106 protein-coding genes (2 of these 106 cut by a window edge) are annotated in these 115,343 nt (G+C 64.4%); 45 read left to right on the forward strand and 61 right to left on the reverse strand.

Annotated elements, in window-relative coordinates:
- From BG57_RS00280 to cysS, 3 genes are all read right to left on the reverse strand, one after another.
- On the reverse strand, positions 1-416 hold the beginning of the coding sequence (locus tag BG57_RS00280; protein ID WP_035959409.1) for an acetyl-CoA carboxylase carboxyltransferase subunit alpha. 556 nt of this gene lie to the left of the window's left edge; the window shows 416 of its 972 coding nt (coding positions 1-416); it begins with the start codon at positions 414-416; its stop codon lies off the left edge, out of view.
- 127 nt (positions 417-543) lie between these two features.
- Positions 544-1,584, reverse strand: coding sequence for a DNA-3-methyladenine glycosylase family protein (locus tag BG57_RS00285; protein ID WP_035959410.1), 1,041 nt, complete (start codon positions 1,582-1,584; stop codon positions 544-546).
- Positions 1,585-1,631: 47 nt separating this feature from the next.
- Entirely contained in the window at positions 1,632-3,029 is a 1,398-nt protein-coding gene (cysS, locus tag BG57_RS00290; protein ID WP_035959411.1) for a cysteine--tRNA ligase, read from the reverse strand.
- Between the two features lie 421 nt (positions 3,030-3,450).
- Between cysS and BG57_RS00295 the strand changes: the two genes are divergently transcribed.
- From BG57_RS00295 to BG57_RS00310, 4 genes are all read left to right on the forward strand, one after another.
- The gene (locus tag BG57_RS00295) at positions 3,451-4,239 is read left to right on the forward strand and encodes a tetratricopeptide repeat protein (protein ID WP_052005537.1); all 789 of its coding nucleotides are present in this window, start codon (positions 3,451-3,453) and stop codon (positions 4,237-4,239) included.
- A gap of 116 nt (positions 4,240-4,355) precedes the next feature.
- A complete protein-coding gene (locus BG57_RS00300; RefSeq protein ID WP_035959414.1) occupies positions 4,356-4,943 on the forward strand; it encodes a peptidylprolyl isomerase in 588 nt (195 codons plus the stop codon).
- 67 nt (positions 4,944-5,010) lie between these two features.
- Entirely contained in the window at positions 5,011-5,502 is a 492-nt protein-coding gene (locus BG57_RS00305) for a peptidylprolyl isomerase (protein WP_035959415.1), read from the forward strand.
- Positions 5,503-5,513: 11 nt separating this feature from the next.
- A complete protein-coding gene (locus BG57_RS00310; protein WP_035959416.1) occupies positions 5,514-6,323 on the forward strand; it encodes a UDP-2,3-diacylglucosamine diphosphatase in 810 nt (269 codons plus the stop codon).
- Here BG57_RS00310 and cysE read toward each other — a convergent pair.
- The gene (gene cysE / locus BG57_RS00315) at positions 6,318-7,112 is read right to left on the reverse strand and encodes a serine O-acetyltransferase (RefSeq protein WP_035959417.1); all 795 of its coding nucleotides are present in this window, start codon (positions 7,110-7,112) and stop codon (positions 6,318-6,320) included. The two genes, BG57_RS00310 and cysE, sit on opposite strands and share 6 nt — an antisense overlap.
- 148 nt (positions 7,113-7,260) lie before the next feature.
- Positions 7,261-8,031, reverse strand: coding sequence for an RNA methyltransferase (locus BG57_RS00320; protein WP_052005538.1), 771 nt, complete (start codon positions 8,029-8,031; stop codon positions 7,261-7,263).
- A gap of 252 nt (positions 8,032-8,283) precedes the next feature.
- Between BG57_RS00320 and BG57_RS00325 the strand changes: the two genes are divergently transcribed.
- The 5 genes from BG57_RS00325 (at position 8,284) to BG57_RS00345 (ending at position 15,353) form a co-directional block, all read left to right on the forward strand.
- Positions 8,284-9,087 (forward strand): inositol monophosphatase family protein, encoded by an 804-nt coding sequence (locus tag BG57_RS00325; protein ID WP_035959419.1) that lies wholly within the window; start codon positions 8,284-8,286, stop codon positions 9,085-9,087.
- 169 nt (positions 9,088-9,256) lie between these two features.
- Complete coding sequence (lplT, locus tag BG57_RS00330) at positions 9,257-10,555, forward strand: lysophospholipid transporter LplT (RefSeq protein ID WP_035959420.1); 1,299 nt, start codon at positions 9,257-9,259, stop codon at positions 10,553-10,555.
- Positions 10,556-10,743: 188 nt separating this feature from the next.
- Positions 10,744-11,112 carry an ElaB/YgaM/YqjD family protein gene (locus BG57_RS00335; RefSeq protein ID WP_035959422.1) on the forward strand — a complete coding sequence of 123 codons (369 nt, stop codon included), beginning with the start codon at positions 10,744-10,746 and terminating at the stop codon, positions 11,110-11,112.
- 187 nt (positions 11,113-11,299) lie between these two features.
- On the forward strand, positions 11,300-14,005 hold the full coding sequence (gene mutS, locus BG57_RS00340) for a DNA mismatch repair protein MutS (RefSeq protein ID WP_035959423.1): 2,706 nt from the start codon (positions 11,300-11,302) through the stop codon (positions 14,003-14,005).
- Complete coding sequence (locus tag BG57_RS00345) at positions 13,968-15,353, forward strand: hypothetical protein (protein WP_081850800.1); 1,386 nt, start codon at positions 13,968-13,970, stop codon at positions 15,351-15,353. Before mutS ends, BG57_RS00345 begins: the two co-directional genes overlap by 38 nt.
- A gap of 72 nt (positions 15,354-15,425) precedes the next feature.
- Here BG57_RS00345 and BG57_RS00350 read toward each other — a convergent pair whose 3' ends face one another.
- The gene (locus tag BG57_RS00350) at positions 15,426-15,980 is read right to left on the reverse strand and encodes an FKBP-type peptidyl-prolyl cis-trans isomerase (RefSeq protein WP_035959424.1); all 555 of its coding nucleotides are present in this window, start codon (positions 15,978-15,980) and stop codon (positions 15,426-15,428) included.
- 33 nt (positions 15,981-16,013) lie between these two features.
- Between BG57_RS00350 and BG57_RS00355 the strand changes: the two genes are divergently transcribed.
- Together BG57_RS00355 and BG57_RS33610 are read left to right on the forward strand one after the other, a co-directional pair.
- The gene (locus BG57_RS00355; RefSeq protein WP_052005539.1) at positions 16,014-17,249 is read left to right on the forward strand and encodes a cupin domain-containing protein; all 1,236 of its coding nucleotides are present in this window, start codon (positions 16,014-16,016) and stop codon (positions 17,247-17,249) included.
- A gap of 266 nt (positions 17,250-17,515) precedes the next feature.
- A complete protein-coding gene (locus tag BG57_RS33610) occupies positions 17,516-17,776 on the forward strand; it encodes a hypothetical protein (protein WP_075583072.1) in 261 nt (86 codons plus the stop codon).
- 131 nt (positions 17,777-17,907) lie between these two features.
- Here the strand turns inward: BG57_RS33610 and BG57_RS00360 are convergent, their stop codons facing one another.
- From BG57_RS00360 to BG57_RS00405, 10 genes are all read right to left on the reverse strand, one after another.
- Complete coding sequence (locus tag BG57_RS00360) at positions 17,908-18,681, reverse strand: MBL fold metallo-hydrolase (protein WP_035959426.1); 774 nt, start codon at positions 18,679-18,681, stop codon at positions 17,908-17,910.
- A 19-nt stretch (positions 18,682-18,700) separates the two neighbouring features.
- Positions 18,701-19,843 (reverse strand): outer membrane protein assembly factor BamC, encoded by a 1,143-nt coding sequence (bamC, locus tag BG57_RS00365; RefSeq protein ID WP_035959823.1) that lies wholly within the window; start codon positions 19,841-19,843, stop codon positions 18,701-18,703.
- Positions 19,844-20,029: 186 nt separating this feature from the next.
- Positions 20,030-20,947, reverse strand: a complete 918-nt coding sequence (dapA, locus tag BG57_RS00370; protein ID WP_035959427.1) for a 4-hydroxy-tetrahydrodipicolinate synthase — start codon at positions 20,945-20,947, stop codon at positions 20,030-20,032.
- A gap of 63 nt (positions 20,948-21,010) precedes the next feature.
- On the reverse strand, positions 21,011-21,598 hold the full coding sequence (locus tag BG57_RS00375) for a class I SAM-dependent methyltransferase (RefSeq protein ID WP_035959429.1): 588 nt from the start codon (positions 21,596-21,598) through the stop codon (positions 21,011-21,013).
- The gene (locus BG57_RS00380) at positions 21,598-22,800 is read right to left on the reverse strand and encodes a tryptophan--tRNA ligase (RefSeq protein ID WP_035959430.1); all 1,203 of its coding nucleotides are present in this window, start codon (positions 22,798-22,800) and stop codon (positions 21,598-21,600) included. Before BG57_RS00380 ends, BG57_RS00375 begins: the two co-directional genes overlap by 1 nt.
- A 4-nt stretch (positions 22,801-22,804) precedes the next feature.
- Positions 22,805-23,470, reverse strand: coding sequence for a site-2 protease family protein (locus BG57_RS00385; RefSeq protein WP_035959432.1), 666 nt, complete (start codon positions 23,468-23,470; stop codon positions 22,805-22,807).
- Positions 23,471-23,555: 85 nt separating this feature from the next.
- Positions 23,556-24,185, reverse strand: a complete 630-nt coding sequence (locus BG57_RS00390; RefSeq protein ID WP_035959433.1) for an L-threonylcarbamoyladenylate synthase — start codon at positions 24,183-24,185, stop codon at positions 23,556-23,558.
- A gap of 133 nt (positions 24,186-24,318) precedes the next feature.
- Complete coding sequence (locus BG57_RS00395) at positions 24,319-25,164, reverse strand: 3',5'-nucleoside bisphosphate phosphatase (RefSeq protein ID WP_174447173.1); 846 nt, start codon at positions 25,162-25,164, stop codon at positions 24,319-24,321.
- A 64-nt stretch (positions 25,165-25,228) separates the two neighbouring features.
- Positions 25,229-26,113, reverse strand: a complete 885-nt coding sequence (locus BG57_RS00400) for an alpha/beta fold hydrolase (RefSeq protein ID WP_035959434.1) — start codon at positions 26,111-26,113, stop codon at positions 25,229-25,231.
- Positions 26,114-26,183: 70 nt separating this feature from the next.
- Positions 26,184-27,014, reverse strand: coding sequence for a ferritin-like domain-containing protein (locus BG57_RS00405; RefSeq protein WP_035959435.1), 831 nt, complete (start codon positions 27,012-27,014; stop codon positions 26,184-26,186).
- Between the two features lie 187 nt (positions 27,015-27,201).
- Here BG57_RS00405 and BG57_RS00410 point away from each other — a divergent pair, with 187 nt between their 5' ends.
- From BG57_RS00410 to BG57_RS00420, 3 genes are all read left to right on the forward strand, one after another.
- Positions 27,202-27,726, forward strand: a complete 525-nt coding sequence (locus BG57_RS00410) for a gamma carbonic anhydrase family protein (RefSeq protein ID WP_035959436.1) — start codon at positions 27,202-27,204, stop codon at positions 27,724-27,726.
- A gap of 60 nt (positions 27,727-27,786) precedes the next feature.
- Complete coding sequence (gene hslO / locus BG57_RS00415) at positions 27,787-28,737, forward strand: Hsp33 family molecular chaperone HslO (RefSeq protein WP_035959437.1); 951 nt, start codon at positions 27,787-27,789, stop codon at positions 28,735-28,737.
- 150 nt (positions 28,738-28,887) lie between these two features.
- Positions 28,888-29,235: a hypothetical protein gene (locus BG57_RS00420; RefSeq protein ID WP_035959439.1), complete on the forward strand. Its 348-nt coding sequence runs from the start codon at positions 28,888-28,890 to the stop codon at positions 29,233-29,235.
- A 75-nt stretch (positions 29,236-29,310) separates the two neighbouring features.
- On the opposite strand, the gene ftsB is transcribed toward BG57_RS00420, so the two are convergent.
- The 9 genes from ftsB to BG57_RS00465 all read right to left on the reverse strand — a co-directional run bounded on the left by ftsB (position 29,311) and on the right by BG57_RS00465 (position 40,232).
- Positions 29,311-29,769 (reverse strand): cell division protein FtsB, encoded by a 459-nt coding sequence (gene ftsB / locus BG57_RS00425; RefSeq protein ID WP_035959440.1) that lies wholly within the window; start codon positions 29,767-29,769, stop codon positions 29,311-29,313.
- Between the two features lie 106 nt (positions 29,770-29,875).
- Positions 29,876-31,159, reverse strand: coding sequence for a phosphopyruvate hydratase (gene eno / locus BG57_RS00430; RefSeq protein WP_035959441.1), 1,284 nt, complete (start codon positions 31,157-31,159; stop codon positions 29,876-29,878).
- A 183-nt stretch (positions 31,160-31,342) separates the two neighbouring features.
- On the reverse strand, positions 31,343-32,197 hold the full coding sequence (gene kdsA, locus BG57_RS00435) for a 3-deoxy-8-phosphooctulonate synthase (protein WP_035959442.1): 855 nt from the start codon (positions 32,195-32,197) through the stop codon (positions 31,343-31,345).
- Positions 32,194-33,891: a CTP synthase gene (locus BG57_RS00440; RefSeq protein WP_035959443.1), complete on the reverse strand. Its 1,698-nt coding sequence runs from the start codon at positions 33,889-33,891 to the stop codon at positions 32,194-32,196. Before BG57_RS00440 ends, kdsA begins: the two co-directional genes overlap by 4 nt.
- Before the next feature lie 134 nt (positions 33,892-34,025).
- Positions 34,026-34,838, reverse strand: a complete 813-nt coding sequence (locus BG57_RS00445) for an alpha/beta fold hydrolase (RefSeq protein ID WP_035959445.1) — start codon at positions 34,836-34,838, stop codon at positions 34,026-34,028.
- Positions 34,839-34,849: 11 nt separating this feature from the next.
- On the reverse strand, positions 34,850-37,378 hold the full coding sequence (locus BG57_RS00450) for a ComEC/Rec2 family competence protein (RefSeq protein ID WP_035959446.1): 2,529 nt from the start codon (positions 37,376-37,378) through the stop codon (positions 34,850-34,852).
- 81 nt (positions 37,379-37,459) lie between these two features.
- On the reverse strand, positions 37,460-38,248 hold the full coding sequence (locus BG57_RS00455) for a TatD family hydrolase (protein ID WP_035959447.1): 789 nt from the start codon (positions 38,246-38,248) through the stop codon (positions 37,460-37,462).
- Between the two features lie 24 nt (positions 38,249-38,272).
- A complete protein-coding gene (lolD, locus tag BG57_RS00460) occupies positions 38,273-38,986 on the reverse strand; it encodes a lipoprotein-releasing ABC transporter ATP-binding protein LolD (protein WP_035959448.1) in 714 nt (237 codons plus the stop codon).
- Complete coding sequence (locus BG57_RS00465) at positions 38,979-40,232, reverse strand: lipoprotein-releasing ABC transporter permease subunit (protein ID WP_035959825.1); 1,254 nt, start codon at positions 40,230-40,232, stop codon at positions 38,979-38,981. The genes lolD and BG57_RS00465 overlap by 8 nt, the downstream gene beginning before the upstream one ends.
- 247 nt (positions 40,233-40,479) lie before the next feature.
- Between BG57_RS00465 and BG57_RS00470 the strand changes: the two genes are divergently transcribed.
- The 6 genes from BG57_RS00470 (at position 40,480) to BG57_RS00500 (ending at position 48,484) form a co-directional block, all read left to right on the forward strand.
- Complete coding sequence (locus BG57_RS00470; protein ID WP_035959449.1) at positions 40,480-41,586, forward strand: hypothetical protein; 1,107 nt, start codon at positions 40,480-40,482, stop codon at positions 41,584-41,586.
- A gap of 13 nt (positions 41,587-41,599) precedes the next feature.
- The gene (gene recJ / locus BG57_RS00475) at positions 41,600-43,300 is read left to right on the forward strand and encodes a single-stranded-DNA-specific exonuclease RecJ (protein ID WP_035959450.1); all 1,701 of its coding nucleotides are present in this window, start codon (positions 41,600-41,602) and stop codon (positions 43,298-43,300) included.
- A gap of 156 nt (positions 43,301-43,456) precedes the next feature.
- The gene (locus BG57_RS31080) at positions 43,457-44,335 is read left to right on the forward strand and encodes a DUF5672 family protein (protein WP_152562470.1); all 879 of its coding nucleotides are present in this window, start codon (positions 43,457-43,459) and stop codon (positions 44,333-44,335) included.
- A gap of 194 nt (positions 44,336-44,529) precedes the next feature.
- Positions 44,530-45,634, forward strand: a protein-coding gene (prfB, locus tag BG57_RS00490) for a peptide chain release factor 2 (RefSeq protein ID WP_174447175.1) whose coding sequence is annotated in 2 segments (ribosomal slippage) — positions 44,530-44,601 and positions 44,603-45,634 — 1,104 coding nt in all. Because the reading frame shifts where the segments join, the coding sequence is not laid out codon by codon here.
- An 87-nt stretch (positions 45,635-45,721) separates the two neighbouring features.
- The gene (gene lysS, locus BG57_RS00495) at positions 45,722-47,248 is read left to right on the forward strand and encodes a lysine--tRNA ligase (RefSeq protein ID WP_035959453.1); all 1,527 of its coding nucleotides are present in this window, start codon (positions 45,722-45,724) and stop codon (positions 47,246-47,248) included.
- Positions 47,249-47,785: 537 nt separating this feature from the next.
- The gene (locus BG57_RS00500) at positions 47,786-48,484 is read left to right on the forward strand and encodes a glycine zipper 2TM domain-containing protein (protein ID WP_035959454.1); all 699 of its coding nucleotides are present in this window, start codon (positions 47,786-47,788) and stop codon (positions 48,482-48,484) included.
- Between the two features lie 73 nt (positions 48,485-48,557).
- Here the strand turns inward: BG57_RS00500 and pssA are convergent, their stop codons facing one another.
- From pssA to BG57_RS00525, 5 genes are all read right to left on the reverse strand, one after another.
- Positions 48,558-49,424 (reverse strand): CDP-diacylglycerol--serine O-phosphatidyltransferase, encoded by an 867-nt coding sequence (gene pssA, locus BG57_RS00505; RefSeq protein ID WP_035959456.1) that lies wholly within the window; start codon positions 49,422-49,424, stop codon positions 48,558-48,560.
- Between the two features lie 13 nt (positions 49,425-49,437).
- Positions 49,438-50,082, reverse strand: coding sequence for a phosphatidylserine decarboxylase (locus BG57_RS00510; RefSeq protein WP_035959457.1), 645 nt, complete (start codon positions 50,080-50,082; stop codon positions 49,438-49,440).
- Between the two features lie 116 nt (positions 50,083-50,198).
- Positions 50,199-51,215 (reverse strand): ketol-acid reductoisomerase, encoded by a 1,017-nt coding sequence (ilvC, locus tag BG57_RS00515; RefSeq protein ID WP_035959458.1) that lies wholly within the window; start codon positions 51,213-51,215, stop codon positions 50,199-50,201.
- Between the two features lie 69 nt (positions 51,216-51,284).
- Positions 51,285-51,776 carry an acetolactate synthase small subunit gene (gene ilvN, locus BG57_RS00520; RefSeq protein WP_008341906.1) on the reverse strand — a complete coding sequence of 164 codons (492 nt, stop codon included), beginning with the start codon at positions 51,774-51,776 and terminating at the stop codon, positions 51,285-51,287.
- Positions 51,777-51,884: 108 nt separating this feature from the next.
- Positions 51,885-53,648 carry an acetolactate synthase 3 catalytic subunit gene (locus BG57_RS00525; protein ID WP_035959460.1) on the reverse strand — a complete coding sequence of 588 codons (1,764 nt, stop codon included), beginning with the start codon at positions 53,646-53,648 and terminating at the stop codon, positions 51,885-51,887.
- Positions 53,649-54,014: 366 nt separating this feature from the next.
- On the opposite strand from BG57_RS00525, the gene BG57_RS00530 reads away from it, so the two are divergent.
- From BG57_RS00530 to BG57_RS00575, 10 genes are all read left to right on the forward strand, one after another.
- Complete coding sequence (locus tag BG57_RS00530) at positions 54,015-54,578, forward strand: RNA polymerase sigma factor (protein ID WP_035959461.1); 564 nt, start codon at positions 54,015-54,017, stop codon at positions 54,576-54,578.
- Positions 54,575-55,030, forward strand: a complete 456-nt coding sequence (locus tag BG57_RS00535; protein ID WP_035959462.1) for a DUF3619 family protein — start codon at positions 54,575-54,577, stop codon at positions 55,028-55,030. The genes BG57_RS00530 and BG57_RS00535 overlap by 4 nt, the downstream gene beginning before the upstream one ends.
- Before the next feature lie 42 nt (positions 55,031-55,072).
- Positions 55,073-55,822, forward strand: a complete 750-nt coding sequence (locus BG57_RS00540; RefSeq protein ID WP_035959463.1) for a DUF3106 domain-containing protein — start codon at positions 55,073-55,075, stop codon at positions 55,820-55,822.
- 7 nt (positions 55,823-55,829) lie between these two features.
- The gene (locus BG57_RS00545; protein WP_035959464.1) at positions 55,830-56,345 is read left to right on the forward strand and encodes an RDD family protein; all 516 of its coding nucleotides are present in this window, start codon (positions 55,830-55,832) and stop codon (positions 56,343-56,345) included.
- A gap of 90 nt (positions 56,346-56,435) precedes the next feature.
- Positions 56,436-57,347, forward strand: coding sequence for a UDP-2,3-diacylglucosamine diphosphatase (locus BG57_RS00550; protein WP_035959828.1), 912 nt, complete (start codon positions 56,436-56,438; stop codon positions 57,345-57,347).
- A 29-nt stretch (positions 57,348-57,376) separates the two neighbouring features.
- Positions 57,377-58,408 carry a glycosyltransferase family 4 protein gene (locus BG57_RS00555; protein ID WP_035959466.1) on the forward strand — a complete coding sequence of 344 codons (1,032 nt, stop codon included), beginning with the start codon at positions 57,377-57,379 and terminating at the stop codon, positions 58,406-58,408.
- Complete coding sequence (locus BG57_RS00560; RefSeq protein ID WP_052005542.1) at positions 58,405-58,893, forward strand: diacylglycerol kinase; 489 nt, start codon at positions 58,405-58,407, stop codon at positions 58,891-58,893. The genes BG57_RS00555 and BG57_RS00560 overlap by 4 nt, the downstream gene beginning before the upstream one ends.
- Before the next feature lie 170 nt (positions 58,894-59,063).
- A complete protein-coding gene (locus tag BG57_RS00565) occupies positions 59,064-59,801 on the forward strand; it encodes a TetR/AcrR family transcriptional regulator (protein ID WP_035959467.1) in 738 nt (245 codons plus the stop codon).
- Positions 59,801-60,385: an LOG family protein gene (locus BG57_RS00570; RefSeq protein ID WP_035959468.1), complete on the forward strand. Its 585-nt coding sequence runs from the start codon at positions 59,801-59,803 to the stop codon at positions 60,383-60,385. Before BG57_RS00565 ends, BG57_RS00570 begins: the two co-directional genes overlap by 1 nt.
- Before the next feature lie 11 nt (positions 60,386-60,396).
- Entirely contained in the window at positions 60,397-61,143 is a 747-nt protein-coding gene (locus tag BG57_RS00575) for an SDR family oxidoreductase (RefSeq protein ID WP_035959469.1), read from the forward strand.
- Positions 61,144-61,158: 15 nt separating this feature from the next.
- On the opposite strand, the gene BG57_RS00580 is transcribed toward BG57_RS00575, so the two are convergent.
- The 7 genes from BG57_RS00580 to sugE all read right to left on the reverse strand — a co-directional run bounded on the left by BG57_RS00580 (position 61,159) and on the right by sugE (position 68,109).
- On the reverse strand, positions 61,159-62,040 hold the full coding sequence (locus tag BG57_RS00580) for a DUF5672 family protein (RefSeq protein WP_035959471.1): 882 nt from the start codon (positions 62,038-62,040) through the stop codon (positions 61,159-61,161).
- A gap of 125 nt (positions 62,041-62,165) precedes the next feature.
- A complete protein-coding gene (locus BG57_RS00585; protein ID WP_035959832.1) occupies positions 62,166-62,744 on the reverse strand; it encodes a DUF924 family protein in 579 nt (192 codons plus the stop codon).
- Between the two features lie 2 nt (positions 62,745-62,746).
- Positions 62,747-63,682 (reverse strand): alanyl-tRNA editing protein, encoded by a 936-nt coding sequence (locus BG57_RS00590; protein WP_268237969.1) that lies wholly within the window; start codon positions 63,680-63,682, stop codon positions 62,747-62,749.
- Positions 63,565-63,999 (reverse strand): group II truncated hemoglobin, encoded by a 435-nt coding sequence (locus BG57_RS00595; protein ID WP_035959474.1) that lies wholly within the window; start codon positions 63,997-63,999, stop codon positions 63,565-63,567. Before BG57_RS00595 ends, BG57_RS00590 begins: the two co-directional genes overlap by 118 nt.
- Positions 64,000-64,020: 21 nt before the next feature.
- Positions 64,021-66,510: an ABC transporter permease gene (locus tag BG57_RS00600; protein WP_174447180.1), complete on the reverse strand. Its 2,490-nt coding sequence runs from the start codon at positions 66,508-66,510 to the stop codon at positions 64,021-64,023.
- A 110-nt stretch (positions 66,511-66,620) separates the two neighbouring features.
- Positions 66,621-67,250: a DUF4126 domain-containing protein gene (locus BG57_RS00605; protein ID WP_035959477.1), complete on the reverse strand. Its 630-nt coding sequence runs from the start codon at positions 67,248-67,250 to the stop codon at positions 66,621-66,623.
- 538 nt (positions 67,251-67,788) lie between these two features.
- The gene (gene sugE, locus BG57_RS00610) at positions 67,789-68,109 is read right to left on the reverse strand and encodes a quaternary ammonium compound efflux SMR transporter SugE (RefSeq protein WP_035959833.1); all 321 of its coding nucleotides are present in this window, start codon (positions 68,107-68,109) and stop codon (positions 67,789-67,791) included.
- A 211-nt stretch (positions 68,110-68,320) separates the two neighbouring features.
- Between sugE and BG57_RS00615 the strand changes: the two genes are divergently transcribed.
- Entirely contained in the window at positions 68,321-69,784 is a 1,464-nt protein-coding gene (locus BG57_RS00615) for a cytochrome ubiquinol oxidase subunit I (protein ID WP_035959478.1), read from the forward strand.
- A 41-nt stretch (positions 69,785-69,825) separates the two neighbouring features.
- On the forward strand, positions 69,826-70,833 hold the full coding sequence (gene cydB / locus BG57_RS00620; RefSeq protein ID WP_035959480.1) for a cytochrome d ubiquinol oxidase subunit II: 1,008 nt from the start codon (positions 69,826-69,828) through the stop codon (positions 70,831-70,833).
- Between the two features lie 13 nt (positions 70,834-70,846).
- Here the strand turns inward: cydB and BG57_RS00625 are convergent, their stop codons facing one another.
- From BG57_RS00625 to BG57_RS00635, 3 genes are read right to left on the reverse strand one after another with little or no spacing between them, the layout of a single operon-like run.
- Positions 70,847-71,326, reverse strand: a complete 480-nt coding sequence (locus tag BG57_RS00625; protein WP_035959481.1) for a hypothetical protein — start codon at positions 71,324-71,326, stop codon at positions 70,847-70,849.
- A gap of 37 nt (positions 71,327-71,363) precedes the next feature.
- The gene (locus BG57_RS00630; protein WP_035959835.1) at positions 71,364-71,921 is read right to left on the reverse strand and encodes a peroxiredoxin; all 558 of its coding nucleotides are present in this window, start codon (positions 71,919-71,921) and stop codon (positions 71,364-71,366) included.
- 35 nt (positions 71,922-71,956) lie between these two features.
- Positions 71,957-73,219 carry an EAL and HDOD domain-containing protein gene (locus tag BG57_RS00635; RefSeq protein WP_035959482.1) on the reverse strand — a complete coding sequence of 421 codons (1,263 nt, stop codon included), beginning with the start codon at positions 73,217-73,219 and terminating at the stop codon, positions 71,957-71,959.
- Between the two features lie 457 nt (positions 73,220-73,676).
- Here BG57_RS00635 and BG57_RS00640 point away from each other — a divergent pair, with 457 nt between their 5' ends.
- Both BG57_RS00640 and BG57_RS00645 read left to right on the forward strand, forming a co-directional pair.
- A complete protein-coding gene (locus tag BG57_RS00640) occupies positions 73,677-75,548 on the forward strand; it encodes a putative bifunctional diguanylate cyclase/phosphodiesterase (RefSeq protein ID WP_035959483.1) in 1,872 nt (623 codons plus the stop codon).
- Positions 75,549-75,691: 143 nt separating this feature from the next.
- Positions 75,692-77,164 (forward strand): HDOD domain-containing protein, encoded by a 1,473-nt coding sequence (locus BG57_RS00645; RefSeq protein ID WP_035959484.1) that lies wholly within the window; start codon positions 75,692-75,694, stop codon positions 77,162-77,164.
- Positions 77,165-77,195: 31 nt separating this feature from the next.
- Here the strand turns inward: BG57_RS00645 and BG57_RS00650 are convergent, their stop codons facing one another.
- Both BG57_RS00650 and BG57_RS00655 read right to left on the reverse strand, forming a co-directional pair.
- Positions 77,196-77,642, reverse strand: a complete 447-nt coding sequence (locus tag BG57_RS00650) for a hypothetical protein (RefSeq protein WP_035959486.1) — start codon at positions 77,640-77,642, stop codon at positions 77,196-77,198.
- A gap of 1,215 nt (positions 77,643-78,857) precedes the next feature.
- Positions 78,858-80,480, reverse strand: coding sequence for a methyl-accepting chemotaxis protein (locus BG57_RS00655; RefSeq protein ID WP_035959487.1), 1,623 nt, complete (start codon positions 80,478-80,480; stop codon positions 78,858-78,860).
- Positions 80,481-80,818: 338 nt separating this feature from the next.
- Between BG57_RS00655 and BG57_RS00660 the strand changes: the two genes are divergently transcribed.
- Positions 80,819-82,051, forward strand: coding sequence for an MFS transporter (locus tag BG57_RS00660; RefSeq protein ID WP_035959836.1), 1,233 nt, complete (start codon positions 80,819-80,821; stop codon positions 82,049-82,051).
- A 207-nt stretch (positions 82,052-82,258) separates the two neighbouring features.
- On the opposite strand, the gene BG57_RS00665 is transcribed toward BG57_RS00660, so the two are convergent.
- The 5 genes from BG57_RS00665 to BG57_RS00685 form a co-directional block, all read right to left on the reverse strand.
- A complete protein-coding gene (locus BG57_RS00665; RefSeq protein WP_035959488.1) occupies positions 82,259-84,154 on the reverse strand; it encodes a propionate--CoA ligase in 1,896 nt (631 codons plus the stop codon).
- 93 nt (positions 84,155-84,247) lie between these two features.
- Entirely contained in the window at positions 84,248-84,709 is a 462-nt protein-coding gene (locus tag BG57_RS00670) for a hypothetical protein (protein ID WP_035959489.1), read from the reverse strand.
- A complete protein-coding gene (locus BG57_RS00675; protein WP_035959491.1) occupies positions 84,706-84,948 on the reverse strand; it encodes a hypothetical protein in 243 nt (80 codons plus the stop codon). The genes BG57_RS00670 and BG57_RS00675 overlap by 4 nt, the downstream gene beginning before the upstream one ends.
- Before the next feature lie 110 nt (positions 84,949-85,058).
- Complete coding sequence (locus tag BG57_RS00680; RefSeq protein WP_035959492.1) at positions 85,059-85,811, reverse strand: 5'-methylthioadenosine/adenosylhomocysteine nucleosidase; 753 nt, start codon at positions 85,809-85,811, stop codon at positions 85,059-85,061.
- On the reverse strand, positions 85,808-88,162 hold the full coding sequence (locus BG57_RS00685) for a UvrD-helicase domain-containing protein (RefSeq protein WP_035959493.1): 2,355 nt from the start codon (positions 88,160-88,162) through the stop codon (positions 85,808-85,810). The genes BG57_RS00680 and BG57_RS00685 overlap by 4 nt, the downstream gene beginning before the upstream one ends.
- 174 nt (positions 88,163-88,336) lie before the next feature.
- Between BG57_RS00685 and BG57_RS00690 the strand changes: the two genes are divergently transcribed.
- Positions 88,337-91,204 (forward strand): valine--tRNA ligase, encoded by a 2,868-nt coding sequence (locus tag BG57_RS00690; RefSeq protein WP_035959494.1) that lies wholly within the window; start codon positions 88,337-88,339, stop codon positions 91,202-91,204.
- Positions 91,205-91,280: 76 nt separating this feature from the next.
- Positions 91,281-92,162 (forward strand): UTP--glucose-1-phosphate uridylyltransferase GalU, encoded by an 882-nt coding sequence (gene galU, locus BG57_RS00695; RefSeq protein ID WP_035959495.1) that lies wholly within the window; start codon positions 91,281-91,283, stop codon positions 92,160-92,162.
- 75 nt (positions 92,163-92,237) lie between these two features.
- On the opposite strand, the gene BG57_RS00700 is transcribed toward galU, so the two are convergent.
- Genes BG57_RS00700 through BG57_RS00715 form a run of 4 tightly spaced genes read right to left on the reverse strand, consistent with a single transcriptional unit; the run spans position 92,238 to position 95,417 of the window.
- Positions 92,238-92,465 carry a sulfurtransferase TusA family protein gene (locus BG57_RS00700; protein ID WP_035959497.1) on the reverse strand — a complete coding sequence of 76 codons (228 nt, stop codon included), beginning with the start codon at positions 92,463-92,465 and terminating at the stop codon, positions 92,238-92,240.
- Positions 92,466-92,519: 54 nt separating this feature from the next.
- On the reverse strand, positions 92,520-93,548 hold the full coding sequence (locus BG57_RS00705) for a Gfo/Idh/MocA family oxidoreductase (protein ID WP_035959498.1): 1,029 nt from the start codon (positions 93,546-93,548) through the stop codon (positions 92,520-92,522).
- Positions 93,545-94,549, reverse strand: a complete 1,005-nt coding sequence (gene iolG / locus BG57_RS00710) for an inositol 2-dehydrogenase (RefSeq protein ID WP_035959499.1) — start codon at positions 94,547-94,549, stop codon at positions 93,545-93,547. The genes BG57_RS00705 and iolG overlap by 4 nt, the downstream gene beginning before the upstream one ends.
- A complete protein-coding gene (locus BG57_RS00715) occupies positions 94,539-95,417 on the reverse strand; it encodes a MurR/RpiR family transcriptional regulator (RefSeq protein ID WP_035959500.1) in 879 nt (292 codons plus the stop codon). The genes iolG and BG57_RS00715 overlap by 11 nt, the downstream gene beginning before the upstream one ends.
- A 240-nt stretch (positions 95,418-95,657) precedes the next feature.
- On the opposite strand from BG57_RS00715, the gene BG57_RS00720 reads away from it, so the two are divergent.
- The 7 genes from BG57_RS00720 to iolB all read left to right on the forward strand — a co-directional run bounded on the left by BG57_RS00720 (position 95,658) and on the right by iolB (position 104,406).
- Positions 95,658-96,710, forward strand: a complete 1,053-nt coding sequence (locus tag BG57_RS00720; protein ID WP_035959501.1) for a sugar ABC transporter substrate-binding protein — start codon at positions 95,658-95,660, stop codon at positions 96,708-96,710.
- Positions 96,711-96,847: 137 nt separating this feature from the next.
- Positions 96,848-98,017 carry an ABC transporter permease gene (locus BG57_RS00725; protein ID WP_035959503.1) on the forward strand — a complete coding sequence of 390 codons (1,170 nt, stop codon included), beginning with the start codon at positions 96,848-96,850 and terminating at the stop codon, positions 98,015-98,017.
- An 11-nt stretch (positions 98,018-98,028) separates the two neighbouring features.
- Complete coding sequence (locus BG57_RS00730; protein WP_152562473.1) at positions 98,029-98,817, forward strand: ATP-binding cassette domain-containing protein; 789 nt, start codon at positions 98,029-98,031, stop codon at positions 98,815-98,817.
- A gap of 11 nt (positions 98,818-98,828) precedes the next feature.
- On the forward strand, positions 98,829-100,820 hold the full coding sequence (locus BG57_RS00735; protein WP_052005544.1) for a bifunctional 5-dehydro-2-deoxygluconokinase/5-dehydro-2-deoxyphosphogluconate aldolase: 1,992 nt from the start codon (positions 98,829-98,831) through the stop codon (positions 100,818-100,820).
- The gene (iolD, locus tag BG57_RS00740; RefSeq protein WP_174447176.1) at positions 100,817-102,673 is read left to right on the forward strand and encodes a 3D-(3,5/4)-trihydroxycyclohexane-1,2-dione acylhydrolase (decyclizing); all 1,857 of its coding nucleotides are present in this window, start codon (positions 100,817-100,819) and stop codon (positions 102,671-102,673) included. Before BG57_RS00735 ends, iolD begins: the two co-directional genes overlap by 4 nt.
- A gap of 15 nt (positions 102,674-102,688) precedes the next feature.
- On the forward strand, positions 102,689-103,603 hold the full coding sequence (gene iolE, locus BG57_RS00745) for a myo-inosose-2 dehydratase (RefSeq protein ID WP_035959508.1): 915 nt from the start codon (positions 102,689-102,691) through the stop codon (positions 103,601-103,603).
- Positions 103,600-104,406 carry a 5-deoxy-glucuronate isomerase gene (gene iolB, locus BG57_RS00750; protein ID WP_035959509.1) on the forward strand — a complete coding sequence of 269 codons (807 nt, stop codon included), beginning with the start codon at positions 103,600-103,602 and terminating at the stop codon, positions 104,404-104,406. Before iolE ends, iolB begins: the two co-directional genes overlap by 4 nt.
- 3 nt (positions 104,407-104,409) lie before the next feature.
- Here the strand turns inward: iolB and BG57_RS00755 are convergent, their stop codons facing one another.
- The 9 genes from BG57_RS00755 to alaS form a co-directional block, all read right to left on the reverse strand.
- Positions 104,410-105,108, reverse strand: a complete 699-nt coding sequence (locus BG57_RS00755; RefSeq protein ID WP_035959511.1) for an ABC transporter ATP-binding protein — start codon at positions 105,106-105,108, stop codon at positions 104,410-104,412.
- Positions 105,105-105,842: an ABC transporter ATP-binding protein gene (locus BG57_RS00760; RefSeq protein WP_035959512.1), complete on the reverse strand. Its 738-nt coding sequence runs from the start codon at positions 105,840-105,842 to the stop codon at positions 105,105-105,107. Before BG57_RS00760 ends, BG57_RS00755 begins: the two co-directional genes overlap by 4 nt.
- On the reverse strand, positions 105,839-106,918 hold the full coding sequence (locus BG57_RS00765; RefSeq protein ID WP_052005567.1) for a branched-chain amino acid ABC transporter permease: 1,080 nt from the start codon (positions 106,916-106,918) through the stop codon (positions 105,839-105,841). Before BG57_RS00765 ends, BG57_RS00760 begins: the two co-directional genes overlap by 4 nt.
- A complete protein-coding gene (locus BG57_RS00770; RefSeq protein ID WP_052005568.1) occupies positions 106,911-107,792 on the reverse strand; it encodes a branched-chain amino acid ABC transporter permease in 882 nt (293 codons plus the stop codon). The genes BG57_RS00765 and BG57_RS00770 overlap by 8 nt, the downstream gene beginning before the upstream one ends.
- Positions 107,793-107,862: 70 nt before the next feature.
- Positions 107,863-108,300, reverse strand: a complete 438-nt coding sequence (locus BG57_RS00775; protein ID WP_035959516.1) for an acyl-CoA thioesterase — start codon at positions 108,298-108,300, stop codon at positions 107,863-107,865.
- A 3-nt stretch (positions 108,301-108,303) separates the two neighbouring features.
- On the reverse strand, positions 108,304-109,452 hold the full coding sequence (locus BG57_RS00780; RefSeq protein WP_035959517.1) for an iron-containing alcohol dehydrogenase: 1,149 nt from the start codon (positions 109,450-109,452) through the stop codon (positions 108,304-108,306).
- Positions 109,453-109,544: 92 nt separating this feature from the next.
- Entirely contained in the window at positions 109,545-110,597 is a 1,053-nt protein-coding gene (locus BG57_RS00785; RefSeq protein ID WP_035959519.1) for a threonine aldolase family protein, read from the reverse strand.
- A 120-nt stretch (positions 110,598-110,717) separates the two neighbouring features.
- On the reverse strand, positions 110,718-110,954 hold the full coding sequence (locus tag BG57_RS00790; protein ID WP_035959839.1) for a hypothetical protein: 237 nt from the start codon (positions 110,952-110,954) through the stop codon (positions 110,718-110,720).
- A gap of 132 nt (positions 110,955-111,086) precedes the next feature.
- Complete coding sequence (gene alaS / locus BG57_RS00795; protein WP_035959520.1) at positions 111,087-113,711, reverse strand: alanine--tRNA ligase; 2,625 nt, start codon at positions 113,709-113,711, stop codon at positions 111,087-111,089.
- A gap of 215 nt (positions 113,712-113,926) precedes the next feature.
- Between alaS and BG57_RS00800 the strand changes: the two genes are divergently transcribed.
- Positions 113,927-115,147 carry a CaiB/BaiF CoA transferase family protein gene (locus BG57_RS00800; RefSeq protein ID WP_035959521.1) on the forward strand — a complete coding sequence of 407 codons (1,221 nt, stop codon included), beginning with the start codon at positions 113,927-113,929 and terminating at the stop codon, positions 115,145-115,147.
- A 70-nt stretch (positions 115,148-115,217) separates the two neighbouring features.
- Here the strand turns inward: BG57_RS00800 and BG57_RS00805 are convergent, their stop codons facing one another.
- On the reverse strand, positions 115,218-115,343 hold the 3' portion of the coding sequence (locus BG57_RS00805) for a hypothetical protein (protein ID WP_035959522.1). 87 nt of this gene lie beyond the right edge of the window; the window shows 126 of its 213 coding nt (coding positions 88-213); the start codon falls outside the window, past its right edge; the stop codon is at positions 115,218-115,220.

Raw genomic sequence — 115,343 nt, forward strand, 5'->3', positions numbered from 1 at the left:
TTGCGATAGCCTTCCGGACGCGGCATGCCGAAGTTGCGCAGCGCCCGCTCTTTCGTGTCGCGGCCCTTCTGATGGCCGATCACCATGCACGGCTGGCCGTTGAAACGCGCGAAGCCGCCGACGATCGCGAGGTCATCGGCGAATGAACGATCCCCATGCAGTTCATGGAAGTCGGTGAACAGCTCGTTCACGTAGTCGAGCGTGTACGGACGCTGCGGGTGACGCGCGATCTGCGAAACCTGCCACGGAGACAGGTTGGCGTAGAGATCCTTCGTGAGCTGCTGGCTCTTCTTGGAGAGCCGCTCGATTTCTTCCGAGATGTCGACAGCGGAATCGTCCTGAACGAAGCGGAGTTCTTCGATCTTCGCTTCGAGTTCAGCGATCGGCTGCTCGAAATCCAGAAACGTGGTCTTCATGTGTTCGAGTCCTAGGAACAACGGGCAGGGCGCAGGGGCGTCTATTCTAACCGCGTCCGTCCCTGATAAATACGCGCGGAAGCTATCGATTATAAAGCAACGATAGCGCGCTAATTGCTGTGGGAAATCAGTGGTCTGCGGGAATCGGGTTGAGGCTGCGCCACATGTACCACGTCGCGACCGTACGCCACGGCTCCCAGTTCGCCGCGACTTCACGCGCTTCGCTGCGCGTGACGGGTTCGCCGCTGAAGTAATTGACGCTGATCGCCTGAATCAGGCCCAGGTCGTCGAGCGGCAGGACGTCCGGGCGCGACAGATTGAAGATGAGGAACATCTCCGCCGTCCATCGGCCGATGCCGCGAATCTGCGTCAGCTCGGCGATGACGGCTTCGTCGTCCATCGACGCCCACGTGTCGACATGCAGCACGCCCGACACGAAATGCTGCGCGAGATCCAGGATGTATTCGGTCTTGCGCTTCGACAGTCCACACGCCTGAAGCTTCTCCGGCCCGAGCTTGATGAACTGCGCGGGCACGACTTCCGGACACGCGGTCTTCACGCGCTCCCAGATGGCTTGCGCGGCCTTCACCGAAATCTGCTGCCCGGCAACCGACCGTGCGAGCGTCGAGAAGGGATCGCCGAGATTGACGAGATGGATCTCGCCGAACTTCGGAATCAGTTTCTTGAGGATACGGTCGCGCTTCATCAGATCGGCGCATGCCTTGTCCCAATAGTCAGGACGCGTGGCTTCGCGCGTCAGGCCGCCGACCTGCACGGATACCTCGGCATCCGCCGTGACGACGCGCGACTTGCGCACGACTTCGCCGTGCTCCTTGTCGGCGACGAGCGCCTGTGCGTTGGCGGCATCGGCCGCGACAGCGCGGCCATTGCCCTTCGCCGGCTGCGCTTCCGCTTCCACGGTGCGCGGCTTCGACGCACGCGCGGATACATCCTCGCCGTTGCCGCGCCGCGCGCTGCTTACGCTGTCGCTCGCCGCACGCAGCGAGATCGCGCGTTTGGCCGCGGTCTTGCGGGCCGTCGCCGTCGTTGCACCATTGCTCTTCTGCGTCGTCGATTCCGGTTGCGCACCGCGCGCGCGCTTCGTTGCGGGCGACGCGGCGCTTCCTGACGCGGGTCGCTTGACCGGCGTCTTCCTGGCCGTTGCCATCTTGCCTCCTGCCTGGCGAGTCGATCAGAGGGTTCGAAGGTTCGCGATCACACGCGGCGCCATTCGGTCGACCCACCCGGTTTGTCTTCAAGCGCAATACCAGCTTCGAGCAATGCGGCGCGAATCCGGTCTGCTTCGGCATAATCTTTCGCCTGCTTGGCGGCGATGCGCTCGGCGATCTTCGCTTCGATCTCCTGCGGCGACAGTCCGTCCGCTGCCTCCGTGCCCGCCGCCTGTTGCAGGAACGCACGCGGCTCACGCCCGAGAAGCCCGAGCACCTGGCCCAGACCCTTCAGCTGGCGAGCGAGCGCCGGCTCGCGCGTGCGGTTCACTTCGCTTGCGAGATCGAACAGCACGGACACGGCCACTGGCGTGTTGAAGTCGTCGTTCATCGCAGACTGGAAACGCTGCGCGTTCGCCTCATTCCAGTCAAGTTGCTGATTGTCCGGCTCGACATCTTTCAGCGCGGTATATAGGCGAGTCAAGGCGTTCCTTGCATCGTCGATATGCACGTCGCTGTAGTTGAGCGGCGAACGATAGTGCGCACGCGCGATGAAAAAGCGCACGACCTCGGCATCGAACTTGGCCAGCACTTCACGGATCGTGAAGAAGTTGCCGAGCGACTTCGACATCTTCTCGCTGTCGATCTGCACGAAGCCGTTATGCATCCAGTAGTTCACGAACGTCTTGCCGGTCGCGCCTTCGCTCTGCGCAATCTCGTTCTCGTGATGCGGAAACTGCAGGTCCTGACCGCCGCCGTGAATGTCGAACTGTTCGCCGAGCAAGGTGCAGGCCATCGCCGAACATTCGATATGCCATCCCGGACGGCCGCGTCCCCACTTCGAGTCCCAGCCTGAATCGGCAGGCTCGCCCTCCTTCGAATGCTTCCACAACACGAAGTCGAGCGGGTCTTCCTTGGCATCGTTCGCAGCAACGCGCTCGCCCGCGCGCAGGTCTTCGAGCGACTTGCCCGAGAGCTTGCCGTAGCCCGCGAACTTGCGCACCGCGTAATTCACGTCGCCGTCCTTCGCGTGATACGCGTAGCCGTTCGCCTGCAACGCATCGATCATGCCGAGCATCTGCGGGATGTAGTCGGTGGCGCGCGGCTCGAGGTCCGGGCGCGCGACGCCGAGTGCATCGGCGTCTTCGTGCATCGCCTGGATGAAGCGCTGCGTGAGCGACTTGATCGGCTCGTTGTTCTCGACGGCGCGGCGAATGATCTTGTCGTCGACGTCCGTGATGTTCTGCACGAACGTGACCTTGTAGCCGATCGTGCGCAGCCATCGCTGCACGACATCGAACACGACCATCACGCGCGCATGACCGATGTGACAGTAGTCATAGACGGTCATTCCGCAGACGTACATGCGTACCTCGCCGGGGCGAAGCGGCGTAAAGGGTTGCTTGTCACGCGCGAGCGTGTTGTAGATGCGCAGCGAATTCATAGAGGGCAGTGCGTGTACCGGAACACCGTGCGTTGTCGACGAGGTGACGTGCTCGATGCTGGCGGTAACGGATGACACGCACACGCGAGCGCGAACACGACGGTCAGTCGACCAGGACGGAGACGGCCACGAGTGGCAAAGAGAGTCCGGCGTTGGCAACGCGCGACCACGTGTGAAACATGGCGTGCAAGGCGTGCGCGGAACGGGCGGACCTTTTGTTAGAATGGGTCGGAGTATAACACTCGGACTTGAGCCTATGAAATCTCCAAGCGGCCGCACGACGGGCGTTGCCAGTCATGCCGCGAGTCAGGCTGAAGCCCTCGCAGTGCATCGTGTTTCGAGTGGCGTTTCGCGCTTCATTCCCCTTCTCTTCCCGCTCCATTCCTTGACCCGATTCCAAGTGACTCACGCTCAAGCGCGCATGTCTTCGCAAGTTTCCCGCCTGCCGGCTTCAGTTCGTTCCCGCGATGCCTTCCGCGCGACGCTTTCGCGCGCCGCGGCCGTTGCCGTCATCGGCGTAGCCGCGTGCTTCGGAGCGTCGACGGCGGCGCTCGCGCAGGTTTCGTCGGCGACGGCGGACGGCACGCCGGAAATCGATGCGTCCATCGCCGGCAAGGACTGGAACGCCGCGCTCAGGCAACTCGACGCGCGCATCGCGACGAATCCGCGCGACGTGCAGGCGAAGTTCAAGCGCGCAACGGTGCTCGCCCGCCTGAATCGCGACGACGAAGCCATCACCGCGTTCACCGAGCTGACGCAGGCCTACCCGGAACTGCCCGAGCCGTACAACAATCTGGCCGCGCTTTACGCGAAGAAGGGCCGCTATGAAGATGCGCGCGTCGCGCTGGAAACGGCGGTGAAGGCGAACCCCGGCTACGCGCTTGCCTATGACAATCTAGGCGATCTGTACCTTCGGCTCGCGAGCGAATCGTACAAGCGCGCGCAGTCGCTCGGCTCGACGAGTCCGCTCACGCGCCAGCGGTTTGCGGGCATCCAGAACATCATCACGCCGCCGCCGAAGAAGCGTGCAGCGAGCGCGGCTTCCGGCGCTCAGGCCGCATCGGCGCCGCGCGTGCCGTCGGACGAATGGACGCCGACGCAAGGCGAGAATTCGTCGACGATGCCATCGCCCGACAGTTTCTCGCCCTTCGGCGGATCGACCGGCTCGTTGCCGACGTCGCCGTATGTCGCGCCGAATCCGCAGCCGTGACACGGACCAGCCGGCCCCGCCCGCGCAGGAGTTAAGCTGTAGTCTTCGCGCGGCGGCATTTCACGCACGCCGTCGCGGCTGACGCTTTGCATTCATCACCCGAGGATCGAACCTTCATGAAATTGCTGATGTTGGCGCTTTCCGGCGCCGCCCTGATCGCGACCGCCCCCGCCTTTGCTCAACCCGGGCAACCCGCGCAGGCCGCGCATCCGAACGTGCTCTTCAAAACTTCGCAAGGCGACATCCGCGTCGAGCTTTATCCCGAGAAGGCGCCGAAGACCGTCGAGAACTTTCTCGCCTACGTGAAGTCCGGACAGTACAGCGGCACGATTTTTCATCGCGTCATTCCGGGCTTCATGATTCAGGGCGGCGGCTATAACACGAGCTTCGCGGAGAAGCCGACCCGCGCACCGATTCCGCTCGAAAGCCGCAGCGGCCTGAAGAACGCCACCGGCACGATCGCGATGGCGCGCACCAGCAACCCGGACTCGGCCACGGCCCAATTCTTCATCAATACGGTCGATAATGCGGGCCTCGACTATCCGAACCCGGACGGCAACGGTTATGCCGTGTTCGGCAAGGTCGTCGCGGGCATGGATGTCGTGAAGAAGATCGAAGGCAGCCCGACCACCACGCGCGGCCCGATGGCCGACGTGCCGCAGAAGCCGACCGTGATCGAGTCGGCGACCGTGGTCTCGCAGTAACGCGAATATCCTGGCGGCGTGCCCTCGCGCGCCGCCCAACTACAACCGAACACACCGGAGAAATCACATGGTCGAACTGCATACGAACCACGGCGTCATCAAGCTCGAACTCGACGCCGAGAAAGCGCCGAAGACGGTCGAGAACTTCCTCAACTACGTGAAGAAGGGCCACTACGACAACACGGTGTTCCATCGCGTCATCGACGGCTTCATGATTCAGGGCGGCGGCTTCGAGCCGGGCATGAACCAGAAGCCGACGGACGCGCCGATCAACAACGAAGCGAACAACGGCCTCACGAACGACAACGGCACGATCGCGATGGCGCGCACCAACGATCCGCACTCGGCGACCGCGCAGTTCTTCATCAACGTGAAGGACAACGACTTCCTGAACCACTCGTCGCCGACGCCGCAGGGCTGGGGCTACACCGTCTTCGGCAAGGTCGTCGAAGGCATGGATGTCGTCGAGAAGATCAAGAAGGTCCGGACCGGCTCGAAGGGCTTCCATCAGGACGTGCCGGTCGATGACGTCGTGATCGAAAAGGCCGTCGTGGTCTGACTTCCCATCGCATGATCGAGTCGAAGTCTTTCGGTCGCGAAACGGAACAGGAAGCAGCGGGCGCAGCGCATGACGCGCGCCCGCTGTTTTTCATTTCGGACCTGCACCTGAGCGAGGCGATACCGAACACGGTCGCCGCGTTCGAGCATTTCATCGAGGTGACGGCGAACGAGGCCGACTCGGTTTTCATCCTCGGGGATCTTTTCGAATTCTGGATCGGCGACGACGTGCTCGATCCCGCCGTCACCGACGAGCGCGGCCGCTTTGCGCGCCGCATGACGAGGCTGCTGCACACGCTGTCCGAGCGTGGCATCGCGCTTTACGTGATGCACGGCAATCGCGACTTTCTGCTGGGCAGGCGCTTCATGAAGGAAGCCGGCGCAATGCCGCTGCCCGATCCCTTCACGATGACCGCGTTCGGCACGCGCATCGTGCTCGCGCATGGCGACGCCCTCTGCACCGACGACACCGGTTATCAGCGCTTTCGCCGTTTCGCGCGCAACGGCATCGCGCAGCGCCTCTTTCTCGCGCTGCCGCTGAACACGCGGCTTGCAATCGGCCAGCGCATGAGAATGACGAGCGAAGGCGCGCGAACGCACGAGGCATCGGCGAAATACGACGTGACGCGTCCCGCCGTCGCGTCGCTGTTCGGGCAGAGCCGCACGCATACGATGATTCACGGCCATACGCATCGCCCGGCGATGCATCGCGAAGCCGATGGCGTGCGCTGGGTGCTGCCCGACTGGGAACTCGATATCGATGAGCCGCGCGGCGGTTACCTGCGCGTCGACGCAAATGGCGTGCGCGCGCTGCCCCTATAACTGACGCTCGACGCCGCGCGTTTCGCCGTCCATCGCTGAGCACATGCGCTTCAGGTCGACGAGCGTCGCGCCATCCACCCCGTCCACGCCATGCAGCGCCTCCACGCGCGCGCCGAGCCGCTCCAGCGCGGCGACGATTTCATCGGTGCGCAGCGACTGCTTCGAAGCGTGATCGATCAGGCCGTGAATCGCGAGAGACACCGGATCGTCCGCGTTCGGCGTGATGCCGTAGGCGCAGAAGCCGTCGCGGGCATCGGTCTTGGGCTTCGGCACTGCGGGCATCACGATGCGCGCCGGATTGCCGACCGCCGTGCCGCCCGCCGGCACCGGCTTCACGACGACCGCGTTCGAACCGATCTTCGCATTCGCGCCGACGGTAAAGCTGCCGAGCACCTTCGCGCCCGCGCCGACGATCACGCCGCGCTCGAGCGTCGGATGCCGCTTTGCCCCGCGCGTGAGCGACGTCCCGCCGAGCGTGACGCCCTGATAGATCGTGCAGTCGTCGCCGATTTCCGCCGTTTCGCCGATCACCACGCCCATGCCGTGATCGATGAACACGCGCCGTCCGAGCGTCGCGCCCGGATGAATTTCGATGCCGGTCAGAAAGCGCCCCATCTGCGATACGACGCGCCCCGACCAGCGCCAGCCGCGCCGCCAGCACGCGTTCGCGAAGCGATGCAGCACGATCGCATGCAGTCCCGGATAACACGTGACCACTTCGAGCACACTGCGTGCGGCGGGATCGCGCTCGCGGATGGCGGCAATGTCTTCGCGGATTCGGTCGAACATGTCGGACTCTCGGTCGGGGGAAGGGGCGCTGCTGCGCCGGTGGCTTAAGCAGATTTAGCGCAATGCTTATATCGGCATGCCGTTTTCGCCGATTGTAGGACGAGCGCGCGAACCGCGCCCGATGCCCCCGCTGACAGCGCGGTTTGCCTCAGTCCTTGTTCGTCCGCAAGAGAATGTGTTTCGCGATGCCGCGCAGGATGTTCACTTCCTCGTGTTCCAGCCCCGAGCGCGCGAACAGCCGCCGCACGCGCGACATCAGCTTCTTGGGATTGGCGGGATCGAGAAAGTCCAGCGCAACGAGCGCCTCTTCGAGGTGCGCGTACATGCCCTCGATTTCATCGCTCGATGCGCTCTGCTGCGCCGTCGCCGCGACCGACGGCGCAGGCGCGGCATCCTGAAACGCGATGCGCAGTTCGTAGGCGAGCACCTGCACCGCTTGCGCGAGATTCAGCGAGCTATATGCCGGATTGGCCGGGATGTGCGCCAGCGCGCTGCATCGCTCGACATCGGCGTTCGAGAGGCCCGTGCGCTCGTTGCCGAACACGAGGGCGATGTCGCCGTGCCGCACGAATTCATGCGCGCGCTGCGCGACGGCTCGCGGCGGCATGTGCGGCGGCCCGTATTCGCGCGTGCGCGCCGTCAGCGCCACGGACCAGCGCACGCCGACGAGCGCTTCCGCGAGCGTATCGACGACCTGCGCGCCAGCGAGGACATCGTCGGCGCCGCTCGCCATCGCGATGGCTTCCGGCTCGTTCTTGACGTCCGCGACGCGCGGCGCGACGAGCACGAGGCGCGAGAAGCCCATCGTCTTGAGCGCGCGCGCCGCTGCGCCGACATTGCCCGGATGACTCGGCTCGACGAGGATGAACCGCGTGGACGTGAAGCCGCCGGCGGGAGAAGAAAGTTGATTGGAGTCCAAGGCGCGGATTCTGCTGAAGGGTTGCGAGAAAACTGAAGCGGGGAATCGGCTATCTTATCCCGAAGCCCGGCCGCCGCTCGCGGCAATCGGAAACATCCGGCTTCGGGTAAAATGCTCCGTTCGCGCCGTGACCGCGTAGTGGTCCGCGAGCGCCCCGCTCTTATTCAATTCGTCTTTCGTCGACATAGTCGTTGTCGCCAACTTCATCGCCCGCGCCATTGCAACGCACGCGGCGGTCAAAGGATTTCGCTCATGCAACCGATGCTCAATATCGCTGTCAAGGCCGCGCGCCGCGCCGGACAGATCATCAACCGCGCGTCGCTCGACCTGGATCGACTCCAGGTCAGCAAGAAGCAGCACAACGACTTCGTGACGGAAGTCGACAAGGCGTCCGAAGCCGCGATCATCGAAACGCTGCGCACCGCCTTTCCCGATCATTCGATCCTCGCCGAAGAATCCGGCGCGGACGAACGCGAGTCCGAGTACCAGTGGATCATCGATCCGCTCGACGGCACCACCAATTTCATCCACGGCTTTCCGTATTACTGCGTGTCGATCGCGCTCGTGCACCGGGGCATCCCGACGCAGGCCGTCGTCTACGATCCGACGCGCAACGATCTCTTCACCGCATCGCGCGGGCGCGGCGCGTATCTGAACGAGCGGCGCATTCGCGTCGGCAAGCTCGATCGTCTGTCGGACGCGCTCATCGGCACCGGCTTTCCGTTCCGCGATGGCCAGGGCCTCAACGCCTACATGCGCCTCTTCAGCGAAATGACGCTGTCGTGCGCCGGTCTGCGCCGCCCCGGCGCCGCCGCGCTGGATCTCGCAAACGTCGCGGCTGGACGCCTCGACGGCTTCTTCGAGCAAGGCATCCATCCGTGGGACGTCGCGGCGGGCAGCCTGATCGTGACCGAAGCGGGCGGGCTGGTCGGCAACTACACGGGCGAATCGGACTTCCTGTTCAAGAACGAGATCGTCGCGGCGAACCCAAAGGTCTACGCGCAGATGGTCAAGATTCTCGACATGTACTCGCGCACGCGTCTGACGGGCGAATAACACCGCTTCACGGGGCGCCGGGCGCGCCCCATGCTCCAATCGGCGCGCTGCTTCACGCCTGACGCAGCGCCGTCCGCTGTCCGCTTCCCGTACTTGCCCGCTCGATGCAAGACCGTCGCACGTTCTGCCGTTCCGCTCTTGCTCGCCGCGCCCCAGCCTCCCGCCCGACATGAAAAAAGGCTTCTACACGATCATCGCCGCGCAATTCGTTTCGTCGCTCGCCGATAACGCGCTTCTCATCGCGGCCATCGCGATGCTCGCCGTCGTGCAATCGGCGCCGTGGGTCACGCCGCTGCTGCAAATCTTCTTCACGATCTCGTACGTAGTGCTCGCGCCCTTCGTCGGTGCATTCGCCGACGCCCTGCAGAAGCGCCACGTGATGTTCATCTCCAACGCGCTCAAGGCGGGCGGCTGCGCGCTGATGATCGCGGGCGTGCATCCGATGATCGCGTATGGCGTGGTCGGCCTCGGCGCGGCAGCATATTCGCCCGCCAAGTACGGCATCCTCACCGAGCTGCTGCCGCCCGAGAAGCTGATTCCGGCGAACGCGTGGCTCGAATCGGCGACAGTCGGCTCGACCATTCTCGGCACCGTGATCGGCGGCGCGCTCGTGAGTCAGGTCGTCGGCCGCTGGGTCGAGCATGCGCACGTGCCGTTCGTGAGCACCGCCGCGCACGCCGCGATGTTTGCCGTGATGGTGATCTACGCGTCGGCGGCGGTCATCAATGCATTCATCCCCGATACGGGCGCGCGCTATCCGAACCTGCTCATGCAGCCGACGCGACTCGTCCACGATTTCTCCCACTGCTTCAAGGTGCTGTGGCGCGACAAGCTCGCGCAGATCGCGCTTTGGGTGACGACGCTGCTCTGGGGCGCAGCCGTCACGCTGCAACTGCTCGTGCTCAAGTGGGCCGACGCGAATCTCGGGCTGTCGCTGTCGAAGGCGGCGGTGCTGCAGGGCGTGACGGGCGTGGGCATTGCGCTGGGCGCAGCGGCGGCGTCGGCGTGGATCGTGCTGCGGCAGTCGCTCAAGGTGTTGCCGGTCGGCGTGCTGATCGGCGCAGTCGCGGTGGCGATGGCCTTCTACAACAAAGACCTGTTTCCGTCGGGTGCAGGCGTGCATGCCGGGCCGGTGTTCATGCCCGCGTACATTCTGATGGCCTATCCGCTGATGATCGCGCTCGGCGGCCTGTCGGGCTTCTTCATCGTGCCGATGAACGCGATCCTTCAACATCGCGGCGCGACGCTGCTTTCCGCGGGCCATTCGATCGCGGTGCAGAACTTCAATCAGAACCTCGCCGTGCTCGCGATGCTCGGCTCCTACGCGCTGCTGCTGACGGAAAAGGTGCCGGTGCAGTGGATCATCGTTATTTTCGGCGTGTTCGTCTGCGGCATGATGGCGCTGGCGATGCGCCGCCACACGCAGAACGAACGCGAAGTCAACCTGGGCGCGCTCGCCGAGGAATGAAGCTTGCTTCGACCTGATATCGGTTCATCGCCTCGGGCCGCCCGATTCGCGACAGAGGGAGGGAACGATGGCGGACGAGTCGAAGTCGTAACAGCAGTGAACGAGAGGATGAATCAGCGCATGATGCGCAGGCAGCGCGCGATTGAATGCGCTGCCATTCTTCGGCACGTCAATAAAGGAGCATGAAAATGGGATTGTTCACACGTTCGACGCTCGATAGCAAAATCAATGGCGCAGCCGACGTCGGCCAGCGCGCGGTGCGCGGGGCGAGCGATGTCGTCGATTCGGCCAGCGACCAGTTGCGCAGCTTTCTCGATGAGCTGGAGGATTCGCTCCACAGCGCGAAGGACATCGACTCCGACAAGCTGCGCAAGCAATTGCAATCGAAGCTGAAGTACGCGCGCTCGCAAATGGACGGCGCGGGTTCGGCGATTACCGACCGCTTCGGCAATGCAGCCGGCTACGCCGATGAGTTCGTGCACGACAGGCCGTGGCACACGCTCGGCGCCGTCGCGGGGCTTGCGCTCCTGATCGGTTTTCTGGCGGGCCGCGCCTGATCGCAGCGGCGCTCGACTGTCACATGCCGGGGTCATCGTTCGATGGCCCCGCTTCGCTTCGCGATTCGGCCTATCCCTCCTGGCCGCCTCCTTCCCCCAACCCCGACAGGTTAAACTCTTGCACTATTCGCTGACCCGCGGCTGAACGCACGCCGCGTTCGGTCCATTCGCTTTTACCGCACGCAAGATGGGCAATCACACGGCAACTCCCGACTCTCTTCCGGCATCGGCCGCACCCGCGCTTGCTGCGGATTTCTCGCAGCACACGCCGATGATGCAGCAATACCTTCGCATCAAGGCGGATCATCCCGGCACGCTCGTTTTCTATCGCATGGGCGATTTTTACGAGCTGTTCTTCGATGACGCCGAGAAAGCCTCGCGCCTGCTCGATCTCACGCTGACGCAGCGCGGCGCATCGGGCGGCAATCCGATCCGCATGGCGGGCGTGCCGCATCATTCGTGCGAGCAGTATCTGGCCAAGCTGGTGAAGCTCGGCGAATCCGTCGCGATTTGCGAGCAGATTGGCGATCCGGCCACGTCGAAGGGACCGGTCGAGCGCAAGGTCGTGCGGGTGGTGACGCCCGGCACGCTGACCGACGCGGCGCTTCTCTCCGACAAAAACGATGTCTACCTGCTCGCGCTCTGCCCCACGCATAACCGTCGCGGCGTGGCGACGAACGTCGGCCTCGCGTGGCTCAATCTGGCGAGCGGTGCGCTGAGACTCGCGGAAGTCGCGCCCGAGCAAGTGGCAGCGGCGCTGGAGCGCATCCGCCCGTCGGAGACGCTCATCGCGGATACTGTCGTCGACGTTCAGGCGAATTTCGGCGTCCCGACGCTCGCTGCCACCACGCGTGTGCCCGCCTGGCACTTCGATGTCGGCTCGGGCGCGGCGCGGCTTCGCGAACAGCTGGACGTCGCGAGCCTCGACGGTTTCGGCGGCGATTCGCTCACGTGCGCGTGCGGCGCGGCGGGCGCGCTGCTGCTCTACGCGGCGGCGACGCAAGGTCAGCAGTTGCGCCATGTGCGCAGCCTGAAGGTCGAATATGAATCGGAGTACATCGGGCTCGATCCCGCAACGCGGCGCAATCTCGAACTGACCGAGACGCTGCGCGGCACGGAATCGCCCACGCTTTTTTCGCTGCTCGACACCTGCGCGACGACGATGGGCAGCCGCCTTTTGCGGCACTGGCTGCATCATCCGCCGCGCGATGCGTCGGTCGCGCAAGCACGCCAGCACGCGATCGGCGCGCTGCTCGATGCGCCGTCATCGACGGGTCTCGACGCTTTGCGCACCGCGTTGCGCAAGATTTCCGACATCGAGCGCATTACCGGACGGCTCGCGCTACTGTCGGCGCGTCCACGCGATCTGTCGTGCCTGCGCGATACGTTCGCCGCCCTGCCCGATCTTCAGGCGATCGTCGCCGCGCTGCCCGCGCAACCGGCTGCGCTCACGCGCATCGGCGCGGCGCTCGAACCGCCTGGCGAATGCCTGCATCTGCTCACGAGCGCCATCGCGCCGGAGCCGGCGGCACTGATTCGCGACGGCGGCGTGATTGCGCGCGGCTACGATGCCGATCTCGACGAGCTGCGCGACATCTCCGAGAACTGCGATCAGTTCCTGATCGATCTCGAAGCGCGCGAGCGCACGCGCACGGGCATCAGCAACTTGCGCGTCGAATACAACAAGGTGCACGGCTTCTATATCGAGGTCACGCGCGGGCAGACCGACAAGGTGCCGGACGATTATCGCCGCCGTCAGACGCTCAAGAACGCCGAACGCTACATCACGCCGGAACTGAAGGCGTTCGAAGATAAGGCGCTCTCCGCGCAGGAGCGCGCGCTTGCCCGCGAACGCGCGCTGTACGATGCGCTGCTTCAGAACCTGCTGCCGTTCCTCGCGGATTGCCAGCGCGTCGCGAGCGCGCTCGCCGAACTGGATCTGCTCGGCGCGCTTGCGGAACGCGCCCGCGCACTCGACTGGGTCGCGCCGGAGTTCGCCGCCGATGCGGGCATCGATATCGAACAGGGACGGCATCCGGTTGTCGAGGCGCAGGTGGAGCAGTTCATCGCCAACGACTGCTGCCTGAGCGACGAGCGCAAGCTGTTGCTCATTACCGGCCCGAACATGGGCGGCAAGTCCACGTTCATGCGGCAGACTGCGCTGATCGCGCTGCTGGCGTATGTCGGCAGCTACGTGCCGGCGAAGCGCGCGCGCTTCGGCAAGCTCGACCGCATCTTCACGCGCATCGGCGCAGCGGACGATCTCGCGGGCGGCCGCTCCACCTTCATGGTCGAGATGACCGAAGCTGCCGCCATCCTGAACGATGCGAGCTCATCGAGCCTCGTGCTCATGGATGAAATCGGCCGCGGCACGTCCACGTTCGACGGCCTCGCGCTCGCGTGGGCCATCGCGCGGCATCTGCTGTCGCACAATCACTGCTACACGCTGTTCGCCACGCATTATTTCGAGCTGACGCAACTGCCGGCAGAGTTCGCCCAGGCGGCGAACGTGCATCTTTCGGCGGTGGAGCACGATCACGGCATCGTGTTCCTGCATGCCGTCAGCGAAGGCCCGGCGAATCAGAGCTACGGCTTGCAGGTCGCGCAGTTGGCGGGCGTGCCGGCAGCGGTGATCCGCGCGGCGCGCAAGCATCTCGTGCATCTGGAACAGCAGTCGATCGGCCAGCCGACCGCGCAGTTCGATCTCTTCGCGAGCCCGCCGTACGCATTCGAAGATGCGGCCGACGAGCCCGCCCAAGCCGATGCGCCGGAGCATCCCGCGCTGGAAAAGCTGCGTGCGCTCGATCCGAACGATCTGCGTCCGCGCGACGCACTCGATCTGCTCTACGAACTGCATGAACTGGCGAAGTCCGTGCCGGATGCATCGCGATGAGCGCAACGCTCCGCGCGCGGTGACGCGCAGCCGGTCGCGCATCGCGAGCGCGACGGTGCGCGCCATGCTGACGACGCTGCTGTTCGCCATATGCCCGATCACCCATGCGCAGGACGGCGACCCGCTCACGTTCGCCGTCATCGCCGATGCGCTCGCCCGCCCCGCCGACGAAGCGCCCGTTCGCCAGATGCTCGACGCCATCGGGCGCGATCGCGATATCGCGTTCATCGTCTACGACGGCAACGTGAAGGGCAGCGCAGAGGCGTGCCGCGACAGCATCTATCAGTCGCGCCGCGATGTGCTCGACGGCTCGCGCACGCCGCTCGTGCTGCTGCTAGGGCAACACGACTGGGCCGACTGCGGCCTCGCACATACCGCCGCCTACGATCCGGTCGAGCGGCTCGATTTCGTGCGCCAGCTTTTCTTCGCGGACGCCAATTCGCTCGGGCAACAGCCGCTCGCGCTATCGCGTGAAAGCGACGTCGCGCGCTTTCGGTCGTTTCGTGAAATCGTGCGGTGGCAGGCGCAAGGCGTGGCGTTCATCGGCCTCAATGCGCCGAGTCCGAACAATCACTATCTGACCGCGGGCGGGCGCAACGGCGAGTTCGAGGACCGCGCCGTCGCGACTTCGTTCTGGCTCGAACATGCGGCGGAATCCGCGCGGCGCTCGGGACTGCGCGCACTCGTCATCATCCTTCAGGGCGACCCCGACTTCGCGCGTTACGAGCGGCGCGACCGCTTCGCGTGGCTGCGCTTCTCGCGCACGACCCCGCCGCGTGATGGCTTTCTGGAACTCAAGCGCAGTCTCGTGAAAGCGGCCGAGACGTTTCGCGGGCCGGTCATCGTGATTCATCGCACGGAGGCACCGGAGCCGAATGGCTTTCATATCGATCAGCCGCTGCGCAACGACAAGGGCCTGACGGTGACGAACCTGACGCGCGTCGCGCTCGCGTTGAAGAAGCCGCAATCGCAATGGCTCGAAGTCTCCACCGATGCCGGATGGCGGCCGCCGTTTCGCTTGCGTGTGCGCGACGGACGGACCGTGCGCGATACACGCAGTGCGAACGAAGCCCGCAAGCGCGAGCCGGCCGATCCGCAAGCTGATCCGTACGCAATACCGTATGGGTCGCCGTACTCCGCGCCGTACTCTGCGCCCGCATCGGGGCCGGCGGCGCCGTTGCATCACGATCTGCCCGACGCGTTGCCGCCTGCGCCATCGCTGATCCAGCCGGCGTCCGGTCTTCCGCCGATCCTCACGCCGCCGCAGGCGCTGCCGCCGATTTTGCCGACGCCGGCATCGAGCGTGCCTCCTACCGTCCCTGGCAATACGAACGGTCGCGCACAATAAAAAAGCGCAGCCTCGCGCTGCGCTTTTTCTAACGACCGCCTGCTGCGTCCGATAGACGCTCAGTAAAGCCGCTCAATGAAGCGTCGGACCCGAGTCCTTGCGCGGACCGGCTTCTTCGTCGTCATCTTCGTCTTCATCCGCGATGTGCAGGCCATCCGCGCCATGCGCATGCTGATGCTCGATCTCGTCTTCGGTCGCCGTGCGCACTTCCTGCACCGACAACGCAAAACGCAATGCCATGCCCGCGAGCGGATGATTGCCGTCGAGCACCACCTTGTCTTCGGCGACGTCCGTGACGGTGTAGATGAGCGAGTCGAGTTCGTCGTCGCTATCTTCGGGCGTGCCTTCGAACTGCATGCCCACTTCGAGCGGCTCGGGGAAGCGGCCGCGTTCTTCGACCTTCACGAGTTCGGGATCGTATTCGCCGAACGCGTCCTGCGGTTCGAGCTGAATCAACGTTTCGTAGCCAGGTTCGCGGCCGTCCAGCGCTTCCTCGATCTTGGGGAACGTGCCATCATAGCCGCCGTGCAGATAGACCATCGGCTCGTCGCTTTCTTCGATCAGATTGCCTTGTGCATCCGATAGCTTGTACGCGACCGAAACGACAGTGTCTTTCGCAATTTTCATTGAATCCTCCAAGATACAAGCCTCGATTATACGATGCGCCAGCGGCCCTCAGACGTTACTCCTTTGCCTCCAGACAACCATAACGAACGCGCCCGAGCGCCGCTTCCAGACGAAGTGTCGCCCCTTTTGGGCAACCGTACGCCGCGACAGTTCATGCGGCGTTACTGGCAGAAAAAACCGCTGCTGATTCGCCAGGCCATCCCCGGCATTTCTGCCCCGCTTGCTCGCGAGGAACTCTTCGAACTCGCCGATTCCGACGACGTCGAAGCGCGCCTCATCACGCATTTTCGGAACACGTGGAATCTGGAGCACGGACCGTTCGCAGCCGACGAACTGCCATCGGTCAAGAAGCGCGAATGGACACTGCTCGTGCAAGGCGTGAACCTGCATGACGACCGTGCGCACGCGCTGATTAACCGCTTCCGCTTCATCCCCGACGCGCGGCTCGACGATCTGATGATCTCCTACGCAACGGATGGCGGCGGCGTAGGTCCGCACTTCGACTCTTACGACGTCTTTTTGCTGCAAGTGCATGGCAAGCGCCGCTGGCGTATCGGCGCGCAGCGCGACCTTTCGCTAAAACCCGGTTTGCCGTTGAAAGTTTTACAGCACTTCGAAGCGGAAGAAGAGTGGGTGCTGGAACCGGGCGACATGTTGTACCTGCCGCCGCATATCGCGCATGACGGGGTCGCCGAGGGCGAGTGCATGACGTGCTCCATCGGCTTTCGCGCACCGTCGGCGCAGGAACTGACGTCGCAGTTCCTGTATCACCTTGCCGAGCGAACCGGTGACGGCGCACGGGCCAAAGCAGACGCGCGTTATCGCGATCCCGCGCAACCGCCTGTCGATACGCCCGCCGCGTTGCCGCCGCTTCTCGTCGAACGAGTAGGCGCGATCCTTGCAAACGTCAGTTGGACTGATAAGGATATTGCGGAGTTTTTGGGCAGTTATCTAAGCGAGCCGAAAGCGAATGTGGTATTCGATCCGCCGGTTCGCGCGCTGAATGAGCAAAAATTTGTAGAGCGCGCGAAAAAGACGGGTATCAGGCTAGATAGAAAGACGATTTTGCTCTACAACACGCACTCGTATTTCGTTAATGGCGAAGCCGCTGCGTTATCCGCAAAGGCTAAAAAGTGGCTGCCCGAACTCGCTGATACTCGGCGTCTGGAGGCGAAACGCTTTGTAACACTTACAGACGATCTGACAATGACATCGTTGCTGCACGAGTGGTATTGTGCGGGCTGGATTCAGACGGAGTCATCGGCCTGAAACGCTTGACGTGCAAGCGGTCGGGAGTTTCTGGAATGCCGGGGTTTTGCTGTTCCGCAATACGAAAATTTGTATGAGAAAGACAACGTATCGGCCCCTCATTTATCGACGGTCGTTGCGAAAGTGCCTATAATTTCCGGCCAAGCCGTAGTTGGTCTCACACCAAAAAGAATTGTGAGGCTCCACAGCGGCCCTGGTCGGTGTTGGAGCACACATTACCGGTACTTTGCGCTGTTGCTTACCTTTAACCATAAAAGGACGTGATCATGAAGAAATCCCTCCTCGTAGCATCCCTGTTGGCTGCTGTTGCTCTGGCTGCATGCAACAAGTCTAGCGATACGGCTGCTCCGAGCGCTGCCAGCGATACGTCGGCTGCTTCGGCTCCGGCTGCTGCCGCTTCGGACGCTAACGTTGCTGCATCGAGCGCTTCGGCCGCTGCAAGCGACGCAGCTTCGGCTGCTGGCGCGGCTTCGGACGCTGCTGCTTCGGCTTCGGCTGCTGCTCCGGCATCGGGCGCAAGCCAGTAAGGCCGTCAGGCGCTTACGCCAGCGCGTTAAGCCTGGCACAGGCCGCTCACCGCGGCCTGAAACAAGAAAACCGGCTCTTGGGCCGGTTTTTTTGTATCTTCGCAATGAATGCGTCGAACGCTTCGCTCACCTCATAGCGACAGCCAGTCGAACCCTTCCGCTTGTGTAGCCACGACGACATCCGGCGCCGATGCACCGAGCACCGCTGCCAGCGCAGCCTGTGCAAGATGAGGCAGATTGTTTTGCTGGCTGAGATGCGCGGCCACCAGATGACGCAGCTTCGAACGATCCAGCGACGCAAGGATCGCAGCCGCCGCATCGTTGTTCAGGTGCCCGTGCGTGCCGCCAATGCGCGCCTTCAGCGACGCCGGATAACGGCTCGCGGAAAGCATCGCAAGGTCGTGATTGGATTCGAGCACGAGCGCGTCGCAGCCGCTCAGTACGCTCGTGATATGCGGCGTCGCCACGCCCACGTCCGTCAGCACGCCTAAGCGGCTTGCACCGTCGGAGAAGACGTATTGCAACGGCTCGCGGGCATCGTGCGGGACGGTATAGGGCAGCACGCTGACATCGCCGATGGCGACGCTTTCATCGCCCCACAGCACGCGCAGATCGATCTTGCCTTCGTCCGCGCCGACCGCGCGCGCGGTGCCCCAGCTCATGTAAAGCGGGATGGACCACTTGCGCGCCAGGGTCAGCGCGCTGCCGATGTGGTCCGTATGTTCATGCGTGATGAGGATGGCGTCGAGATGTTCGGCGCTGGTTCCGAGCCGAAGCAGCCGACGCTCCACTTCCTTCGCGGAAAAACCGCAATCGAGCAGCACGCGCGTGGTGGTCGCGCCGCTCGTCGATTCGACGAGCAACGCATTGCCTTCGCTACCGCTGCCGAGACTGGCGAATCTCACAATCGCTCGCGCCGCCCGCCTAGTTCAACTGCGCGTGCAGCAGGGACACGATGCGCTGCGCGTCGGACGAGTTGTCCGGCTGGCCATTGGCATCGACGACGGCGACCTGCGTCACCGCATCCGCCTTCGGACGCACGTTCACGAGGAACTGGCGCGTGGGCTTCGGCGTGTTGCTGGAGAGGAGCTTGCCGAAAAGGCCTTCCTTCTTCAGTTCCGCCATCGAGTCCGAGTAATGCACGTAGTAGATGCCCTTCTCGCGGTCGCGATTGTCGACCGTGAAATTGGTGCGATCGAGCGCGAGGCCCACGCGCAGCCAGGCGCGATCGAACGGCTCCGCGAGATCGAGCGTCGATGCGCCCGCCGTCTGCTCCACGGCCACCTTCGCGCCCGCCGGACGCGCCTGCGCAATCAGTTGCTTCGACTGGTCTTCGGTCAGGCCGAACTTCTGCATCATCTTTGCGAGGAACGCGGCTTCGAGCGCCGGATTGCGCGGCCGTGTCTCCCAGCGCGACGACGTCTTGTCCTGACCCGTCAGCACTTCTTCCATGGCGCTATGCGTGACGGAGATATCGGTCGAGCCGTCCGCCGCGCGATCGACCTGCGTGCGGAACATGTCGCGCGTGCCCGACGAGTAGGCGAAATCGAGCAGCTTGCCGACGCTCTTTCTGAACCAGTCGTCCGGAATGTTCGCGCGGTTCTCGGCCCAGTCCGTCGCCATGATGCCGGTCTGTGCGGAATCGGTTTTCAGCGTGAAACCGTTCTCCGTCCAGAACTCCTGCAGCTGCGGCCAGATCTGATCCGGCGTGCGGCCATCGACGACAAGCCAGCGGCGGTCGCCATCGCTTTCGACGTGCATGCCATACGGGTCCTGCGCGTTCGGCACGCCGAGCGTCAAATTGCCGGCCGGCGTGACGTTGCGCTGCGTCGCGCCGCCGAGCGTGTTGATCGGCGGCGGCGCGGCGTAGCGCTGGCTGATGTCGGCCGTGCTGAGATCGGACGGCACGTTGAGCGCCGGAGCGGTCTCGGCCGCCTTGTAGTTGACGCGGTCGGGCGCGAGCCAGTCGTTCAGCGTTTCGCAGCCCGCAAGCGAGAAAATGACGCCGGCGCCCAGCGACAGCACGCTCAGGCGTTTGGCTTGAGTAAGAAGAGCGGAAGATTTCATGAGGTCCTTCTTTGCTGCAGATAACGGCTGAATACGCATTGCCCCGCGTTGGTTCCGGCGCGCGGACGCGCGGTTCATCGAGGTCAACGAATGGCAGTGGATGAGTGGCTCGGCTTCATTCGATCAGTGCAGCAGCGCGGTCACGTTCGATTCATCGCCTGACGTGGCGCGCGCCGCCGCGCATGATCAGCCGAGAAGCCCGGCGTCGCGCAATGCGCCGCGCACGACGTCGTGGTAGCGCGCATCGAGCGGCGTGAGCGGCAAGCGGATGCCGCCTTCCATGCGGCCGAGCGCCTGCAGCGCCCACTTCGCCGGAATGGGGTTCGATTCGCAGAACAACTGCTTGTGCAGCTCCAGCAGGCTCAGGTGGATGCGGCGCGCGGTGATTGCGTCGCCTGCCAGCGCGGCGCGGCACAGATCGCTCATCTGCTTCGGCGCGACGTTCGCCGTCACCGAGATGTTGCCGTGGCCGCCGAGGAGCATCAGCGCAATGGCCGTGGGATCGTCGCCGCTCAGAATCGCGAAGTTCGCCGGCGCGTGCTTGATGAGATACGCGGCGCGATCGATGTTGCCGGTCGCCTCTTTCACGCCGATGATGCCCCGCACCTCGGCGAGACGCAGGATCGTCTCGTTGCTCATGTCGGCAACGGTGCGGCCCGGCACGTTATAGAGGATCACGGGCAAATCGACGGCTTCCGCAATCGCGCGGAAATGGCGATACATGCCTTCTTGCGTCGGCTTGTTGTAATACGGCACGACTTGCAGCGTGGCGTCGGCGCCGACCTTCCTGGCCTGCTTCGACAGCTCGATGGCTTCCGCTGTCGAATTCCCGCCCGCGCCCGCGATGACCGGAATGCGCTTTGCGGCGTGCTCGACCGCGGTTTGCACCATCAGGACGTGCTCTTCGACCGACAGCGTCGCCGATTCGCCGCTCGTTCCCACGACGACCAGCCCGTTCGACCCCTGTTCGACGTGCCAGTCGATCAGCTTTCGAAACGCCGGCAGATCGAGGCTGCCGTCCTCGTGCATCGGGGTGACGATGGCAGGAATGCTGCCACGGATCTGGATGCCGCCGTTGGTGCCGCTGCTAGTTCCGTTTGTCATGAAACTCTATGAATTTAATCGTGAATTTAATCGCGAAAAGCGATATTACGCGATTGTAGCGGATTAGCCCGCCAAATCGTAACGCGGCGGACCCGGGGGTGTGTTACCAATCGTGAGCCGGTTACCGGTTGCGTCGACTTCACTTACCGCGCAGATTCGCTGCACGTAGGCAGCACGCGGCGTCTCGACAAAACCGTCTTCAAAGGCGATCACGCGAAGCCGGCCGCGCACCGCTTCCAGCAGTTCGCCGGCTTCCAGCAGGAACGCGGGATTGGACGGCTTGCCGATACATTCGTTGCCTGCGGCAAACGTCTCGTAGATCAGGACGCCGCCGGGCGCGAGGCTGTCGATCAGGCGCGCAAACAGCGGCCGATGCAGATAGTTCGTCACGATCACCGCGGCAAATCGGCGGTCGGCGGGCAACGGCCACGGCCCGCCTTCGATGTCCGCAACCAGTGTCTCGACGCCCTCGCATCCGGACAAAGACGCGAGCGCGTCAGCATCGCGATCGACGGCGAGCACCGCATGGCCGCGCGCCGCCAACCAGCGCGCATGACGCCCGCCGCCCGATGCGACATCGAGCACTGGCGCGCCGGCCGCGACCAGACGCGCCCAGCGCGTGACCCATGTGCTCGGAATGCCCGCTTCCATCAGTTGTACGAGAGGCCCATTGCCTCGCGCACGTCGCGCATGGTTTCGACGGCGAACTTGCGCGCCTTGTCGCAGCCATCGGCGACGATCGCGCGCAGCAGCGACGGATCGTCCATGTACTTCTGCGCGCGCTCGAGCATCGGCTGCTGTTCCCGCAGGATGCCTTCGATCACCGGCTGCTTGCAGTCGAGGCAACCGATGCCCGCTGTGCGGCAACCCTTTTGCACCCACTCGTGCGTGGCTTCGTCCGTGTAGACCTGATGCAGTTGCCACACCGGGCACTTGTCGGGATCGCCCGGATCGGTGCGGCGCACGCGCGCCGGGTCGGTCGGCATCGTGCGGACCTTCTTCGTGATGGTCTCGGCATCCTCGCGCAAGCCGATGGTGTTGCCATACGACTTCGACATCTTCTGGCCATCGAGACCCGGCATGCGCGACGCTTCGGTCAGCAGCACCTGCGGTTCAACCAGGATGATCTTGCGCGCGCCTTCGAGATAGCCGAACAGACGCTCGCGGTCGCTCATCGACAGGCTCTGCGATTCCTGCAGCATCGCGCGGGCTTGTTCGAGCGCTTCGGCATCGCCTTCCTGCTGATACGCGACGCGCAGCTCGTGATAGAGCTTCGCGCGCTTGCCGCCGAGCTTCTTCGCGGCATCGAGCGCCTTTTCCTCGAAATCCGCTTCCTTGCCGTAGAGGTAGTTGAAGCGGCGCGCGATCTCGCGCGTCATTTCGACGTGCGGCACCTGATCCTCACCGACCGGCACCAGCGACGCGCGATACAGCAGAATGTCCGCCGCCATCAGCACCGGATAGCCGAGGAAGCCGTACGTCGACAGATCCTTTTCCTTCAGCTTCTCGATCTGCTCCTTGTAGGTCGGCACACGTTCGAGCCAGCCAAGCGGCGTGCCCATGCCGAGCAGCAGCGACAGTTCCGCATGCTCGGGCACGCGGCTCTGGATGAAGAGCGTCGCCTGCGCCGGGTCGATGCCGGATGCCAGCCAGTCGATCAGCACTTCCCAGACGTTTTTCTCGATGACCTCGGGCGTCTCGTAGTGCGTCGTGAGCGCGTGCCAGTCGACGACCGCGAAGAAGCACGGGTATTCGGACTGCAGCCGCACCCAGTTTTTCAGCACGCCGTGATAGTGGCCGAGGTGCAGCGACCCGGTGGGCCGCATGCCGGAAAAGATACGGTCAGGGAACATGATCTTATGGGAATAGTGAAGCGAAGGGATTCAGAATGGCCGTTACCGCCGCATAACCGACGCTCACGAGCGGGCTCAGCCAGAAGCGCGTGAGCACGCCCGTCACGACGAGCGCCATCACGATGAAGAAACCGTAAGGTTCGAGCTTCGAAAACGCAATCGATGCCCGCGCCGGCAGCAGCGCCATCAGCACGCGCCCGCCATCGAGCGGAGGCAGCGGGAACAGGTTCAGCACGCCGAGCACGAGATTCACGCCGACGCCCGCGGCGGCCATGCGCGTGAGAAACGCTTCGTCGACATTGAAAGCCGCGAGCAGCACCGCCGTCACGCCCCAGACGAGCGCCTGCACGAAGTTGCTGCCGGGGCCGGCCGCGGCGACCCACAGGCTGCCCCAGCGCGGATTGCGCAGGTTGCCGAACGCGACCGGCACGGGCTTCGCATAGCCGAACATGAAACTGCCGTTCGTGACGAAGTACAGGACGATGGGAATGACGATGGTCCCGATGGGGTCGATATGGCGCATCGGGTTCATGGAAACGCGGCCGAGCACGTAGGCCGTGTTGTCGCCGAGCAGACGCGCGGCATAGCCATGCGCGGCCTCGTGCAGCGTGATCGCGAAGATCACCGGGAGCGCGTAGACCGCGATGGTTTGTATCAGAGAAGGATCCATGGGGCGTTATTGTATCAAGCGGGAGGCCGTCTACAGGCGCGCGCGACGCCCCTTGGCACGACGAATCGCGCGTTGGCCGAGCGGCCTATGCCGCCAGTCCGAACGGCTCGAGGCTTCCCCGTCCGGCGCGCACGAGCACCGGCTGGCCGCTGGAAAGATCGATCACCGTCGACGGCTCGGCGGGACACGCGCCCGAATCGACCACGAGTTCGATTTGCTTTTCGAGTCGCTCGCGAATTGCCTCGGCGTCGTTGAGCGGCTCGGTGTCGGGCGGCAGGATCAGCGTCGACGCGAGCAGCGGTTCGCCGAGCGCTTCGAGCAGCGCCAGCGTGATCGCGTGATCCGGCACGCGCAGCCCGATCGTCTTGCGCGACGGATGCGACAGCCTGCGCGGCACTTCCTTCGTCGCCTGAAGCACGAAGACGTAAGGCCCCGGCGTCACCGACTTGATGAGCCGGTACTGCCGGTTGTCGACCATTGCGAAGTTCGATAGCTCGGACAGATCGCGCACGAGCAGCGAGAGCAACTGCTTGTCGTCGATGCCGCGGATGCGCCGCAGCCGCTCGACGGCGTCCTTGTCGTCGAGATGGCAGGCGAGCGCATAGCTCGAATCGGTCGGCAGCGCGACGATGCCGCCGTCGCGAATGATCTGCACCGCCTGATTGATGAGCCGCGGCTGCGGATTGTCCGGATGAATACGAAAGAATTGGGACATGGCGACGCCTCTTGTTCCGATCGTGTTCGCGGTTCGACGCGCTCGCGCGCGAGAATTCTGCGACGCGGACGCGGGCTAGTCAGGCATGATGCGACGCAAGGCGCATGCGCGCCAGTGATTTGCAACCGGAGCTTCAGACCCAGCGGTGCCAGACAGGCGTGAGGTCTTGCGGCAGCGGCGGAAGCTGCCCCAGATCGATGCGCCCTTCTCCCGGCGCATGAAAGTCCGAGCCGCGCGACGCTTCGAAGCCATAACGGCGCGCGACGTCCGCGTACTCGCGATACTGGTCCGGCGTATGGCTTCCGGTCACGACTTCGATCGCGTTGCCGCCGAGCCCGATGAACTCGTCGAACAGCGCGGCGAACTCAACCGGCGTGTAATCGTAGCGGCCGGGATGCGCGATGATCGGCTCGCCGCCCGCTTGGCGGATCCACGTCATTGCGTCCGCGAGCTTCGCCCAGCGATGCCCGACGAAGCCGGGCTTGCCGTCGCCGAGATAGCGCGCGAACACATCGGACGTGCTCTGCGCGTAGCCTTCGTCCACCAGAAAACGCGCGAAGTGCGTGCGCGAGATCATGTCGGGGTCGTCCGTGTAGCGCAGCGCACCCTCGTAGGCATTCGGAATGCCCACCGCCGCGAGCGCCTCGCCGATCGCCACGCCGCGCGCCGCACGGCCATTGCGCGTCGCTGCGAGACCGTTCGCCAGCTCCTCGTTTTCCGGATCGACGTTCATGCCGACGACATGCACCGTGCGCCCCGCCCACGTCACCGAAATCTCCACGCCCGCGAGATAGCGCATGCCGAGCGCCTCCGCCGCCGCGCGGGCTTCGCGCTGGCCGCCCAGCTGGTCGTGATCGGTCAGCGACCAGATGGCGACGCCGCCCGCATGCGCGCGTGCGGCCACGTCGGCGGGCGCGAGCCGGCCGTCGGAAACGGTGGAATGGCAGTGCAGATCGGCGTTGATGGCGGTGGGATTCATGGACGTGATTTTACGTTAAGGGCGCGGATCGCCGCTCGCGGCGCCCGCAGCCGCTCACGACGGTTCACGCGCAGAACGACTCGATTAATTCCGCGACGCGCCCGGGCTGGTCGTGATGAATCATGTGCCCCGCGCCGCTCACGACTTCCTCGCGCCAGTCGCGGAAGGCGGCGAAGCGCGTCTTGAATTCGGCGATGGGCATGTCCCCGGCGAAGCGCGCGAGCGTCGGCGACGCCTCGGCCTCGACGTGCAGCACTTTCGCCTGCACGCGCGACCAGACGGCCATCACTTCGTCGAGCCGGTACAGCGTAGGGCTGCGCAGCTTATGTGCCGGGTCCGCGAGCAGGTGGTAAGCGCCGTCGGCTTCGCGGCGCGACCAGTGATCGGCGAGAAAGCGCGCCCGCGAACGCGCAAGACGCGGATTCGTCTTGATCAGGCGATCCGCGACGTCATCGAGCGTTGCGTAGCTGCGCAGTTCGGACGGTACGCGCAACTCGTCGAGCCATCGCGCGATGGCCCCCGGCGCCTGCGAGGGACGCGCCGCCGCGAGTCCGAAGCCCTCCAGATCGACGACGCGCCGCACCCGCTCCGGCCTGATCCCGGCATAGTGGAGCGACACGTTCGCGCCCATGCTGTGACCGACGAGATTGACCTCGGCGGCGGGCGCGTAGTGGTCGAGCAGCACGTCAAGATCGGCGAAATAGTCCGGAAAGTAGTAATGCCCGCCGCCCCGTTGAGCCACTGGCCAGTCCGACAGGCCGAAGCCCCGTGCGTCGGGGGCGAGCACCTGCCAGTCGCCAGCCAGCGCGTCGACGACGAACTGAAACGATGCGGCCACGTCCATCCAGCCGTGCAGCATGAAGAGCATGGGCGCGCCGGGCGAACCCCAGCGGCGCACGTGCAGCCGCACGCCGCGCGCGTCGACGAACTCGGAGCGCGATTCTTTCATGGTCCCGCCTTCGATCAGAAAAGGATGATCGTTCGAGTATAACGGCGACCGCGCAGCTTCCGCCGTGGTGTCAGGCGGAATCGTCGAGACCCGCCAGCGCGCGAAGCTCGGCCTCGTCGAAGCCGGCGTCGCGGCGCGCTTCGAAGTTGAACGGGCCGCGCAGCTTCGGCGCGTGATACTGCTCGGCCAGGCGCTCGTACGTCGTGTGCGGGTCCAGCGAAGCCTCGTCGCACAGATGCCGGAACCAGCGATTGCCGATCAGCACGTGGCCGATCTCGTCGCGCAGAATCACGTCCAGGATCGCAGCGGATGCGTGATCGCCCGCCTGCGCGAGCCGCTTGCGAATCGGCGGCGAGGCGTCCAGTCCGCGCGCTTCGAGCGTGCGCGGCACGAGCGCCATGCGCGCGAGCACGTCGGCGCGCGTGCGCTGCGCCATGTCCCACAGGCCGTCGTGCGCGGGGAAGTCGCCGTATGCGTGACCGAATTCCGACAGCCGCGCGCTCAGCAGCGAAAAGTGATGCGCCTCTTCCGCCGCGACTTTCAACCAGTCGAGATAAAAATCGCCCGGCATCGACGGGAAGCGCCAGACGGCGTCGAGCGCGAGGTTGATCGCGTTGAACTCGATGTGCGCGAGCGCATGCAGCAACACCGCGCGCCCCGCTTCCGACTGCATGCCCCGCCGCTTGAGCGACGACGGCTCCACGAGCTCGGGCCGCGCCGGGCGGCCGGGCAAGTCGCCGGGGTCGGACAGCGCGAGCGCCGGATCGATCCGCAACGCGCCCACGCGGGCCGCTTCGTATAGCGCCCGCGCCTGCTCGGCCTTCGTGGCGGGATCGCGTTCGCACAGAATCGCCAAGGCGCTGCGGCGGGCGCATTCGGGAGAGGACGGAGAATTCGGCATGGCACGTCTGAACAAAAGCGGAAAGGCACGCTCGGCGGCGGAATGCCGCAAACGGCTAAAATGTTAACCCCGGCGCAGGCACAAGGCGCACGAGGTGTACAGCGATTCGCGCTACGCGAGGCGCGCATTTTAGCGCCGCGCGGCTGCGATCCCCATCGACGACCAGACGAAGACCTGAGGAGACACCGTGGCAATTTACAAACTCGGCGACGACGCCCCCACCATCCATGAAAGCGTGTTTCTCGCCGATACCGCGACCATCATCGGCCAGGTGACGCTCGAAGAGAACGCAAGCGTCTGGCCAGGCGCGGCGCTGCGCGGCGACAACGAGCCGATCGTGGTCGGACGCGGCAGCAATGTGCAGGAAGGCGCGGTGCTGCACGCGGACCCGGGCTTTCCGCTGACCATCGCGAACGACGTGACCGTCGGCCACCAGGCGATGCTCCATGGCTGCACCATCGGCGAAGGTACGCTGGTCGGAATTCAGGCCGTGGTCTTGAATGGCGCGGTAATCGGCCGCAATTGTCTGGTTGGCGCGGGCGCGATCGTTACCGAAGGCAAGGTGTTTCCCGACAACACGCTGATACTCGGCGCGCCCGCCAAGGCGGTGCGCGAGATCGGCGAAGCGGACATCGCCCGCATGCGCGCCGCGACGGCAAGTTATGCCGACCGGCGTGAATACTATAAAGCGCAGCTCGTGCGCATCGGCTGAACGGCGGCGCTGCGCGATACGCAGCGCCGCACGTTCCGCCTCAACACCCAAGGAAGAGTTGTGAACGACCAGTTGCAGAAATTCATGTTCAACGCGGCGCCCGTGCGCGGCGAAATCGTCTCGCTGCGCAACACGTGGCAGGAAGTGCTCGCGCGCCGCGCGTATCCGCCGGCCGTGCGCAACGTGCTGGGCGAAATGATGGCCGCGTGCGCCCTCTTGTCCGCGAACCTCAAGTTCGACGGCACGCTCGTCATGCAAATCTATGGCGACGGCCCCGTGAAGATGCTGGTCGTGCAGTGCAACTCGAACTTGTCGCTGCGCGCGACGGCCAAGCTCGCCGAGGGCGCGGAAAGCGAACTGCAGAACGACATGTCGCTCGCCGACCTGCTCAACCGCCACGGACATGGCCGCTGCGTCATCACACTCGATCCCTCCGACAAGAAGCCTGGCCAGCAACCGTACCAAGGCATCGTGCCACTGTCGGGCGAGCATGGGCCGCTCGCGTCGATGGCCGAGGTGCTGGAACACTACATGCATCACTCGGAGCAGCTCGATACACGCATGTGGCTCGCCGCCGATACCGACCGCGCCGTCGGCGTGCTGCTGCAAAAGCTGCCGGGCGATGGCGGCATCGTTCCGCATCCGGGCGAGCATGACGCCGATACGTGGCAGCGCGTCTGCCATCTCGGCAGCACGCTCTCGACCGAGGAATTGCTGAAGGAAGAACCGGAGACGGTGTTCCGTCGTCTCTTCTGGCAAGAGAACGTGCAGCACTTCGAGCCCGCGTCCGCGCGCTTCCAGTGCACGTGCTCGCGCGAGAAGGTCGGCGGCATGCTGAAGATGCTCGGTCGCGAGGAAGTGGACAGCGTGATCGACGAACGCGGGGCCGTCGAAGTGCATTGCGAGTTCTGCAATCAGCGTTACGAGTTCGACCCGGTCGACGTTGCGCAACTTTTTGTCGCAAAAGAGCTCTCACAGGGCGTGAGCCCCGCGGCCGACCAGCGCCATTGAGCGCCGTCGGAGCCTTGTCCGGCGTGCCATCGAGTGTGCCGGGCGGGCGTCGGATCGCCTGAGCGGGGGAAACGGTGCGCGTGGCTCATGCGAGCCGCCGCACGCTATGATGGACCTTTGTTTAGTTGTCCGACCGGCTGGAGGTCGAAAATGAGAAACGTCCCGTTCCTGTTGAAACTATCGTCCGGCGTGGCCGCGGTATCGCTCGTCGCCGGCTGCGCGATGGACCCGCCCGGCCCCTCGCCGATCTATAGCCGCCTGCCCAGCACGTCGGCTCCGGTGCAGCAGATTGTCACGCCCGAGCAGGAGATGGAGCGCTATAACGCCATCGACAAGCAGGCGCTGGCCGAATCGCAGCAATCGGCGACATTCGGCAACAGTGCGAAGATGATGTCCGGCTACGCGACGACGCCGATCAACGTGTACGGCGGATATTCGAGTGGCGGCTGGGGCGGTCCTTATTGGGGGACCGGCGTCGGCTTCGGGACCCGGTGGTAATCAACCCGCTTTCTGCCGAACAAAAAGAAATGGCGCAGTCGATGACTGCGCCATTTGTCTTTTCCGTCCGCGATATTACTCTGCCGCGCCCTGCTTTTTCTTCGCGTCTTTTTCCTTGCGCGCCTTGCGATCGAGGTCGCGCAATTCCTGTTTCGAACGCGATACCGGGTTCGGCACCACCCGCAGCGGCGCCGCCGATACCTGCCCGCGCGTCGAGCCATTCACCGCCGGCGCATTCGCCGAGTTGACCGGCGCCGTCGAATTGGGCGACACGAACTGCACGAACACCTCGCTGTCCTTCACCATGCCCATTTCATAGCGGGCGCGTTCTTCGACGGCGGCGGTGCCGCTTTGCAGGTCCTGCACTTCGCCCTGCACGCGCTCGTTGCGCAGTTTCAGGTTCGTGTTCTTGTCGGTCTGCTGCGCGAGTTGCTGCTGCAATTCATGCACGCGCAGCCAGCCGCCGTGCCCCCACCAGAGCGGGTATTGGATCAGCACCAGCAACAAGACCAGAACGACAGTTACAAGCCGCATTCGAGTAGCCGAAATAAGCGCCGCCGGACGGCTTCAGTGACACCGAAGCCGGCGCGGCGGACAGAGAATAAAGCTAACGTCCTTATCGACTAAAGCGGCGAAAGCTTTAGCGCAAGTTGTAGAACGCCGACTTGCCGGGGTAGCTTGCGATATCGCCGAGATCTTCCTCGATACGCAGCAACTGGTTGTACTTCGAGATGCGGTCGCTGCGCGACAGCGAGCCCGTCTTGATCTGACCGGCGTTCAGGCCGACGGCGATATCGGCAATCGTCGAATCTTCCGTCTCGCCCGAGCGGTGCGAAATGACCGCCGTATAGCCCGCGCGCTTCGCCATTTCGATCGCCGCGAACGTCTCCGTCAGCGTGCCGATCTGGTTGATCTTGATCAGGATCGAATTCGCGATGCCCTTCTCGATGCCTTCCTTCAGGATGCGCGTGTTCGTGACGAAGAGATCGTCGCCGACGAGCTGCACCTTCTTGCCGAGGCGATCGGTCAGCGTCTTCCAGCCGTTCCAGTCGCTTTCGTGCATGCCGTCTTCGATGGAAACGATCGGGAACTTGTCGGCGAGCGTCGCGAGATAGTCGCTGAATTCGCCCGACGAAAGCTGCAGGCCTTCGCCCGCGAGCTGGTACTTGCCGTCGTGATAGAACTCGCTCGCCGCGCAGTCGAGCGCGAGCAGCACGTCTTCACCCGCGCGATAGCCCGCTTTCTCGATCGCCTGAAGGATGGTGGACAGGCACTCGTCGTTGCTGCCGAAGTTCGGTGCGAAGCCGCCTTCGTCACCGACCGCCGTGCTCATGCCGCGATCCGACAGAATCTTCTTGAGCGCATGGAACACTTCCGCGCCGCAACGCAGCGCTTCGCGGAAGGTCGGCTGGCTCACCGGCACGATCATGAATTCCTGGATGTCCAGGCTGTTGTTCGCGTGCGCGCCGCCGTTGACGATGTTCATCATCGGCACCGGCAGTTGCATCGCGCCCGAGCCGCCGAAGTAGCGATACAGCGGCAGGCCCGCTTCTTCCGCAGCGGCCTTCGCGACCGCCATCGACACGGCCAGCAGCGCGTTCGCGCCGAGGCGCGATTTGTTCTCGGTGCCGTCCAGCTCGAGCAGGGTCTTGTCGAGGAAAGCCTGCTCCGAGGCGTCGAGGCCCATGATGGCTTCGGAGATCTCGGTATTGATGTGTTCAACCGCCTTCAGCACGCCTTTGCCGCCATAGCGGCCGGCTTCGTCGTCGCGCAGTTCGATGGCTTCGCGCGATCCCGTGGACGCCCCCGACGGCACCGCGGCGCGGCCCATCGTGCCCGATTCGAGCAGTACGTCGCATTCGACGGTGGGGTTGCCTCGCGAATCGAGAATCTCGCGGCCGATGATATCTACGATAGCACTCATGGTTTCCTCAAATTGACGATGAATTCTGTCGGTCACGATGAAGCGATGACTCGTTGCTGCACTGGCTTCGCTCAGACCTTCTGACGGCTGCGTGGTTCGCGCCTGCTTTCACGCGACCATTTCTTGTGCTTGTGAAGCGGACGCCGACCGCGAGGCGCCCGCTCGACTGTGCTCAACCGCGTATCAGTTGAAGTCGTTTTCCAGAAACGGGGCGCTCTTGACTGCGCGATCGAGCGCGACGAGCGTCTCGAGCAACGCTTCCATGCGATGCAGCGGCACCGCGTTAGGACCGTCCGACTTCGCGCACGCGGGGTCCGGATGCGTCTCCATGAAGAGCCCCGCGACGCCCGTGGCCACCGCCGCACGCGCCAGCACCGGCACGAACTCGCGCTGGCCGCCGGAACTCGTGCCCTGCCCGCCCGGCAACTGCACGGAATGCGTCGCGTCGAACACGACGGGCGCATTGGTTTCGCGCATGATCGCGAGCGAGCGCATGTCGGACACGAGGTTGTTATAACCGAACGACACGCCGCGCTCGCACGCCATGAAGCGATCGTCGGAGAGACCTGCTTCGCGTGCCGCGTCGCGCGCCTTGTCGATCACGTTTTTCATGTCGTGCGGCGCGAGAAACTGGCCCTTCTTGATGTTGACCGGCTTGCCCGAACGCGCGCACGCGTGAATGAAGTCGGTCTGGCGGCACAGGAACGCGGGCGTTTGCAGCACGTCCACCACCGATGCCACCGCTTCGATCTCGTCTTCGGTGTGGACGTCCGTGAGAACGGGCACGCCGAGCTGCTTCTTCACTTCGCCGAGGATACGCAAGCCTTCATCCATGCCGGGACCGCGATACGACTTGCCCGAACTGCGGTTCGCCTTGTCGAAGGACGACTTGTAGATGAACGGAATGCCGAGCTTGCCGGTGATTTCCTTCAGCCGGCCCGCGACGTCGATCGTCATTTGCTCCGATTCGACGACGCACGTGCCTGCGATCAGAAAGAACGGCTGGTCGAGCCCCGCTTCGAAATGACACAGCTTCATGCCTGCGCTCCTGCCGTTGCGGCGACGCGCGCGCCACCCTCTGCGCCGCCCGCTGCGAGCGCGTGCGTGCGCGCCGCTTCGACGAACGCCTTGAAGAGCGGATGTCCATCCCGAGGCGTCGAGGTGAACTCCGGGTGAAACTGAACGCCGACGAACCACGGATGCAGCGAGTGCGGCAACTCCATCATTTCTGGCAGATCTTCGCTCGGCGTGCGCGCGCTGATGATAAGCCCGCCCGCTTCGAGTTGCGGCACGAAACGGTTATTCACTTCATAACGGTGACGATGACGCTCGTTCACGTCCGTGCCGTAGATGCGCTCGGCCATCGTGCCGGGCTTGATCGGGCACTTCTGGGAACCGAGGCGCATGGTGCCGCCCAGGTCCGATTCTTCGCTGCGCTTTTCGACGCGGCCCGCACGGTCGTACCACTCGGTGATGAGCGCGACGACCGGGTTCGTGGTGTTGGAATCAAACTCGGTGCTGTTCGCATCGGCGAGGCCGGCGACGTCGCGGGCGAACTCGATGACCGCGAGCTGCATGCCGAGGCAGATGCCGAGATACGGCGTCTTCGATTCGCGCGCATAGCGGATGGCCTTGATCTTGCCTTCCGTGCCGCGACGGCCGAACCCGCCCGGCACCAGCACGGCGTCGAGGTGTTCCAGCGCGCCCGTGCCTTCGGCTTCGATCTGCTCGGAATCCAGATATTCGATGTTGACCTTCGTCGACGTATGTATGGCCGCGTGGCGCAGCGCCTCGATCAGCGACTTGTACGACTCGGTCAGTTCGACATACTTGCCGACCATGCCGATGGTCACTTCGTTCTTCGGGTTCTCGAGCTTCTCGACGAGGTCCGACCACATCTTCAGATCGGCCGGCGGCGGCGAGAGCTTCAGTTCTTCGCAGACGATGTCGTCGAGATGCTGGTCGTTGAGCATCTTCGGAATCTTGTAGATGCTGTCCGCGTCCCACACGGAAATGACCGCGTCTTCCTGCACGTTCGAGAACAGCGAAATCTTCTGGCGCTCGTCGTCCGGAATCGGGCGATCCGCGCGGCACAGCAGCACGTTCGGATAGATACCGATTTCACGCAGCTTTTGCACGCTGTGCTGCGTCGGCTTGGTCTTGAGCTCCCCCGCCGTGGCGATGAACGGCACGAGCGTCAGGTGCACGAAGCACGCGCTGTTGCGGCCCATGCGCAGGCTCATCTGACGCGCGGCTTCGAGGAACGGCAGCGATTCGATATCGCCCACCGTGCCGCCGATTTCGACGATCGCGACATCCGGCTGACCGCACGTGGCCGCAGCCGCGCCGCGCTCGACGAACGCCTGAATCTCATTGGTGATGTGCGGGATGACCTGCACCGTCTTGCCGAGATACTCGCCGCGGCGTTCCTTACGGATCACCGATTCGTAGATCTGGCCCGTGGTGAAGTTATTGGCCTTGCGCATCTTCGTGCTGATGAAGCGCTCGTAATGGCCGAGGTCGAGGTCGGTCTCCGCGCCGTCTTCCGTGACGAATACCTCACCGTGTTGAAACGGGGACATCGTGCCGGGGTCGACGTTGATGTAGGGATCGAGCTTGAGGAGAGTGACTTTCAGACCGCGCGATTCGAGGATCGCGGCGAGGGAGGCGGCGGCAATACCCTTGCCGAGGGAAGAAACTACGCCGCCGGTGACGAATACATATTTGGTCATCGCTAGATGCTCGCGGGAAAAACGGATTATACCGTAAAGGCCGCGCGCGACCCAACGCGCGCGCCGCCGAAATCCGCCTTGCGCGCCCTGCTTTTGACGCCATTTATCGCGGTCGTTTCGTTCTTGCGACGCCTCTATCGCACCATTGCGGTGAGGAGCCGCCGTACCGCGCGCGCCGTCTCGATGGGTCGTTCCATCGGAAAGAGATGGCTGCCTTCCATCCACTCGAAGTGCGCGCCCGCGATGCGCCGCGTCATCGCGAGTCCGACCTGCCGCACTTCCGTCGATTGCGTGCCCGCGATGAACCCGACCGGCACCGGCGCGCCGTGTGCGAGCCGCGCGCCGAGCGTATGCGGCAACGTGCGATAGATCAGATATTCGATGTGCCGGTCGAAGGCAAGCGTGCGGGTGCCGTCGGCGTACGCCGGGATGCCGAACTCGATGTAATCCGACAGCATCCGCTCGTCCCAGCGCGCGAACGCGGGTTTCGCGCGGAAATGGCGCCAGGCCTCGTCGCGGCTCGCCCAGCGCGTGCGGCGTTTGCGCGTCGCGGCGGCGGGAGACAGGCGTTCATCGAGCCCCGTGCGTTGCATGACGCGCAAGAGACCGCTGCGCCAGCCCGCGATGACCGGCGAATCCAGCATGACCACGCCCTTCACCCACTGCGGCCGCCTCAATGCCGCCATCAGCGACAGATAGCCGCCGAGCGAATGCCCGACCAGCCACACTTTCGGATGCGCGCCGCCCGCGTCATCCCGATGGCGGCTCATGTCGTCGATGAGTTCATCGACGAGATTCGGCCAGTCACGCGTGACCGGAAAGCGCGGATCGTGGCCGTATCGTTCGATGCTGCGAATCTCGTAATCGTCGGCGAGTTCGGCGAATACCGTGCGATACGTCGACGCCGGAAAGCCGTTCGCGTGCGAGAAATGGATGATGTCCTTCAAGCGCTTCCTTGTCAGTGGTCCATCCAGTAGCGCGCATGCGTTTGCCGGAAGCGTTCGAGCACGATGTCCGGCCCGGCGTCGATGCGCGCCGCGCCGTCTTCGTCGCTGCGCGACAGCGCGATGCCGCGCATCCGGTAGCGCGCATACACCGTCGGGTTCGGATGATGAAAACGGTTGCGATAGCCTACCTGAAATACCGCGGCGAGCGGCTCGACGGAATCGAGGAAAGGCTCGGTCGACGACGTGCGGCTGCCGTGATGCGGGACGATCAGGACATCGGCGCGCAACGCGGACCGGTCGCGGGCGATGAGCGTGCGCTCAACGTCGGCCTCGATGTCGGCGGTGAGGAGCGCGCTGCGCCCCGCTGCGTTCGTGACCTTCAGCACGCACGCTTGATGGTTCGGCTTGCCCGTCAGCGGGCCGGGGCCCGGCCATAGGATGCGGAAATCGACGCCGTCCCATGTCCAGTGCTGTCCCGCCGCGCATCGCAGCGTGTCGCTGCCGCGCTTGCGGGCGTTCGACCACAACGCGTCGCCGGCCGGAAGCGATGCCAGCAGTTGACGCACGCCGACCGTTTGCAGCACGGCGGGCGCGCCGCCGGCGTGATCGGAATCCGAATGGCTGATGACGAGCGCATCGAGCGCACGCGTGCCGGTGGCGAGCAGATACGGCGCGACGATACGCTCGCCCGCATGCGTCGATTCGGGGCCGGGACCGGCGTCGAACAGCAGCGCGTGTTTCGCCGTCTCGACGACGAGCGCCGAACCTTGTCTGATATCCAGCGCCGTGATGCGAAACGCGTCATGCGGGATCGGGTGCGGCGCAGGAGCGACAAGCGGCAGCCAGGTCAGCGGCGCGGCGAAGCGCAACGGCCACCCGCGTGGGGCGAGCGCCCACGCGGCGCCCGCCAGCGCGGCCGCGAGAGCGAACGGTTGCGGCTGCGGCAGGCGCCAGAGGGAGCATGCCGCGCCCGCATCGGCGAGACGCGTCAGGGCGTCGCAGAGAACGGAAAGCGCGGCATGCGCGATGTGGAATGCGGGGGCATCGACGGGCGCGGGCAGCACGAGACCGGCGAGCGTCGCGGGCGTGACGACGAAGCTGATCCACGGAATCGCGAAGGCGTTGGCGAGCGGCCCGGTGAGCGGGATCTGTGAGAACCAGTATGCGGTCAGCGGCGCAAGTGCGAGCGTCACCGCATATTGAACGCGGGCGCTCGATTCGATGTGCGCGCGCAGCTTCCAAGCGGCACGGCGCGATGCCGCTGTCATTCGGCGCGCGAGACTCGTCGAACTCGATGCAGCCGCCTTCGTGTCTTCATTGCTCGCGGCGGCAAGTTCGTCCGGCAGAACCGGATCGCGCGCTTCCATCCCGGCTAACCAGTCGTCGTTATCGGCTGGCGCTTTCTTGGCGCGGCGTCCAGCCGACGCAATCGCGTGCAGGATTGCAGCCACCGCGCAAAACGACAGCCAGAATCCCGGCGATGTGACCGCCCACGGATCGGCAAGCAGCACGATCGCGAGCGCCCACGCGAGCACGAGCGACGATGCCGGCCTTCGTCCAAACACGAAGGCGACGGCGAATACCGTCAGCATCCACAACGTGCGCTGCGCCGGCACGTTGAACCCGGCGAGCGCGGCATATATCGCCGCGAAAGACGCCGCGCCGAGCGCCGCGACTTTCGGCGTCGCAATCATGAGCGGCCCGCCCACGCCACGCACCGTGATGCGCCTCCAGACGAAGCCGCAAGCCAGTGCCGCCAGTCCCGCGACGAAGCCGATATGCAGCCCCGAGATCGCCACGAGGTGACTCGTGCCGGTTGCACGCATGATGGCCCAGTCGTCATCGCTGACGGATTCCTGCGCGCCCACCGCAAGCGCGACGATGATGCCGCGATGCGGCGCATCGCCGAGCACCATCTCGATGCGATGGCGGATCTGGTCGCGCCATCGGTCGATGGCGAGTCGTGGGCCGATCGCATCGCGTTCGAGGCGACGAGGCGCGCGCGCCAGCGATACCGTTCCCGTCGCCCGAATGCCGCGCTCGAGCAAGCCGACCTCGCCATCGCGCAGCGAGAAGTTCGCGTTCGCATGCGGGCGTTTGAGCCGCGCACTCAGCGTCCATCGCTGACCGGCATGCAGCGCAGGAGCGGCAAGCGGCGCCACCGGAACCCAAAGCAGCCTCACGATCCTCGGGAAGTCGCGCAGCTTCGCACCGTTCGCTTCGACTTCGAACAGAAACCGCGTGCCTTGCGCCTGCGGCTCCGGCAAGCCGCGCACGAAGCCGGTCAGTTCGATATCGCGCTGTTCGTACTCGACCGGCAGATGCGGCCGCAAACGAATCTCGGCGCGCACAGCCGCATACGCGAAGCCCGCGACGGCCGCCGCGAGCACGAACACGCCGATCCCGAACCGTCGCCGCGCGATCCAACCCACGCCCAGCGCGATGCAGAAAGCAACGGAACAGATCATCAAGCCCGGCAATTGCGCCTGCTGCTGCAGCCACCAGACGCCCAACGCAAAACCCAGCAACATCGCACGCACACGCTTCCTCTTCCGTCGTCGACGCGAACGCATTCCATCCGGACAACATCAGTCATCCGAATCAAATGAACCTGCGAACGATTATGAAGAAGCGAGCGCCAGCCGGGGCAGCGCCGCGTGCGCGTTAGCCGTTGTGCCTAGGGAAAGCGCGTGTTCGTCGATGCCGCGCAACTCCGCCAGCACCTTCGCGATGCCCGCGACCTGATCCGGCGTATTGCGGCCCTTGTAGCGCCATGCCGGCGCGATATCGGGCGCATCGGTTTCCAGCACGATCGCGTCGAGCGGAAGTTCGGCGGCGAGCCGGCGAATCTGGCGCGCACGCTCGAACGTCAGATTGCCGCCGAAGCCAAGCCGCATGCCTTGCGCGATGAACGCATCGGCCTGCTGAAAGCTGCCGTTGAATGCGTGTGCAATGCCGCAGTGAATTTGATTGACGCGCAAGCCCTTCAGCACCTTGTCCTGAGACTTGCGCACGTGGCAGATCACCGGCAATCCGAACTCGCGCGCCAGTTTCAGTTGCGCGTCGTAGAAGAACTGCTGGCGGGCATCGTCGAGCGTCGGGACGAAATAATCCAGCCCGATCTCGCCAATGCCGACGAACAGCGGATCGTCCAGGCTCGCCTCAATCTGCTCGCGCAGCACGCGCAGATCGTCGTCGGTGGCGCGCGGCGTGAACAGCGGATGAATGCCGAGCGCATACGCCCCGCCCGCGATGCGATGCGCGAGCTTGCGCACCGTGTCGAAGTTAGCGCGTTCGACGCCCGGAATCACGATCCGCTTCACGCTGGCATCGAGCGCCGCGCGCGCGACGTCGTCGCGGTCCGCGTCGAACTCCGAGGCATCGAGATGGCAGTGCGTATCGATCCACATGGCGCTCTCCGCGATTTCCGCCGTTCAGACCGGCACGGACGGCTCTTCGTGCAACACGCCGTCGCGCAGCCGCATGATGCGGTCGCAACGCGCGGCAAGGTCGGCATCGTGCGTGACGATCACGAAGCTCGTCTCCAGCGTCTGCGACAGCTCGAGCATCAGGTTGAAGACGGTATCGGCCGTGCCGCCATCGAGATTGCCGGTCGGTTCGTCGGCGAGCACGCACGCCGGACGCGTGACGAGCGCACGCGCAATGGCCACCCGCTGCCGCTCGCCGCCCGACAGCTCGCCCGGCCGATGCTTCGCGCGATGCCCGATGCCCACGCGCTCGAGCATCCCCATCGCTTCCTGGCGCGCGGCCTCCTCGGGCATGCGGCGGATGCGCAGCGGCATCGCGACGTTATCCAGCGCGGTGAATTCCGGCAGCAAATGATGGAACTGATAGACGAAGCCGAGCGCGCGATTGCGCAGGTCGTTGCGTTCCTTTTCCTTGAGTTCGGTGAACGGCTTGCCGAGCAGGGACACCTTGCCCGCGCTCGGTTCGTCGAGCCCGCCGAGCACATGCAGCAGCGTGCTTTTGCCCGAGCCGGACGCGCCGACGATCGCGAGTTTCTCGCCGCGCCGCACATCGAGTTGCGCGTTGTCGAGCACCTGCACGTTGAAGCCGCCCTGCACGAAGGTCTTCGAAATCGCCGACGCGCGCAGCACGATATTGTTGTCTGGAATCATGTCACTCATAACGCAGCGCCTCCGCCGGACGCACCTTCGCACCGCGCCAGCTCGGATAGAGCGTGGCCAGCGACGACAACAGGAACGCGATCACGCCGATCTTCGCGACATCGGCCGGCACGAGTTCGGACGGCAGTTCGCTGATGAAATAGACCGAAGGCGGCAGGAACTGCACGCCGATCAAATGCTCGATCATCGGCACGAGCCACGGAATGCTCCACGCGATCAGACAGCCGAGCGATACGCCGAGCGCCGTGCCGATGAAGCCGATCGTCACGCCCTGCACGACGAATATTTTCATGATGGAACCCGGCTGTGCGCCGAGCGTGCGCAGGATCGCGATATCGGCCTGCTTGTCGGTGACGGTCATCACGAGCGACGAAACGAGATTGAACGCCGCCACCGCGATGATCAGCGTCAGGATGATGAACATCATGCGCTTCTCGATCTGCACGGCGGAGAACCATGTCTTGTTTTGCTGCGTCCAGTCGCGGATATACAGATCGCCGGACAGCGTATGCGACAGTTGCCGCGCGACTTCGGGCGCGCGCTGCATGTCCTTCAGGCGCAGGCGCACGCCGGTCGGCGCGGGCAGGCGAAAGAGCGCCTGGGCATCGCGGATGGCGATCAGCGCGAGCGTCGAATCGTATTCATAGTGCCCCGACTCGAAGATGCCGACGACCGTGAACTGCTTGAGCCGCGGCATCATGCCGGCGGGCGTGATGGTACCTTCGGGCGCGACGAGCGTGATCTTGTCGCCGGTCATCACGCCGAGGTTCGTCGCCAGATCGCGGCCGAGTACGATGCCGAATCCGCCCGGCACGAGATCCGCGAGCTTGCCCGCGCGCATCTCCTTGCCGATGTCCGACACTTGCGGCTCCAGCGACGGCTCCACGCCTCGCAGCGCGACGCCGCTCACCGCGCCCTGGCGCGTCAGAAGCGCCTGCGCTTCGACATAGGGCGCAGCGCCGGTCACTTCGGGATTGCGGCGCGCTTCCTGCGCGGTGAGTTGCCAGTTGGGCATCGAACCGGTCGGCGAAAAGATCTCGACGTGGGCGAGCACCGAGAGCATGCGGTCGCGCACTTCTTTCTGGAAGCCGTTCATGACCGACAACACGACGATCAGCGCGGCGACGCCGAGCGCGATGCCCGCCATCGACACCAGTGCGATGAAGGAGATGAAGCCGTTGCCTGTGGTGCGTTTGCTGGCGCGCGTGTAGCGCCAGCCAATCTGCCATTCGTACGGAAGTTTCAAGCGAATCCTTGTGTCTGCTGTTGCTGCGTTGGTCTTGCGTCCCGCTTTGCCCGGCTGGCCCGCGTCGATGCGACGCGAGGTCTGCGCCGCGAAATTTGCGAAAGTTTGCCATAGGTGGCGCGAGCGCCGTAACAAGCGGGCGCTGGCGTCGGCCATTCAGCGGTGTGCGAAACGGCCTGTCGGCGGGCATTTCGACCGGTCATCAGACGCTTCCACCGATGCGCGGGACATCGGCGCATGCCCTACAATGCCGACCATCATGCCCGTTCCCGACCTTCACCTTCTGCTGCCGTTCGCGCTGCCCTCGGCGGCGGACGCCGCCACCGCGTTGCACGGACTGGAGAGCGCGGCGCTCGACAAGCTGCTCGCCCGCGCCACGCTCGAAGAACGCGTGATCGGAGAAGACTTTCAGCGCACGCTGCCGCACGAACGCTGGATCGCGCAACGCTTCGGCGTGGTCACGCCGAGCGCCGGCCAGCGCCACGCCGACGACGCCCCGCTCGCCCCGTTCATGCTCCTCGCCGATGGCGGCACGCCCGGCGATGCGCTGTGGGCCTGCATCGAGCCGGTTCATGTCCGGATCGCGCACGATCATCTCGTCCTGATCGATCCCGCCACGCTCGGCGTGCGCACCGAAGAAGCGCGCGCGTTGCTTCAGACGGCGCGGCCCGTTATCGAAGAGCTGGGCATCGCTTTGCAAGCGCCGACGCCGCTGCGCTGGTACGTGTCGGGCGAGGCGCTCGGCGCGCTTGCGAGTGCATCGCCGTTGCGCGCGACCGGACGCAACATCGAAATATGGCTGCCGCACGAAGCCCGCACGGGCGAACGCTCGCGCGCGTGGATGAAGCTGCAGAACGAAGTGCAGATGGCGTGGTTCGAGCATCCGCTGAACGTGGAGCGTGAATCGCATGGATTGCCCGCGATCAATTCGATCTGGCTGCACGCGCAAGGCGCGATGCGTCCCGTCCAGAGTCCGTTCGCGCGCGTGTTGTCGGATGCCGCCGCGACGCGCGGGCTTGCGAGCGCAGCGGGCATCGAACCGCACACGCCGCCGGAGAGCTTCGCTGCGCTGGCAAAAGCCAGGCATACGAACGCGGAAGGCGCGACGCTCGTCGAACTCGATCCGTTTTCCGCGCCGTTCATCGAACAGGATTGGGCGCGCTGGAATGCGTCGCTTCAGGCGCTCGAGAAGGACTGGTTCGCACCCGCGCTCGACGCGCTGTCGAACGGTTCGCTGAAGCGGCTCGGCATCACGCTTTGCGGCGATACCGGCTCGGTGACGCTTTCCATCACGCGTTCGGACTTGCGCAAATTCTGGCGTCGCAGGCCGATTGCGGCGCTTTTCATCGAATGAAGGCCCTAGCTGAATGACGCGAATCATCACGCGCGCTTCCTCCCCCGCCGACGCCGAAGCGCTGATGCGCCACGGCCTGCATCCCGTGATCGCGCGGCTCTACGCGGCGCGCGGCGTGACGTCGCCGGATGAGGTCGAGACAGAGTTCAAGCGCCTCCACGCGCCCGTCGGCCTGAAGGGTTGCGACGATGCCGCCGTCGTGCTCGCCGATGCGCTCGCCGCGGGCAAGCGCATGCTCGTCGTCGCCGATTACGACTGCGACGGCGCGACCGCCTGCGCCGTGGCTGTGCGCGGCTTGCGGATGTTCGGCGCGACCGTCGACTATCTGGTGCCGAACCGCTTCGAATACGGCTACGGACTGACGCCCGAGATCGTCGAACTCGCCGGGCGCTCGCCGCTCGCCCCGCCCGATCTGCTGATTACCGTCGATAACGGCATCGCCAGCGTGGAAGGCGTCGCGGCGGCGAACGCGCTCGGCATCGACGTGCTCGTGACCGATCATCACCTTCCCGGCGACGAATTGCCCGCCGCTCGCGCGATCGTCAATCCGAATCAGCCGGGCTGCGGATTTCCGAGCAAATGCATTGCGGGCGTGGGCGTGATGTTTTACGTGCTGCTCGCGCTGAGGGCCGAACTGCGCCGGCGCGGCGCCTACGAGAATGCGCCCGAACCGCGTCTGGACGGCCTGCTCGATCTCGTCGCGCTGGGCACGGTCGCGGACGTCGTGAAGCTCGATGCGAATAACCGCATCCTCGTCGCGCAGGGCCTCAAGCGGATTCGCGCGGGCCGCATGCAGCCGGGCATCGCGGCGCTTTTCCGCGCGGCAGCCCGCGATGCGCGCGCCGCATCGGGCTTCGATCTGGGCTTTGCGCTGGGGCCGCGGCTGAACGCGGCGGGCCGGCTGTCGGACATGTCCCTCGGCATCGAATGCTTGACGACCGACGACATCGGCCGTGCATGGGAGCTCGCGCAGCAACTCGATTCGATGAACCGCGAGCGGCGCGAAATCGAAGCCGGCATGCAGCAGCAGGCACTCGCGGAACTGCAAAGTTTCGAGCCGGGCGAGCGTGCGACGCTCACCCTCTTCGATCCGGGCTGGCATCAGGGCGTGATCGGCATCGTCGCGGGACGGCTGAAGGAGCGCTTTCACCGGCCGTCGTTCACGTTCGCGCACGCCGACGACGCCGGCACGCTGTCCAAAGGCTCCGGCCGCTCCATTCCGGGCTTCCATCTGCGCGATGCCGTCGATCTGATCAGCAAGCGCGAGCCCGGCCTCATCCACAAGTTCGGCGGCCACGCGATGGCGGCGGGCCTCACGCTCGCCACCACCGATATCGCGCGCTTCACGGACGCGTTCGAAGCGGTCGGGCGCGAATGGCTGACGGCCGAAGCGCTCGCGCGGACGATCGAGACGGATGGCGAATTGGAAGACGCGTACTTCACGCCGCAATTCGTCGAAATGCTCGACGCCGCCGTCTGGGGTCAGGGATTCCCGGCGCCGACTTTCTCGGGAGAGTTCGATGTCGCGTCACAGGCGCTCGTCAAGGAAAAGCATCTGAAGCTGTCACTCACGCGCGGACGGCAGCGCTTCAACGCGATCTGGTTCAATCATGTCGATCCGTTGCCGCCGCGTGCGACCGTCGCGTACCGGCTCGTCAGCGATTCGTGGAACGGCGTGGCGCGCGTGCAGTTGGTCGTGGAGCATGCGACATAATTTGGCGTGGCGGCAAGCCGTGGGGGGCGTCTGCCAGCCGATATAATGCCGCGACCCGAACCCGCGTTTCGGGCTTTTTGAAGGTGTGAGGCGACTGCGTTATGCATCCGTCGGCTCATGTTTATTAGAAGTACAAAACAAAAACAGTCGCGGATCATGAGTAACGAGAAAGTCGATTTAAGTCAGGTCACGCTGTGCGCCGTTGATTGCATCAATCCAGTCCTCGCAATAAGAGCGCTGCAGAATTCCCGAAGACACTGCCTCTTTGGCGAAACACTTTTGCTGACAGACCAGCACATCGAGTGCGATGCGCGAGTCGCTCTCATTGCCCCTATTCGCAGCAAGCAGGAATACAGTCAGTTCATTCTCAAAGAACTCGGCCAGTACATCACAACGCCCTGGGTGCTGCTCGTTCAGTGGGACGGTTATGTAGTCGCTCCGTCCGCCTGGACAGACGAATTCCTGGCTTACGACTATATCGGCGCGCGCTGGCCCTCTTACTCCGACGGCATGGCCGTCGGAAACGGCGGCTTCTCGCTCCGCTCGAAACGGCTTCTGAATGCGTTGTCGAGCGACAGCGGATTTACGCCCGACGCGACGACCGGCGAAGATGAACTGATCTGTCGCGCATTTCGCCCCGCCCTGGAGACGAACTATGGCATCCGCTTCGCACCTGAGGACGTGGCCGACCGTTTTTCCGTCGAGATCGCCCCGACACCCGGCCCGACCTTCGGCTTCCACGGGCTGTTCAACATGCATCGGCTTCCGGAAGACGACATCTTGTTCGTGACCGAACACGCGCATGAGCGCACGGTCTCCACGAGCGAGTTCATTGGCTTCTGGGCTCGTTGCTCCGCAGGGGGCCGCACCTCCGCGGCTAACCAGATCTACGACCGGATCCGAAAAGTGTTCAGTACGGCAATCATCGAGCATGTTCTTGCGAACAATGGCACCGCGGCGGCCGACGCTGCCGAGCAGGTGGCACGGGCCGAAGCGCTGTACATCGAGCGCCAGGCCGTGTCGAATCGCGATTAGCGCCTGACGCGCTCGCCCACTGATGTCGCGCAACGGGACGGCGGTGAGATAGCGCAGCGTCCGCCGCCACGCTGAAAAAGCGCTTCTCACCCTTTTTCCGTGGCGGCGCAACCGGTGCGGACGCGGGCTGGCCGACGCGAATAACGGTGTCAATCGGCTATAATTGCACCTTTTTACGAAGCCGAAGATCGACAATGGAAGCAGAACGTCTCAACGCGATCGAAAGCCTCCTGGCCGACCTGCGCCGCCGCGCGGACGAGCTACGGGGGTATCTTTGACTACGACGCCAAGTCCGCGCGTCTGATCGAAGTCAACAAGGAACTCGAAGACCCCAACGTCTGGAACGATTCGAAGAACGCCCAGGCGCTCGGCCGTGAGAAGAAGCTGCTCGACGGCGTGGTGACGACGCTCACCGCGCTCGGCAACGATCTTCGCGACGCGCAGGATCTCTTCGACATGGCGCGCGACGAGAGCGACGAAGACACGCTCGTCGCCTGCGAAGCCGACGCGGAAGCGCTCAAGGCGCGCGTCGAAGACATGGAGTTCCGCCGGATGTTCTCGAACCCGGCCGATCCGAACAACTGCTTCATCGACATTCAGGCTGGCGCGGGCGGCACCGAGGCGTGCGACTGGGCGTCCATGCTGCTGCGCCAGTACCTGCGCTACTGCGAGCGCAAGGGCTTCAAGACCGAAGTGCTCGAAGAATCCGAAGGCGATGTCGCCGGCATCAAGAGCGCGACAATCAAGGTCGAAGGCGAATACGCGTACGGCTATCTGCGCACCGAAACCGGCATTCACCGCCTCGTGCGCAAGTCGCCGTTCGATTCGTCGGGCGGCCGGCATACGTCGTTTTCGTCGGTGTTCGTGTATCCGGAAATCGACGATTCGATCGAGATCGAAATCAATCCCGCCGATATCCGCACGGACACGTATCGCGCATCCGGCGCGGGCGGCCAGCACATCAACAAGACGGACTCCGCCGTGCGTCTCACGCACGCGCCGACGGGCATCGTCGTGCAGTGCCAGAACGACCGCTCGCAGCACCGCAACCGCGCGGAAGCCATGCAGATGCTGAAGGCGCGTCTGTACGAATTCGAGATGCGCAAGCGCCAGGCCGAACAGGACAAGCTCGAATCGAGCAAGACCGACGTGGGCTGGGGCCATCAGATCCGCTCCTACGTGCTCGACCAGAGCCGCGTGAAGGACCTGCGCACCAGCGTGGAAATGAGCAACACGCGCGCCGTGCTCGACGGCGACCTCGACGACTTCATCAGCGCAAGCCTGAAACAGGGCGTCTAAACGGCCAGCGCGGGTATCAGCTTCGGTATCCGCGTTTTCGTTTCGACTCACCGCGCATCCGCCTCGCTTTAAAAGCCAAGAATCATCATGACCGAACCGACCCAGACGAGCGCCGCTCCCGAACTGGAAGACAACCAGATCATCGCCGAGCGCCGCGACAAGCTGCGCGCGCTGCGCGAGCAAGGCATCGCTTATCCGAACGACTTCCGCCCGACGCATCAGGCGGCCGCGCTGCAAAGCGAGTACGCCGGCACCGACAAGGAAGCGCTCGAAGCGAATCCCCTGCCCGTCGCGCTCGCCGGCCGCATGATGCTGAAGCGCGTGATGGGCAAGGCCAGCTTCGCGACGGTTCAGGACGGCAGCGGCCAGATTCAGTTCTTCGTGACGCCCGCCGATGTCGGCGCGGACGTGTACGAAGCGTTCAAGAAGTGGGACCTGGGCGACATCATCGCGGCGCGCGGCGTGTTGTTTCGCACGAACAAGGGCGAGCTGTCGGTGCGCTGCACGGAACTGCGGCTGCTGTCGAAGGCGCTGCGCCCGCTGCCTGACAAGTTCCACGGCCTCGCCGATCAGGAAATGCGCTATCGCCAGCGTTACGTCGATCTGATCGTCACGCCGGAATCGCGCAAGACGTTCATGGCGCGCACGAAAGCGGTCACGTCGATCCGCAATTTCATGGCGCAGGCGAACTTCATGGAAGTCGAAACGCCGATGCTGCACCCGATTCCGGGCGGCGCGGCGGCGAAGCCCTTCGTCACGCATCACAACGCGCTCGACATGCAGATGTTCCTGCGCATCGCGCCGGAGTTGTATCTGAAGCGGCTGATCGTCGGCGGCTTCGAGCGCGTGTTCGAGATCAATCGTAATTTCCGGAACGAAGGCGTATCGCCGCGTCACAATCCGGAATTCACGATGATGGAGTTCTACGCGGCGTTCACGGACTATCGCTGGCTGATGGACTTCACCGAGCAACTGATCCGCCAGGCCGCGATCGATGCGCTCGGCACTGCGACCATCACGTATCAGGGCCGCGAACTCGATTTCAGCAAGCCGTTCCATCGCCTGACTATCAATCAGGCGATCCAGAAGTACGCGCCGCAATACACCGACGAGCAGTTGAACGACGGCGTGTTCGTGCGCGCCGAACTGAAGAAGTTCGGTGTGGATACGGCGCAGCCCGCGTTTCTCAATGCCGGCATCGGCGCGCTGCAACTGGCGCTCTTCGAAGAGACGGCGGAATCGCAATTGTGGGAGCCGACGTACATCGTCGATTACCCGATCGAGGTGTCGCCGCTGGCGCGTGAGTCGGACAGCGTGCCGGGCATCACGGAGCGCTTCGAGCTGTTCATCACGGGGCGCGAGATTGCGAACGGTTTCTCGGAACTGAACGATCCGGAAGATCAGGCCGCGCGCTTCCAGAAGCAGGTCGACCAGAAAGACGCCGGCGACGAAGAAGCGATGTATTTCGACGCCGACTACATTCGCGCGCTCGAATACGGCATGCCGCCGACAGGCGGATGCGGGATCGGCATCGACCGGCTGGTGATGCTGCTGACCGACAGCCCGAGCATTCGCGATGTCATTCTATTCCCGCATTTGCGGCGGGAAGACTGAGCGGGAAGCTTGGTCGGTTGATGGTGAAAGCGCGTCCTTGGGGGCGCGCTTTTTTTTGCCATCTGGAGGTTTTTCAAGCGATGCCGTGCGGGGCGTTGAGAATGAATTTCGCGTCGCGGCAGGCTCGGTCGCCTTGCACGCGATTTCGCGCCCGTTCCAACTTGCAACGATGTAATTACAGACTTAGCCACATGCACAAAACCGTTGAGCATCGTGGCGGCGAAAAGATGCACCCCGCACGCGACCTGCGAATGGCAGTGCCCGCAAGGGCAACAGCGTCCACCGCGTCAGACCGAAAACCAAAAAACCGCGCGTCGTCGATTGAGCAAGCGGAACACCCTTTCCGCTCGCTTTGCAACCGGACCCCAAGCTCCGAAATCGTCGTCGCACACCGCCCCGCCTTTTTCCCGCACCGACGCCTGGCATCGGATGTGCTTCAGAGTAAGAAAAACAGTGGTCAAAACCAGCAAAGCTCTAGACGCAAGATCCCATCAGAATCGATCCGACTAGCACTTCGCCTCGAATGGAGGTTCAACCATGGATAACGGGACCAACAAGCTCGCGTCCTCCCCCTCTCCCGACGCCAGCCAGCCGCTGCCGCAGCAACGCCGTCTGCATCCACTCGTCGCGACGGCGGCGGGCGCGGTGATCGTCGCAAGTCTTGCCGCTACGGCAGCCATTACCGGCGTATTTCCCAGGGCGTCGAGCACGTCCGCGCAGAATCCGCAGACGCAGACGGCGGCCGTCGCGCAGCAGCAGGCAGTGACCCCCGCCACGCCTGCCGCCGCGCCCGCCCAACCGGTCGTGCAGCAACCCGCCCCGCAGCCCGTGCAACAGGCGCCTGTCCAGCCAGCGCCCGCGCAACCGTCCTATGCGCAACAACCGCCGCCGAAAGCGGCGTACTGCTCGACGTGCGGCACCGTCGAATCCATCTCCGCCGTGCGTCGCGAAGGACACGGCACGGGGATCGGTGCGGTCGGTGGCGCAGTGGCCGGGGGTGTCGTCGGCAACCAGTTCGGGCGTGGCGGCGGCCGGACCGCAATGACCCTGCTCGGCGCGCTCGGCGGCGGTCTCGCGGGCAATTCGGTGGAGAAGCACATTCGCAGCGAAACCGATTACTCGGTGCGCGTCAGAATGGAAAACGGCAAGACGCGTTATTTCACGTACAAGCAGCAGCCGCCGTTCGCGCAGGGCCAGCATGTGCGCGTACGCAACGGCGTGCTCGAAGCGAGTTGACCGATCGACGCGTCAGGCGAAAAAAAGGCGGTGGGTCTTGCGAGCCGCCGCCTTGTGCATCGAGTAACGCGCTTCAGTGATCCCGTTGCGAACTGCGCGCGGGATTCGGTTTGCCGCGTATCGCCATGTAGGCCCACCAGACGTAGCCGGACAATCCGTACAGCACGAAGAGGCAGAACAGCATCACAGGCGGATCGGACGATACGAGCACGAACGCCACCACGATCAGCAGCACGCCCGCGAACGGCACGCGATATCGCACGTCGAGCGCCTTGCCGCTGTAGAACGGTGCGTTCGATACCATCGTGACGCCCGCGTAGATCGTCAGCACGAACGCGACCCACGGCAGCCACACGAGCTTGAGCGGCACGCGGTTATCGGTGGCGAGCCACACGAAACCGGCGATCAGCGCAGCCGCCGCCGGCGACGGCAAACCCTGAAAATAGCGCTTGTCGACCACGCCGACGTTCGTGTTGAAGCGCGCGAGCCGCAACGCCGCGCCCGAGCAGTAGACGAACGCCGCGAGCCAGCCCCAGCGCCCGAGGTCCTTCAGCACCCATTCGTACATCACGAGCGCGGGCGCGACGCCGAACGACACCATGTCGGAGAGGCTGTCGAACTGCTCGCCGAACGCGCTTTGCGTATGCGTCATGCGGGCGACGCGGCCGTCCATGCCATCGAGGACCATCGCAACGAAAATGGCGATGGCCGCGATCTCGAAGCGCACGTTCATCGCCTGGACGACGGCGAAGAAGCCGCAAAAGAGCGCGGCCGTGGTGAACGCATTCGGCAGCAGATAAATGCCGCGCTTGCGCAGAAACTGCTGCCGCTTCGCGCGCCGCGTCTCCACGACGCCCACGTCCTGAATGGCCTTGTTGCGGCGGAACGCGCGCGGCGGCGTCGCGTTCGCGCGGTTACGGCGCGTCTTGAATGCCGCCATCGGACCCCCCGCGTTATTCCGCGAACTCGGCAAGGATGGTCGACGAGGCGGACACCTTCTCGCCGATCGACACGCGCGGCCGGCTTCCGACCGGCAGATACACATCGACGCGCGAGCCGAAACGAATGAAGCCGTAACGCTGGCCGCGCGTGAGCGGCTCGCCGGCGTGCACGTAGCAGAGAATGCGGCGCGCGATCAGACCCGCGATCTGCACCGACGTCACCGTATGCCCAGCCGCCGTGTGCAGGACGATCGCGTTGCGCTCGTTCTCGGTGGACGCCTTGTCGACGGCCGCATTCAGATACGCGCCGGGGAAATACTGAACCTTGCTGATCGCGCCGTCCACGGGCGAACGCTGCGAGTGCACGTTGAACACGTTCATGAACACGCTGATCTTGAGCGCTTCGCGTCCCGCGTACGGATCATGCGCCGTCTCGACCGCGACGATGCGCCCGTCCGCCGGACACAGCACCGCGTTCGGCTGAGTGGGAATGGGTCGCGGCGGATCGCGGAAGAACTGGACGACGAAGATCACGATCAGCCAGAAGATCCAGGCGAAGCCGAAGCCGCCGATCGCCTGCACGAGAATGGCAACGACGGCCGCGATGGCGATAAACGGCCAGCCTTCGCGGGCAATGATCGGATGAGGATAGTTCATGAACGTGTTCTGTGTTTTATAAAAACCGTAGGATAGCAAAAGCCGCCCGGCGCACAGCGGCTTCCGGGCGGCTTTTGATGCAGCAAGAACCGTGACGCGGGGTCACGCAGACACGTTTAGTTCTTCGACTGGTCGACGAGCTTGTTCTGCGCGATCCACGGCATCATCGCGCGAAGCTTCTCGCCCACTTGCTCGATCTGATGCTCGGCCGTCAGGCGGCGGCGCGATTGCAGCGTCGGCGCACCCGCGCGGTTCTCGATGATGAAGCTCTTCGCGTACTCGCCGGTCTGGATGTCCTTGAGCACGGCCTTCATCGCCTTCTTCGTCTCTTCCGTGACGATGCGCGGACCCGTCACGTACTCGCCGTACTCGGCGTTGTTCGAGATCGAGTAGTTCATGTTGGCGATGCCGCCTTCGTAGATCAGATCGACGATCAGCTTCAGTTCGTGCAGACACTCGAAGTACGCCATTTCCGGCGCGTAGCCCGCTTCGACCAGCGTTTCGAAGCCGGCCTTGATCAGGTCGACGGTGCCGCCGCACAGCACGGCCTGCTCGCCGAAGAGGTCCGTTTCGGTTTCTTCACGGAAGTTCGTTTCGATGATGCCGGCACGGCCGCCGCCGTTCGCCGCCGCATACGACAACGCCACGTCGCGCGCGGAGCCCGACTTGTCCTGCGCGACCGCGATCAGGTGCGGCACGCCGCCGCCCTGGCTGTACGTGTTGCGCACGGTGTGGCCCGGAGCCTTCGGCGCGATCATGATGACGTCCAGATCCGCACGCGGGATCACCTGGCCGTAGTGAACGTTGAAGCCGTGCGCGAATGCGAGCGCCGCGCCGTTCTTGGCGTTGGCGTGCACTTCGTTCTTGTACACCTCGGCGATCTGCTCGTCGGGCAGCAGCATCATGACGACATCGGCGCCCTTCACGGCTTCGGCCACTTCCTTCACCGGCAGGCCGGCGTTCTCGGCCTTGCTCCACGAAGCGCCGCCCTTGCGCAGGCCGACCGTCACGTTCACGCCGCTTTCCTTCAGGTTCAGCGCGTGTGCATGGCCTTGCGAGCCATAGCCGATGATGGTCACTTGCTTGCCCTTGATGAGGGAGAGGTCGGCGTCTTTGTCGTAGAAAACTTTCATGGTGGTTCCTTGAGTCCTGATGCGTGAATTGGTGTGCTTGTTTGCGCTGCTAACTGGATGGTCTGGCGGTCAGACCTTGAGGATGCGCTCGCCCCGGCCGATGCCGGAACTGCCCGTGCGAACCGTCTCGAGGATCGCCGTGGCGTCGAGCGCCTGGATGAACGCGTCGAGCTTGTCGGACGCGCCCGTCAGTTCCATGGTGTAGGTCTTCTCGGTCACGTCGATGATGCGGCCGCGGAAGATATCCGCCATCCGCTTCATTTCTTCGCGTTCCTTGCCGACCGCCCTTACCTTGATGAGCATCAGCTCGCGCTCGATGTGGGCGCCCTCTGTCAGGTCGACCACTTTCACCACCTCGATCAGGCGGTTCAGGTGCTTCGTGATCTGTTCGATCACGTCGTCCGAGCCAATGGAGACGATGGTGAGCCGCGACAGCGAACTGTCTTCGGTCGGGGCCACCGTCAGCGTTTCGATGTTATAGCCGCGCGCGGAAAAGAGCCCGACGACACGCGATAACGCGCCCGGCTCGTTTTCCAGCAGTACGGAGATGATGTGTTTCATGTGTCTTTTCCCGATGTGGTTCCAGTCAAAGCCCGTCTGTGAAACCCGCGCGCCACGCATGTCCTTTGTAAAGACAGGCGCGCGCGAGCCTCGCAAGACGAACCCGCGTTATAGATCCTCAGACCCGAGCAGCATTTCCGTGATGCCTTTACCGGCTTGCACCATCGGGAATACGTTTTCGGTGGGATCGGTCTGGAAGTCGAGAAATACGGTGCGATCCTTCAGGCGCAGCGCTTCCTTCAGCGCCGGCTCGACATCCGCGGTCTTCTCGACGCGAATGCCGACATGACCGTACGCCTCGGCGAGCTTCACGAAATCAGGCAGCGCGTCCATGTACGAACTGGAGTAGCGCTTCTTGTATTCGATCTGCTGCCACTGGCGAACCATGCCGAGATAGCGGTTGTTCAGCGAAATGATCTTGACGGGCGTGTTGTACTGCTTGCAGGTCGACAGCTCCTGAATGCACATCTGGATGGAGCCTTCGCCCGTGATGCAGACGACTTCCTCGTCCGGATAGGCCATCTTCACGCCCATTGCGGCGGGCAGGCCGAAGCCCATCGTGCCGAGACCGCCCGAGTTGATCCAGCGGCGCGGCTTGTTGAACGGATAGAACTGCGCCGCCCACATCTGGTGCTGGCCGACGTCCGAACAGACGAACGCGTTGCCGTCGGTAAGCTCCGCGAGCTTTTCGACGACGTACTGCGGCTTGATGATCTCGCTCTTGCGGTCGTACGCGAGACAGTCCTTCGCGCGCCAGCTTTCGATGTCGTCCCACCATTGCTTGAGCGCCTGCGTGTCCGGACCATGCTCGGCGTGCTGAAGCTGCTCGATCAGTTCCTTCAGGACTTCCTTCACGTCGCCGACGATCGGAATGTCCACCTTCACGCGCTTCGAAATAGACGACGGATCGACGTCGATATGGATGATCTTGCGCGGCGACGACGCGAAATGCTTCGGATCGCCGATCACGCGGTCATCGAAGCGCGCGCCGATGGCGATTAGCACGTCGCAGTGCTGCATCGCCATATTGGCTTCGTACGTGCCGTGCATACCGAGCATGCCGAGGAACTTCTTGTCGCTCGCGCGGTAGCCGCCGAGGCCCATCAGCGTGTTGGTGACCGGATAGCCCAGCAGATCGGCGAACTGGTTCAACTCGCGCGACGCATCCGCGAGGATGATGCCGCCGCCGGTATAGATATACGGGCGCTTCGCCGACAGCAGCAATTGCACCGCCTTGCGAATCTGGCCGGAGTGGCCCTTCGTCACCGGGTTATACGAGCGCAGCGACACGCTCTTGACCGGTTCGTACCGGCACGGCGCCTTCGACACGTCTTTCGGAATGTCGATCAGCACCGGACCAGGACGGCCTGTGCGGGCAATGTAGAACGCTTTCTTGATGGTGGCGGCGAGATCGCGCACGTCCTTCACGAGGAAGTTGTGCTTCACGCAGGGACGCGTGATGCCGACGGTGTCGCATTCCTGAAAGGCGTCGAGGCCGATGGCCGCAGTGGGCACCTGCCCGCTGATGACGACGAGCGGAATGGAATCCATGTAGGCCGTCGCGATGCCGGTGACGGCATTGGTGACGCCCGGACCCGAAGTCACGAGGCATACGCCGACCTTGCCGGTGGAACGCGAATAGGCGTCCGCGGCGTGCACGGCGGCTTGCTCGTGGCGCACGAGAATGTGTTGAATCTGGTCCTGCTTGTACAGCTCGTCGTAGATGTAGAGTACCGAGCCGCCGGGATAGCCCCAGATGAACTCGACGTTCTCGTCGGCGAGCGCACGCATGAGCACGGTCGCGCCGATAGAGTCAGCGTCGTGGGGAGGAGTGGTATCCGACGTGGAGAATTCCGCGCTAGGCATATTCATTCATCACCTTTCGAATTTTCGGCAAAAAATTGATCGGGTGCTCTCTGCCGGGCTTGTGGCTCGGGTTCAAGCGGCGCGTCTTGGTTTGACAGGCGTGCTTCTTGGGCTCGCCTCAAAGCAGACATTTCACTTTATGATGCGAGTCAGAAAAGATAGCCCGGTTTTGCGCATTGGGTCAAGCAAAAATTTTCCGATCATTGCGCGTCAGGCTTGCGGACCCGGTTTCAATCGCCCGGACCATGCGCCTATCCGGCAACAAATCGTCCCGATTCGTCCGGGCGCGGCGAAAATTTGCTAGCATCCGCAGGTTTCCCTGCAACTCCCTATTCTCTTTCGACGCAATTCGCTGCGCCGGGTCCCCAACGGATGGCATCAGACAAGGAACTCGCCGACTTCCTGGCGGGCGTCGAAAGACGCGCGTTCAAGCAGACCGTCTACACCGTACGCGATGACGACGCGGCGCTCGATATCGTGCAGGACGCGATGATCAAGCTCGCCGAAAAATACGGCGACCGTCCGTCCGCCGAGCTTCCGCTTTTATTCCAGCGTATCCTTCAGAATGCGACGCACGACTACTTTCGCCGCCAGAAAGTCCGCAACACCTGGGTGAGCCTGTTTTCGTCGTTCGGCAGCGCGGACGACGACGAATTCGATCCGCTCGAAACGCTGGAAGCGCAAGGCGGCGGCACGGGCAGCGAAAGCAGCGAGAACAGGCTGGAGCGCGAACAGGTGCTGAATCTGATCGACGCGGAAATTCAGAAATTGCCGGCGCGTCAACGAGAAGCTTTTCTCATGCGTTACTGGGAAGATATGGATGTCGCCGAGACGGCCGCCGCGATGGGCTGCTCCGAGGGCAGCGTGAAGACGCACTGTTCACGCGCCACGCACGCGCTCGCTCAAGCCCTGAAAGCCAAAGGGATCACGCTATGAGTTCCGCTCCTGAATTAAACGAAAACGAGTTCGCGCTGAAAGTCATTCGCGCGCTCGACGAAAATGCGTCGAATATTCCGGCCGCTGCGAGCGAGCGCCTTGCGCTTGCGCGCCGGGCGGCGCTCGCGCGCAAGAAGCCGGAGAAAGTACCTGTCGCCGCCTTCACGCCGGCCTTTACGCCCGCGTTCGCCGGCGCGGCGGGCGGCCTGCGCAACGCCGGCGGGTCCGGCGGCGAGCCTTCGCACAAGGGCCTGTTCGCGCGGATCGGCGGTTTCGGACTGGCGTTGCCGGTGCTCGCGCTCGCCGTCGCGCTGGCGGGCGTCGCGTATTGGGAAGATCAGGAGCGCAAGGCCGAACTCGCCGATATCGACGCGGCCATGATGAGCGACAGCCTGCCGCTCGACGCCTATCTCGATCACGGGTTCAACGCATACCTGACGCGCAATCACTAAGCATCGGCCAACGAGCAACGCACATAGCGGGGGAATTTTCGGGTGAGTTACAAGCGCGGTCTCGCGATTGTTTTTGGCTGCGCGATTGCGGGTATGGTCGCGTTCGCCGCCACTTACCCGCGTTTCTACTCGTCCCCTGCCTCCTCCGCTTCCGTGGCCGCGCCCATCGGGGCGAGCGCCGCCGCTGACAGCGAGGCCCTGCCCCTCGCCGCACTGTCGGCGAATCCGCTCTCCTGGAACCGCCTGACCGAAGCGCAGCATGTCGCGCTCGCGCCGTTCGCTACGCAGTGGGATTCCTTCAGCGACGAGCGCAAGCAGAAGTGGCTGAGGATCGCGTCGCGCTATCACCGGATGTCGCCGGAAGCGCAGAAGCGCCTGCAGCAGCGCATGCAGGAATGGGTTCGCATGACGCCCGACGAACGCAAGGTCGCGCGGGAAAATTATCAGGTCTCGAAGTCGGTGCCGCTCGACAAGCGCGAGCGCGCGTGGGACGCGTACCAGAAGCTCCCTGAAGAACAGAAGAAGAAGCTCGCCGCGAGTGAGCACAATCGCCGTCCGACTGTCGTCAGCGCGCCGCCGACGGGCAAGACGGAGGTCAAGGACATCAACCGCCTCGTCACCGCACGCGAGCAGGGTCACGCCGCCGGGCACGCGCAAGGCGAATCGGGCGCATCGGCGTCGCTGCCCGCCGTGCCGTCGCTGCCGGGCATCCCGAACGCGGCGAGCATCGTGCCCGCCACGCCGATTCCTGTTTCGCCGCAGCAGGCGCCGTCGATGTACAACGGGTCGTGAACGCGCGATGAACGCCGACACGACCGTCTCGCCGCTTCGCGCGCCCGCGCTGCGCCGCCGCCTCGCGACGATGATCTACGAAGGCGTCATCCTGTTCGGCGTCGTGTTCATCGCCGGCTATCTGTTCAGCACACTCACGCAGCAGCGCAACGGCCTCACGCATCACAACCTGCTGGCGTCGTGGATCGGCATCGTGCTTGCCGCCTACTTCGTGTGGTTCTGGACCCACGGCGGACAGACCTTGCCGATGAAAACCTGGCGCATGAAAGTCGTCGATGCCCACGGTCAGCCGGTCAAGCCCGGCCGCGCCCTCGCGCGTTACGCCCTCGCGTGGCTCTGGTTCCTGCCGCCGCTCGCGCTGCATCCGCTGATGTCGCTGGCCGTACCGCAAACGCTCGTCGTGTTCGGCGTCTGGGTGACGCTGTGGGCCGCCGCCGTCCGGCTCGATCCGGCGCGCCAGTTTCTGCACGATCGTCTCGCGGGCACGCGCATCGTCGCCACACAGGCAAGCACCGCGAAATAACTGCCGCGTAATAAGAAGTTCTCGTGACCGTCATGGCTCCGTCACGGCCGCATGGCGCAATGCGCATACCGAAACCCGATGCGCGAGCCAATGCCTTCGAACTCGTCAGTCACGCCGGCAATCGATTCCTCCTCGGCTTACTGGTTCCGCAGCACCGGATTCACGCTGCCGTCCAGTCCGCCCGACACAACCGAGCCGGTCACTGAAGGCGATTCCCCGGACGGTCCGCACCGCTACCGGACGATCTGGCTTTCCGATATCCACCTCGGCTCAGGCGGCTGCCAGGCGCCTTATCTGCTCGATTTTCTGCGGCATCACGAGTCGGACTATCTGTATCTCGTCGGCGACATCATCGACGGATGGCAGCTTCGCAAAGGCTGGTTCTGGCCGCAGGCGCACAACGACGTCGTGCAGAAAATCCTGCGCAAGGCGCGCAAGGGCACGCAGGTCGTCTACATTCCCGGCAATCACGACGAAGCCGCGCGCCAGTTCTGCGATCTGGCGTTCGGCGACATTCACGTGCGGGGCGAAGCGTTCCACACGACGCTCGCGGGCAAGCGCCTGTGGATCGTGCACGGCGATCTTTTCGATGGCGTCATCGAGCACGCGAAGTGGCTCGCCTATCTCGGCGATACCGCCTACACCGCGATTCTCCTGCTCAACCGCTGGTTTAACCGAGTGCGAACGAAGCTCGGCTTCGATTACTGGTCGCTCTCGCAGTATCTGAAGCATCAGGTCAAAAACGCTGTCAGCTTCATTTCGCAGTTCGAACGAGTGATGACCGACGAAGCCCGCCGGCGCGGCTGCGACGGCGTCGTATGCGGCCATATCCACAAGGCGGAAATCCGCGACATCGACGGCATCCTCTATTGCAACGACGGCGACTGGGTTGAAAGTCTCTCCGCGCTCGTCGAGACCCACGACGGCGAGCTGAGGATCGTGTACTGGACCGTCATGCGCGCGTCCGGTCAACGCCCCGCCACCACGCACGCGACGGTTTGAACGTACGCGTCATCCAATCCGGGACTGCTATGAAAATCATGATCGTGACCGATGCATGGGAGCCGCAGGTCAACGGCGTCGTGCGGACGCTGAAGAACACGCGCAAGGAATTGATGGCGCTGGGCCATCGCGTGGAGATGCTCACGCCGCTCGAATTCAGGACCATTCCCTGCCCCACTTATCCCGAGATTCGCCTGTCGCTGATGCCGCGCCGCCGCGTGGCCGAGCGCATCGACACGTTCGATCCGGACGCGCTGCACATCGCCACCGAAGGCCCGCTCGGGCTCGCGGCCCGTGCGTATGCGCTGCGTCACAAGCTGCCGTTCACGACCGCGTACCACACACGCTTTCCCGAATACGTGAAGGCGCGCTTCGGCATTCCGCTCGCCGCGACGTATCGGTTTCTGCGATGGTTTCATCGTCCCTCGCAAGCGGTGATGGCGCCGACGCCCGTCGTCAAGGATGATCTCGAGCACTACGGATTCACGAACGTCGTGCTGTGGACGCGCGGGGTCGATCTCGACATCTTTCATCCGATGGACTCGAAAGTGCTCAACACCGCGCGGCCGATCTTCCTCTACGTGGGACGCGTGGCCGTCGAGAAGAACGTGGAGGCGTTTCTCAAACTCGATCTCCCCGGCTCGAAGTGGGTCGCGGGCGAAGGGCCGGCGCTCGCGGAGCTGAAGTCGCGCTATGCGGGCGTGAACTATCTCGGCGTGCTGTCGCAGCCGGAGCTTGCCAAAGTCTATGCCGCCGCCGATGTCTTCGTGTTCCCAAGCCGCACCGATACGTTCGGCCTCGTGTTGCTCGAAGCGCTGGCCTGCGGCACGCCCGTCGCGGCGTTTCCGGTGACGGGCCCGATCGACGTGCTCGGTCAGCACGGCCCCGGCGCGCTCAACGAAGACTTGCGCGAGGCCTGCCTGCAGGCGCTGACGATCGATCGCGCCGATGCGCGCGCGTGGGCCGAACGCTTCTCGTGGCGCGCGGCGTCGGAGCAGTTCGCCTCGCATTTGCGGCGATTCGAGCCGCGCGCGCCGAGTTCCGACCGGGCGGCTGCATGACGCGTCGCGCGCTCGCCGACCGCGCCGAAGACGACGAAGCGGAACGCGTCGAACCGCTCGGCCCGGACGACCTGCCCTTCAATCCGTATAAAGGCAATCGCGGCGTCACCCGGGCATGGCACGCGATGAAGAACTCGATTTCCGGATTGCGCGTCGCGATTCGCGAGGAAAGTGCTTTTCGGCAGGAGTTGACGCTCGCCGCGATCCTGCTGCCGTGCAGCGTCGTCGTGCCGGTCGTTCCGGTCGAGCGCGCGGCGCTGGTTGCCTCAGTGCTGCTCGTGCTCATCGTCGAATTGCTCAATTCCAGCGTCGAGGCGGTCATCGACCGCATCTCGCTCGAACGGCACGAACTCTCGAAGCGCGCGAAAGACTTCGGCAGCGCCGCCGTGATGGTCGCGCTGGGCGCGTGCGTGCTCACGTGGACGCTGATCCTATGGCCGCTTGCGCCTGCGCTCGCCGCGTGGCTCGCCCAGTCCGCGAAGTGATGGCACCGAACTTTGCTCCATCTCAGAAAAGGAAAAGACCTGCCCGAGAGTCAAGCCCGGGCAGGCAAAGACGCGGTTTATAATCGTCCGATATTCTCAAAAATAGCAACGGAAGCGGACGGGAGCACTCTCTGCACGCCCGCGCGAGCCGGATGCCAAGGTCGGACGACATGGAAGCGAAACCTCCCCGCCGCACCCGCGAACGGATTCTCGAGCTGTCACTGAAGTTGTTCAACGATATCGGCGAGCCGAACGTCACGACGACGACCATCGCCGAGGAAATGGAAATCAGTCCAGGCAATCTGTACTACCATTTCCGCAACAAGGACGACATCATCAACAGCATCTTCGCTCAGTTCGAGCAGCAGATTCAGAAGCGGCTGCGCTTTCCGGACGATCATCGTCCGACGATCGACGAGATGTGGTCCTATCTGCAGTACATGGCCGATTTTTTGTGGGCGTACCGGTTCCTGTATCGCGACCTGAACGACCTGCTCGCGCGCAACCGCACCCTCGAGACGCATTTCAAGCAGATCATCACGCACAAGGTGCGCTTTGCCGGCCAGTTGTGCGAGGCGCTCGTCGCCGATGGCGAGATGGTCGCGACGCCCGACGAGATCAAGGTGATCGCGACGAACATCGGCGTGATCTCGACGTACTGGCTGTCGTATCAGTACGTGATGAACCCGCGCAAGTACAACGATCAGGAAGCGATCCGCGCGGAACTGCATCAGGCGAGCCTGCACATTATTTCGATCATGGCGCCGTATCTGCGCGGCCGCTCGCGTCAGCTTTTCGATGACCTGGTGTCCGGTAAACTGGCCAAGCGCGAATATGCGGACTTTCTGCCGCCGCGCGACGATGCCGCTGCCGCATCGAAGACCGAAACACCAAAGGATTCCCGATAATGAAGGCAGTCTGTGTCTATTGCGGCTCCGCGACCGGAGCCCGCCCCGTCTATGCCGAAGCGGCCAAAGCGTTTGGCCGCGCGCTCGTCGAAGCCAATCTGTCGCTCGTGTATGGCGGCGGCCGTGTCGGCTTGATGGGCCTCATCGCCGATGAAGTGCTCGCCGCTGGCGGACGCGCGGTCGGCGTCATTCCCGAGTTGCTGCTCGCGAAGGAAGTGGGCCATACGGATCTCACCGAACTGCACGTCGTGCCCGACATGCACGAGCGCAAGAAAAAAATGGCCGATCTCGCCGATGCGTTCGTCGCGATGCCCGGCGGCGTCGGCACCTTTGAAGAGTTCTTCGAGGTCTACACGTGGGCGCAGCTCGGCTATCACCAGAAGCCGGTCGGCCTGTTGAACGTGAACGGCTATTTCGAGCCGCTGATGTCGATGCTTCGCCATACCGTCGACGAAGGCTTCATGCGCAAGCCGTATCTGGACTTCATCCAGATCGCCGCCGAACCCGGCGGGATGATCGCGAAGCTCGAAGCGTACACGCCTCCCGCCCACGACAAGTGGACGGAAAACCGCAACGTCGTTTGAGGATCGAATCGATGTCGAAAGTCATCCTGATCACCGGGGCAAGCCGCGGCATCGGCCGTTCGGCTGCGATTCTCGCGGGCGCGCGCGGCTGGTCGGTCGGCGTCAACTACGCGACGAACGCCCGCGCCGCCGATGAAACCGTCGCCGCCGTGCAGGCCGCGGGCGGCAAGGCCATCGCCATTCAGGGCGACGTTTGCGACGAAGCCGCGATCATCGCGATGTTCGACGCCACCGAAGAGGCGTTCGGCCAGCTCGATGGCGTGGTGAACAACGCGGGTATCGTCGCGCCGGGGTCGGCGCTGGCGGACATGGACGTCGCGCGTCTGAAGCGCATTTTCGACACCAACGTGCTCGGCGCGTATCTGTGCGCGCGCGAAGCGGCGCGGCGACTTTCGCGCTCGCGCGGCGGCAAGGGCGGCGCGATCGTGAACGTGTCGTCGGCGGCGGCGCGGCTGGGTGCGCCGAACGAATACGTTGACTATGCCGGCTCGAAAGGCGCGATCGACGTGCTGACCATCGGGCTGTCGAAGGAACTCGGGCCGCAAGGCGTGCGCGTGAACGCGATCCGCCCCGGGCTCATCGAGACCGAGATTCATGCGAGCGGCGGAAAGCCGGATCGCGCGCAGGTGCTCGGCGTGCAGACGCCGCTCGGCCGTGCGGGCACAGCGGACGAAGTCGGGGAATCGATCGTGTGGCTGTTGTCGGATGCGTCGTCGTATGTGACGGGAGCGATCGTCGACGTGACGGGCGGGCGGTGATCGGAGAGCAGCGCGTCATGTGGGCTCGGGAGCGAATCCGATCTGATATCCGCGTTGCATCAACATCTGCGCGAAATCCATCTCGCGTAACAATCGCGCCGTCATGCTTCGCGGCCACGAATAGCGCAACGTCGGCGGATCGATCCCGACGAGACGGCGGCATTTACCATGATGGCCGAAAAGCCGCGAGAGATCGGCATCCGCGTGCAAACTTCCGCTGTCTTCCATGGCGAATTGCGCACAGAGATCGAGCGGCGCAAAGCGGATGCCGACTGCTTCCAGTTGCGGTCTCAGCAGGCAGGTGAGTTGCACGTCTTCGTTCGTCGGATTGGCAGTCCAGTGCGGTTTGAACGGATTCTTCAAATAACCGTCGGGCGGTATGACGACGACTTGTATGTCTTGGTGCGTGAACAGCGTCTGCATCATGCGGCGGCTACGCAGGCTGAATCCGCCGTTCAGTATGGGCAGAACGGAATGACCGGGCTTATTCAGCAAAGGCAACCAGGAAAAGTTGTCCATCCACCGTGTGCCTTCGGGCGAATGAACGCGCGCGAGATGAACCGGCGCGCCGATATAGTCGTAGTCGAAGTATTCGTCGCGCCAGTTCGCGCCATCCAGCACCCAGCCATCATCCTGCACGACGAGCGCGTAGTCAGTCTCGATGAAATGCCAGAGGACGAACATCATGAACCAGCTGTATTCGATGTAGCTCATCGGTGCGATGGCCTCGTGCCGGATGCTCGCCGGCAGATCGGCGGGCGCGTGAGGACAACATAGCACTGCGCGCGCGCCCGGCATGTTGCGCTGACTGAGCGTCAGGGCATAGGCGGCACTTTGGGCATCGGACACACCGGTTACGGCAATGAGCGTAATGCGGCTGAAGGCTGAGTGGGACATGGTGCGGCATTCATCGAGAAGAGCAGCCGCTCAGGATAAATCCGGGCAGCACATGCAGACTACTGGCTGCAGTGCCCGACGTCCATGCCGAAATGTGAAATTTCAGCCCGGCGCGATGCTCCGCATCAAAACCCCCCATGCTTCGCGAGCCACGCCTCTTCCTCCGCCGAAGTGCCCCGCCCCAGAATCCGGTTGCGATGCGGAAATCTCCCAAACCGCGCGATCACGTCCGCATGCTCCACCGCCGATTCGTAGAAGCTCGCGACGCCCGTCTCGTCTTTCAGCTTCTCGAAGAGACGCAGCGATTCGCGCTGGCTCGGCATCGTTTCATCGTGTTCGAACGGCATATACGCGAACGCGCGATGGTACGCCGTCGGCAAACGCAGATCGTCGCCCTTCTCGACCATCGATGCAGCCAGCGCGAGCGCCCGCTGATCGCCCGCGAACGCACGCGGCGTATTGCGATGGCAATTGCGCGACAACTGATCCAGCAGCACGATCAGCGCTAGCGCGCCGAGCGGGGTGCGCTCCCAATCGCGCAAGCCGCCCGCCTGCGCTTCGTCGAGCAGCGGACCGAAGCGCTCGTTGAGCATCGCGTCGAACGCGCGCTTTTTCGTCCACCATTGCTTGCGCTCGGCCCCGAACTCGGGCGATCCCGCAACGCCGAACCACGCATCGAGAACCGCCTGCGCGCGAGGATCGATGCTCAAGCCAGTTCCAGCACGAGCCGCCGCGTGCGCGCGCTCTTCTTCTCGAGCTTCGCAATGCGCAGCCCGCCGATCTCGCCGGTATTGCGCACATGCGTGCCGCCGCACGGCTGCAAATCGACGTTCTCGATGCGCAAGAGCCGCACGCGGCCGAGACCCATCGGCGGCTTCACGCTCATCGTGCGAACGAGTTCGGGGCGCGCGGCCATTTCGTCGTCGGTGATCCATTCGGTGCGCACGTCGTGCGATCCGCCGATCAGCTCGCGCAGTTTCGTCTCCACGTCTTCGCGCTCGATCGGTTCGACGGTGGCGAGATCGAGCCGCGCGTAATCCATCGTGATGCTGCAGCCATCGACCGGATACGGCAACACGGCGCAAATCAGGTGGCTCGCCGTATGCAGCCGCATATGCCGATACCGCCGCTCCCAGTCGATCTCCGCGCTCACCCTGTGCCCCGCCTTCAGCTTCGCGAGCGCGTCTTCCTGGCCGGGCGCGGGCACGTGCACGGCGTCGTCGGGCGTCGCGCCTTCGAACTTCGCCTTGCGCGTATCGGCAATCGCGATGACCGTGCCGTCCGCGAGCGTCAGCGTGCCCGCATCGCCGGCCTGACCGCCGCCGAGCGGATAGAACACGGTCTGATCGAGATGGATGCCCGCTTCGTCGATCGCGGTGATGGTCGCGTCGCAGCGCGTTTGATAGGCGTCCTCGTGAAAGAGTGCGCGTGTGCTCATGACTTCATATCCTCGATTGGCTTGCCGGTAATCGACAGATGATGCCGCAAACGAACGCCGGCTCGCCCGATACAAAAGCAGGCGATTCAACCGGGACGGTTGCGCATCCAGTCGGCGGTATCGAAGAAGGAAGCCAGCAGGCGTTCGCGCAGCGGCTCCGGCAGGCCGATGTCTTCCATCGCCCAGGCCATGCAGCGCAGCCATTGATCGCGCTCGGCGGATGCAATCGCGAACGGCAGATGCCGCGCCCGCAAGCGCGGATGCCCGAAGCGGCTGATGTAGTGATCCGGCCCGCCCATCCAGCCGCACAGGAACCAGAAGGTCTTGTCGCGCGAATTGTCGAGCGTTGGAGGATGCAGCGCGCGGATGCCCGCGAACTCCGGTTCCAGGTCCATCAGGTCATAGAAACGGTCGACGAGCGCACGCACGCGCTCCTCGCCGCCGACCAGCTCGAACGCGGTCGGCGCGTTGTCGCGATTGCTCGTTTCGTCGCCGGAGGATGGTTGATTCACTTCGCTCATTGCTTTGCTTTCTACAAAAAACTACGCGTCACGCAAGGATTGCAGCGCCGGACGCGCCAGCACGCGGCGCAGGCTCATCCAGCCGCCGAGCCCCGCGCACGCGATGCCCGCGACGATGCCCGCCGGCACGAGCCACGGATTGAAATCGATATGGAATTCGAACACGCGCGAGGCCAGCACGTAACCGATGCCTTGCGCGCCGAGCGCGGCCATCAGCCCCGCGAGCGCGCCGACCGCGACGAATTCGGCGACCTGCACCGACCGCACCTGCCGATGCGACGCCCCGAGCGCCCGCAACAGCGCCGATTCGCGCATGCGCTCGTCGCGCGTGCCCGCAAGCGCCGCGTACAGCACGAGCACCCCCGCCGCGAGCGTGAACAGGAACAGGAACTGGACCGCGCCGATCACCTGCGCGAGCGTGCGCTGAATCTGCGCGAGGATCGGCGCCGTATCGATGGCCGTCACGTTCGGGTAAGCCGCGATCAGGCCGTCGATCATGCGCTGGTCGTCGGCGGGCAGATGGTAGCTCGTAATGAACGTCGCGGGCAGATCGGCGAGCGCCTCGGGCGGCATCAGCACGAAGAAGTTGACCTTGAACGAATTCCAGTCGACCTTGCGCAGGCTGGTCACGGGCGCTTCCACCGGCAGACCGGCGACATCGAAGCGCAGCACGTCGCCCATTTTGACGCGGATGGTCTTCGCGATGCCCTCTTCGATCGACACCTGCGGCTTCGCGCTCGTGCCGAACCACGCGCCCTGCGTCACGCGGTTGTCGTCCGGCAAGGCGGTCGTGTAAGAGAGGTTGAACTCGCGGTCGACGAGCCGCTTTGCATCGGCTCTTTCGTAGCTGTCCGGATTGACCGGCTTGCCGTTGATCGAGACGAGACGCGCGCGCACCATCGGCGATAGCGCGGCCTGCGGCTGACCGTGTCCATGCAGATAGGCGAGCACGCCGTCGCGCTGCTCCGGCTGGATGTCGATCAGGAATTCGTTGGGCGCGTCGGGCGGCGTGGCGTCGCGCCATCCCTTAATGAGATCGTTGCGCGTCATCGCGATCAGCAACAGGCACATCAACCCGATGCCGAGCGCGGTGATCTGCAACGCGCTCGCACCGCTGCGCCGCTCCAGCGACGCGAGCGCATAGCGCCAGCCGACGCCCGCGCGGCTCTTCTCGCGCCGTACGAAACGCGCCGCCACCCACAGCGCCGCCCGCGCGATCGCGCCGAACAGCAGCAGCCCCGCCGCAAAGCCGCCCGCGACGATGCCGCCGAGCTTCCATTCCCCCGCTGCGATGACGAGCAGCCCCGCGAACAGCAGCACGCCGACACCGTAGGCCGCGTAAGCGACGCGCCCGGCATCGCCGAGTTCGCGGCGGATCACGTGGACCGGCGGCACGCGCGTGAGCGGCAACAGCGGCGGCAGCGCGAAGCCGAGCAGCAGCACGAGCCCCATCGCGATGCCTTCGAGCGCCGGCCAGACGCTCGCCCGCGGCAGTTCGACATCGACGAGCGAGCCGAGCCAGTGCAGCAACACGAGATGGCCGATGAAGCCGAGCGCGATGCCCGCCGTGCTGCCGATCACGCCGATCGCCAGGAATTCGTTCAGGAAGAGCGCGCGCAGCGTGCGCTGGCTGACACCCAGACAGCGCATTGCGGCACAGCCGTCGAGGTGGCGTCGCGCGAAGCGATGCGCGGCCATCGCGATGGCAACCGCCGCGAGCAGCGCCGTCAACAGCGATACGAGCGTCAGGAAGTGGCTCGCGCGGTCGATCGTCTGCCGCACTTGCGGCTGACCATCCGATAGCGATTCGAGCGACACGCCGCGCAGCTTCCCGCCGTCGGTCTTGTCGCGGGCGAACTGCGCGAAGCGCTCCACTTGCGCGTCCGGCCCGGCCACGAGCAGCCGATAGGTCACGCGGCTTCCATACCCGAGCAGGCCGGTCCCGGCGATTTCATCGGCGCGCATCATCAGACGCGGCGAAAAGTTGACGAACGAGAAGCCGCGATCCAGCTCCCGCGTGATGACGGCGGCCACCGTGAAGGTCCGCGTGCCGACTTTGACCGTCCCGCCGACTTTGGTCTTCAGTGCATCGAGCAGCGCCGGATCGACCCAGACCGTGCCGGGCGCGGGAATGCCTTGCGCGGGCGCGTCGGGTGTCTCGGGGGCCGGCGCGATGCGCAGCGCCCCGCGCAGCGGATAGCCGGCCGTCACGCCCTTGATCGCCGCGAGCCGCGACAACGGTTCGCGCGATGTCCCGCTGATCATGCTCGGGAAGATGGTCGTGCCGGCGGTCTCCAGCCCGAGCGAGCGGGCTTGCGCGGCGAAGATCGCATCGACGGGATGATCGGCGCGCACGACGAAATCGGCTGCGATCATCTGACGGCCATCGCGGGCGAGGCCCTGACGCATGCGATCGGCGAGAAAGCCGACGCTCGACAGCGCAGCGACGGCCAGCACCAGCGCGAGCAGCAGCATCGTCAGTTCGCCGGCGCGCCAGTCGCGTGCGGTCATGCGCCACGCCTGGCGCACGGTCTGCAGGAAGTCGAGTCCGGCTGTCGGATGCGTTTCGTGGAGAGAGGGCGACGCTTTGGCCGCGGGTTTGTCGTTACGGGCCGCGGTGCTCAATCGTGCTTGCTCCGCAGTCGGCTGATCGGATGGTGCGTGCCCGGCATCATGTGCTTCGCCATGCGCAGCACGCCGCCGTGCACGCCGCGCACGAGACGCGGCAGCGCCCATCCGGCCACGATGAGGAACGCGATCAGCATGACGAGGAAGAGCAAGGGCAGGAAGAACGCGAGCGCGAGACCGCCGAGCGCGCCGACGTCTTCGGTGGCGGACGCCGCCCAGTTCGACACCGGTTCCGGCGACAGATTGATGAGTGCGCGCGTGCCGGCCTTCGCGAAATGCGACGCCCCGGCGAGCGTGCCGCCCGCGAGCGCCGCGACGGTGAGCATGGCCGGATCGGCGTGACCGAGCGAGCCGGCGGCGAGCACCGCGCCGGCGGGAATGCGGATCAGGGTGTGGACGGCGTCCCAGAGCGAATCGAGCGCGGGAATTTTATCGGCGAGGAATTCGACGACCGTGAGGAAGCCTGCGACGCCGATGACCCATGGCGAGGCGAGGACTGCGAGGGAATCCGGCAGGTGGATGAGGCCGATGCGCTCGAACAGGCCGGCGATGAAGACGGTGAGATACAGGCGCAGCCCGCTCGCCCATGAGAGGCCTGCGGCGAGCGAAAGTGACTCTAGCATTGCTGTCTCCTGTCGGCCGGAGTTAGCGCTTTAGCGCTTACTGCCGTCCCATGCAAAGCTGTCGGCCAGAGTTAGCGCTTTAGTGCTTACTCCGGCCCGATGCGAAGCTGTCGACGGCAGTTGGCGCTTTGGCGCTTACTGCCGTCCCATGCAAAGCTGTCGGCTGGAGTTAGTGCTTTAGCGCTCACTCCGGCCCCATGCAAAGCTGTCAGCCAGAGTTAGCGCTTTAGTGCTTACTCCGGCCCGATGCGAAGCTGTCGACGGCAGTTGGCGCTTTGGCGCTTAATGCCGTCCCATGCAAACTTGTCGGCCTGAGTTGGCGCTTGAACGCCTGCTTCGGCCCCGAGCAATACCGTCAACGAACTGACCGCCCAACCGCCCAACTGCCCTACTGCCCAACCGCCCTCGAACCAATATTAAGACGGATCTGAGAGCATTATATCCACGCAAAAAGCGCGCGGTGCACCGGGCATCCAAGCCATTACCGTTCCCGGCACCACCGCCCGCCCCGCCGTCAAGCGCGCAACGGTGCAACGACTCAATGCCCCGACGTCATCTTGAGGCCAACCAGCCCCGCGATAATCAGCACCGCACTGGCGATGCGCCCTGCCGAAACCGCCTCGCCCATGAACACGATGCCGAATACGAACGCGCCGACCGCGCCGATGCCCGTCCACACCGCATAGGCGGTGCCGAGCGGCAACTGGCGCATGGCCATGGCGAGCAGCACGAAGCTGCCGGCGGCGGTGATGAGCGTGAAGACGGACGGCCCGAGTCTGGTGAAGCCCTCGGACGATTTGAGTCCGGCGGCCCACGCAACTTCGAGCAAACCGGCGATGAAAAGAAGGATCCAGGACACGGGGTTGACTCCCTGTAGAAGCGGGGCCGTCCCCGATGAATCGAAGCGCGTGCGGTCGTCCGGCACGGCTATAGCTAAAGCGAAATCAACCTGCGATTGTATCGCAGCGGCGCATCGGCACAGGGCGACGCCCGATCGGCAAAACTGGTGTATCAAGAAGCAACGAACCAAGCGACCAACGAAGCAACGAAGAACCCGCCAGGGAGCGTTCATGCATATCGACTCGGTGCTGCTGTCCCGTTTCCAGTTCGCGTGGGTGGTCGCGTTCCACATCCTGCTGCCCGCTTTCACGGTCGGCCTCTCGTGCTTCATCGCGACGCTCGAATTCAACTGGTGGGTCACGAAGCGCGATGTCTTCCGCCGCCTCTCCTCCTTCTGGCTGAAGATTTTCGCGGTGTCGTTCGGCATGGGCGTGGTATCGGGCATCGTGATGCCGTTCCAGTTCGGCACCAACTGGAGCCGCTACGCCGACAAGACCGCCAACGTGGTCGGCTCGCTGATGGGCTACGAAGTGCTGACCGCGTTCTTCCTCGAATCGGCGTTTCTCGGCGTGCTGCTGTTCGGCCGCAAGCTCGTGCCGCAGTGGGCGCACGTGATGTCCGCGATGTTCGTCGCGATCGGCACGCTCATCTCCTCGTTCTGGATTCTCGCCGTCAATAGCTGGATGCAGACGCCGCAGGGCTATCGCATCCTGCCGGATGGGCGCTTCGATGTGGTGAGCTTCTTCGACGTCATCTTCTCGCCGTCGTTTCCGTTCCGGCTCGCGCATACCGTGTCAGCGTTTCTGGTGACGACCGCCTTCGTCATACTCGGCGTCGCCGCGATGTACATGCGGCAGCGGCGCGCGATCGAAGAAAGCCGCGTGATGCTGAAAATGTCGCTGATCTTTCTTGCCATCATGGTGCCGCTCCAGATGGTGATCGGCGACGCGCACGGCCTCAACACGCTCAAGCATCAGCCCGCCAAGCTCGCGGCGATGGAGGCGCTGTGGGAAACCCGATCGCGCGTGCCGGCCAATCTCTTCTCGATTCCCGATCAGGACGAGGAGCGCAATCACTTCGAAATCTCGATACCCGTGCTCGGCAGCCTATACCTCACGCACGATCCGAACGGCGTCGTGCGCGGACTGAAGGACTTTCCGCGCGAGGATCGTCCGCCGGTCGCGGTCGTGTTCTTCGCGTTCCACATCATGGTCGGCGTGGCGCTGCTGATGCTCGCGACCGTCGTGACGGGCGTCGTGCTGTTCGCGCGCGGCAAGCTGGAAAACAGCGCGCGATGGCTGCGCGCGGCGACTTTCACGATGCCGTTCGGCTTCATCGCGGTGATCGCCGGATGGACGACGACCGAAGCCGGCCGCCAGCCGTGGACCGTGTACGGCATCCTCCGCACGCGCGACTCAGTGACGCCCTCGCTCACCACCGGCGATGTCGCGCTGTCGTGGCTGCTCTACGTGCTCGCCTATACGGTGATCTTCGGCGCGGGCTTCATTCTGCTGCGGCGTCTGGTGCGTATCGGGCCTGCGCAGGCGACGCAGGATCACGAGAACGAGAGCCTTCAGCCGAAGACGCGGGCGGCGCGGCCGCTGTCGGCGGTGTCGTCGGGCGGCGAGACGTCGCGGCAGTCCGGACGCGTCGCAACCAGCGACGACATCGTGCCGCCGCGCCGGCGCAACTAGCCAGTCGATCATCCTAGCGAACCATCGAACGGAGAACCGCGATGCTCGATCTCGTGCCGCTGTGGGCCGCCATTCTCGCGCTGGCCGTGTTCATGTACGTGCTGCTCGACGGCTTCGACCTCGGCGTCGGCATGCTGTTTCTGCTGCGCCGCGATTCCGAAGAACGCAACCTGATGATCAACTCCGTCGCGCCCGTATGGGACTTCAACGAGACGTGGCTCGTGCTCGGCGGCGGCGGCCTGTTCGCCGTGTTTCCGCTCGCGTTCGCGATCATCGTCCCGGCGGTCTACTTCCCGATTCTCTTCATGCTGCTCGGCCTGATCTTTCGCGGCGTCGCGTTCGAGTTCCGCGAAGTGACCGGCGCGCGCAAGTGGCTGTGGGATCGCGCGTTCGCGTACGGCTCGCTCGTCGCGACCTTCGCGCAAGGCATCGTGCTCGGCATGTTCATTCAGGGCTTTCCGATCAGCGGACGCCAGTTCGCCGGAACGAGCTGGGACTGGGTCGCGCCGTTTCCGCTGCTCGTCGGCGTCGGGCTGATCTTCGGCTATTCGCTGCAGGGCGCGACGTGGCTCGTCTTGAAAACGGAAGGCGAATTGCAGGACTGGGGCCGCAGGATGGCGCGTTACGCGCTGATCGGCGTGGTCGGGTTCATCGTGCTGATCAGCGTGTGGACGCCGCTCGAGGATGCGCGCATCGCCGCGCGATGGTTCGGCTTTCCGGGCAGCATCGCCTTCGCGCCAGTGCCGATACTCACCGCGCTGCTCGCGTGGACGCTCTGGTCGAGCCTGGGCAAGGGCCGCGAAGCCCTGCCCTTCGTCTGCTCGATGGGCCTCTTCTTTCTCGCCTTCACCGGGCTCGTCATCAGCCTGTGGCCGTACATCGCGCCGCCGTCGGTGACGCTGTGGGAGGCATCGGCGTCGCCGATCTCGCATCAGTTCTTCCTGATCGGCACGATGTTTCTCCTGCCCGTGCTGATGGTCTACGTGACGTGGTCATATTGGGTGTTTCGCGGCAAAGTGCGCGGCGATATCGGCTATCACGTCGAATGACGCGACGCCCGGCTCAGAGCTTCTGCTGCACCGCGAGCGACAGGATGCGCGCCCACTGACGCGCCTCCGCGCGATTGCGCATCGGCAGACGCCACTGGCCGTGCGCCGGATCGACGACATCGAGCAGTACATGCCATCCGCTGCCTTCATCGGCCCGCGCCCCGCGCAGGTCCGCGAAGATATAGCTGCCGCGCGCATCGCCGACGCGCACGTCGAGCAGCCGCTTGCCCGCCGCGAGCCGCACGCCGCCCCACTCGCGCGCGAGTTCGTGCGTCCAGCCGGCGCCGTCATCGCCCTTAGTGCGCGGCAGATTTGGCGCGATCTCGCGACGCCGCGCGAGCCAGAAAGCGACGCCCGCCGCGATTGCCGCCGCCACCGCCAAAGCGACGCCGATCGCGACCGAAAGCCCGAAGCGCGCATGGATCGCGTCGAAGGACCACACTGCGCCGTAGATGAGCGCGCCAAGCGCGATGAGCGCAAGGACGATCGGCATGTCGCTTATCTCCGTCTGATCGCGTGAAGTGCGGCCGTCACTGCGCCTTGTGCTTCGCGTTCCAGTCGCGCAGCGCCTGCAGCGTGTTCGTGACATGCTGATCCGGCGACAGGCTCGTGTATTCGTAGATCACCTTGCCGTCGGGTGCGATCACATACGACACGCGATTGGCCATCGAGCTTTTCATCGGCATGGCGGCGTCGTAGGAACGGATGATCTTCGAATCGGCATCGGCGGCGACCGGGAACTTGCTGCGGCACTCGCTCACCGAGAAGCGCTTGAGCGTGCCGATGTCGTCGTGCGATACGCCGATCACCGTCGCGCCTTCGGCCTTGTACTGATCGACCGCTTCGGCGAACTGATGCGCCTCGATCGTGCAGCCCTTCGTGAACGCCGCCGGATAGAAATACAGCACGACGGGGCCTTTCTTCAGCGCGTCGGCGAGCGAGTAATCGTAGACATTGCCGCCCAGCGACGCTTTCGCGACGAAGTCAGGCGCGGCATCGCCCGGTCCGAGCGTCGCGCCCGCCGCGAGCGGATAAGCAGCAGCGACGCAGACGATTGCCGCGACGGCCTTCGCGATTCTGTTCTTCATGTGCATCTCTCACCGTGAGGTTGATCGAAGGGTGCTCAGTCGAGCGGCTGCCCCGCGAACCACGCCGCCGCCTCCACTTGCAGCCTCGCGAGCAGCGCGGGCGTGAGCGCGTCGAGCGCAGGCTCGGCAAGCCGGCACGTATCGATGGCGCGGGCATCGCCCCGTTCGGCCGCCTGCGCGATGCCGAGCAGCGCGCCGAGCACGCCTTCGCCGCCAAGTATCGCCGAGCGGATATCGGCCGCCAGGTGCAGCTTATCGACAATTTGCGCCGGCTGCATGTCGAGCACCACGTGCACGAGCGAGAACACGCCGGCCATGAACGCGGCATCGGAGAAGGCTTCGTCCGATGGACGCAGCGCGTGCGCCGCGAGTTCCATGAACCGCGCCCGCGCGCCGACGAGTTGCAGCAGCGGATCGGAGCGCCACGGCAGGCCGCTGCCATCGGCATAAAGCAGCAATTGCGTCCAGCGCATCAACTGGCGCGTGCCGGCCGCGGCCACCGCATCGCGCAGCGACGACACCCGCCGCCCGCGCGCATGGGCGCTCGAATTGGCGAGGCGCATGAGTTGCAGCACGATGTCCGGATTGCGCTTCAGTTCGGCTTCGAGTTCGCGCAGGCCCGGCTCGGCGCCGAGCACCGCGAGCAGCCGCAACAGCGTGCCGCGCGCCGGGCTCGCGCGACGCGCCGACAGCACTTGCGGCCGGGCGAAGAAATAGCCCTGAAACAGATCGAAGCCGAGATCGCGCGCTTCGATAAAATCCTCGTGCGTTTCCACCTTCTCCGCGACGAGCAGTTTGCCGTGCTTCTTCGCGATCGACGCGAGTTCGGGCAGTTCGGCGCGCTCCGCTGCGAGCAGATCCACCTTGACGATATCGACCGATGGCAGCGCGGCGAGCAGCGTGTCGTCGATGCGCGTGACGTCGTCGAGCGCGAAGCGGAAGCCTTCGCGGCGCAACTGCGCGCATCGCTTGAAAAGCGCGTCGTCGAACACGATGCTTTCGAGCAGTTCCAGCACGAAGCGCTCGGGATGCATCAGATGCACGATGTCGTCGAAGATCAGCTCGCGGTTCATGTTCACGTAGCCCGGATGCAGTCCGAGCACCGCCGACACGCCCATCTCCCCCACAGTGCGCGCGACGACGTGGGCGGTCGCCTGGACGTCGTCGTGCACGCGCGCGCGATTGTCGGGGCTGTCGCGAAAGAGCAGTTCGTAGGCGGCGAGCGCGCCGGCGCCATCGAGAATCGGCTGGCGTCCGACATAGACGCGCGGCGCACGCGTCGACGGGAAATCGTTCATGACGGGAACAGGCTGAACGCAACGCCGCGGCGTGCGGTCGCGGCCGCCGCGTGCGCAAAGGTTTGCGCGAAGGGCCACGAGGCGCAAGCGAGGCACGCGGGCCGGTGGCATCTGGCGGGCGCGGGAGGCGGTCTAACGGCGTCGAACATGAGGCAAAACGTGTCGAGCAGGTTCGCGGATCGGATCGAACCGCGCGGCGCGGGACGCGCGGCGGTCAATCGCCAAAACGCGCCACTGTAAACGAAATCGCGGGCGCGAGCATGAAGCGGCTCCCGCGCGTGCAGATTAAAGAAATCGCCCGCGCCGCCGATAACTCGCCTGATAGAGCGTGCCGCGCCGTGCCGGCACGGCCAGCCCGGTAGCCGCTCGATGCGGCCACCGCGCCGCCGCGAGCGTCCGATGCGTGCGTTGCGTCGACCGCTGACGGCGAGCGTCGCCGCGAGAACCTAAACAGACCATGCAAGCGAACCGGATCAACGTCTCCCGCCGCGCACCCTGGCGCATCGCGCTCGATGCGCTGCGCCGCGCATGGGGCGCCCCCGCGCAAGAGAACCGCGAGACTCACGACGACGCGCCCCTCGTCGACGACGCCCCTGCGGCGGCCGTGCGGCCGGCCCGTTCGCCGCAACTCGAGCCGACGCTCGCTCCCGTCGATTTCCTCGCGCAACTCGACGACGCGCTGCGCTTTCAGTATGTGTCGGATGCGAGCATCGATTTCATCGGCTATCACCGCGACTATCTGAATATGCTGACGCTGCACGATCTCGTGCCGTCGGAAGAAGCGGATGAACTGAACGCGCTGATCACCCGCGCCCGCGCGAGCGGCAAGCTCGAATCCGCGACGCTCAATCTCGTGAAGTCGCTGACCTATCCGATCTGCGTCGAGCTGCGCCTGATGTCGACCGACGCGCTCGGCACGCCGGGCTTCGCGCTCGCCGCATTCGACGTGTCGCGCTGGCGCGAGCGGGAACTGTCGCTCGTGCATGCGCTGCATCACGATCCGCTGACGGGCCTAGAAAACGCGACGGCGCTCGAAGGCGCGATTAGCGCGGCGCAGGCCGAAGCCGAGCAGACGCGCTCGCAGGCGGCGCTCGTGCTGCTCGATATCGACGACTATCAGCGCATCAACCGCGCGCTCGGCTACGACGCCGGCGACGACATGCTGCGCGAGACCGCGCGGCGCATCCAGCACACTGCCGCGCATGGCGAGCGCGTGGCGCGCATGGCCGGCGACGAGTTCGCCGTGCTGCTGCCCGCCGGCGCGACCGCGGAAGCCGCCGAAAGCCTCGGCCGGCGGCTCTTGACCGCCATTGCGCAGCCGTATCGATATCGCGGGCAGCACACGCATTTGTCGGCGAGCGTGGGGGTCGCGCTCTATCCCGATCTGGCGGCGGCGACCAAAGCCGCGAGCAAGCAAGGCAAGCCCGGCGTGCAGGCAAGCCTCCTGCGCATGGCCGATCTGGCGCTCGCGCAGGCGAAGGCAGCGGGCGGCAACACGCTCGTATTCCATACCTTCGACGACAATCCCGCCGACGCCGAGCGCCTGAAGCTCGAAGCCGATCTTTACGAAGCCGTGCGCAACGGCGAGTTTTCGCTGTTCTTCCAGCCAATCACGAAGATCCGCACGGGCGCGGTCGTCGGCGTCGAAGCGCTGATGCGATGGAATCATCCGGTGCACGGGCTCGTGCCGCCGTCGCTGTTCATTCCGCTCGCCGAATCGATCGGCCTCATCAACTACCTGGGAAACTGGGTGCTGAAAGCGGCGTGCATGCAGCTCGTGCAGTGGGACGCGATCGGCATCCGGCTGGATTACGTGTCGGTGAACGTGTCGCCGCAGCAGTTCCGCGACAAGCGTTTCGTCACGGCGGTGAAGGAAGCCATTGCACTGACGGGCATCGATGCCGGACGGGTCGTGTTCGAGATCACCGAAAGCCTGCTGATGAAGGACCCGGAAGAAGCGACGCGCCTGCTGGAGACGCTGCGTTCGCTCGGCATCCGCTTCGCCGTCGATGACTTCGGCACTGGCTATTCGAGTCTTGCGTATCTGCAGCGCTTTCCGCTGTCGAAGCTCAAGATCGACCGCAGCTTCGTCGACAACCTGATTACGTCGCGCAACAACCGCGCGATCGTCAGCGCGGTCGTGAGCCTTGCGCAGTCGCTCGGGCTGGAACTGGTCGCCGAGGGCGTCGAAACGGAGGCGCAGCGCGATCTGCTCGCGGATCTCGGCTGCGATCACATACAGGGCTGGCTGATCAGCCATGCGCTGCCGTCCGAGGAACTGGCGCGCTCGTTCCAGACGCACTCGCTGCTGCTGCACGAGACATTATGAGAGTACGCGTGTTCGTGTTCTAATCGACGATCGCGCCTCGATTTATCGACGCCGTCGGTCTCTTCGGAACAAGACGCCGAATGGATGGATGAGCTTCAGCCGCTTCGGATTAGCCGTTGCGAGAACGATGGGTTTTATTACGCATGGCACGCACCAAGGCCGAACTACTGGACAAGCTGTGGGGGCGCATGAGCGAGCGCGGGGATTTCCCGATGCTGTCTCAGGCGCTGCGCACGACTGTGTCCGCGATGAGCGATGACGACCTCGACTTCACGGCGCTCGTGCAAGTCGTGCTGTCGGACTTCGGGCTCACGCAGAAGGTGCTGCGCCTCGCCAATTCCGCCATGTACATGGCCTTCGGCGGCAACATCACGACGGTCACCCGCGCGCTGATGGTGCTCGGCATGGACGCGGTGGGGCATCTGGTCGTGGGCCTCAAGCTCGTCGATCACTTTCATCACAGCGCGCCGCGCCGTATCGACGCGAAGCTGGAGCTGAACCGCACGCTGCTGTCCGGCACGGTGGCGCGGCAGGTCACGGAACGCATCGACCTTCGATCGGCCGAGGAAGCCGTCGTCTGCACGCTGATGCGGCAGATCGGCAAGCTGCTCGTTGCGTTCTATCTCGAGCACGAGTGGGATCAGTTGCGGCGCAAGGCCGCTGCCGAGCAGATCAGCGACAGCCACGCGTGTGCCGAGCTGCTGGGTGTCACGTTCGAGGAAATCGGCATCGAGGCGGCGGATCGCTGGCGTCTTCCCGAGACGATCCGCGCCGGCATGCGCGCGAGCGACCCCACTGCCCCGCCCGACGAGAGCGTGCCGAAGCACGTGCGCTGGCTGCAAGCCGTCACCAACTATTCGACCGAAGTCGCCGATGCGCTCACCGCGCAGAACGTGGCGGCGGACGGACGCGAATCGATGCTGGTCGATCTCGCCGAACGCTACTGCGGCGCGCTCAATACCGATGCCGAAACGCTCGCGGCGATGAGCCTCGCGCTCGCCAGTGAAGAGAGCGGCGACGGCGTGATGCGCGAGATCGTCGAGTTGCAGGCGGATGCGGACGCCATTGCGCGAGCGGGCGTGTCGGCGGAGGCGCGCATCGGCGCGAGTCTCGAGGACATGCGCTCGCTGCCGTCGAAGAACGCGCTCGGGCCCGTGCTCGCGCTCGCATCGGAAGCAGTGCTGGCGGGGCTTGGGCTGTCGCGCACGGTCGTGTTCGTGCGCCAGGCCAACAATGAATTTCAGGCGCGGCTCGGGCTGGGTGCGGGTATCGAGGCGATGCTGCCCGCGTTGCGCTTTGCCGCCGAGTTCCGGCCGGACGTGTTCCACCTAGCGATCACGAATCCGGTGGGCATTTTCATCGAGAATGCTCACGATGCGCGCATCGACGCGCGGCTGCCTCGCTGGTACAAGGAGACGCTCGGCGAAGCGCAGGCATTCGTGCTGCTGCCGGTGAAAGCGAACGATACGACGGTCGCACTCGTGTATGGCGACTGGACGGTTGGCCAGCACGTGCACAAGATTTCGCCGCAGGAAATGAGCGCGCTCAACGAGCTTACGCGGGAGTTAAGCCGTTTTTTTTCTAACGCGAACTGGAAGGAAGTCGAGCTGATCTGATTGCTCGATGTCGTTCCAGTTCGCGTGCCCCTCAGCTTTTCAGGATCGCCACGGCTTGCTCGCCGTATCGCACGATGTAGCCGCCGTGGCTGCGCTGCCAGCCGAGCGCGTCGGTCTCGCTTGCGAACCAGTTCTTCTCGAAGTCGTTGAACGCGCCGGCATCGAAGCGGTATCGGTCGATGCTTCTGGCTTCGCGTGTGTCGATGTCGGCCTTGCATGCGTCCCAGGTTGCGTAGCCGAGTTCGGCGGCGAGCATCGATAGCATGTGCTTCAGTTGTAAATCTCTGCGCGAGGCGTGGAGGTTTGTCAGGCTTCGACTGCGGGTTGCGTTCGAGCTTGCTGCCAGCAGGCGGCGCAGGACGGGCAAGGCGGCGCTCGCATCGCCGTCGCGGGCTTGCCGGAGCAGACGCCGCGCGTGCTCGCGCAGGTAGTCGCTATTGCTGACGGGAGATTCGATCGGACAGGATGTGGACCACATAACGTTGTTCCCTTATATGCGCCGTTCTCGCTGCGGCTGTAAAGGTTCGACGTTGCGGTTCGATCCGGGGATGGAGTTGCGTGGCAGGTGCGGAGGACTTTCGCGAGAGGGGGCGCCGCTGCCGCGCCCTTGGTCGGGGATTTTAGTCTCGGCCTGGTGTTGCTGGCAAGGGGCGCTTCGGGTTTGCGCGGTGAGGTTGGGTTTGTGTCGGTCTGTTTGCTTGCTTGCCCGTTCCCCGGGGCGGGGGTTACGTTTTTGCCTGTCGAAGTGAGTTGGCGCTTCCTTATTCTCGTTCCATGCAAAGAATGCAGCATTTCTAATCTTCGCAACTTGAATTGTTTTTCGCTGAACTTGTGTTCGTGTCGGTCTGTTAGCGCGCCCCTCCCCGGGGCAGGGGTCACTTTCTTTGCTGCTGCAAAGAAAGTAACCAAAGAAAGCAGCATTTTTCTGAACCGCACGATGCACTAACTTGTGTGGCCACTCCGTAGAACACCGGTGGCACTCAGCTTGAAAGAGCCTTGAATCACCTTCCGCGCCCGCTGACAACTAACGTCCTCCGAGCCCCTTGGCTCGTTAACACCATCATTAGTTCAGCCACCTCGAAAACGCATCTCTCATCAGCAGCCCAAGCAATCGAGTTTCGCTTACCGCATAGATCGCAAATTCATCGCTCGCGAATCGACTCCCTTGAGTCATCGCGCGCCATTGCAGTCAGTCGTTTTGCCATTGCCCGACTTCCCTGGGACGTGTGCGTCGTGCCGTTAGCATTCAAGTCCGGCTTCTGCTTGGCTTGTGCTTGTGCGTGCGTTTTGCGTTTTGCGTTTTGCGTTTTGCGTTTTGCGTTTCGCAGTCTGCGCGCTTTGTCGCTCGATGTCGTTTTGTTTGCGCGGTACGTGATAGACGGTCGGTGTTAACGAGCCAAGGGGCTCGGAGGACGCTAGTTGTCAGCGGGCGCGGAAGGTGACTCAAGGCTCTTTCAAGCTGAGTGCCACCGATATTCTACGAAGTGACCACACGAGTTAGTGCATCGTGCGGTTCGAAAAAAAGCTGCTTTCTTTGGTTACTTTCTTTGCATGGGACCAGAGTAAGGCGCTAAAGCGCCAACTCTGGTCGACAGCCAAGAAAGTGCCCCCCGCCCCGGGGAGGGGCGAGCAAATAAACCGACACGAATACAAGCTCACCGACAAACAACCGCCAACCGCAAAGCAAACACCCTCAGCAAAGCTGAAACTTCCCCACAAGTTCCTTAAGCGCCCGCGCCTGATCATCGAGCGACTGAGCCGCAGCCGCCGCCTGCTCCACGAGCGCAGCATTCTGCTGCGTCCCCGCGTCCATTTGCGACACCGCGTGTCCGATCGCCTCGATGCCGGTCTTCTGCTCCGCCGATGCCGCCGAAATCTCGCCCATGATGTCCGTCACGCGGCGCACCGCCCTCACGACTTCTTCCATCGTCGCACCGGCTTCCTGCGCATAAGTCGATCCATCGGACACACGCGACACCGACGTATCGATCAGCGTCTTGATCTCCTTCGCCGCCGCCGACGAACGCTGCGCAAGGCTGCGCACCTCGCCCGCAACGACCGCGAAGCCGCGCCCCTGCTCGCCCGCGCGCGCCGCTTCCACCGCCGCGTTCAACGCAAGAATGTTCGTCTGGAACGCGATACCTTCGATCACGCCGATGATGTCGCCAATGCTCTTCGCGCTCGCATCGATACGCTGCATCGTCTCGACGACGCGGCTCACCACCGTGCCGCCCTTCTCCGCAATCTCCGACGCGTTGTGCGCGAGCGTCGTCGCCTGCATCGCGTTGTCCGCGTTCTGGCGCACCGTCGACGTAAGCTGCTCCATGCTCGCCGCCGTCTTTTCCAGCGCGACAGCCTGCTCTTCCGTGCGGCGCGACAAATCGACGTTGCCCGTCGAAATTTCGCTCGACGCCGACGCAATCGCCTCCGCGCTCGCCGCAATATCGCCGACCGTCGCCGACAGGCCCGACTGCATTTCGGACAGCGCGTAGAGCATGCTCGCGTCGTCGCGACGCTTGAGCGCGATCGGATACGCGAGATCGCCCGAAGCAATGCGGCTCGCGATCTCCTTCGCATAAGCCGGCTCGCCGCCGAGCTGTCCGGAAAGACGCCGCACCATCCATTCACTGACGACGATCGCCAGCACGAAGAGGGCCGCCGTCAACGCCAGCACCATCACGAACGACGACTGGAAAATGAACGAGGCCGCGTCGATCGTGCGCTTGGCCGCCGCGCCGCGCCGCTCGACGAGTTCATCGACCATCTTCTCGAGCTTGCCGGTCTCGACGAGCAGCGAGACGTCCTGCGTGCCGACTTGCCAGTTCATCTGCGACAGATCGAGCGGCTGTTCCTTCACGAGCTTCACGAACGTGCGCAGGTTGCCGCTCCACGTCGCGAGCGCGGCGGCAAAGCGCTTGTGCTGCGCGAGCGCATCGGTGTCGGCGCGATCCATGTACTGCGACAACTGCGACTGCTCCTTGCCGATGTCCGTCAGCGCGTGCTCGATCTGATCGCCGAGTTCGTCGCGCTCCTTCGCCGTCGACGCGGTCAGCAGCATCTTCTGCGAACGGCTCGCGCGCAGCAGATAACCGCGCGTTTCTTCGGCCGCCCGGCTCGCGACATAACCCTGCGTATAGATCGATTCCGTTGCGCCGTTGAGACGGCTGATCTGCGTGAGCGAGATCGCGCCGATCGCCAGCGTGCCTGACAGCACGAGGCCGAACGCGAGGCGCAGCGACGCTTTGACGGATAGTCCGCGCCTGGTCGCTCGCGGTGAGCCCGCGCCCTTGCCGGCGCGCAGCGTATGCAGTTTCATCGATGATCCCCGTGATCGTTATGGTCGAGCGATGCGCTTTGTGACGCGCTTTCATGCTCTGCTTCTTTGCTCATCTACGGCATGAGTCTGGTTTTCTTTAACGGCATCGGCACGACCGTGCGCGTTCGTTGGCTTCGGTCGATGCGATTCCTGTCCGCACTTATAACCGGCCAAAAACTGCATGTGTCTGATGAATACCCGGCCCTTCGTGTCCGATTCGCGACAATTCTTGGCAGCACACCGCGAGCGAGACACCCTAAACTTGGCAAACATGCGGTTCGCGCATGAATCGCAACGAAGAAGAGTCCGAGACAACCGCTTTTTTAACTGCCATCGACATGCAAACGAGCATCGACAAGGGCGCGTTTCCGCCATCGGAAACGCCTGCCGCCACCGCGCCGGCCGTGCAGCGCACCATGTATTCCGTGTTGGGCGCGATCAGCTTTTCGCACCTGCTCAACGACATGATCCAGTCGCTGATCCTCGCCATCTATCCGATGTTCAAGAGCGAATTCGCGCTCACGTTCGGGCAGATCGGGCTGATCACGCTGACGTATCAGATCACCGCGTCGCTGTTGCAGCCCCTCGTCGGGCTGTATACGGACAAGCATCCGAAGCCGTATTCGCTTCCCGTCGGCATGGGGTTCACGCTGTCCGGGCTGTTGCTGATGTCGGTTGCGGGCAGCTTCGGCACGCTCCTGATCGCGGCGGCGCTGGTGGGCTGCGGATCGTCGGTGTTTCATCCGGAGTCGTCGCGGGTGGCGCGCATGGCGTCGGGCGGCAAGCATGGTCTCGCGCAGTCGCTGTTTCAGGTGGGCGGCAACGCGGGCTCGTCGCTGGGGCCGCTGCTCGCCGCGCTGATCGTGATTCCGCATGGCCAGCGCAGCATCGCGTGGTTTTCGGCGGCGGCGCTGCTGGCGATGGTCGTGCTCGCGAACATCGGCCGCTGGTACAAGCGTCATCCGGCGACGAAAAAGGGCCGCGCGCAAGCGACGCACGCCGCCCTCCCGCGCGACAAGGTCTTCATGGCGATGAGCGTGCTCGTGCTGCTCGTGTTCTCGAAGTACTTCTATCTGGCGAGCATCACGAGCTACTTCACGTTCTATCTGATCAGCAAGTTCGGCGTATCGGTACAGACCGCGCAGATTCATCTGTTCGTGTTCCTTGCGGCGGTCGCGGCGGGCACGATCATCGGCGGGCCGGTCGGCGACAAAGTCGGGCGCAAGGCCGTGATCTGGGTATCGATCCTCGGCGTCGCCCCGTTCACGCTGCTGATGCCTTACGTCAACCTGTTCTGGACGGGCGTGTTGTCGGTGATCATCGGGCTCGTGCTGGCGTCGGCGTTCTCGGCGATCCTGGTCTACGCGCAGGAACTGATTCCGGGCAAGGTCGGCATGGTCGCGGGGCTGTTCTTCGGCTTCGCGTTCGGGATGGGTGGCGTCGGCGCGGCGGTGCTCGGGCATCTCGCGGACGTGACGAGCATCGATCACGTGTACAAGCTGTGCGCGTTCCTGCCGTTGATCGGCATGTTGGCGGTGTTCTTGCCGAAGACGAGGGATGCGAAGGCTTGATGGCCCGATGCGGCGCTGAAGCGCCAGCACGCACGAAACGCCCGGTCGAGGTTCTATGACCGGGCGTTTTGCTTGTTTAGTCGCAGGTTGCGACGAGCTTTTCATAGCCGTTGCCGTCGGTTGATTCGGACGTGCGGCATCGCGTGACGGCTCGCGGTAGCTTCGAAATCCCGCCCTCCCTTGCCGCGAATCAATGCCGCCCGTCCGCTACTTCCCTTCCAGCGCGGACCTCACCTGCGCCAACGCCCCGGCATCCTCGATGGTCGGCAAATCGCCCGGATCGCGTCCTTCCGCCAGCGCCGCAATCGCGCGCCGCAGCAGCTTGCCGGAACGCGTCTTCGGCAGCATCGACACGAAATGCACGCGCGCCGGCCGCGCAATCGCGCCGAGCTGCGTATCGACCGCATGGCACAACTCCGCTTCCATGCCCTCGCGCGCGCCGGGCGCATTGATGCGATCGGCATCGCGCAACACGACGAACGCCGTCGCCGCCTGCCCCTTCACCGGGTCCGCCACGCCGACGACCGCCACTTCCGCCACCGCCGCATGCGCCGACAGCGCCTCCTCGATCTCGCGCGTGCCGAGCCGATGCCCCGCCACGTTGATCACATCGTCTGTGCGCCCGAGTATCGACACGTAGCCGTCCTCGTCCTGCACGCCCCAGTCGAACGTCGAATAGACCATCTGGTTCGGCACACTACGCCAGTACGTGTCGATGAACCGCTGGTCATCGCCCCAGACGGTCTGCATGCAGCCGGGCGGCAGCGGATAGCCGAGCGTGACGACGCCCTTCTCGCCCGGCGCGCAGACATCGCCCGTCAGTTCGTCACGAAGCGTCAGCGCAAAGCCCATCGACGGCACGCCCGGCGAACCCAGCTTCGACGGCAACGCCTCGATGCCGCGCGGAATCGCGAGCATCGGCCAGCCGGTTTCGGTCTGCCAGTAGTTGTCGATGACAGGCTTCTTGAGCGCGCTTTGAATCCACTGCGCGGTAGGCTCGTCGAGCGGCTCGCCGGCAAGAAACAGCGTGCGCAGGCTCGACAGGTCGTATTTCTCCATCAGCGCCGGGTCCTGCTTTTTGAGGACGCGCAGCGCGGTCGGCGCGGTGAACATCAGATTGATGCCGTATTGCTCGACGAGCCGCCACCAGACGCCGCCATCGGGACGAACCGGCGTGCCTTCGTACATCACCGTGGTCAGTCCCGCGATCAGCGGCGCATAGATGATGTAGCTATGCCCCACGACCCAGCCGATGTCCGATGCGGTGAACATCATGTCGCCCGGCGCGCCCTGAAAGATGTGCTCCATCGACGCCGCGAGCGCCACCGCATAACCGCCGACATCGCGCTGCACGCCCTTCGGCCTGCCCGTCGTGCCGGACGTATAAAGGACGTAGGACGGATCGTTCGATTCGAGCCATTCGCAAGGCACGTGGGCGTCGAAAAACTGCTCGCGCAGCGGCTCGTAGGCGACGAGATAGCTGGCCTGCAACCGCTCGGGCGCAAGCTGGCGGTCGATCAGCAGCACTTGCGTCACTTTGAACTCGGCGCGCGACAGCGCCTCATCGACGAGCGGCGTGTAGTCGATCACCTTGCCGGCACGCGCGCCGGCGTCGGCGGTGACGATGAGCGCAGGCTCCGCATCGTCGATGCGCGCCGCCAGATTCGGCGCCGCAAAGCCGCCGAACACGACCGAATGAATCGCGCCGATGCGCGCGCACGCGAGCATCGCGAAGACCGCTTCGGGGATCATCGGCAAATAGATGAGGACGCGGTCGCCTTTCCTGACCGACAGCGAGCGCATCACGGCCGCCATGCGGTTCACCTCGGCGTGAAGTTCGGCGTACGTGTAGCGCCGCTCGATGCCGGTTTCCGTCGATACATAAACGAGCGCGTCCTGTTGCGCACGCGTCGCCAGATGACGATCGACCGCGTTGTGACAGAGGTTCGTCCTGCCGCCGATGAACCATCGCGCGAACGGCGGATTGCTCGCGTCGAGCACGCTGTCGAACGGCGTCTGCCAGTGAATGCGGCGGGCCTGCTCGGCCCAGAACGCTTCAGGCTCCTCGATAGACCGTCGATACGCTTCTCGGTAAGTCGGCATGCGCGTCCTCTGCAAAGCGGCGTTGGCTCCACAGAATAGAGCAGCCGGCGAACGGCTGGCTAGAGAGGGCGCGCCCTGATCGGTCCGACGGTTCTACACCGCGCGGCTTTGCGAGACGCGCGCGGATGCTTTCGTGGCCGTGTGCTTGAGCAGCACCGGCGCAAGTTCGCTCGCCACCCGCATGCTCGATACGACGACCGTGCGGACGCCGCTTCCTTCGGTGAGCGTGCGCAGCGTTTCGCGCGTGCCGGCCCGTGCTTCGATGCGTGGCTCGATCACGATGAAACCGCGGCAGTGCGCGCCCAGCGCCGCGCGATGCGTGCGCAGCCAGGCCGCGCGAAGCCGGAAGTCGTCGGGCGTCTCGTCGCCGGCGTGTTCCGCGACGATGACGAACGGCGTCGCCAGCGCAAGCAGCCGTCGCATCTGCGCGGCCCACGCGAACGCGCAGCCCGGCTGGATCGCGCGGCGGCGCACTCGAACGAGCGGGAAACGGCTCGCGTCGAAAAGCTGCGAGTCCAGCGCGAGCGGGGGATTCTTGAAAAGGTCGGCGTTCACAGCGGCTTCGGGCTCCAGTGATTCAGGGCGGCGATCAGGCTCGGCCAGCGGGAACGCCGCGGCACGACGCGCTTTTTCCGCACCGCGTGCGGCGCCCGGCGATCGGCCTGCTGCTCCGCTTCGACTGCGGGCGCAGCCGTCCAGGCGCGGCGTGTCGTGTCGAGCACCTTCGCGGCGTTGACGGCGACGGCGCAGCCCTGGACCGCGTCGCACGCGTCGCTTGTGGAATCGTTCGTCATGTCGGGCGTCCTCCAGATGCATCTCACGAACGATTGTATTGAGAATCATTCTCAATAACAAGCGCGATCGTGGATTTCAAAAGGAGGTGCGGCGAGAAGACGCGGCAGTGTCAGCCGCGCGCGTGCAGAAAGCGTCCGAGAACGCCCGACGAATACGTCGCGGCGATGGCCGCCAGAAACTCCGCGAAGGAAACGGGCGCGGCGGCATCGGCGGTATCGGAGATGGTGCGCACGACCGCGCACGGCACGCCATGCTCGAAGCAGACCTGCGCGAGCGCCGCGCCTTCCATTTCGACGGCAAGCGCGTCCGGCAGCGCGTCGCGCAATGCGGATACCTCGTCGTGACTCGCGATGAAGCGGTCACCGCTCACCACCAGCCCGCGATGCACTCGCGGCGCCACCACCGCGAAGCGTTCGGCGAGCGCAGCGGCTTCCGTCTCGACGAACGCATGCGCCGCAGCGGCGAGCGCATCCGACAACGCGCCGTCCGAATCGAAGCGCGCCCGGTCCAGCAACGGCACTTCGTAGCGCGGGAATAACGGCGATGCGTCGAGATCGTGCTGCAGCAACGCGTCGGCGATGACGATATCGCCCACGCGCACATCGCGATGCACGCCGCCCGCGACGCCGGTAAAGACGATCGCATCGGCCTCGAAGACGTGGATCAGCGCGCTCGCCGTCGCCGCCGCCGCGACCTTGCCGATGCGCGCGAGCGTCACCACGACGCGCACGCCATGCGCCTCGCCGACGTGATACTCGCGCTGCCCGAGCGTGACCGTCTGCACGTCGCCGGCCTCGCGCATCCGGGCGACGAGATCGCCCAGTTCCTGCGGCAGCGCCGCCATGATGCCGAGCCGCTTCATTCGACCGCTTGGAGTTTCGCGACCGCGAGCGCGAGCCACTTCTCGCCGTGGCGCTTGAAGCGCACTTGCGCGCGCGCATCGCCGCCGGAGCCTTCGAGCGCGGTCACGGTGCCTTCGCCGAACTTGGTGTGGAAAACGGCCTGTCCGACCTTGAAGCCGGTGTCGGCTGCGCGCTGCTCGTTGGCAAACGATGGCAGCGCCGCGCTCACCGTCGATGAACCTCCGCGCTCCTGCCCCGGCCGCGCGAACCAGTCGCGGCCCCAGCCGGCGTTGTCCGACCGGCCGCCCCAGCGCGCGCCCGCCTCGACCTTGGGCGTGAGCCATTTGAGCGAGCCTTCCGGCAACTCGTCGAAAAAGCGCGAGCGAATGTTGTAGCGCGTCTGTCCGTGCAGCATCCGGCTCTGCGCGAACGACAGATACAACCGCTCTTTCGCCCGCGTGATCGCGACATACGCGAGCCGCCGCTCCTCTTCGAGCCCGTCGGATTCCTGGGCGCTGTTCTCGTGCGGGAACAGCCCCTCTTCCAGCCCGGTGATGAACACCGCCGTAAATTCCAGCCCCTTCGCCGCATGGACGGTCATCAATTGCACGGCGTCCTGCCCGGCCTGCGCCTGGTTGTCGCCCGCTTCGAGCGATGCATGCGACAGGAAGCCCGCGAGCGGCGTCATCGTGTCGGGATTTTGCGCGGGATCGGCAATGCCGGGCGCATCGAGCACTTCGATCTCGCCATCCTCGCTCACCGCGGCGATTCCCGGCGCGGCGGTCGCGCCCGGACGCAGCGGGATGGAACGCGCGGGCGTATCGAGGCCGTAGCCCTCCTCGCTCACAAACGCTGCCGCCGCGTTCACCAGTTCCTGCAAGTTCTCCAGCCGGTCCTGCCCCTCGCGCTCCATTTCATAGAACGCGGCGAGGCCGCTCGCGCGCACCACGTATTCGACCGTTTCCGGCAGGCTCATCTGCTGCGTCTCGGCGCGCATCTTCGCGATCAGCGTCGCGAACGCGCCGAGACTCGATCCCGCCTTGCCGGCCACATACGGCACGGCTGCGGCCATCGAACAGTTGTAGAGGCGCGCCGCGTCCGCGAGCTGTTCGATCGACCGCGCGCCGATGCCGCGCGTCGGGAAATTGACGACGCGGGCGAACGCGGTGTCGTCGTTCGGATTGTCGATCAGGCGCAGATACGCGAGCGCGTGCTTCACTTCCTGACGCTCGAAGAACCGCAGGCCGCCGTACACGCGATACGCGATCCCCGCGTTCACGAGCGTATGTTCGATCGTGCGCGACTGCGCGTTGCTCCGGTACAGCACCGCGATTTCGCCGCGCGCCATCCCGGTATTGATGAGCGCCTTGATTTCCTCGACGATCCAGCCCGCTTCCTGCGAATCGGTCGCGGCCTCGTAGACGCGCACCGGTTCGCCGTGGCCGGCATCGGTGCGCAGATTCTTGCCGAGCCGGCGCGCGTTGTTCGCGATCAGAAAGTTCGCCGTGTCGAGAATATGTCCGTGCGAACGGTAGTTCTGCTCGAGCTTGATCAGATTGCGCACACGGAACTCGCGCTCGAAGTCGTGCATGTTGCCGACGTTCGCGCCGCGAAACGCGTAAATGGATTGATCGTCGTCGCCGACTGCGAAGATGGCGTTATGCTCGCCCGCCAGCATCTTGAGCCACGCGTACTGCAGCTTGTTGGTGTCCTGGAACTCGTCGACGAGGATGTTGCGAAAGCGCGCCTGATAGTGCGCGCGCAGCGGCGCATTGTGCGCGAGCAGTTCGTAGCAGCGCAGCAGCAGCTCCGGAAAATCGACGACGCCTTCGCGCTGGCACTGCTGATCGTAAGCCTCGTACAGCTCGACGAACTTGCGATTGAAGTTGTCGGTGGCGTCGACGTCCTTCGGGCGCAGGCCCTGCTCCTTCGCGTTGTTGATGAAGTACTGCAGGTTCTTCGCCGGATACTTTTCGTCGTCGACATTCAGCCCCTTCATGAGCCGCTTGATCGCGGAGAGCTGGTCGGCGGTATCGAGAATCTGGAACGACTGCGGCAGGCCCGCGTCGCGGTAATGCGCGCGCAACATGCGGTTGCACAGGCCGTGGAATGTGCCGATCCACATGCCGCGCGTATCGATCGGCAGAAGCGCGGAGAGACGCGACATCATTTCGCGCGCCGCCTTGTTCGTGAACGTGACGGCGAGGATGGTCGGCGGCGACGCATAACCCTGCTGGATCAGCCAGGCGATGCGCGTGATGAGGACGCGCGTCTTGCCGCTGCCCGCGCCCGCGAGAATCAGCGCGGGCTCGTTGGGCAGCGTCACGGCGGCGAGCTGTTCGGGGTTCAGGTTGGCGAGTAAGTCGGGCATGGGGAAATTGGGACGCGGGTCAAGCAGGCGGGCCGCTCATTATAAGACCGTGCCGATGGCGGCGTTCAGGCCTACGCCATCCGGCCGAGGGCGCGAATCATCCGACGCAGCCTTGCGGAACTTATAATTGGGGATTCCACGCACTTTTTCACGCATTTTTCGGCAGATTTCACGATGAGCGACAACACGCTTGCGAAGAGCTTCGAGCCCCAGAACATCGAGTCCCAGTGGGGCCCCGAATGGGAAAAGCGCGGCTTAGCTGCGCCCACGTTCCGGCAAGGCGCAAAAAATTTCTCCATTCAACTGCCGCCGCCGAACGTCACCGGCACGCTGCACATGGGGCACGCGTTCAACCAGACCATCATGGATGGCCTGACGCGCTATCACCGCATGCTCGGCGACAACACGCTGTGGGTGCCGGGCACGGACCACGCGGGCATCGCGACGCAGATCGTCGTCGAACGTCAGCTCGATGCGCAGGGCATCTCGCGCCATGACCTCGGCCGCGAAGAATTCCTGAAGCGCGTGTGGGCGTGGAAGGAGCAATCCGGCTCGACCATCACGAATCAGGTGCGCAGGCTCGGCGCGTCCATCGACTGGTCGCGCGAATACTTCACGATGGACGAGAAGATGTCCGCCGCCGTGCGCGATGTCTTCGTCACGCTGTACAAGCAGGGCCTCATCTACCGCGGCAAGCGCCTCGTGAACTGGGACCCGGTGCTCGGCACCGCCGTGTCGGATCTGGAAGTCGTCAGCGAGGAAGAAAACGGCAGCCTGTGGCACATCAGGTATCCGCTGCCGGATGGCTCCGGCCATATGACGGTCGCGACCACGCGCCCCGAAACCATGCTCGGCGACGTCGCGCTGATGGTGCATCCGGAAGACGAGCGTTATCAGCATCTGATCGGCAAGACGGCCGTGCTGCCGCTGTGCGATCGCGAAATTCCGATCATCGCCGATGACTACGTGGACCGCGAGTTCGGCACCGGCGTCGTCAAGGTGACGCCCGCGCACGATTTCAACGACTATGCCGTCGGCCAGCGCCACAAGCTGCCGCAGATCGAAATTCTCACGCTCGACGCGAAGATCAACGACAACGCGCCCGAGAAGTATCGCGGCATGGATCGATTCGAGGCACGCAAGCAGGTCGTCGCCGATCTCGAAGCGCTCGGCCTGCTCGACTCCGTGAAGCCGCACAAGCTGATGGTGCCGCGCGGCGATCGCACGGGCGTCGTCATCGAGCCGATGCTGACGGACCAATGGTTCGTCGCGATGACGAAGCCCGCGCCCGAAGGCTCGTTCCATCCGGGCAAGTCGATCACGGAAACGTCGCTCGGTGTCGTGCGCAGCGGGCAGATCAAGTTCGTGCCGGAGAACTGGACGACGACCTACTATCAATGGCTCGAGAACATCCAGGACTGGTGCATCTCGCGTCAATTGTGGTGGGGTCATCAGATTCCGGCGTGGTACGGCGAAAACGGCGAGATCTTCGTCGCGAAGAGCGAGGAAGAAGCCCGCGCCGAAGCCGATGCAAACGGCTACACGGGCTCGCTCCGGCGCGACGACGACGTGCTCGACACGTGGTTCTCGTCCGCGCTCGTGCCGTTCTCGTCGCTCGGCTGGCCGAACGAGACGCCGGAACTGAAGGCGTTCCTGCCTTCGTCGGTGCTCGTGACGGGCTTCGACATCATCTTCTTCTGGGTCGCCCGGATGGTGATGATGACCACGCATTTCACCGGCAAGGTGCCCTTCGAAACCGTCTATGTGCACGGCCTCGTGCGCGACGCCGAAGGCCAAAAGATGTCGAAGAGCAAGGGCAACACGCTCGATCCGATCGACATCGTGGATGGCATCGATCTCGAAACGCTGGTCGCGAAGCGCACGGCCGGCCTCATGAATCCGAAGCAGGCCGCGCAGATCGAAAAGAAGACGCGCAAGGAGTTTCCGGAAGGCATCCCGTCGTTCGGCACCGATGCGCTGCGCTTCACGATGGCGTCGATGGCCACGCTCGGCCGCAACGTCAACTTCGATCTCGCGCGCTGCGAGGGTTATCGCAACTTCTGCAACAAGCTCTGGAACGCCACGCGTTTCGTGTTGATGAACTGCGAAGGCCAGGATTGCGGTTTCTCGAAGCCCGGCGCATGCGAGCCGGGCGATTGCGGCCCCGGCGGCTATACGGACTTCTCGCAGGCGGATCGCTGGATCGTCTCGCTGCTGCAGCGTGTCGAAGCCGAAGTCGAGAAAGGCTTCGCGGATTATCGTTTCGACAACGTTGCGAGCGCGATCTACAAGTTCGTGTGGGACGAGTACTGCGACTGGTATCTGGAACTCGCGAAGGTGCAGATCCAGAACGGCACGCCTGCGCAGCAGCGCGCCACGCGGCGCACGCTGTTGCGTGTGCTGGAGACGGTGCTGCGCCTCGCGCATCCGGTGATTCCGTTCATCACCGAAGCGCTGTGGCAGAAGGTCGCCCCGCTGACGGATGCGTACCCGGAAGGCGCGAAGGAAGGTGAAGCGTCGATCATGACGCAGCCGTATCCGCGCGCCGAAGTGAAGAAGATCGACGAATCGTCGGAACAGTGGGCGGCCGAACTGAAGGCAGTGATCGACGCATGTCGTAATCTGCGTGGCGAAATGAATCTCTCGCCCGCGGTGAAAGTGCCGTTGCTCGCGCACGGCGACGCGGCGCGTCTTTCCACGTTTGCGCCTTACGTTGCGGCGCTCGCGCGTCTTTCGGAAGTGAAGATCATCGACGATGAAACCGCGCTCGACAAAGAGGCGCATGGCGCACCGGTGGCGATCATCGGCGCCAACAAGCTGGTGCTCAAAGTCGAGATCGATGTCGCTGCCGAACGCGAGCGCCTTTCGAAGGAAGTCGACCGGCTCAGCGGGGAAATCGCAAAATGTAACGCCAAGCTCGGTAATGAAAGCTTTGTTTCAAAAGCGCCGGCTGCTGTCGTTGATCAGGAGCGCAAAAGGCTGGCAGAATACGAGACCACTATCGAGAAGCTTCAGGCGCAATTATTGCGACTGCCCGTTTGAACCGGGAGTTTTATACCGACTCCCCTTCGGCTACTGGCTCGATGTTCCAGATGATTAACAGGATCAGGGTTATCACATGCTAAAAGTTACCAAAGCAGTTTTCCCGGTTGCGGGTCTCGGTACGCGGTTTCTGCCCGCGACCAAGGCCAGCCCGAAGGAAATGCTGCCGGTCGTCGACAAGCCGCTGATTCAATATGCGGTTGAAGAAGCCATGGCCGCCGGCATCACCGAAATGATCTTCGTGACGGGCCGCAGCAAGCGCGCCATTGAAGATCACTTCGACAAGTCGTATGAGATCGAAGCCGAGCTCGAGGCACGCGGCAAGGAAAAGCTGCTCGAACTCGTGCGCAGCATCAAGCCGAGTCATGTGGATTGTTTCTATGTGCGTCAGGCCGAAGCGCTGGGTCTCGGTCACGCGGTGCTGTGCGCCGAAAAGCTCGTCGGCGACAACCCGTTCGCCGTGATCCTCGCGGACGACTTGCTGTACGGCAAGCCGCCCGTGCTGACGCAGATGATCGAAGTGTTCGACCACTATCACAGCTCGGTCATCGGCGTCGAAGAGATCCCGCCGCAGGAAACCAAGTCGTACGGCATCATCGACGGCAAGGAGTGGGAAGACAACATCGTGAAGCTGTCGGGCATCGTCGAGAAGCCGGAGCCTGCTGTTGCGCCGTCGAATCTCGGCGTGGTTGGCCGCTATGTGCTGAAGCCGCGCATTTTCGACCACATTCGCGCGGTGAAGCCGGGTGCGGGCGGCGAATTGCAACTGACGGACGCGATCCAATCGCTGCTGTCGGATGAGCAAGTGCTGGCGTACAAGTATCACGGTACGCGCTTCGACTGCGGCAGCAAGCTGGGCTATCTGAAAGCGACGGTGGAATTCGCGCTGCGTCATCCGGAAGTGGCGAAGGACTTCGAAGAATATCTGCGTACGCGTTCGCCGATTCTCGAAGGCTAAAACGCCCTCGTTTGCTGGATAAAAAAAATGCCCGTCACGATCGTGACGGGCATTTTGCTTTTTAGCCTTTCGAATCTAGCGGCGACGCATGAGAAAGACGAAGGTCTTGTCCTGCGACGTTGCCTCGACGATCTCGTTGCCGGTTTGTCTGGCGAAGGCCGCGAAATCGCGCTGCGATCCGGGGTCGGTAGCCAGCACTTTGAGAATCTGGCCGCTCGTCATGTCGGCGAGCGCCTTCTTGGCGCGCAGAATCGGCAACGGGCAGTTGAGCCCGCGCGCGTCGACTTCCTTGTGAACTTCCATCGCGATTGAACCTTCCGTGTGCCTGGGTGATTGAGCGCTGCGAAAAGATCGATTTTAGCGCAGCGGTTGAAGATCCACCGGGCGGCGGGACGCGTAGGCCTCGCGCAACGCAATCCCAATGCGCGTCGCCTCTCGCGCATCTTCGAGCGTCATCCCCGTCGGCTTGCCACCGCTAACCCAAGCCACGAACGCTTGCGCCTCGCGCAGAAACGCATCTTCGAAGCGCTCGAAAAACGTCGGAGTGCAAGCGTTGCGCACGCCGTACTCATCCGCAAGCTCCACGCGGTTCAAGCGCGGATTTCTTCCCACCGACAACGCCCCCGCCGTGCCGATCACTTCGGTTTGCGTATGGTGTCCGTGCGCCATCGTGCGCGACGCGTAGAACACGGCGAGCCGGCCATCGTCGAATTCGACGATGCCCACGCCGTTATCGATATCGCCGCATTCCCGCAAGCCCTCGTGGATCGCGATCGTCCCGCTTGCCATTACGCGCGTCGCCCGTGGATTGCCAAGCAGCCAGCGCGCAAGATCGATGTCGTGCACGCTGCAGTCAAGAAACAGCCCGCCCGATGTCGGCGCGAAACGCACGAAGAAGCCATCGGGGTCGTTCTTGTCGCAAGTCTGCGAGCGCACCATGAAAGGCCGCCCGACAGCACCCTTCGCAATACTGTCGAACGCATCGCGATAACTCGCGTCGAAGCGCCGCACGAAACCGATCATCACACGCAGATGCGCATGACGCGCATGCGCCTCGATCACGCGATCGCACTCCGCAAGATCGAGCGACAACGGCTTCTCGCAGAACACGTGCTTGCCCGCCTCCAGCGCGGCGATGATCTGCGTCGCGTGCAGCGATGTCGGCGTGACGAGCCACACCGCATCGACCGATGCATCGGCGAGCAGCGCGTCGTAATCCGCATGAAGCGCGGTATCGGGGAAATGCGCCTTGGCCCACTCGCGCTCTTTCGGCAGCGGGCTGCACGCCGCGACGAGCCGCGCGCCCGGCACGTGCCACGCGAGATTCTCCGCATGCCGCCGCCCGAGTCTCCCAAGCCCGACGATACCCACGCGCACCGGGTTCATGCCGCGTGCTCGCCGAGATGAACGACGCGCTTCTCGCGCCACGAAAGCGTCGCAGCTTCCGCAAGCTCGAGCGCCTTTACGCCGTCGGCGACGGTCGTTCGCACCGGCTTGCCGTGCTCGACGGCATCGAAAAAATGCGCGATTTCCAGCGCATATGCCGCACGGTATCGCTCCAGAAAGAATGCCTCGGGCACGTCGCACGATACGGCCGTCTTCGAGTACGCGGTGACTTCGGTCGGCCGCACGTTGCCCGCCTGCAGCATGCCCGCGCTGCCGAGCAGCTCGAAGCGCTGGTCGTAACCGTATGCCGCACGCCGCGCCGTGTTGATCTGACACAGCCGCCCGCGCCTGGTGCGGATCGTGACGGCGGTCGAATCGATATCGCCCGCTTCGGCGATGGCAGGATCGGACAGCACGCTGCCCGTCGCGTGCAGCGTGTCGGCTTCGTCGTCGAGCATCCAGCGGAAAATGTCGAAGTCGTGAATCAGCATGTCCTTGAAGATGCCGCCCGAATGCCTGATGTAGTCGACAGGCGGCGCGCCCGGATCGCGGCTCGTCACGATCAGCATTTCCGGATCGCCAATTTCGCCCGCATCGACGCGCGCTTTTAACGCCGAGAAGGTCGGGTCGAAACGCCGCTGAAAGCCGATCATGCAGACGACGCCCGCGCGCCCCACCGCATCCGCGCATGCCCGCGCACGCTCGACCGTGAGATCGACGGGCTTCTCGCAGAACACATGTTTCTTCTGCGCCGCCGACGCCAATATTAGTTCGGCATGTGTATCAGTGCTGGAACAAATGACGGTTGCGCCGACGGACGCATCGCCCATTGCACCGTCCACATCGGCGACCTCTGCACCGTATTGCGCCGCCAGCGCGGAAGCCGCATCGCGGTTCACATCGACGACATACCTGAGCCGCACGCCCGGCTGCCGCGCCAGATTCGCCGCATGAATCTTCCCGATGCGTCCCGCCCCAAACACCGCCACGTCAATCGTCATAGCCGCTTGTCTCCCTGGATTCTTCGACGTTCAATTCGAGCCGGTACGCGAGCGCGATGAAGAGCGCCTGGCACAGGCAGATGGTGCTCGTGAGCGAGCGAAACGCAAACGCGCTGCCCTCCTTCACGAACAGACTGGCGCTCGCATGACGCGCGAGCGGCGAAAGCTGACTATCGGTGATGACGAGCGTCCTCGCGCCATGATGCTGGGCGGCGCGCACGCAATACTGCGTCTCCTTGCCGTACGGCGCGAAGCTGATCGCGATCACGACATCGCCCTTTTTTACGCTGCGAATCTGTTCGTGAATCATCCCGCCGATGCCCGACACCAGATGCACGCGCTTCTTCGTATGACCGAGCGCATAGACGATATAGCTCGCCACCGCGAACGAGCGGCGCACGCCGACGACGTAGATGTTCTCCGCCTGCTGCAGCATTTCGACGGCGGCTTCGAACTGCGCATCGTCGAGGCCGGCTTCGAGTTCGACGAGTCCCGCACGGCTCGCCGCGATGAACTCGCGCGCCACCGACACGCCCGAAGCCTCGCCCGCCTTCTCGTCGATCAGCCTGCGAATGCGCTGCTGATAGCTCTGCGACGCATTGCCGCCGGCGTACGCCTGCCGGAACACCGCCTGCAGGTCCGAGAAGCCCGAGAAACCGAAGCGCTGCGCAAAGCGCACGACCGCTGACGGATGCACGCCGCAGGACGCCGCGATGTCGCTCGTGCGATCCATCATCACGCTAGGGCGATGCTGCTCGATATACGTCGCCACGCTCTTCAACTGGCGCGGCAGCGAATCGTACGCATCGGTGATCCGCTGCATCAGTTCGTCGACGCCAGGAACGTCGGTGCTGGTTTCGTCCTGCATGAAAGGCTCGCTTCGTCGGCGCTCGAAGTGAGCCCCGGTGGAAGCGATTATAGGAAGGCGGCAAGCAAATTGGAATGCATTTTCTATTTGTCGCACCGATGAAATACCTATTGCAGACCGCCAAAAACTGACCTAATCTCGCTCGTGAGCACGATGCACCGTTTCATCGACTCATCGGCTGCAAGCTGGCATCGGCTCATGGACGATCACACCGAACAACAACCGAGATAGGTGGAGACAATGACCCTTTGCAACGGTCGGGCCGCGCTGCGCGCGCTGGCGGCTGCTGCTGCGTTATGCAGCGCCGCGTTGTTGACGACGTCCCCCGCGCAGGCGGCGCCGGACGCCAGGTTCGTGCTCATCAGCCACGCGCCGGATTCCGACTCGTGGTGGAACACCATCAAGAATTCGATCAAGCAGGCCGACGAAGACTTCAACGTGCAGACCGACTATCGCAATCCGCCGAACGGGGATATCGCGGATATGGCGCGTCTGATCGAGCAGGCTGCCGCGCGCAATTACGACGGCGTCATCACCACCATCGCGGACTTCGACGTGCTGAAGAGCGCGATCAACAAGGTCACGGCGAAGAAGATTCCGCTCGTCACGATCAACTCCGGCACCGAAGAGCAAAGCGCGCAGCTCAACGCGATCATGCATATCGGCCAGCCGGAGTACGTGGCGGGCAAGGCCGCGGGCGAAAAGGCGAAGGCTGCCGGCATCAAGTCGTTCCTGTGCGTGAACCATCTGGCGACGAACACCGTTTCCTTCGATCGATGCCGTGGTTTCGCCGATGCCATCGGTGCGGACTACAAGGCCGCCACGCTCGACTCAGGCCAGGACCCGACGGAGATTCAGTCGAAGGTATCCGCGTATCTGCGCAATCATCCGGACACGCAAGCCGTGCTCACGCTCGGGCCGACGCCCGCATCTGCGACGCTCAAGGCCGTGGCGCAAATGGGCCTGCAAAACAAGCTCTATTTCGTGACCTTCGACTTCTCCGACGACATCGCGAAGGCGATCAAGGACGGCACGATCAAATTCGCGATCGACCAGCAGCCGTATTTGCAGGGCTATATTCCGGTGGCGGTGCTGGCCATCGTGAAGAAGGAACACACCACCGATCCCGCGAAAATCCGCCAGCTTCTCGAAGCGAACCCGAAGTTCAAGGCTCGCCTCGAAACGTATGGCCTTCAGCCTTCCTATGGGCCGAAGAACATTCGCTCGGGACCGGGTTTCATCACCAAAGAAAACCTCGACAAGGTCGTGAAGTACGCCGGGCAGTATCGCTGATGCACGGCTGACCTTCTTCGGGCGGCGGCATCCGCCGCCCGCGTTTCTCCCTCAGGATTTCCTGCTGCGTCCATGCGAGGACGCGGCAGGCACGCACGCATCGGTACTGCATTGCATTGATGTTTCAAGGAGCCATCATGGGCGTAGCCGGCAAGCACTATCCTCCACACGCGAACCCGCAGCAGGACAACGCCGATGCCGCAACGGACAAGGACAAGCCGTCCGACGAACGCGTGCGCCAGCAATCGTGGTTCGGGCATTTGCTGAATCGCCCGGAATTCGCCGCGATTTCGGGAACGGTGCTCGTGTTCCTCGTGTTCGGCTTCGGCGCGGGATCGTCGGGCATGTTCAATCTCGACGGCGTGATGAACTGGTCGCAGGTCGCCGCCTATCTCGGCTTGCTCGCGGTCGGTGCATGCCTGCTGATGATCGCGGGCGAGTTCGACTTGTCCATCGGCTCGATGATCGGCTTTGCCGGCATGATGGTCGCGCTGCCCTCGGTGTACTTTGATTGGCCGATATCGCTGTCGATTCTCTTCGCGTTCATCGCGTCGATGCTGCTCGGCGCATTGAACGGCTACCTCGTGATGCGCACGCGACTGCCGTCGTTCATCGTGACGCTCGCGTTTCTGTTCATCCTGCGCGGCCTCACGCTCGCGCTCTCGATCATGTTCGCGGATCGCACCATCATCTCGGGCGTCGGCGATCTTGCTCAAAAGGACTGGCTCGCCAACACGCTGTTTCATGGTGTCGCGCTGCACGGCTTCTTCACGTGGCTGGCGCATATGGGCATCGGCAGCCTGCTCGATAGCGGCGAACCGCTCGTGCCCGGCATACCGAAAGTCATCCTGTGGTGGCTCGCACTCGCGGCGATCGGCGCATTCGTGCTCGCGAAGACGCGCTACGGCAACTGGATTCTCGCAGTCGGCGGCGATGCGAATGCAGCGAAGAACGTCGGCGTGCCGGTCAAGCGCGTGAAGATATCGCTCTTCGTGCTCACCGCGTTCTGCTCGTGCCTGTTCGCGGTCCTGCAAGTGTGCGATATCGGATCGGCGGCGGCGGACCGCGGCCTGCAGAAAGAGTTCGAAGCGATCATCGCGGCGGTGATCGGCGGCACGCTGCTGACGGGCGGTTACGGCTCGGTCGTCGGCGCATGCTTCGGTGCGCTTATCTTTGGCGTCGTGCAGATCGGCATCACCTATACGAACGTGAGTTCCGACTGGTTCCGCGTGTTCCTCGGCGTGATGCTGCTGATTGCCGTGCTCTTCAATCACTACGTACGCCGTCGCGTATCGCAGGCTCAATGAGGGCGACCGCCATGAACGACGACAACATTCTCGCGCTGGAGAACGTCAGCAAGTTCTTCGGCAAGGTCATTGCACTGAACGGCGTGACGCTGCGCCTGCGGTGCGGCGAAGTGCACTGCCTGCTCGGCGATAACGGCGCGGGCAAGTCCACGCTCATCAAAACGCTGGCGGGCGTGCATGCGCCCTCTTCCGGCGAATATCTCGTCGATGGCAAGGCGGTGCATTTCGAATCGCCGAAGGAAGCACTCGATCTCGGCATCGCGACCGTGTATCAGGATCTGGCACTGGTGCCGCTCCTTTCCGTTGCGCGCAACTTCTTCATGGGCCGTGAACCGCAGAAGAAGCGCTTCGGCCTCTTCAGCGTGATGGACCTGGATCTTGCCGCCGAAACGTCGCGCGCCAAGCTCGCGGAAATGGGCATCAACGTGCGCGATCCGCATCAGCCCATCGGCACGATGTCCGGCGGCGAGAAGCAATGTCTCGCGATTGCACGCGCGATCCACTTCGGCGCGCGCGTGCTGATCCTCGACGAACCGACCGCCGCGCTCGGCGTGAAGCAGAGTTTCAACGTGCTGAAGCTCATTCACAAGGCGCGCGAGAAAGGCATCTCGGTGATTTTCATCACGCACAACGTGCATCACGCTTATCCGATTGGCGATTCGTTCACGCTTCTCAATCGCGGCCGCTCGATGGGCACGTTCACGAAGGACACCATCACGAAGAACGAAGTGCTCGACATGATGGCCGGCGGCGCGGAGATGCAGACGATGATCAGCGAACTCGAAGGCGCGACGATATGAGGACACGAGCCATGTCGACAGACTATCCATCACGCTTCGCGACGAACCGGACGCGCGACATCGTGTGTCTCGGCCGTCTTGCCGTCGATCTGTACGCGCAGCAGGTCGGCGCGCGGCTCGAAGACGTGTCCACGTTCGCGAAGTATCTGGGCGGCTCGTCGGCGAACATCGCTTTCGGATGCGCGCGACTCGGGCTGCAATCGTCGATGCTCGCGCGCGTCGGCAACGATCACATGGGGCGCTTTCTCACGGAGACGCTCGAACGCGAAGGCTGCGATGTGAGCCACGTTCGCATCGATCAGGACAGGCTCACTGCGCTCGTGCTGCTCGGCATCGAGGACCGCGATACCTTCCCGCTCGTGTTCTATCGTGAGAACTGCGCGGATATGGCGGTCGATGAAAGCGACTTCGATGAGGCGTATATCGCTTCATCGAAAGCCCTGCTCATCACCGGCACGCACTTCTCGACCGAGCAGGTCAATCGCACGAGCCGGCGCGCGCTCGACCATGCGCGCCGCAATGACGTTCGCACGATCCTCGACATCGACTATCGGCCCGTGCTGTGGGGCCTCACCGGAAAGGCGGATGGCGAAACGCGCTTCGTGGCGAACGAAGGCGTGACCGCACATTTGCAGCGCATTCTGCCGCTCTTCGATCTCGTGATCGGCACCGAAGAAGAGTTTCGCATTGCAGGCGGCAAGGACCGTCTGATCGATGCCCTCGCGATGGTCCGCGCGGTGACGAGCGCAACGCTCGTGGTGAAACGCGGGCCGCTCGGCTGCTCGATCATCGAAGGCGCGACGCCGGCGTCCATCGACGATGCGCCGATTCACGGCGGCGTCGAAGTGGAAGTGCTGAACGTGCTCGGCGCAGGCGATGCGTTCGCTTCAGGCTTCCTCTCCGGCTGGCTGCGGGACGAGCCGCTCGAAGCCTGCGCGCGTGCGGCGAACGCATGCGGTGCGCTCGTTGTCTCTCGACACGGCTGCGCGCCCGCGATGCCCACGCCCGCCGAACTCGATTACTTCCTCGCTGCTGCAAAAGAAGATCCGCTGCGCATGCGCCGGCCCGACAAGGACGCAACGCTCGCGCGGCTGCATCGCGTGAGTCCGGCGCGCAAACAGTGGGACGAAGTGCTGGGTTTTGCGTTCGATCATCGCAACCAGTTCTTCGAGCTTGCGCAGCAGGCGGGCGTCGATGAAACGCGCATCGCGACGCTGAAGGGCTTGTTCGTCGATGCCGTCGCGCAGACGGAAAGCGAACTCGGACTGGCGGGCCGCATCGGCGTGTTGATCGACGACCGCTACGGACAGGATGCGCTCAACGCGGCGACGGGACGCGGCTGGTGGATCGGCCGGCCGGTCGAATTGCCGGGTTCGATGCCGCTCGTGTTCGACCACGGACGATCGGTCGGCACGACGCTGATCGAATGGCCGCGCGAGCATGTCGCGAAGTGCCTCGTCCACTATCACCCCGATCATCCGCATGACGTGCGGCTCGAACAGGAAGCGCAACTGCGCGCACTCTACGACGCGGTGCAGGCAAGCGGCCACGAGTTGCTGCTCGAAGTGATCGTACCGAAGCACGGGCCGCCCGTAGAGGACGATACGGTCTACCGCGCGTTGAAGCGCCTCTATAACCTCGGGATATGCCCCGAGTGGTGGAAGCTCGAACCGATGAGCGCGCCGCAATGGCAAGCCATCGATGCGCTCATCGCCGAGCGCGATCCGTATTGCCGCGGCGTCGTGCTGCTCGGCTTGTCGGCGGGCGTCGAGCAGTTGCGCGAAGGTTTCATCGCGGCGGCATCGTCGAAAACGTGCAAGGGATTCACTGTCGGCCGCACGATCTTCCACGAACCGAGCCAGGCGTGGCTCACGGGCGGCATCGACGATCACGAACTCATCGCACGCGTGCGCCGCACATTCGAATCGCTGATTACGGCATGGCGCGACGCGCGGGCATCGTCGCAGGCGTCCATCGAACGAACTCAGGAGCAAGCCGCATGAACGTCGTCAGACTGACCGTTGCGCAAGCCCTCGTGCGCTATCTCGCCGCGTTGCGCACGGAGAATGGCGAGCCGCTATTCGGCGGCGTGTTCGCTATCTTCGGACATGGCAATGTCGCGGGCATGGGCGAGGCGCTTTATCGGCATCGCGAGGTATTGCCGACGTATCGCGCTCACAATGAACAGGCGATGGCGCACAGCGCGATTGCCTATGCGAAGGCGCATATGCGACGCCGCATGATGGCGGTGACGACGTCCATCGGCCCCGGCGCGACCAATCTCGTGACGGCGGCGGCCCTTGCACATGTGAACCGCCTGCCGGTGCTGCTGTTGCCGGGCGATATCTTCGTCTCGCGTGCGCCCGATCCTGTCCTGCAGCAAGTCGAAGATAGTCAGGATGGCGGATCATCCGCAAACGATGCGCTGAAAGCGGTCTCGCGATACTTCGATCGCATCGTGCATCCGGCTCAATTGCTGAGCGCTCTGCCCCGCGCGATTCGCGTGCTGACCGATGCCGCGCTGTGCGGTCCCGTCACGCTGGCGCTGCCGCAAGACGTGCAGGCGATGGCCTACGATTATCCCGCTTCGTTCTTCGAGCCGAGCACGGTCGACTTTCATGCGCCCGCTGCGTTGCCGCGTGAAATCCAACGCGCCGCCGCCATGCTGCGTGAATCGCGCGAGCCGTTGATCGTATCGGGCGGCGGCGTGCTTTACGGCCTCGCCAGCGATGCGCTGCGTGACTTCGCGCAACGGCATGGCGTGCCTGTCGCCGAAACGCAGGCGGGCAAAGGCGCTCTCGCTTGGGACGATGCGTTGAACGTGGGCGGCATCGGCGTGACGGGTTCATCGGCGGCCAACGAACTGGCGCATGCGAGCGATTGCGTGCTCGCCGTCGGCACGCGCTTGCAGGACTTCACGACCGGATCGAACACGCTATTCACGCAGGCGCGCCTCGTCGCAATCAACGCGAATCCATTCGATGCGCTCAAGCAGCACGCCGCCGCGATCGAAGCCGATGCGCGACTCGCACTGGATGCGCTGTCGCAAGCCCTCGGCGACTGGCGCGCATCGCCGCAATGGACGACGCGCGCGCATCGCGCGGCGAACGACTGGCGCGACACCGTCGCGCACGTGACGAACATGCCGCTGCCGGATGGAACATTGCCCCGCGAGGCGGACGTCATCGGCGCCGTGCAGCGTTCGGACGATGCGTCGGCTGCGAACGATATCGTCGTGTGCGCGGCGGGCACGCTCCCCGCCGATTTGCAAAAGCTCTGGCGCACCAGCACGCCGGGCGGCTATCACGTCGAATACGGCTATTCCTGCATGGGCTATGAAATCGCGGGCGGCGTCGGCGTGAAACTCGCGCGGCCGGAACGCGAAGTCATCGTGATCGTCGGCGACGGCAGCTATCTGATGATGAACAGCGAGCTGGCTACATCGGTGATGCTGGGTGCGAAGCTGATCGTCGTGCTGCTCGACAATCGCGGCTATGGCTGCATCAATCGCTTGCAGCAGGCGTGCGGCGGCGCTCCGTTCAACAATCTGCTCGACGATTGCAAGCACGGTTCATTAGGCATACCTAATATCGACTTCGCGATGCACGCCCGATCGATGGGCGCTCTGGCCGAGCACGTCGCCGACATCGACGAACTGCAAGCGGCGATGAAACGCGCGCGCGCGGCGGACCGCAGCTATCTGATTTCGATCGACACCGATCCCGCCCGCATCACCGAAGAAGGCGGCTGGTGGTGGGAAGTCGCGGTCCCGGAAGTGTCGGATCGCGATGCGGTCGTGTCCGCGCGGGCCGAGTACGAACGCGCGATCCGTGCGCGTCACGGCAACGACGACTAGACGAGGACGCACGTCATGACCCTGCAAGTCCGCATCGGAATCAATCCCTTGTCGTGGATGAACGACGACCTTCCCTCGCTCGGCGGCGAAACGCCGTTATCCGTCGCGCTGACCGAAGGCCGCGAGATCGGCTATGAAGGCTTCGAACTCGGCAACAAGTTTCCGCGCGAACCGCAAGCGTTGAAGGCGCTGCTCGCGCAATACGATTTAGCCCTTGTTTCAGGCTGGTATTCGGGCCGGCTCGCGCAACGCTGCGCGCAGGAAGAGATCGAAGCCGCCGGTCCGCATCTCGACCTGCTCGCGCAAAACGGCGCGACCGTCATGGTGTACGGGGAAGTCGCGGATTCCATTCAAGGCGCGCCTCGTCCGCTCTATCAACGGCCCCGCTTCTTCTCCGATGCCCAATGGTCGCAATACGCCGAGCGGCTCGACCGCTTCGCCGAATACACGCTGTCCAAGGGCGTGCGCGTCGCCTATCATCATCACATGGGCGCGTATGTCGAAACGCCCGCGGACGTGGACCGCCTGATGGCTTCGACGAGCGACGCCGTCGGCCTGCTTTTCGACGCGGGCCACATTACGTTCGCCGGCGGCGATGCGGTCACGACGCTGCAAAAGCATATCGCCCGCGTGTGCCATGTGCATTGCAAGGACGTGCGCCCAGAAATCGTGAAGCTCGCGCGCAACCGTAACTGGAGCTTTCTCGATGCCGTCATCAATGGCGCGTTCACGGTGCCGGGCGATGGCGCAGTGGATTACGCGGGCATCGTCGCGTGTCTGGCGAGGCACGATTATCGCGGCTGGCTCGTGGTCGAAGCGGAGCAGGACCCCGTGATCGCGCCGAGCCGTGCGTATGCCGAAAAGGGATACCGCACGCTGCGCGGGCTCGTCGACGCAACGCATCAGCACAATTCGAAGGAGGCCGCATGAGCCTGCTAGTGAAAGCATCGCGTGAAGGGCAGACCATCACGCGCGTCACACCGGATTCCGCGGGCTGGAAGCACGCTGGCTTCGCGGCGTATCGTCTCGACGCGGGCGACGTCATTCATGTCTACGACGCGGACCGCGAAAGCTGCATCGTCGTGTTGACGGGCACGGTGAGCGTCGAAGCCGGCGATGAGCATTGGCCCTCGATCGGCTCGCGTGACAGCGTGTTCGAAGATGCCGCGCCGTATGCCGTCTATGTGCCGCCGAAGCTCGCCGCGATCGTGCGGGCCGAGCGCGAATCGGAGATCGGCGTGGCGAGCGCGCCGGCGAAGGGCGTGTATCCGCCGCGGCTCATCACACCCTCGCAAATGGCGCGCTCGACGCGCGGCAAGCACGCGAATACGCGCTACGTCTGCGATATTCTTCCGCAGACCGAGCCTGCCGAATCGCTGCTCGTGGTGGAAGTGAGAACGCCGGGCGGGCATGCCTCGAGTTATCCGCCGCACAAGCACGACCGGGACAACGTGCCGGCCGAGAGCGCGCTGGAAGAGACGTATTACCATCGGCTGGACCCGCCGCAAGGCTTCGCGTTCCAGCGCGTTTATACCGATGAACGCGATCTCGATGAAACGATGTCGGTCGAGGACCGCGACGTGGTGATGGTGCCGCGCGGCTATCATCCGGTCGTCGTGCCTTATGGCTACGACAATTACTACCTCAACGTGATGGCGGGAGAGAAGCGCACGTGGCACTTCAAGAACGATCCGAAGCATGAGTGGATCGTGGAGAAAGATGCCAAAGAGTGAGCGTCAGCCCACCGCGAGCCAATCGCGTACCACGTCGTCGCGCCGCGCCAGTTCCGTAAGCGGCCCATCGAACTGCACTGCGCCATGCCCCATCACGGCGACGCGCGCATCGAGCACGCGCGCGATCGTCAGGCGTTCTTCGATCAGGAGCATCGCGACACCGCGCGAGCGCAGCGCCAACAGCGCCTGCGCCACCTGTCCGATCACACGCGGCGCGAGTCCTTCGCCCGGCTCGTCGATGACGATCAGCGCCGGATCACCCATCAGCGTACGCGCCAGCGCGAGCATTTGCTGCTCGCCGCCCGACAGCGCGCCGGCCTTCACCGTCGCGCGTTCGAGCAAGGACGGAAAGAGCCCGTAGGCATCGTCGAGCGTGAACCGCGCGCCCTTCTTTTCTCCGAGCGCGAGATTCTCGCGCACGCTCAGCGTCGGAAAGACATCACGCGTTTCGGGCACATAGCCGATACCCAGCCGTGCGATGCGAAACGCACGCAAGCCGACGAGCGGCACGCCGCGAAACCGCATGTCGCCCTCGCATCGCACAAGGCCCATGATGGCCTTCGCGAGGGTCGAACGCCCCGATCCGTTGCGTCCGGCGAGCGCGACCGCTTCGCCCTCGCGTATCGCGAGTTGCACGCCATGCAGCACTTGCGCCGCGCCGTACCACGCGCGCAAGCCGTCGATGTGCAGCAGTTCGCTCATGGCGCCGCCCCGAGATAGGCTTCCTGCACGTCGGCGTTCAGGCGTATCGCGGCGGGCGTATCGGAGGCAATCACGCGGCCTCGCACCAGCACCGAAATGCGATCCGCGAGCGCGAACACCGCGTCCATATCGTGTTCGACGACGAGCAGCGTGCGGCCTTCCGTCGTCGCGCGAATCAACGAGAGTGCGCGGGCAGCCTCCGCGCGATTCATGCCCGCAGTCGGCTCGTCGAGCAGGATCAGCGGCGCGTCGGTGGCGAGCGCGATGCCGAGATCCAGCGCGCGCTGCTCCGCATAGGCGAGGCGCGCGGCGGCATCGTCGGCGCGAGAAGACAAGCCGATCGCATCGAGCATCGCGCGAGCGCGATCATCGATCGCCCGGGAATGCAGCCAGCGATCCACCACGCGCGCCGAACCCGCGCCCAGCGCCGCGCAACGCAGGTTGTCGAGCACCGAGAGACCGCCGAACACGCTCGTCGTCTGGAAGCTGCGGGCGAGCATGCGGCTCACGCGTTGCGGCGGCCGCCCGGTAATGTCGACGCCTCGCGCGACGATGCGTCCTTCGTCGGGCCGCGTGCGTCCGGAGATCACGTCGAAGAGCGTCGATTTGCCCGCGCCGTTCGGACCGATGATCGCGTGCCGCTCGCCCTGCGCCATGTGCAGATCGACGCCGCGCAGAACGTCGGTCGCGCCGAAGCGTTTGACGACGCCGCGTAGGTCGAGCGCGGCGGTCATCGTACGGTTCTCCGTCGCGTGAGCCACATGGCCAGCATCGCGAGCGGCAGCGCGACGAGCCACATCATGCGCGGCATGTTTTCGCGCGCATACAGCGTCTCGATCACGACGACCGCCGCCACGCCCCCGGCAAGCGCGCTCATCAGGCGAAGCGCGACTGTGCGCGCACCGCCCGCGAAGCAGCCGGCGACGCCATCCGGCGACGCCACGACCACCCACATGAATAGAAGCCCGAGATACATCGGCCATGCGGCGGACACACTCGCCACCGCGACGCTCACGAACGTCAGCAGCACCGCGCCGATCACCGGCCCGAAGAACGATCCTGTCCCGCCGATCACCGTCGCCACGAGCACACTGGTCGAACGCGCGAGGCCGACGCTTTCCGCCGACACCAGTTCCACATTGATCAGCGACAGCACGCCCGCGATGCCCGCGAAGAACGCCGATACGACGAGCATTCTGAAGCGCACGCCGCGCGGCGCGAAGCCGATCGCCGCCGCGCGGGCCGGGTTGTCGCGCACGGCGTTGGCCAGGCGGCACATCGGCGTGCGCGAGAACGCGAACATCGCGATCGACGACACCACGCACCAGCACGCGATCAGCGCGTACGCCTGCCGCAGCGGCCCGAAGGTCCACGCAAACAACGAAGGGCCGCTCGCCCGATCGATCGTCACGCCTGCTTCGCCGCCGAACCAGCCCGGCACGAGCCACACGCTTGCCGCGACGAGTTCGCCGATGCCGAGCGTGATCATCGCGAACGGCGTGCCGGCGCGTGGCGTCGAAATCGCGCCGATCGGCAAGGCGACGAGCGCAGCCGCGCAGCCACCGGCGAGAGGCAACAGCGGCAACGGCACGCCGAACGCATTGAACGCGTGCGCGGCGGCGAACGCGCCGAGTCCCGCATAGACCGCATGGCCGAACGACAACAGGCCGGTTTCGCCGAGCAAGAGGTTGTAGGAGAGCGCGAAGACGATGAGCGTCGCCGTCTGCGCGAGATAGGCGAGCAGCCACGATTGATCGATGAACAACGGCGGCAGCGCGAGCACTGCGATGAGCGCGATGAACTTAAGCATCGCTTGCACGTTCGCCAAGCAAGCCGTGCGGCCGCGCGGCGAGCATCGCGACGAGCAGCGCATAGGGCAGCACCGGCGCGAGTTGCGCCACGGTCAGCGCCGCCCACGCATCGGGCAAGCTCAGTCCGAACGAGGCCGCGATGCTCCCCGCCGATGCCGTCGATCCCACCGAAAACGTCTGCACGCAGCCGATCACGAGCGATGCGATCAACGCCCCCGCCAGCGATCCGATCCCGCCGATCACGACGACGACGAACACGATCGGCCCCATCGCATCGGCCATCGCGGGTTCGACGACGGCGAGCGGCGCGCCGATCACGCCTGCGAGCGCGGCCAGCGCGCAGCCGCCGGCGAAGACCGTCGTGAAGATGCGCGGCACGTCGTGGCCGAGCGTTTCGACGGTGGCGGGATGCGTCAATGCCGCGCGCACGATAAGGCCCGTCTTCGAGAGACGCAGCGCAATGGCGAGCGCGGCGAGCATTGCAATCGAGAGCGTCATCATGAACACGCGATAACGCGGAAACGCTGCGCCGTAGAGCGTGAAGAGCGGGCCATCGAGCAGAGGCGGAATGGCCGCGGGCACGGGGCCGAGTCCCCAGATCAGCTTCACGCCTTCGCCGATGACCATCGCCGCGCCGAAAGTCAGCAGCAGTTCAGCGAGCGCGCCGCGCTGATGCACGCGCCTGAGAAGGTATCGCTCGAAGATCGCGCCGAGCACGCCCACGACGACCGGCGCGATCACGAGCGCGCCCCAGTAGCCGAGATGAACCGCGAGCGCCTGCGCCACGTAGGCGCCGAGCATGTAGACGCTCGCGTGCGCGAAGTTGAGCACGCCGAGCATCGAAAAGATCAGCGTAAGACCCGCCGACAGCATGAAAAGCAGCAGCCCGACGCTCACGCCGTTGAGCAGGTTGACGATGAACCACTGAAGCAAGACGAAGCCCTCAAGCGTGGACGAGCGGCTTCAACGCAGCGACGAGCGGCGCGGGCAACGGCACCGGCCGGCGCGTCACGCGATTCACGTACACATGCACGAAATGCCCTTGCGCGGCCGCTTCTTCCGAGTCTTCGGCGAAGATCGCGACTTCATAGCGCACGCTCGTGTTGCCGAGCTTTTCGATGCGCAAGCCTGCATCGATACGCTGCGGAAATACGACCGATGCGAAGAAGTTGCAGCGCGTCTCGACGACGAGCCCGATCGTCTCCCCTTCGCTGAAATCGAGCACGCCGGCGCGCAGCAGATACTCGTTCACCACGGTATCGAAGTAGCTGTAATAGACGACGTTGTTCACATGCCCGTAGACGTCGTTATCGGACCAGCGCGTGCTGATCGACAGGAAGTGCGGATAGTCCGCCCGCGTGGTCCGTACCGGCTTGTTCATCGTTCAGAGCGACTCCGTCAGCATGCGCCGATAGTCCTCGGCGCTTGCCTCGCGCGGATTCGTCTTGTGGCAGTGATCCGCCAGCGCGCCCTTCACGACCTTGTCGAACATGGACGCATCGACGCCCATCTGCGACAGACGCGTCGGCAGGCCGAGGCGCTCGGTCATGTCGTGCACGGCTTGCGCGACATCGGCGTCATCGGCGAGGTTCATCACGCGGCGCATGCGGGCAAAGCGCCGCTCGGCCACCACCGTCGGCGCGCTTTCGTTGAAGCGAAGCACCGCCGGCAGCACGACCGCGTTCAGCGTGCCGTGATGCAGCGACGTGCGCCCGTTCACCGCGAGGCCGCCCAGCGGATGCGACAGCGAATGCACGCAGCCGAGGCCCTTCTGAAACGCCATCGCGCCCTGCATAGATGCGGACATCATGTTGAGACGCGCGTCGCGGTCCTGACCGTCGTGCGTCGCGCGCTCGATGTTGGCCCAGGCGCGCTCGAGGCCATCGAGCGCGATGCCATCGGCGGGCGGATTGAACGCGGGCGCCAGAAAAGTTTCGATGCAATGCGCGATCGCGTCCATGCCGGTCGCGGCCGTGAGTCCGGGCGGCAGGCCGAGCGTCAGCGCGGGATCGCAGACCGCAGACTTCGGCAGCAGATGCCACGAGTGAAAGCCGAGCTTGCGCCCGTCGTTCAGGATGATGATCGCGCCGCGCGCCACTTCGCTGCCCGTTCCCGATGTGGTCGGCACCGCGATCAGCGGCGCGGCGCGCTCGGTGATCTTGCCGCTGCCGCCTTCGATGGTCGCGTACGTGGTGAGCGGCTCGTCGTGCGTCGCCGCGATGGCGACGCCCTTCGCCAGATCGATCGACGATCCGCCGCCCACCGCGATCAGACCGTCGCAGCCTTCGCGTTTGTATTGATCGGCGGCTTGCATGACCATCGCTTCGGTCGGATTCGACGGGGTCTCGTCGAACACGGGCAGCGCGCCGAGCTGCGCGCTTTCGACGACGCGCGCCGCCAGCCCCGCCGCCGCGACGCCCTTGTCCGTGATGACGAGCGGCCGCTTGATGCCGATGCGCTCGCATTCGCTGTGGAGCATCGCGAGCGAGTCATAGCCGAGATGGATATGCGTCAGATAGAAGATGAAGGCCATGGCGGGCGACGATTCCTAACGCAGGGTGGATAGTGCGGCCATGTTAGGAGCCGCGCGGCGCGCGTGTCAATCGGGTATCGGCGTGGAGCCGGTCAACGCGCGGCGAGCGCGCGCACTTCGTCGGTGAACCGCTCGACGGTCTCTTGCGCCGTGTCCCATGCGCACATCAGGCGGCAGCCGCCCGAGCCGATGAACTGATAGAACCGCCAGCCCTTCGCGCGCAGCCCCGCCGAAACCTGCGGCGGCAGTTCCGCGAACACCGCGTTCGACTGCGGCTTGAAGAGCACGTTGACGCCGGGGATACCGGCGAGACGCTCGGCCATCAGTTGCGCCATCGCGTTGGAATGGCGGGCGTTGCGCAGCCAGACGTCGTTATCGAGCAGACCGAGCCACGGCGCGGAGATGAAGCGCATCTTCGAAGCGAGTTGCCCCGCCTGCTTCAGGCGATACGCGAAATCGGCGGCGAGCGCCTTGTCGAAGAACACGACCGCCTCGCCCACCGGCAAGCCGTTCTTCGTGCCGCCGAAGCAGAGCACGTCGACGCCCGCGCGCCACGTGATCTCCGACGGATGCACGTTCAGCGTCGCGACCGCATTCGCGAAACGCGCCCCGTCCATGTGGACTTTCAGATGCCGGCGCTTCGCGATGGCCGCGATCGCGCGCACTTCCTCGACGGTGTAGACCGTGCCGACTTCGGTGGCCTGCGTGAGCGCGACGACCTTGGGCTTCGGGTAGTGGATATCGGCGCGCTTCGTCACCAGCTCTTCGATGGCGTCCGGCGTGAGCTTGCCGTTCTCGCCCTTCGCGGTGAGTAATTTCGAGCCGCCGGAGAAGAACTCGGGGCCGCCGCATTCGTCGGTTTCGATATGCGCGAGTTCGTGGCAAATGACCGAGTGATACGACTGACACAGCGACGCCAGCGCGAGCGAATTGGCCGCCGTGCCGTTAAAGACGAAGAACACTTCGCAGTCGGTCTGGAACAGGTCGCGGATGCGGTCGCAGACGCGTGCCGTCCACGAATCGTCGCCATAAGCGGGTTCGTGTCCGCTCGTGTTCGCCTCGACGAGCGCGGCGAGCGCTTCGGGGCAGATGCCGGCGTAGTTGTCGGAGGCGAAGTGTTGCGTGAGATGCGTGGGCGCTGTCATGGGATCGCTTTGATGGCTGTTGACTCAGGCGCATGTACCAGGCTCGCGCCACGAATTGCCGGCCATTTTAGCGGTTGGCCGCGCGGTCCCGCTGCATGGGTCCGCGCGGCCTGCCGGGTGTTACTTCGCTGCCGGTGCGCTTGCCGCCGCGGCCTGCTGCGCCTTCTTCTCCTTCTTGTTCGCTTCGTGATGGCCGATCGCGCAGCCGCCGACCGCGCCCGCCGTGCCGTGCTTGCCGGCCACGTGACCCGCGACGCCGCCTACCGCCGCGCCTTCCAGACAGCCCTTCGCCTGCACGGCGCCGGTCGCGGTGATCATCGTGGCGGCCAGCAGCATCGATGCGAACTTGCGATTCATCATTCATCTCCTTCGTCGTTGGGATGAACGACCATTTGCACGCGCTGTGCCTGACAAACCGTAATGCAAAACGGCCCGGTCGACGTGAGCCGACCGGGCCGCTTCATCCTGCTTGCTGCTTTACCGCGATGCTCAGAGCTGCTGCTGCACCCAGCCCGTCACGCCGGCGAGCGCCGCCGGCAGCTTCGACGGCTCGGTGCCGCCCGCTTGCGCCATGTCGGGACGTCCGCCGCCCTTGCCGCCCACTTGCTGCGCGACGAAGTTGACGAGTTCGCCCGCCTTCACCTTCTTCGATGCATCCGGCGTCACGCCTGCTATCAGGCTGACCTTGCCGCCATCGACCGAAGCGAGCACGATGGCCGCGCTCTTCAGCTTGTCCTTCAGCTTGTCGACGGTTTCGCGCAGCGTCTTCACGTCGGCGCCTTCGAGTTGCGCGGCGAGCACCTGCACGCCGGCCACCTCGACGGCTTGCGAGACGAGCTCATCGCCCTGGCTCGATGCGAGCTTCGACTTGAGCGCCGACAGTTCCTTCTCCAGCGACTTCACGTGCTCCTGAACCTGCGCGATGCGCTGCGTGAGTTCGGCGGGCTGCGCCTTCAGCACGTTCGCGGCGGCGTTGATGCGCGCGTCGAGTTCCTGCACGTAGCGCACGGCGTTGTCGCCGGTGATGGCTTCGACGCGGCGAATGCCCGCCGCCACGCCGCCTTCCATCACGATCTTGAAGAAGCCGATGTCGCCGGTGCGCTGCACGTGCGTGCCGCCGCACAGTTCGCGCGAGAAGCCGAGGTCGAGCACGCGCACGGTGTCGCCGTATTTCTCGCCGAAGAGCGCCATTGCGCCGCCCTTCACGGCTTCGTCGTAAGGCATCACGCGCACGACGCCCGGCGCATTCGCGATGATTTCCGCATTGACGATTTCCTCGACGCGGCGGATTTCGTCGTCCGTCATCGGCGCGTTGTGCGCGAAGTCGAAGCGGGTTTTATCGGCATCGACGAGCGAGCCCTTCTGCTGCACGTGGCCGCCGAGCACTTCGCGCAACGCCTTGTGCATCAGGTGCGTGGCCGAGTGGTTGCGCGCGGTGCGGGCGCGGCGGATGGCGTCGATCTGCGCCTTCACCACGTCGCCGACCTTCAGCGTGCCTTGCGCGACCGTGCCGTGATGGCCGACGACATCCGCTTGCACCTTCAGCGTGTCGGCCACTTCGAAGCGCGTGGCGGCGTTCACGAGCACGCCCTGATCGCCCGCCTGACCGCCGGATTCCGCGTAGAACGGCGTGTGATCCAGCACGACCACGGCCTGCTGGCCGTGAGCCGCCTCCTTCACCGATGCGCCTTCGACATAGATCGCGACGATTTTCGCGTCGTCGAAGATGTCCTTCTCGTAGCCGTGGAACGTGGTCTTCGCGCCCGAGTACTCCAGCCCCGCTGCGAGCTTGAACTTGCCGGCCGCGCGGGCCTGATCGCGCTGGCGGGCCATTGCGTCGTCGAACGCGGGTTCGTCGACGGTCACGCCGCGCTCGCGGCACACGTCCGCGGTCAAATCGAGCGGGAAGCCGTAGGTGTCGTGCAGCTTGAACGCGAGTTCGCCGTCCAGTTGCTTGACGCCCTTCTTTTCCAGTTCGGCGAGTTCGCCTTCGAGAATCGACATGCCGTGTTCGATCGTCTCGAAGAAGCGCTCTTCTTCCTGGCGAAGCACGTCGGTCACGCGCTGCTGCGCATCCTTCAGTTCCGGATACGCCGCGCCCATCTCGGCGACGAGATCGGCCACCAGCTTGTGGAAGAACGCGCCCTTCTTGCCGAGCTTGTAGCCGTGGCGGATCGCGCGGCGCACGATACGGCGCAGCACATAGCCGCGGCCTTCGTTGCCGGGGATCACGCCGTCGACGATCAGGAACGAGCACGCGCGGATATGGTCGGCGATGACCTTCAGCGAGTTGTTCTCGAGATCGGCGGTGCTGGTTTCGCGGGCGGCGGCCTTGATGAGCGTCTGAAAGAGATCGATCTCGTAGTTGCTGTGCACGTGCTGGAGCACCGCTGCCAGACGTTCGAGGCCCATGCCGGTATCGACGCACTGCTTGGGCAGCGGCGTCATGTTGCCCTGGGCGTCGCGGTTGAACTGCATGAACACGAGATTCCAGATCTCGATGAAGCGGTCGCCGTCTTCCTCAGGCGATCCCGGCGGGCCGCCCCAGATTTCCGGGCCGTGGTCGTAGAACACTTCGGAGCACGGACCGCACGGGCCGGTGTCGGCCATCTGCCAGAAGTTGTCCGATGCGTAGCGCGCGCCCTTGTTGTCGCCGATGCGAATGATGCGCTCGACCGGCACGCCGATTTCCTTCGCCCAGATGTCGAAGGCTTCGTCGTCTTCCTGATAGACGGTGACGGTGAGCTTCTCCGGCGGCAGCATGTAGACCTTGGTCAACAGCTCCCAGCAATAGTGGATGGCGTCGCGCTTGAAGTAGTCGCCGAACGAGAAGTTGCCGAGCATCTCGAAGAACGTGTGATGACGCGCGGTATAGCCGACGTTCTCGAGATCGTTATGCTTGCCGCCCGCGCGCACGCTGCGCTGCGCGGTGGTCGCCCGCGAATAGGGCCGCGATTCCGCGCCGAGGAACACGTCCTTGAACTGGACCATGCCCGAGTTGGTGAAAAGCAGCGTCGGGTCGTTGCCGGGCACGAGGCTCGACGAGCGGACGATCGTGTGACCCTTCGATTCGAAAAACTTCAGGAATTTCTCGCGTATTTCGGCGGCTTTCATGGCGTACGGGGCTTTTTGCGTTTCTGCTGGTTTTCTGACGAAGCCTTTTCGAAGCCCGTGAACCGGGGCTCCGGCAAGACTAAAAGTAAGTTTTTGATTATACGGGATTGGCCCGTTGCCACCGCGCCCGTCAACCCTGCTGCGTTAAGCTTGCACCTGGCCCGCTCAACCACCGTTGAGCAGTCGAAACCGAACAAAAACCGGAGACAAAGCCTGTGGGAGCGTTAAGTCACATCCGCGTACTGGACCTGACCCGCGTGCTGGCGGGGCCGTGGTGCGCCCAGACCTTGAGCGACCTCGGCGCGGACGTCATCAAGATCGAGCGGCCGCAAACCGGCGACGACACGCGTCATTGGGGTCCGCCGTACCTGAAGACAGCCGGCGGCGCGGACACCCGCGAAGCCGCCTATTACCTCGCGGCGAACCGCAACAAGCGTTCGGTGACGGTCGATATCGCCACGCCCGAAGGCCAGCGGATCGTGCGCGAACTGGCCGCACAGAGCGATGTCGTGCTGGAGAACTACAAGGTCGGCCAGTTGAAGAAGTACGGGCTCGATTACGCGTCGCTGAAAGCGGTGAAGCCGGACATCGTCTATTGCTCGGTGACGGGCTTCGGGCAGACCGGGCCGTATGCGCAGCGCGCGGGCTACGACTTCATCATTCAGGGCATCGGCGGCTTCATGAGCATTACCGGCGAGCGTGACGGCCAGCCGGGCGGCGGGCCGCAGAAGGCCGGCGTCGCGATCGCCGATCTGATGACCGGCATGTACGCGACAGTCGGCGTGCTTGCGGCGCTGGCGCATCGGGACCGGACGGGCGAAGGGCAATACATCGACATGGCGCTGCTCGATGTCCAGGTCGCGATGCTCGCGAACATGAACACGAATTTTTTGGCGAGCGGCAAGCCGCCGGTGCGCTGGGGCAACGCGCATCCGAACATCGTGCCGTATCAGACGTTCCAGACGAGCGATGGATGGATCATCGTCGCCGTCGGCAACGACGGCCAGTTCCGCAAGTTCGTCGAAGCGGGCGGACGCGCCGAACTCGCCGACGATGCGCGCTTCGCAGCCAACCCGTCGCGCGTGCGCAACCGCGACGTGCTCGTGCCGATCCTCGCGGACATGGTGCGCGCGCGCGGCAAGCACGAATGGCTCGCGGCGCTCGAAGCGGCGGGCGTGCCGTGCGGGCCGATCAACGATCTCGGGGAAGTCTTCGACGATCCTCAGGTGATCGCCCGTCAGATGCAGATCGATCTGCCGCATCCCGAAGCGGGCGCGGTGAAGCTCGTCGCCAATCCGATCAAGATGAGCGCGACGCCGCCCGAAGCGCGCACGCATCCGCCGATGCTGGGCGAGCATACGGGCAGCGTGCTGTCGGACGTGCTGGGGTACGACGAGGCGCGCATCGCGCAGTTGCGGGAATCGAAGGTGATCTGAGGCTCGGTGCGATGCGCTCCCGCCGGCCCGCGCCGGAGCGCATCGGCCTGATGCGCCCTTTAGCGCGCCGTTACCGCGTCCCCGCCCCTATCAGGCCGCCCGCCGCCGCGCCCGCGATGGTTCCCACGGGCCCGCCCGTCAGCACGTAGCCGAGCGCGCCGCCCGCGCCCGCGCCGATGGCCGCGTGAGCCTGCTG

Source organism: Caballeronia grimmiae, from assembly GCF_000698555.1.
Taxonomy (GTDB): Bacteria; Pseudomonadota; Gammaproteobacteria; order Burkholderiales; family Burkholderiaceae; genus Caballeronia; species Caballeronia grimmiae.

Coding starts and splice junctions, on each gene's coding strand:
- BG57_RS00285 (WP_035959410.1), bottom strand. CDS start 1,584: ATGGCAACGGCCAGGAAGACGCCGGTCAAGCGACCCGCGTCAGGAAGC.
- cysS (WP_035959411.1), bottom strand. CDS start 3,029: ATGAATTCGCTGCGCATCTACAACACGCTCGCGCGTGACAAGCAACCC.
- BG57_RS00295 (WP_052005537.1), top strand. CDS start 3,451: ATGTCTTCGCAAGTTTCCCGCCTGCCGGCTTCAGTTCGTTCCCGCGAT.
- BG57_RS00300 (WP_035959414.1), top strand. CDS start 4,356: ATGAAATTGCTGATGTTGGCGCTTTCCGGCGCCGCCCTGATCGCGACC.
- BG57_RS00305 (WP_035959415.1), top strand. CDS start 5,011: ATGGTCGAACTGCATACGAACCACGGCGTCATCAAGCTCGAACTCGAC.
- BG57_RS00310 (WP_035959416.1), top strand. CDS start 5,514: ATGATCGAGTCGAAGTCTTTCGGTCGCGAAACGGAACAGGAAGCAGCG.
- cysE (WP_035959417.1), bottom strand. CDS start 7,112: ATGTTCGACCGAATCCGCGAAGACATTGCCGCCATCCGCGAGCGCGAT.
- BG57_RS00325 (WP_035959419.1), top strand. CDS start 8,284: ATGCAACCGATGCTCAATATCGCTGTCAAGGCCGCGCGCCGCGCCGGA.
- lplT (WP_035959420.1), top strand. CDS start 9,257: ATGAAAAAAGGCTTCTACACGATCATCGCCGCGCAATTCGTTTCGTCG.
- BG57_RS00335 (WP_035959422.1), top strand. CDS start 10,744: ATGGGATTGTTCACACGTTCGACGCTCGATAGCAAAATCAATGGCGCA.
- mutS (WP_035959423.1), top strand. CDS start 11,300: ATGGGCAATCACACGGCAACTCCCGACTCTCTTCCGGCATCGGCCGCA.
- BG57_RS00345 (WP_081850800.1), top strand. CDS start 13,968: ATGAACTGGCGAAGTCCGTGCCGGATGCATCGCGATGAGCGCAACGCT.
- BG57_RS00350 (WP_035959424.1), bottom strand. CDS start 15,980: ATGAAAATTGCGAAAGACACTGTCGTTTCGGTCGCGTACAAGCTATCG.
- BG57_RS00355 (WP_052005539.1), top strand. CDS start 16,014: ATGCGCCAGCGGCCCTCAGACGTTACTCCTTTGCCTCCAGACAACCAT.
- BG57_RS33610 (WP_075583072.1), top strand. CDS start 17,516: ATGAAGAAATCCCTCCTCGTAGCATCCCTGTTGGCTGCTGTTGCTCTG.
- bamC (WP_035959823.1), bottom strand. CDS start 19,843: ATGAAATCTTCCGCTCTTCTTACTCAAGCCAAACGCCTGAGCGTGCTG.
- dapA (WP_035959427.1), bottom strand. CDS start 20,947: ATGACAAACGGAACTAGCAGCGGCACCAACGGCGGCATCCAGATCCGT.
- BG57_RS00375 (WP_035959429.1), bottom strand. CDS start 21,598: ATGGAAGCGGGCATTCCGAGCACATGGGTCACGCGCTGGGCGCGTCTG.
- BG57_RS00380 (WP_035959430.1), bottom strand. CDS start 22,800: ATGTTCCCTGACCGTATCTTTTCCGGCATGCGGCCCACCGGGTCGCTG.
- BG57_RS00385 (WP_035959432.1), bottom strand. CDS start 23,470: ATGGATCCTTCTCTGATACAAACCATCGCGGTCTACGCGCTCCCGGTG.
- BG57_RS00390 (WP_035959433.1), bottom strand. CDS start 24,185: ATGTCCCAATTCTTTCGTATTCATCCGGACAATCCGCAGCCGCGGCTC.
- BG57_RS00395 (WP_174447173.1), bottom strand. CDS start 25,164: ATGAATCCCACCGCCATCAACGCCGATCTGCACTGCCATTCCACCGTT.
- BG57_RS00400 (WP_035959434.1), bottom strand. CDS start 26,113: ATGAAAGAATCGCGCTCCGAGTTCGTCGACGCGCGCGGCGTGCGGCTG.
- BG57_RS00405 (WP_035959435.1), bottom strand. CDS start 27,014: ATGCCGAATTCTCCGTCCTCTCCCGAATGCGCCCGCCGCAGCGCCTTG.
- BG57_RS00420 (WP_035959439.1), top strand. CDS start 28,888: ATGAGAAACGTCCCGTTCCTGTTGAAACTATCGTCCGGCGTGGCCGCG.
- ftsB (WP_035959440.1), bottom strand. CDS start 29,769: ATGCGGCTTGTAACTGTCGTTCTGGTCTTGTTGCTGGTGCTGATCCAA.
- eno (WP_035959441.1), bottom strand. CDS start 31,159: ATGAGTGCTATCGTAGATATCATCGGCCGCGAGATTCTCGATTCGCGA.
- kdsA (WP_035959442.1), bottom strand. CDS start 32,197: ATGAAGCTGTGTCATTTCGAAGCGGGGCTCGACCAGCCGTTCTTTCTG.
- BG57_RS00440 (WP_035959443.1), bottom strand. CDS start 33,891: ATGACCAAATATGTATTCGTCACCGGCGGCGTAGTTTCTTCCCTCGGC.
- BG57_RS00455 (WP_035959447.1), bottom strand. CDS start 38,248: ATGTGGATCGATACGCACTGCCATCTCGATGCCTCGGAGTTCGACGCG.
- lolD (WP_035959448.1), bottom strand. CDS start 38,986: ATGAGTGACATGATTCCAGACAACAATATCGTGCTGCGCGCGTCGGCG.
- BG57_RS00470 (WP_035959449.1), top strand. CDS start 40,480: ATGCCGACCATCATGCCCGTTCCCGACCTTCACCTTCTGCTGCCGTTC.
- recJ (WP_035959450.1), top strand. CDS start 41,600: ATGACGCGAATCATCACGCGCGCTTCCTCCCCCGCCGACGCCGAAGCG.
- BG57_RS31080 (WP_152562470.1), top strand. CDS start 43,457: ATGAGTAACGAGAAAGTCGATTTAAGTCAGGTCACGCTGTGCGCCGTT.
- lysS (WP_035959453.1), top strand. CDS start 45,722: ATGACCGAACCGACCCAGACGAGCGCCGCTCCCGAACTGGAAGACAAC.
- BG57_RS00500 (WP_035959454.1), top strand. CDS start 47,786: ATGGATAACGGGACCAACAAGCTCGCGTCCTCCCCCTCTCCCGACGCC.
- pssA (WP_035959456.1), bottom strand. CDS start 49,424: ATGGCGGCATTCAAGACGCGCCGTAACCGCGCGAACGCGACGCCGCCG.
- BG57_RS00510 (WP_035959457.1), bottom strand. CDS start 50,082: ATGAACTATCCTCATCCGATCATTGCCCGCGAAGGCTGGCCGTTTATC.
- ilvC (WP_035959458.1), bottom strand. CDS start 51,215: ATGAAAGTTTTCTACGACAAAGACGCCGACCTCTCCCTCATCAAGGGC.
- ilvN (WP_008341906.1), bottom strand. CDS start 51,776: ATGAAACACATCATCTCCGTACTGCTGGAAAACGAGCCGGGCGCGTTA.
- BG57_RS00525 (WP_035959460.1), bottom strand. CDS start 53,648: ATGAATATGCCTAGCGCGGAATTCTCCACGTCGGATACCACTCCTCCC.
- BG57_RS00530 (WP_035959461.1), top strand. CDS start 54,015: ATGGCATCAGACAAGGAACTCGCCGACTTCCTGGCGGGCGTCGAAAGA.
- BG57_RS00535 (WP_035959462.1), top strand. CDS start 54,575: ATGAGTTCCGCTCCTGAATTAAACGAAAACGAGTTCGCGCTGAAAGTC.
- BG57_RS00545 (WP_035959464.1), top strand. CDS start 55,830: ATGAACGCCGACACGACCGTCTCGCCGCTTCGCGCGCCCGCGCTGCGC.
- BG57_RS00550 (WP_035959828.1), top strand. CDS start 56,436: ATGCCTTCGAACTCGTCAGTCACGCCGGCAATCGATTCCTCCTCGGCT.
- BG57_RS00555 (WP_035959466.1), top strand. CDS start 57,377: ATGAAAATCATGATCGTGACCGATGCATGGGAGCCGCAGGTCAACGGC.
- BG57_RS00560 (WP_052005542.1), top strand. CDS start 58,405: ATGACGCGTCGCGCGCTCGCCGACCGCGCCGAAGACGACGAAGCGGAA.
- BG57_RS00565 (WP_035959467.1), top strand. CDS start 59,064: ATGGAAGCGAAACCTCCCCGCCGCACCCGCGAACGGATTCTCGAGCTG.
- BG57_RS00570 (WP_035959468.1), top strand. CDS start 59,801: ATGAAGGCAGTCTGTGTCTATTGCGGCTCCGCGACCGGAGCCCGCCCC.
- BG57_RS00575 (WP_035959469.1), top strand. CDS start 60,397: ATGTCGAAAGTCATCCTGATCACCGGGGCAAGCCGCGGCATCGGCCGT.
- BG57_RS00580 (WP_035959471.1), bottom strand. CDS start 62,040: ATGTCCCACTCAGCCTTCAGCCGCATTACGCTCATTGCCGTAACCGGT.
- BG57_RS00590 (WP_268237969.1), bottom strand. CDS start 63,682: ATGGCTGCGCTGCATGGCCTGGGCGATGGAAGACATCGGCCTGCCGGA.
- BG57_RS00595 (WP_035959474.1), bottom strand. CDS start 63,999: ATGAGCGAAGTGAATCAACCATCCTCCGGCGACGAAACGAGCAATCGC.
- BG57_RS00600 (WP_174447180.1), bottom strand. CDS start 66,510: ATGACCGCACGCGACTGGCGCGCCGGCGAACTGACGATGCTGCTGCTC.
- BG57_RS00605 (WP_035959477.1), bottom strand. CDS start 67,250: ATGCTAGAGTCACTTTCGCTCGCCGCAGGCCTCTCATGGGCGAGCGGG.
- BG57_RS00615 (WP_035959478.1), top strand. CDS start 68,321: ATGCATATCGACTCGGTGCTGCTGTCCCGTTTCCAGTTCGCGTGGGTG.
- cydB (WP_035959480.1), top strand. CDS start 69,826: ATGCTCGATCTCGTGCCGCTGTGGGCCGCCATTCTCGCGCTGGCCGTG.
- BG57_RS00625 (WP_035959481.1), bottom strand. CDS start 71,326: ATGCCGATCGTCCTTGCGCTCATCGCGCTTGGCGCGCTCATCTACGGC.
- BG57_RS00630 (WP_035959835.1), bottom strand. CDS start 71,921: ATGAAGAACAGAATCGCGAAGGCCGTCGCGGCAATCGTCTGCGTCGCT.
- BG57_RS00635 (WP_035959482.1), bottom strand. CDS start 73,219: ATGAACGATTTCCCGTCGACGCGTGCGCCGCGCGTCTATGTCGGACGC.
- BG57_RS00640 (WP_035959483.1), top strand. CDS start 73,677: ATGCAAGCGAACCGGATCAACGTCTCCCGCCGCGCACCCTGGCGCATC.
- BG57_RS00645 (WP_035959484.1), top strand. CDS start 75,692: ATGGCACGCACCAAGGCCGAACTACTGGACAAGCTGTGGGGGCGCATG.
- BG57_RS00650 (WP_035959486.1), bottom strand. CDS start 77,642: ATGTGGTCCACATCCTGTCCGATCGAATCTCCCGTCAGCAATAGCGAC.
- BG57_RS00655 (WP_035959487.1), bottom strand. CDS start 80,480: ATGAAACTGCATACGCTGCGCGCCGGCAAGGGCGCGGGCTCACCGCGA.
- BG57_RS00660 (WP_035959836.1), top strand. CDS start 80,819: ATGCAAACGAGCATCGACAAGGGCGCGTTTCCGCCATCGGAAACGCCT.
- BG57_RS00665 (WP_035959488.1), bottom strand. CDS start 84,154: ATGCCGACTTACCGAGAAGCGTATCGACGGTCTATCGAGGAGCCTGAA.
- BG57_RS00675 (WP_035959491.1), bottom strand. CDS start 84,948: ATGACGAACGATTCCACAAGCGACGCGTGCGACGCGGTCCAGGGCTGC.
- BG57_RS00680 (WP_035959492.1), bottom strand. CDS start 85,811: ATGAAGCGGCTCGGCATCATGGCGGCGCTGCCGCAGGAACTGGGCGAT.
- BG57_RS00685 (WP_035959493.1), bottom strand. CDS start 88,162: ATGCCCGACTTACTCGCCAACCTGAACCCCGAACAGCTCGCCGCCGTG.
- BG57_RS00690 (WP_035959494.1), top strand. CDS start 88,337: ATGAGCGACAACACGCTTGCGAAGAGCTTCGAGCCCCAGAACATCGAG.
- galU (WP_035959495.1), top strand. CDS start 91,281: ATGCTAAAAGTTACCAAAGCAGTTTTCCCGGTTGCGGGTCTCGGTACG.
- BG57_RS00700 (WP_035959497.1), bottom strand. CDS start 92,465: ATGGAAGTTCACAAGGAAGTCGACGCGCGCGGGCTCAACTGCCCGTTG.
- BG57_RS00705 (WP_035959498.1), bottom strand. CDS start 93,548: ATGAACCCGGTGCGCGTGGGTATCGTCGGGCTTGGGAGACTCGGGCGG.
- iolG (WP_035959499.1), bottom strand. CDS start 94,549: ATGACGATTGACGTGGCGGTGTTTGGGGCGGGACGCATCGGGAAGATT.
- BG57_RS00715 (WP_035959500.1), bottom strand. CDS start 95,417: ATGCAGGACGAAACCAGCACCGACGTTCCTGGCGTCGACGAACTGATG.
- BG57_RS00720 (WP_035959501.1), top strand. CDS start 95,658: ATGACCCTTTGCAACGGTCGGGCCGCGCTGCGCGCGCTGGCGGCTGCT.
- BG57_RS00725 (WP_035959503.1), top strand. CDS start 96,848: ATGGGCGTAGCCGGCAAGCACTATCCTCCACACGCGAACCCGCAGCAG.
- BG57_RS00730 (WP_152562473.1), top strand. CDS start 98,029: ATGAACGACGACAACATTCTCGCGCTGGAGAACGTCAGCAAGTTCTTC.
- BG57_RS00735 (WP_052005544.1), top strand. CDS start 98,829: ATGTCGACAGACTATCCATCACGCTTCGCGACGAACCGGACGCGCGAC.
- iolD (WP_174447176.1), top strand. CDS start 100,817: ATGAACGTCGTCAGACTGACCGTTGCGCAAGCCCTCGTGCGCTATCTC.
- iolE (WP_035959508.1), top strand. CDS start 102,689: ATGACCCTGCAAGTCCGCATCGGAATCAATCCCTTGTCGTGGATGAAC.
- iolB (WP_035959509.1), top strand. CDS start 103,600: ATGAGCCTGCTAGTGAAAGCATCGCGTGAAGGGCAGACCATCACGCGC.
- BG57_RS00755 (WP_035959511.1), bottom strand. CDS start 105,108: ATGAGCGAACTGCTGCACATCGACGGCTTGCGCGCGTGGTACGGCGCG.
- BG57_RS00760 (WP_035959512.1), bottom strand. CDS start 105,842: ATGACCGCCGCGCTCGACCTACGCGGCGTCGTCAAACGCTTCGGCGCG.
- BG57_RS00765 (WP_052005567.1), bottom strand. CDS start 106,918: ATGCTTAAGTTCATCGCGCTCATCGCAGTGCTCGCGCTGCCGCCGTTG.
- BG57_RS00770 (WP_052005568.1), bottom strand. CDS start 107,792: ATGCTGTCGGCGGGTCTTACGCTGATCTTTTCGATGCTCGGCGTGCTC.
- BG57_RS00775 (WP_035959516.1), bottom strand. CDS start 108,300: ATGAACAAGCCGGTACGGACCACGCGGGCGGACTATCCGCACTTCCTG.
- BG57_RS00780 (WP_035959517.1), bottom strand. CDS start 109,452: ATGGCCTTCATCTTCTATCTGACGCATATCCATCTCGGCTATGACTCG.
- BG57_RS00785 (WP_035959519.1), bottom strand. CDS start 110,597: ATGACAGCGCCCACGCATCTCACGCAACACTTCGCCTCCGACAACTAC.
- BG57_RS00790 (WP_035959839.1), bottom strand. CDS start 110,954: ATGAATCGCAAGTTCGCATCGATGCTGCTGGCCGCCACGATGATCACC.
- alaS (WP_035959520.1), bottom strand. CDS start 113,711: ATGAAAGCCGCCGAAATACGCGAGAAATTCCTGAAGTTTTTCGAATCG.